The organism is Actinopolymorpha alba DSM 45243, assembly GCF_000373925.1.
GTDB lineage: Bacteria > Actinomycetota > Actinomycetes > Propionibacteriales > Actinopolymorphaceae > Actinopolymorpha > Actinopolymorpha alba.
Map to the genome: position 1 here is coordinate 57,539 of NZ_KB892746.1, position 115,343 is coordinate 172,881.

General features: G+C 67.1%; 98 protein-coding genes and 2 pseudogenes (2 of these 100 running past the window's edge). 47 read left to right on the plus strand and 53 right to left on the minus strand.

Translation table 11 applies throughout. From position 1 onward, the window contains the following. Window positions 1–882: the beginning of a hypothetical protein gene (locus tag B141_RS0111730; RefSeq protein WP_157180958.1), read on the minus strand. It extends 2,352 nt beyond the left edge of the window; only the first 882 of its 3,234 coding nucleotides appear in the window; its start codon is at window positions 880–882; the stop codon falls past the left edge of the window. 479 nt (window positions 883–1,361) lie between these two features. Further along, window positions 1,362–2,366 (minus strand): substrate-binding domain-containing protein, encoded by a 1,005-nt coding sequence (locus B141_RS0111735; RefSeq protein ID WP_020575357.1) that lies wholly within the window; start codon window positions 2,364–2,366, stop codon window positions 1,362–1,364. 104 nt (window positions 2,367–2,470) lie between these two features. Here B141_RS0111735 and B141_RS40175 point away from each other — a divergent pair, with 104 nt between their 5' ends. Together B141_RS40175 and B141_RS0111750 are read left to right on the plus strand one after the other, a co-directional pair. After that, window positions 2,471–3,505, plus strand: coding sequence for a glycoside hydrolase family 43 protein (locus tag B141_RS40175; RefSeq protein WP_020575358.1), 1,035 nt, complete (start codon window positions 2,471–2,473; stop codon window positions 3,503–3,505). Window positions 3,506–4,210: 705 nt separating this feature from the next. Next, on the plus strand, window positions 4,211–7,873 hold the full coding sequence (locus tag B141_RS0111750) for a heparinase II/III domain-containing protein (protein ID WP_020575360.1): 3,663 nt from the start codon (window positions 4,211–4,213) through the stop codon (window positions 7,871–7,873). A 73-nt stretch (window positions 7,874–7,946) separates the two neighbouring features. Here the strand turns inward: B141_RS0111750 and B141_RS0111755 are convergent, their stop codons facing one another. Next, the gene (locus tag B141_RS0111755; protein ID WP_020575361.1) at window positions 7,947–8,501 is read right to left on the minus strand and encodes an AAA family ATPase; all 555 of its coding nucleotides are present in this window, start codon (window positions 8,499–8,501) and stop codon (window positions 7,947–7,949) included. Window positions 8,502–8,733: 232 nt separating this feature from the next. Between B141_RS0111755 and B141_RS0111760 the strand changes: the two genes are divergently transcribed. Continuing rightward, window positions 8,734–9,135 (plus strand): VOC family protein, encoded by a 402-nt coding sequence (locus B141_RS0111760; protein ID WP_026257136.1) that lies wholly within the window; start codon window positions 8,734–8,736, stop codon window positions 9,133–9,135. 62 nt (window positions 9,136–9,197) lie between these two features. On the opposite strand, the gene B141_RS0111765 is transcribed toward B141_RS0111760, so the two are convergent. After that, the gene (locus tag B141_RS0111765) at window positions 9,198–9,821 is read right to left on the minus strand and encodes a histidine phosphatase family protein (RefSeq protein ID WP_020575363.1); all 624 of its coding nucleotides are present in this window, start codon (window positions 9,819–9,821) and stop codon (window positions 9,198–9,200) included. A gap of 218 nt (window positions 9,822–10,039) precedes the next feature. Between B141_RS0111765 and B141_RS49205 the strand changes: the two genes are divergently transcribed. Beyond that, entirely contained in the window at window positions 10,040–10,189 is a 150-nt protein-coding gene (locus B141_RS49205; protein ID WP_020575364.1) for a hypothetical protein, read from the plus strand. A gap of 220 nt (window positions 10,190–10,409) precedes the next feature. Here B141_RS49205 and B141_RS0111775 read toward each other — a convergent pair whose 3' ends face one another. Then, a complete protein-coding gene (locus B141_RS0111775) occupies window positions 10,410–11,315 on the minus strand; it encodes an aminoglycoside phosphotransferase family protein (RefSeq protein ID WP_020575365.1) in 906 nt (301 codons plus the stop codon). A gap of 1,305 nt (window positions 11,316–12,620) precedes the next feature. Between B141_RS0111775 and B141_RS0111785 the strand changes: the two genes are divergently transcribed. Together B141_RS0111785 and B141_RS0111790 are read left to right on the plus strand one after the other, a co-directional pair. Next, a complete protein-coding gene (locus B141_RS0111785) occupies window positions 12,621–14,210 on the plus strand; it encodes an alkaline phosphatase D family protein (RefSeq protein WP_020575367.1) in 1,590 nt (529 codons plus the stop codon). A gap of 45 nt (window positions 14,211–14,255) precedes the next feature. Then, window positions 14,256–14,765, plus strand: a complete 510-nt coding sequence (locus B141_RS0111790) for a DinB family protein (RefSeq protein WP_020575368.1) — start codon at window positions 14,256–14,258, stop codon at window positions 14,763–14,765. A 287-nt stretch (window positions 14,766–15,052) separates the two neighbouring features. On the opposite strand, the gene B141_RS52775 is transcribed toward B141_RS0111790, so the two are convergent. Further along, the gene (locus B141_RS52775) at window positions 15,053–15,811 is read right to left on the minus strand and encodes a phosphotransferase enzyme family protein (RefSeq protein WP_020575369.1); all 759 of its coding nucleotides are present in this window, start codon (window positions 15,809–15,811) and stop codon (window positions 15,053–15,055) included. A gap of 260 nt (window positions 15,812–16,071) precedes the next feature. Here B141_RS52775 and B141_RS40180 point away from each other — a divergent pair, with 260 nt between their 5' ends. The 3 genes from B141_RS40180 (at window position 16,072) to B141_RS0111810 (ending at window position 20,001) form a co-directional block, all read left to right on the plus strand. Further along, window positions 16,072–17,613, plus strand: coding sequence for a sulfatase-like hydrolase/transferase (locus B141_RS40180; RefSeq protein WP_020575370.1), 1,542 nt, complete (start codon window positions 16,072–16,074; stop codon window positions 17,611–17,613). 391 nt (window positions 17,614–18,004) lie between these two features. Continuing rightward, window positions 18,005–18,673 (plus strand): trimeric intracellular cation channel family protein, encoded by a 669-nt coding sequence (locus B141_RS0111805; RefSeq protein WP_020575371.1) that lies wholly within the window; start codon window positions 18,005–18,007, stop codon window positions 18,671–18,673. A gap of 47 nt (window positions 18,674–18,720) precedes the next feature. Beyond that, entirely contained in the window at window positions 18,721–20,001 is a 1,281-nt protein-coding gene (locus B141_RS0111810; RefSeq protein ID WP_020575372.1) for an amidohydrolase, read from the plus strand. A gap of 164 nt (window positions 20,002–20,165) precedes the next feature. On the opposite strand, the gene B141_RS0111815 is transcribed toward B141_RS0111810, so the two are convergent. From B141_RS0111815 to B141_RS0111825, 3 genes are all read right to left on the minus strand, one after another. Continuing rightward, window positions 20,166–21,578 (minus strand): ABC transporter substrate-binding protein, encoded by a 1,413-nt coding sequence (locus B141_RS0111815; RefSeq protein ID WP_202805742.1) that lies wholly within the window; start codon window positions 21,576–21,578, stop codon window positions 20,166–20,168. A 10-nt stretch (window positions 21,579–21,588) separates the two neighbouring features. Beyond that, window positions 21,589–22,365 carry a carbohydrate ABC transporter permease gene (locus tag B141_RS0111820; protein WP_202805743.1) on the minus strand — a complete coding sequence of 259 codons (777 nt, stop codon included), beginning with the start codon at window positions 22,363–22,365 and terminating at the stop codon, window positions 21,589–21,591. Window positions 22,366–22,508: 143 nt separating this feature from the next. Next, on the minus strand, window positions 22,509–23,393 hold the full coding sequence (locus B141_RS0111825) for a carbohydrate ABC transporter permease (RefSeq protein WP_020575375.1): 885 nt from the start codon (window positions 23,391–23,393) through the stop codon (window positions 22,509–22,511). A 593-nt stretch (window positions 23,394–23,986) separates the two neighbouring features. Between B141_RS0111825 and B141_RS40185 the strand changes: the two genes are divergently transcribed. Together B141_RS40185 and B141_RS0111835 are read left to right on the plus strand one after the other, a co-directional pair. Continuing rightward, window positions 23,987–24,481 (plus strand): VOC family protein, encoded by a 495-nt coding sequence (locus tag B141_RS40185; protein WP_020575376.1) that lies wholly within the window; start codon window positions 23,987–23,989, stop codon window positions 24,479–24,481. After that, complete coding sequence (locus B141_RS0111835) at window positions 24,474–25,076, plus strand: hypothetical protein (RefSeq protein WP_020575377.1); 603 nt, start codon at window positions 24,474–24,476, stop codon at window positions 25,074–25,076. Before B141_RS40185 ends, B141_RS0111835 begins: the two co-directional genes overlap by 8 nt. A gap of 26 nt (window positions 25,077–25,102) precedes the next feature. Here the strand turns inward: B141_RS0111835 and B141_RS45515 are convergent, their stop codons facing one another. Both B141_RS45515 and B141_RS0111845 read right to left on the minus strand, forming a co-directional pair. Continuing rightward, window positions 25,103–25,663, minus strand: coding sequence for a GNAT family N-acetyltransferase (locus B141_RS45515; RefSeq protein WP_020575378.1), 561 nt, complete (start codon window positions 25,661–25,663; stop codon window positions 25,103–25,105). A gap of 145 nt (window positions 25,664–25,808) precedes the next feature. Then, window positions 25,809–26,204 (minus strand): DoxX family protein, encoded by a 396-nt coding sequence (locus B141_RS0111845; protein ID WP_020575379.1) that lies wholly within the window; start codon window positions 26,202–26,204, stop codon window positions 25,809–25,811. A gap of 432 nt (window positions 26,205–26,636) precedes the next feature. Here B141_RS0111845 and B141_RS0111850 point away from each other — a divergent pair, with 432 nt between their 5' ends. Continuing rightward, a complete protein-coding gene (locus B141_RS0111850; RefSeq protein ID WP_020575380.1) occupies window positions 26,637–27,044 on the plus strand; it encodes a YciI family protein in 408 nt (135 codons plus the stop codon). Further along, window positions 27,041–28,186: an RNA polymerase sigma factor gene (locus B141_RS0111855; protein WP_020575381.1), complete on the plus strand. Its 1,146-nt coding sequence runs from the start codon at window positions 27,041–27,043 to the stop codon at window positions 28,184–28,186. The genes B141_RS0111850 and B141_RS0111855 overlap by 4 nt, the downstream gene beginning before the upstream one ends. A gap of 196 nt (window positions 28,187–28,382) precedes the next feature. Here the strand turns inward: B141_RS0111855 and B141_RS0111860 are convergent, their stop codons facing one another. After that, on the minus strand, window positions 28,383–29,372 hold the full coding sequence (locus B141_RS0111860; RefSeq protein WP_020575382.1) for an EamA family transporter: 990 nt from the start codon (window positions 29,370–29,372) through the stop codon (window positions 28,383–28,385). A 92-nt stretch (window positions 29,373–29,464) separates the two neighbouring features. On the opposite strand from B141_RS0111860, the gene B141_RS0111865 reads away from it, so the two are divergent. After that, the gene (locus B141_RS0111865; protein WP_040421070.1) at window positions 29,465–30,007 is read left to right on the plus strand and encodes a CGNR zinc finger domain-containing protein; all 543 of its coding nucleotides are present in this window, start codon (window positions 29,465–29,467) and stop codon (window positions 30,005–30,007) included. Here the strand turns inward: B141_RS0111865 and B141_RS0111870 are convergent. Then, complete coding sequence (locus B141_RS0111870; protein ID WP_020575384.1) at window positions 30,004–30,420, minus strand: VOC family protein; 417 nt, start codon at window positions 30,418–30,420, stop codon at window positions 30,004–30,006. The genes B141_RS0111865 and B141_RS0111870 overlap by 4 nt on opposite strands. An 88-nt stretch (window positions 30,421–30,508) precedes the next feature. Between B141_RS0111870 and B141_RS0111875 the strand changes: the two genes are divergently transcribed. From B141_RS0111875 to B141_RS50660, 3 genes are all read left to right on the plus strand, one after another. Next, window positions 30,509–31,459, plus strand: coding sequence for a helix-turn-helix transcriptional regulator (locus B141_RS0111875; protein WP_020575385.1), 951 nt, complete (start codon window positions 30,509–30,511; stop codon window positions 31,457–31,459). A 122-nt stretch (window positions 31,460–31,581) separates the two neighbouring features. Beyond that, a complete protein-coding gene (locus B141_RS0111880) occupies window positions 31,582–32,754 on the plus strand; it encodes a hypothetical protein (RefSeq protein ID WP_157180960.1) in 1,173 nt (390 codons plus the stop codon). 177 nt (window positions 32,755–32,931) lie between these two features. Beyond that, the gene (locus tag B141_RS50660) at window positions 32,932–36,576 is read left to right on the plus strand and encodes an alpha-glucuronidase family glycosyl hydrolase (protein ID WP_084678263.1); all 3,645 of its coding nucleotides are present in this window, start codon (window positions 32,932–32,934) and stop codon (window positions 36,574–36,576) included. 277 nt (window positions 36,577–36,853) lie between these two features. Here B141_RS50660 and B141_RS0111895 read toward each other — a convergent pair whose 3' ends face one another. Together B141_RS0111895 and B141_RS0111900 are read right to left on the minus strand one after the other, a co-directional pair. Then, window positions 36,854–38,959, minus strand: coding sequence for an alpha-galactosidase (locus tag B141_RS0111895; protein ID WP_157180961.1), 2,106 nt, complete (start codon window positions 38,957–38,959; stop codon window positions 36,854–36,856). Between the two features lie 31 nt (window positions 38,960–38,990). Further along, window positions 38,991–39,998 carry a sigma-70 family RNA polymerase sigma factor gene (locus B141_RS0111900; protein WP_020575390.1) on the minus strand — a complete coding sequence of 336 codons (1,008 nt, stop codon included), beginning with the start codon at window positions 39,996–39,998 and terminating at the stop codon, window positions 38,991–38,993. A 139-nt stretch (window positions 39,999–40,137) separates the two neighbouring features. Here B141_RS0111900 and B141_RS0111905 point away from each other — a divergent pair, with 139 nt between their 5' ends. Next, the gene (locus tag B141_RS0111905) at window positions 40,138–40,986 is read left to right on the plus strand and encodes a class I SAM-dependent methyltransferase (protein ID WP_020575391.1); all 849 of its coding nucleotides are present in this window, start codon (window positions 40,138–40,140) and stop codon (window positions 40,984–40,986) included. 48 nt (window positions 40,987–41,034) lie between these two features. Here B141_RS0111905 and B141_RS40205 read toward each other — a convergent pair whose 3' ends face one another. Both B141_RS40205 and B141_RS49210 read right to left on the minus strand, forming a co-directional pair. Continuing rightward, window positions 41,035–41,415, minus strand: coding sequence for a helix-turn-helix domain-containing protein (locus B141_RS40205; RefSeq protein ID WP_169512925.1), 381 nt, complete (start codon window positions 41,413–41,415; stop codon window positions 41,035–41,037). A 59-nt stretch (window positions 41,416–41,474) separates the two neighbouring features. Further along, window positions 41,475–41,906, minus strand: a complete 432-nt coding sequence (locus B141_RS49210; protein WP_157180962.1) for a cupin domain-containing protein — start codon at window positions 41,904–41,906, stop codon at window positions 41,475–41,477. Between the two features lie 72 nt (window positions 41,907–41,978). Here B141_RS49210 and B141_RS0111925 point away from each other — a divergent pair, with 72 nt between their 5' ends. Further along, window positions 41,979–42,866, plus strand: a complete 888-nt coding sequence (locus B141_RS0111925) for a phytanoyl-CoA dioxygenase family protein (protein WP_020575395.1) — start codon at window positions 41,979–41,981, stop codon at window positions 42,864–42,866. A gap of 58 nt (window positions 42,867–42,924) precedes the next feature. Here B141_RS0111925 and B141_RS0111930 read toward each other — a convergent pair whose 3' ends face one another. From B141_RS0111930 to B141_RS0111960, 7 genes are all read right to left on the minus strand, one after another. Then, on the minus strand, window positions 42,925–43,956 hold the full coding sequence (locus tag B141_RS0111930) for an ADP-ribosylglycohydrolase family protein (protein ID WP_063828597.1): 1,032 nt from the start codon (window positions 43,954–43,956) through the stop codon (window positions 42,925–42,927). Further along, complete coding sequence (locus B141_RS0111935; RefSeq protein ID WP_020575397.1) at window positions 43,956–44,768, minus strand: energy-coupling factor transporter transmembrane component T family protein; 813 nt, start codon at window positions 44,766–44,768, stop codon at window positions 43,956–43,958. The genes B141_RS0111930 and B141_RS0111935 overlap by 1 nt, the downstream gene beginning before the upstream one ends. Next, window positions 44,758–46,590 carry an ABC transporter ATP-binding protein gene (locus tag B141_RS40210; RefSeq protein ID WP_020575398.1) on the minus strand — a complete coding sequence of 611 codons (1,833 nt, stop codon included), beginning with the start codon at window positions 46,588–46,590 and terminating at the stop codon, window positions 44,758–44,760. The genes B141_RS0111935 and B141_RS40210 overlap by 11 nt, the downstream gene beginning before the upstream one ends. Next, window positions 46,587–47,366 (minus strand): AIR synthase related protein, encoded by a 780-nt coding sequence (locus B141_RS0111945; RefSeq protein WP_026257140.1) that lies wholly within the window; start codon window positions 47,364–47,366, stop codon window positions 46,587–46,589. The genes B141_RS40210 and B141_RS0111945 overlap by 4 nt, the downstream gene beginning before the upstream one ends. 4 nt (window positions 47,367–47,370) lie before the next feature. After that, window positions 47,371–47,928, minus strand: a complete 558-nt coding sequence (locus B141_RS40215; protein ID WP_020575400.1) for an ECF transporter S component — start codon at window positions 47,926–47,928, stop codon at window positions 47,371–47,373. An 85-nt stretch (window positions 47,929–48,013) separates the two neighbouring features. After that, window positions 48,014–48,670, minus strand: coding sequence for a TetR/AcrR family transcriptional regulator (locus B141_RS0111955; protein WP_237742681.1), 657 nt, complete (start codon window positions 48,668–48,670; stop codon window positions 48,014–48,016). A 23-nt stretch (window positions 48,671–48,693) separates the two neighbouring features. Then, window positions 48,694–49,914: a cytochrome P450 gene (locus B141_RS0111960; RefSeq protein WP_020575402.1), complete on the minus strand. Its 1,221-nt coding sequence runs from the start codon at window positions 49,912–49,914 to the stop codon at window positions 48,694–48,696. A gap of 188 nt (window positions 49,915–50,102) precedes the next feature. Here B141_RS0111960 and B141_RS40220 point away from each other — a divergent pair, with 188 nt between their 5' ends. The 6 genes from B141_RS40220 to B141_RS40235 are packed head-to-tail and all read left to right on the plus strand — an operon-like array spanning window position 50,103 to window position 55,260. Continuing rightward, entirely contained in the window at window positions 50,103–50,657 is a 555-nt protein-coding gene (locus B141_RS40220; RefSeq protein ID WP_020575403.1) for an RNA polymerase sigma factor, read from the plus strand. Continuing rightward, entirely contained in the window at window positions 50,654–51,391 is a 738-nt protein-coding gene (locus B141_RS45520; RefSeq protein WP_020575404.1) for a hypothetical protein, read from the plus strand. The genes B141_RS40220 and B141_RS45520 overlap by 4 nt, the downstream gene beginning before the upstream one ends. Beyond that, window positions 51,388–52,134, plus strand: coding sequence for an ABC transporter ATP-binding protein (locus B141_RS0111975; protein ID WP_020575405.1), 747 nt, complete (start codon window positions 51,388–51,390; stop codon window positions 52,132–52,134). Before B141_RS45520 ends, B141_RS0111975 begins: the two co-directional genes overlap by 4 nt. Next, the gene (locus B141_RS0111980) at window positions 52,131–53,600 is read left to right on the plus strand and encodes an ABC transporter permease (protein WP_020575406.1); all 1,470 of its coding nucleotides are present in this window, start codon (window positions 52,131–52,133) and stop codon (window positions 53,598–53,600) included. Before B141_RS0111975 ends, B141_RS0111980 begins: the two co-directional genes overlap by 4 nt. Beyond that, complete coding sequence (locus B141_RS45525) at window positions 53,597–54,244, plus strand: hypothetical protein (RefSeq protein WP_020575407.1); 648 nt, start codon at window positions 53,597–53,599, stop codon at window positions 54,242–54,244. Before B141_RS0111980 ends, B141_RS45525 begins: the two co-directional genes overlap by 4 nt. Window positions 54,245–54,294: 50 nt before the next feature. After that, window positions 54,295–55,260, plus strand: a complete 966-nt coding sequence (locus tag B141_RS40235) for a GNAT family N-acetyltransferase (protein WP_084678248.1) — start codon at window positions 54,295–54,297, stop codon at window positions 55,258–55,260. Here B141_RS40235 and B141_RS0111995 read toward each other — a convergent pair. Continuing rightward, window positions 55,217–56,830, minus strand: coding sequence for a family 43 glycosylhydrolase (locus tag B141_RS0111995; protein WP_337587603.1), 1,614 nt, complete (start codon window positions 56,828–56,830; stop codon window positions 55,217–55,219). The two genes, B141_RS40235 and B141_RS0111995, sit on opposite strands and share 44 nt — an antisense overlap. Between B141_RS0111995 and B141_RS40240 the strand changes: the two genes are divergently transcribed. The 3 genes from B141_RS40240 to B141_RS45535 all read left to right on the plus strand — a co-directional run bounded on the left by B141_RS40240 (window position 56,732) and on the right by B141_RS45535 (window position 61,390). After that, on the plus strand, window positions 56,732–57,466 hold the full coding sequence (locus B141_RS40240) for a maleylpyruvate isomerase family mycothiol-dependent enzyme (protein ID WP_020575410.1): 735 nt from the start codon (window positions 56,732–56,734) through the stop codon (window positions 57,464–57,466). The two genes, B141_RS0111995 and B141_RS40240, sit on opposite strands and share 99 nt — an antisense overlap. Window positions 57,467–57,810: 344 nt before the next feature. Beyond that, complete coding sequence (locus tag B141_RS45530; RefSeq protein WP_157180963.1) at window positions 57,811–60,033, plus strand: hypothetical protein; 2,223 nt, start codon at window positions 57,811–57,813, stop codon at window positions 60,031–60,033. A 22-nt stretch (window positions 60,034–60,055) separates the two neighbouring features. After that, the gene (locus tag B141_RS45535; protein WP_020575412.1) at window positions 60,056–61,390 is read left to right on the plus strand and encodes a hypothetical protein; all 1,335 of its coding nucleotides are present in this window, start codon (window positions 60,056–60,058) and stop codon (window positions 61,388–61,390) included. Between the two features lie 27 nt (window positions 61,391–61,417). Here B141_RS45535 and B141_RS0112015 read toward each other — a convergent pair whose 3' ends face one another. From B141_RS0112015 to B141_RS40260, 5 genes are all read right to left on the minus strand, one after another. Continuing rightward, window positions 61,418–62,614, minus strand: a complete 1,197-nt coding sequence (locus B141_RS0112015) for an RNA polymerase sigma factor (RefSeq protein ID WP_020575413.1) — start codon at window positions 62,612–62,614, stop codon at window positions 61,418–61,420. A gap of 8 nt (window positions 62,615–62,622) precedes the next feature. Beyond that, window positions 62,623–62,973, minus strand: coding sequence for a YciI family protein (locus B141_RS0112020; RefSeq protein ID WP_020575414.1), 351 nt, complete (start codon window positions 62,971–62,973; stop codon window positions 62,623–62,625). Window positions 62,974–63,087: 114 nt separating this feature from the next. Next, on the minus strand, window positions 63,088–64,446 hold the full coding sequence (locus B141_RS0112025) for an RNA polymerase sigma factor (RefSeq protein ID WP_020575415.1): 1,359 nt from the start codon (window positions 64,444–64,446) through the stop codon (window positions 63,088–63,090). After that, window positions 64,443–64,805, minus strand: a complete 363-nt coding sequence (locus B141_RS0112030; protein ID WP_020575416.1) for a YciI family protein — start codon at window positions 64,803–64,805, stop codon at window positions 64,443–64,445. The genes B141_RS0112025 and B141_RS0112030 overlap by 4 nt, the downstream gene beginning before the upstream one ends. 175 nt (window positions 64,806–64,980) lie before the next feature. Next, window positions 64,981–65,328 (minus strand): hypothetical protein, encoded by a 348-nt coding sequence (locus tag B141_RS40260; RefSeq protein WP_020575417.1) that lies wholly within the window; start codon window positions 65,326–65,328, stop codon window positions 64,981–64,983. Between the two features lie 241 nt (window positions 65,329–65,569). Here B141_RS40260 and B141_RS0112040 point away from each other — a divergent pair, with 241 nt between their 5' ends. From B141_RS0112040 to B141_RS52780, 5 genes and pseudogenes are all read left to right on the plus strand, one after another. Beyond that, window positions 65,570–67,501, plus strand: coding sequence for an NHL repeat-containing protein (locus B141_RS0112040; RefSeq protein ID WP_020575418.1), 1,932 nt, complete (start codon window positions 65,570–65,572; stop codon window positions 67,499–67,501). Between the two features lie 17 nt (window positions 67,502–67,518). Then, window positions 67,519–69,435, plus strand: coding sequence for a hypothetical protein (locus tag B141_RS0112045; RefSeq protein WP_237742682.1), 1,917 nt, complete (start codon window positions 67,519–67,521; stop codon window positions 69,433–69,435). 38 nt (window positions 69,436–69,473) lie between these two features. Further along, window positions 69,474–70,093 (plus strand): annotated as a pseudogene (locus tag B141_RS47345) (histidine phosphatase family protein). A gap of 364 nt (window positions 70,094–70,457) precedes the next feature. Further along, window positions 70,458–71,753, plus strand: coding sequence for an HNH endonuclease signature motif containing protein (locus tag B141_RS0112060; protein ID WP_020575422.1), 1,296 nt, complete (start codon window positions 70,458–70,460; stop codon window positions 71,751–71,753). A gap of 217 nt (window positions 71,754–71,970) precedes the next feature. Next, a pseudogene (locus B141_RS52780) lies at window positions 71,971–72,567 on the plus strand (hypothetical protein); the annotation flags it as partial. A gap of 93 nt (window positions 72,568–72,660) precedes the next feature. On the opposite strand, the gene B141_RS0112070 reads toward B141_RS52780, so the two are convergent. Beyond that, on the minus strand, window positions 72,661–73,617 hold the full coding sequence (locus tag B141_RS0112070) for a L,D-transpeptidase family protein (RefSeq protein ID WP_084678251.1): 957 nt from the start codon (window positions 73,615–73,617) through the stop codon (window positions 72,661–72,663). A gap of 304 nt (window positions 73,618–73,921) precedes the next feature. Here B141_RS0112070 and B141_RS0112080 point away from each other — a divergent pair, with 304 nt between their 5' ends. The 4 genes from B141_RS0112080 to B141_RS0112095 all read left to right on the plus strand — a co-directional run bounded on the left by B141_RS0112080 (window position 73,922) and on the right by B141_RS0112095 (window position 78,000). Further along, complete coding sequence (locus B141_RS0112080) at window positions 73,922–75,247, plus strand: ABC transporter substrate-binding protein (protein ID WP_020575426.1); 1,326 nt, start codon at window positions 73,922–73,924, stop codon at window positions 75,245–75,247. 92 nt (window positions 75,248–75,339) lie between these two features. Beyond that, complete coding sequence (locus tag B141_RS0112085; RefSeq protein WP_020575427.1) at window positions 75,340–76,188, plus strand: carbohydrate ABC transporter permease; 849 nt, start codon at window positions 75,340–75,342, stop codon at window positions 76,186–76,188. After that, complete coding sequence (locus tag B141_RS0112090; protein ID WP_020575428.1) at window positions 76,188–77,105, plus strand: carbohydrate ABC transporter permease; 918 nt, start codon at window positions 76,188–76,190, stop codon at window positions 77,103–77,105. The genes B141_RS0112085 and B141_RS0112090 overlap by 1 nt, the downstream gene beginning before the upstream one ends. Before the next feature lie 106 nt (window positions 77,106–77,211). Continuing rightward, window positions 77,212–78,000, plus strand: coding sequence for a phytanoyl-CoA dioxygenase family protein (locus B141_RS0112095; RefSeq protein ID WP_020575429.1), 789 nt, complete (start codon window positions 77,212–77,214; stop codon window positions 77,998–78,000). Between the two features lie 51 nt (window positions 78,001–78,051). Here B141_RS0112095 and B141_RS0112100 read toward each other — a convergent pair whose 3' ends face one another. From B141_RS0112100 to B141_RS0112115, 4 genes are all read right to left on the minus strand, one after another. Then, window positions 78,052–79,275 carry an alpha/beta hydrolase family protein gene (locus tag B141_RS0112100; protein WP_084678252.1) on the minus strand — a complete coding sequence of 408 codons (1,224 nt, stop codon included), beginning with the start codon at window positions 79,273–79,275 and terminating at the stop codon, window positions 78,052–78,054. Beyond that, window positions 79,275–80,261: an ABC transporter permease subunit gene (locus B141_RS0112105; protein WP_020575431.1), complete on the minus strand. Its 987-nt coding sequence runs from the start codon at window positions 80,259–80,261 to the stop codon at window positions 79,275–79,277. The genes B141_RS0112100 and B141_RS0112105 overlap by 1 nt, the downstream gene beginning before the upstream one ends. Beyond that, window positions 80,258–81,007: an ABC transporter ATP-binding protein gene (locus tag B141_RS0112110; protein WP_020575432.1), complete on the minus strand. Its 750-nt coding sequence runs from the start codon at window positions 81,005–81,007 to the stop codon at window positions 80,258–80,260. The genes B141_RS0112105 and B141_RS0112110 overlap by 4 nt, the downstream gene beginning before the upstream one ends. Before the next feature lie 556 nt (window positions 81,008–81,563). After that, window positions 81,564–81,989 (minus strand): VOC family protein, encoded by a 426-nt coding sequence (locus B141_RS0112115; protein ID WP_020575433.1) that lies wholly within the window; start codon window positions 81,987–81,989, stop codon window positions 81,564–81,566. Window positions 81,990–82,119: 130 nt separating this feature from the next. On the opposite strand from B141_RS0112115, the gene ligD reads away from it, so the two are divergent. Genes ligD through B141_RS0112130 form a run of 3 tightly spaced genes read left to right on the plus strand, consistent with a single transcriptional unit; the run spans window position 82,120 to window position 85,197 of the window. Continuing rightward, window positions 82,120–83,346, plus strand: a complete 1,227-nt coding sequence (ligD, locus tag B141_RS0112120; RefSeq protein WP_020575434.1) for a non-homologous end-joining DNA ligase — start codon at window positions 82,120–82,122, stop codon at window positions 83,344–83,346. A 58-nt stretch (window positions 83,347–83,404) separates the two neighbouring features. Then, complete coding sequence (locus B141_RS40265) at window positions 83,405–84,349, plus strand: alkaline phosphatase family protein (RefSeq protein ID WP_020575435.1); 945 nt, start codon at window positions 83,405–83,407, stop codon at window positions 84,347–84,349. 5 nt (window positions 84,350–84,354) lie between these two features. Next, window positions 84,355–85,197: a DMT family transporter gene (locus B141_RS0112130; RefSeq protein ID WP_020575436.1), complete on the plus strand. Its 843-nt coding sequence runs from the start codon at window positions 84,355–84,357 to the stop codon at window positions 85,195–85,197. Here the strand turns inward: B141_RS0112130 and sigJ are convergent. Further along, complete coding sequence (gene sigJ / locus B141_RS0112135; protein ID WP_237742683.1) at window positions 85,130–86,056, minus strand: RNA polymerase sigma factor SigJ; 927 nt, start codon at window positions 86,054–86,056, stop codon at window positions 85,130–85,132. The two genes, B141_RS0112130 and sigJ, sit on opposite strands and share 68 nt — an antisense overlap. 115 nt (window positions 86,057–86,171) lie before the next feature. On the opposite strand from sigJ, the gene B141_RS40270 reads away from it, so the two are divergent. Then, window positions 86,172–88,181, plus strand: coding sequence for a hypothetical protein (locus B141_RS40270; protein WP_020575438.1), 2,010 nt, complete (start codon window positions 86,172–86,174; stop codon window positions 88,179–88,181). Between the two features lie 140 nt (window positions 88,182–88,321). Here B141_RS40270 and B141_RS0112145 read toward each other — a convergent pair whose 3' ends face one another. The 3 genes from B141_RS0112145 to B141_RS0112155 all read right to left on the minus strand — a co-directional run bounded on the left by B141_RS0112145 (window position 88,322) and on the right by B141_RS0112155 (window position 93,277). Continuing rightward, window positions 88,322–91,720, minus strand: a complete 3,399-nt coding sequence (locus B141_RS0112145; RefSeq protein ID WP_020575439.1) for a CBM96 family carbohydrate-binding protein — start codon at window positions 91,718–91,720, stop codon at window positions 88,322–88,324. A gap of 197 nt (window positions 91,721–91,917) precedes the next feature. Beyond that, the gene (locus B141_RS0112150; protein ID WP_020575440.1) at window positions 91,918–92,430 is read right to left on the minus strand and encodes a DUF222 domain-containing protein; all 513 of its coding nucleotides are present in this window, start codon (window positions 92,428–92,430) and stop codon (window positions 91,918–91,920) included. Between the two features lie 292 nt (window positions 92,431–92,722). Continuing rightward, complete coding sequence (locus B141_RS0112155) at window positions 92,723–93,277, minus strand: YceI family protein (protein WP_020575441.1); 555 nt, start codon at window positions 93,275–93,277, stop codon at window positions 92,723–92,725. Between the two features lie 148 nt (window positions 93,278–93,425). Here B141_RS0112155 and B141_RS0112160 point away from each other — a divergent pair, with 148 nt between their 5' ends. From B141_RS0112160 to B141_RS40275, 3 genes are all read left to right on the plus strand, one after another. Continuing rightward, window positions 93,426–94,469 (plus strand): phosphotransferase, encoded by a 1,044-nt coding sequence (locus B141_RS0112160; protein ID WP_020575442.1) that lies wholly within the window; start codon window positions 93,426–93,428, stop codon window positions 94,467–94,469. A gap of 273 nt (window positions 94,470–94,742) precedes the next feature. Continuing rightward, window positions 94,743–95,909 (plus strand): MFS transporter, encoded by a 1,167-nt coding sequence (locus B141_RS0112165; protein ID WP_020575443.1) that lies wholly within the window; start codon window positions 94,743–94,745, stop codon window positions 95,907–95,909. Window positions 95,910–96,041: 132 nt separating this feature from the next. Continuing rightward, window positions 96,042–99,131, plus strand: coding sequence for a discoidin domain-containing protein (locus B141_RS40275; protein WP_020575444.1), 3,090 nt, complete (start codon window positions 96,042–96,044; stop codon window positions 99,129–99,131). 271 nt (window positions 99,132–99,402) lie between these two features. Here B141_RS40275 and B141_RS0112175 read toward each other — a convergent pair whose 3' ends face one another. From B141_RS0112175 to B141_RS0112185, 3 genes are all read right to left on the minus strand, one after another. After that, window positions 99,403–100,842 carry a GGDEF domain-containing protein gene (locus tag B141_RS0112175; protein ID WP_020575445.1) on the minus strand — a complete coding sequence of 480 codons (1,440 nt, stop codon included), beginning with the start codon at window positions 100,840–100,842 and terminating at the stop codon, window positions 99,403–99,405. A gap of 86 nt (window positions 100,843–100,928) precedes the next feature. Beyond that, window positions 100,929–101,813, minus strand: a complete 885-nt coding sequence (locus tag B141_RS0112180) for a DUF72 domain-containing protein (RefSeq protein ID WP_020575446.1) — start codon at window positions 101,811–101,813, stop codon at window positions 100,929–100,931. Window positions 101,814–101,919: 106 nt separating this feature from the next. Next, a complete protein-coding gene (locus B141_RS0112185) occupies window positions 101,920–103,053 on the minus strand; it encodes a serine hydrolase domain-containing protein (protein ID WP_020575447.1) in 1,134 nt (377 codons plus the stop codon). Between the two features lie 207 nt (window positions 103,054–103,260). Here B141_RS0112185 and B141_RS0112190 point away from each other — a divergent pair, with 207 nt between their 5' ends. Next, window positions 103,261–105,771, plus strand: coding sequence for a DEAD/DEAH box helicase (locus tag B141_RS0112190; protein WP_020575448.1), 2,511 nt, complete (start codon window positions 103,261–103,263; stop codon window positions 105,769–105,771). On the opposite strand, the gene B141_RS40280 is transcribed toward B141_RS0112190, so the two are convergent. The 9 genes from B141_RS40280 to B141_RS40305 are packed head-to-tail and all read right to left on the minus strand — an operon-like array spanning window position 105,749 to window position 111,623. Further along, the gene (locus B141_RS40280) at window positions 105,749–106,753 is read right to left on the minus strand and encodes an SRPBCC family protein (protein WP_020575449.1); all 1,005 of its coding nucleotides are present in this window, start codon (window positions 106,751–106,753) and stop codon (window positions 105,749–105,751) included. The two genes, B141_RS0112190 and B141_RS40280, sit on opposite strands and share 23 nt — an antisense overlap. Window positions 106,754–106,794: 41 nt before the next feature. Further along, the gene (locus B141_RS40285) at window positions 106,795–107,358 is read right to left on the minus strand and encodes a hypothetical protein (protein ID WP_051114048.1); all 564 of its coding nucleotides are present in this window, start codon (window positions 107,356–107,358) and stop codon (window positions 106,795–106,797) included. Between the two features lie 35 nt (window positions 107,359–107,393). Further along, window positions 107,394–107,639, minus strand: coding sequence for a gas vesicle protein GvpG (locus B141_RS0112205; RefSeq protein WP_020575450.1), 246 nt, complete (start codon window positions 107,637–107,639; stop codon window positions 107,394–107,396). A 6-nt stretch (window positions 107,640–107,645) separates the two neighbouring features. Then, entirely contained in the window at window positions 107,646–108,392 is a 747-nt protein-coding gene (locus tag B141_RS0112210; protein ID WP_020575451.1) for a GvpL/GvpF family gas vesicle protein, read from the minus strand. After that, the gene (locus B141_RS0112215; RefSeq protein WP_020575452.1) at window positions 108,392–108,856 is read right to left on the minus strand and encodes a gas vesicle structural protein GvpA; all 465 of its coding nucleotides are present in this window, start codon (window positions 108,854–108,856) and stop codon (window positions 108,392–108,394) included. The genes B141_RS0112210 and B141_RS0112215 overlap by 1 nt, the downstream gene beginning before the upstream one ends. Continuing rightward, window positions 108,853–109,548: a gas vesicle protein GvpJ gene (gvpJ, locus tag B141_RS50665; protein ID WP_020575453.1), complete on the minus strand. Its 696-nt coding sequence runs from the start codon at window positions 109,546–109,548 to the stop codon at window positions 108,853–108,855. The genes B141_RS0112215 and gvpJ overlap by 4 nt, the downstream gene beginning before the upstream one ends. Before the next feature lie 52 nt (window positions 109,549–109,600). Then, entirely contained in the window at window positions 109,601–110,851 is a 1,251-nt protein-coding gene (locus tag B141_RS45540; RefSeq protein WP_084678256.1) for a GvpL/GvpF family gas vesicle protein, read from the minus strand. Then, the gene (locus B141_RS47355; protein ID WP_237742684.1) at window positions 110,848–111,297 is read right to left on the minus strand and encodes a gas vesicle protein; all 450 of its coding nucleotides are present in this window, start codon (window positions 111,295–111,297) and stop codon (window positions 110,848–110,850) included. Before B141_RS47355 ends, B141_RS45540 begins: the two co-directional genes overlap by 4 nt. Next, window positions 111,294–111,623 (minus strand): gas vesicle protein GvpO, encoded by a 330-nt coding sequence (locus B141_RS40305; protein WP_020575456.1) that lies wholly within the window; start codon window positions 111,621–111,623, stop codon window positions 111,294–111,296. Before B141_RS40305 ends, B141_RS47355 begins: the two co-directional genes overlap by 4 nt. Window positions 111,624–111,937: 314 nt before the next feature. Between B141_RS40305 and B141_RS0112240 the strand changes: the two genes are divergently transcribed. After that, window positions 111,938–112,576: a hypothetical protein gene (locus tag B141_RS0112240; protein WP_157180964.1), complete on the plus strand. Its 639-nt coding sequence runs from the start codon at window positions 111,938–111,940 to the stop codon at window positions 112,574–112,576. Between the two features lie 148 nt (window positions 112,577–112,724). Next, window positions 112,725–113,735: an NAD-dependent epimerase/dehydratase family protein gene (locus B141_RS0112245; protein WP_020575458.1), complete on the plus strand. Its 1,011-nt coding sequence runs from the start codon at window positions 112,725–112,727 to the stop codon at window positions 113,733–113,735. On the opposite strand, the gene B141_RS0112250 is transcribed toward B141_RS0112245, so the two are convergent. After that, complete coding sequence (locus B141_RS0112250; RefSeq protein ID WP_020575459.1) at window positions 113,671–114,534, minus strand: ECF transporter S component; 864 nt, start codon at window positions 114,532–114,534, stop codon at window positions 113,671–113,673. The two genes, B141_RS0112245 and B141_RS0112250, sit on opposite strands and share 65 nt — an antisense overlap. Window positions 114,535–114,554: 20 nt before the next feature. Next, window positions 114,555–115,343 carry the 3' portion of an adenosylcobinamide-GDP ribazoletransferase gene (locus B141_RS0112255; RefSeq protein WP_063828599.1) on the minus strand. It continues 42 nt past the right edge of the window, so only the last 789 of its 831 coding nucleotides appear in the window; its start codon lies off the right edge, out of view — the gene reads right to left on this strand; it ends in the stop codon at window positions 114,555–114,557.

A 115,343-nucleotide genomic window follows, 5' to 3' on the forward strand; every position in this document is an offset into this window, starting at 1 on the left:
CAGGTCGATACTCGCCACGCCCGGAACGTCACCGTTGGGTTTCGCGGCCCACGACAGCGTGACTTCGGCGCCAGGCGAAAGCGCCGGCACGGTGCGCTCCGGGTCTCCTGACGTGAGGACGAAGCCCTCTGACAGGGTGAGCCGCGTCGGGAAGGGATCTGTGGCCCGCCCGCCGAGATTGGCGAGCTTGACCGTGAGCGTTAGGTCCTTGCCCGCGCGTACCGACCCGGGACTGACTGACAGCGGCGTGACCGCCACCCGCGCGTCGTCAAGCTGCTCGATCCGGATGTAGTCGATCTCTATCTCGGCGCCGTCGGCCGTTGCCGGCTCGCGATCCAACCTGAAGACCCGGACTGTGCCCTGCCGCCACAGCGCGTTGGCCGCGCCGAGGTCGACGACGTACTCGTGAAATGCTCCGTCGGCATTGATGGGAATCTTGATCCGCTTGTCTTCGGCGAGCGCCGGTGACTCGTCAGTGGCGAAATAGATGGCGACCGCCTCACCAGCCGTGGCGCGCATCCGGATACGCAGAATGCGATCCCGAATTCCGGACAGATTGACCGAAGGTGCCACCATATAGGGATCGAATCCCGTCACCCTCGTCGACAACGTGCCACCCGCGACGCTGAATGGTCCCAGCCCGTTGGCCGCCGTCCAGCCTTCGGCATCATCGTTGGTATTGAATTCCCACGTTATCGCCGTGCCCGTGGTCCTGATCGGCTGGACGAACCACCCCTGCTGGGAATCGAACTCCCACTGCTCACCCGGCGTACCACTCGACGCAGTCGCGGGCCGGGCGGTGAAAAACCCGCTGCCCAATACCGCGACCGCACCCACGCCACTCAGCTGAAGAAATGTCCTTCGCCCGATCGGTGTCACCATGGATCGATCCCTTCGCTCCGTTGGTTCCTTGTCGATGACCGGTACTTGTTGGCGACCGCATCAGGGCCGTGCCGGCACGCGGTTCGGACCTCGTCCGGCGATTCAGCGGGCTGGCGCCTGTGTCGGGTACGTCGGCTCATCGCTCCGGGGCACCCGCTCGACCCGCGACCCATGGCGTAGCGGCGCGTTATCCGCGGCTGCGAGCGGCGCCATACCGGAAGAACTCTCACTGTGACCCTCACCCTTCCGCCTACCAAGAAGACTGTCGGACACGAGTAGGAGTGCTTTTCGTATGAAACGATTCACGGGAAGAAGAACGACGACCGTCGGCTCTTAGCGTCGCGCCGATTCATGGGTGCCGCGATGGCGCTATCGTGCACAAAAATGTCTGATCATGATGGGACCGTTGAGGTGCTGATCCATCTGACGCCCGTCGATCGGGCATTGGCGTGTCCGGCGTTCCAGACGCCGTCCGAACCTTATGCGCCGTTGTTCTCAGGCGGCGCGGTCGATTCGCGGAATTCAATCCGAGTGAGTGGTGCAGTCGGGGTTTCGGGTTCGGGCCGGCCCTCGACAGCCGCGATCAGTCGTCGCATGGCGTGCCGTCCGGCGGTCTCTCGATCTACGGCGACAGTCGACAATGCGGGGGCCGAGTAGCGTGCAAGAAGGAGGTCGTCCCAGCCCGTGACGCTCAGGCGGCCCGGCACGGCCCAGCCCCGACGATGCGCTGCACCGAGGACGCCTACGCCGATGTGATCGCTGGCGGCGACAACCGCTGTGACCGGAGTTTCGTCCAGCAACGCTTCTATCGCCTGGCGGCCTGTCTCGGGGTGCCAGTGTCCGGACGGCTCCCCGTGTGAGCGGAGACCGAACCGCTCACACGCCTCGAGATATCCCGCCAAGCGCAAGCGTGCAGACGGCCAGTCCTGCGGGCCTGCAATGTGTAGAAGATCCCGGTGGCCGAGTTCTGACAGTTTCCGAACGACCTCGACCATGGTCGCCTGATCGTCGGCAACGGCATCGACCGCACGGAGCCGGTGGTCGTACTGGTCGACTTGCACCACCACGCCGGGGAGAGATGAGATCGCCGGATCCATCGGCGATATCGAGAGGACCCCCTCAATTTGTCCGCTCGCCAGCAAATCCTCGACGCGGACGCTCAACGACACCGGTCCTTCATCCAGGTCGATGACGATCTCCACGCGGTAGCCCGAACTGCGCGCTTCCTCGCAGGCTGCCGCGACGGTTCGTTCTGGGCCCACCCACCCCGGCAGGAGGACGGCGAGCATGCCGCTCCGGCGTGTCCGCATGGCACGGGCGGCAAGGTTGGGTCGATATCCGAGGGCGTCGATGGCTGCCTTCACCCGATCCGCCGTCTCGGGAAGCAGACCGCTGTTCGGGCGGAAGTACCGTGACACGGTCTGGTGCGAGACGCCCGCCAGATCGGCTACCTGGCGCAGCGTCGGTCGACGCCCAGTACCCATACCGGCACACTACTTGCGATGAGATGAACGATCACTTAACTTCGCGGTGATCGTTCACTTTCGGCGCCACCCGTACGGTTTGGACTCCCTTCAAAGGAGAAGACATGCCGCAGGCCCCCTCGTCCCAGTCCATCGGTTCCATGAGTCGACGCGCCTTGCTGGCGGCCTCTGGAGGCGCTGCCATGGTCACCCTCATGGGCAGTACTGCTAACGCGCAATCGCGCGGGCGCGGGTATCTAAACCCCGTCGAGCCGACGAACCATCCCGATCCTGCCGTTCTGTTCGCCGACGGAGCCTTCTACCTTTACTCGACCGCCGGAAGCATGGGTGCGATGCCGGTGCTGACGTCGCCCGATCTGGTCAACTGGACAAAGGTCGGAAACGGTATGCCGGTGATTGCCGACTGGTCGGTGTCAGGCCGGCACTGGGCGCCGGAAGTGATTCGGGTGGGGGACCGTTACCTGTCCTACTACACGGCGCGCCGTGCTGACATCGGGCAGCAGGCGGTGTCGGTGTCTGTGTCGGATTCGCCTGCCGGACCGTTCACCGACGACCGCTCCACGCCCCTGATCGGTCAGTCCGACGAAGGCGGAAGCATCGACGCGTCGCCGTTCCGCGACACCGATGGCTCGTTGTGGTTGTTGTGGAAAAACGACGGCAACGCAGTCCGTCTCCCGTCCTATATCTATCTGCAGCGGCTGACCGACGACGGCCTGGAGTTGCGCGGAGATCCACAGCGGATCATCGGTATGGACCAGCCATACGAGAAGTACACGATTGAAGGTGCGTCGGTGATCGTGCATCGAGGCACCTATTACTGCTTCTACTCGACCGGTGAGTATTGGAACAACAGTTACGGAGTCTGCTGGGCAACGGCTCCGGGCATCACGGGGCCGTGGACCAAGCATGGGGACGGGCCGATTCTGGCCGGTAACGATGTGGCGTCTGGACCTGGGCACGGCATGCCGATCAAGGTCGGACCGCATTGGTGGTACGTCTATCACGCGTGGGAGCCGGACGGTCAGCCCTCTGGCCGCCTTGTCTGGTTGTCTCGGTTGAAGTTTGGCGACGACGGGCCGGTCATCGACGGACCGCACGTGCAGAACCCGTTGAGCCCCATCGTCCTGAATCGCCCCTGACAACCGCGTCGCACCATACGGCCCAGTACGCGGATGCAACCGCACGGTCCGGTTGCATCCGCGTCTATCAACCGTGAGCAGATTCCAGCCCGGACTTGCCTCGGTCAGTAGCGACATCGCGACTGGTCTGTCCGCCCTTGGCGGGACAGACCAGTCGTTCGTGATCACGCCAGCGCCGCGCGGGGTACGGATGGATCGGCTGTCGGCCGCAAGGCCGCGATCGCGGCGGTGTCTGGGACCCACTGCGGCGTGATCTCTGTGGCGACTATCCCGCACGCACGCTGCGCATGCGGCTCCCGGCAGGGCGGCTCCGCCTGTCGGCGACTGGCTCAAGAGTGGGCCGTCAGGCCCGACCCTGCAGCGGATCGAATCTGGCCTTGACGTCCGGTCCGTTATTCCGTTCCGGAACGAAGCTGCCGCCGCACTCAGGTCCAGTGATGGCCTGGAACCGATGATCCGCGAACACAACCCGGCCCACGATCAGGCGGGCGGTGACCGCTCTGCGCGGCGGCGGCCGGTGAACGTGGTGGAGCCAGCGCCTATTTTAGGTCTTGACCGAAACCCGGCTCACGTCTATTTTCTGGCACCAAGGAGCGCTCCGCGCCTCTACCCAGTCGATGCAACCGGACTGAGTGCACCGCGATCAGTGGCCGCGAACGGCAGCCGTTGACGCACTGGCCGATAGGACAGAACTGAGGTGTCCCGATGAGCGGTTTCTCCGAGCCCGTGCCATCCTCACGAGCTGGCTTCCAGCCCAGCCGCCGTGATGTCCTGCGCTACAGCATGCTCCTCGGTTCGGCAGCGCTGCTGCCGCCGCTCATCCCCGACTTGGCCGCCGCGGCGGAGCCAACGCTCACACTGGCCGACACCCCGACCAAGACGAAGGCGACGGTCTACACCCCCGAGATGGTGACGGCGGCCCGCCGCAACGTCGAGCAGTACGACTGGGCGAAGGCGGCCCGCGACGCCGCCGTCGCGAACGCCGATCCCCTTGTCAGCAAAGGCGACGACTGGCTCTGGAAGCTGGTCACCGGCCAGGGCGTGCCGCGCAGCTACGCGGTGAACCAGGACCTCGGCTCTCCCATCACCGGCAAGGACATCTACCGGTTCGGCAACTACCCGTGGCTCGCCGACCCGATCAACCAGCCGTGGAAACTGATCGACCCGTCGGTGCCGGAGGACTCCGGGCTGCCGCGGATCTACCCGACCAACGACTTCGGCGCCTTCTACGCGAGCGGTCTCGACGAGCACGGCAACTTCGACCGGGCGCGCGCCGACCGCAGCCTGCTCGTCAACGAGCTGTACCCGGAGAAGGGCCCGACGTGGGGTGTCGACGACGGCTTCGGCTGGGTCGATGGCAACGGTGCCAAGTGGACGTTCGTCCCGTACTACAACCACTGGTGGGTGTGGTACGGCGCGACGGCGCCTATGTACTACGGCCTGCCCGCACTGCGCGACGCCTTCCTCACTACCGGGGATCTCAAGTACGCCCGCGCCGGGCTGATCCTGCTCGACCGGATCGCCGACGTGTACCCGTCGATGGACACCGCGCCGTACAAGCGATCGGAGGGTTACTTCCATTCCGATGGCTTGAGTGGCAAGGGAAAGGTCGTCGGCTGCATCTGGGAGACCGGGATCTCGCAGGGGATCTGCGACGCCTACGACGCCTTCTTTCCGGCGATCGCGAACACCGACGAAGCCAACGTGGTGCCGTTCTTGTCGGAGAAGGCCGGCCAGTACGGGCTCGCCCCGAAAGACTCGCCGGCCGCGATCCGCGTGAACATCGAGAACGGCATCCTGCGGCAGGTGTACCCGAACGTGCAAGCCGGGAAGATCCGCGGCAACTTCGGCATGCACCAGCGGTCGATCACCGTCGCCGGTGTGGTGCTGGACGCCCCGGCCGAGACGAAGGAGTGGATCGACTTCGTCTTCAAGACCGGCGGCGTGGGGCCCGCACCCGAGTATCGGGTGTCAGGCGGCGACGTGTACCGCACCCTTGTGGACGTCGTGGACCGCGATGGCATGGGCAACGAGGCTTCGCCGGGATACAACCGGCTGTGGATCGGCCACATCCGCGGCATCGCCGACGTCCTCGACGGGTACTCCGGTTACCCCGCAGCAGACCTGTACGACCACCCGAAGTTCCGGAAGATGTTCCAGGGCATGCACCCGCTGGTGATGCTGGGCGCCTACGTGCCGCAGATCGGCGACACCGGTTCGACTGGCAAGCCCGGCCTGTTCGGCTCCCCAAACGAGTTCTTCTACTTCTTCGAGAAGTTCGGCCTTCCTGAGTACGCCCAGATGGCCTACCTGATGAACGGCAACAGCGCCGACAACCTCTACGGCAACCTCTTCAGCCCGGACGTTCCCGGTATCCAGCAACGGATCCGCGACGTGATCGCCAAGCACGGCACGTGGCAGCCTCCCAGCGAGAACCTCACCGGGTACGGCCTCGCCATGCTCCGGAACGGCACCGGGAGCAAGGTGCGCGACCTGTGGGTGTACTACGGCCGCACCACCGGGCACGGCGACTTCGACGCCCTCAACCTCGGCATGCACGGCTTCGGCGTGGACCTGTTGCCGGACCTCGGATATCCGGAGTTCGCCGACACCAGCATCCGCACGCAGGAGTGGAACCAGAACACCATCGCCCACAACACGGTGGTGGTCGACAAGAAGCCGCAGGCTGGCCAATGGGTCGGCACGCCGCACGGATTCGCGGCCGGTGACCGCGTACAGGTGTGCGACACCTCGGCGCCGGTGGCATATATCCAGACCAGCACCTACCGGCGGTTGTCGGCGATGGTGAAGGTCGACGACACGAACTTCTACGCGGTGGACGTCTTCCGCGTCGTCGGCGGCACCGACCACCACTTCTCGTTCCACGCCGCGGAAGGCCCCGCAACGGCCGAAGGGCTCACGCTGGTCGAACAGCCAACGGGGACCTACGCCGGCCCGAACGTACCCATGCCATCGGACGACGCCCCGTACCGCAGCAACGCCAGCGGCTTCGACTGGTTGGACAAGGTGTCCCGCGACACCAACCCCACCGGACCGTTCAGCGTGGACTGGAAGGTCAGCGACACCTGGGGGGTGCACGACCCCGACCCGAACCTCCACGTGCGGCTCACCATGCTGTCTGATGTGGACGATGTGGCGATCTGTGACGGCACGCCGCCCCGTAACAAGCCGGGCAACCCGGCGAAGCTGCGGTACCTCATCGCCCACCGGCAGGCCCCCGCGGGCCAGCAGCTCACCAGCCAGTTCGTCTCGCTCGTCGAGCCGTACGTCGACCGTCGGGTGGTGCGATCCGTCTCGGCGGTGCCGGTGCGGGCCATCGACGGCACGATCGCCCCGCATGAGGTGGCCGCGGTACGCGTGGAGCTGACCAACGGCCGCGTCGACCACATCGTCAACTCGCTTCGGACTGACGTGATGTTGAAGGTCGATCTCGGCAACAGCAAGGAGCTCATGTTCCGCGGTTCGTTCGGGGTGTACTCCACCCGCGGTGGCGAGCCGGAGTACGCGTGGACCCACGGGGCGAGCTTCCTCGGCCCGCTGCCACAGATGCAGGGCCCAGCCGCCGCGACCGGTACGCTGCGGGACTTCACCCGCGACCTGTCGGTCAGCAACCAGCTCACCGTCAAGCTCGACGGTGAAGTCCCGGCCAAGATGAAGCTCGACGGCAGCTACGCCTACGTCACCGTGCCCCACTCCACGTACGCAACGATCGTGTACCCGTCCAGGACTCCGTCGAAGGCGGGGGACTTCGGGGCGCTCCGCCAGCAGATCACCGTCAACCAGACGGACTCTCATCAGCTGTCCGTCAAATTGAACGACGACTTCGCGGGAGCCACCGCCGGCTACCACTTCATGCAGGTGCTGATCGACGGTGCGGTCGTGGCCGAGCGGGACGTCGCCGGTCCAAGCCAGTGGCAGGAACTCACCGCCGATGTCACCGGACAGCTGGCGGGCAAGACCACCGCGGTACTCACGTTGCGTCTGATCAGCAAGAGGGGCGTCGGCAACTTCGGTGTCACCGCGATGTTCGACGACGTGGCAATCTCGGGAACCAGCATCGAGAACGGCGACTTCGAGGACACGACCTCCCCTGCCTGGCGGCCGGAGTCGAACTCAGCGAGCTTCGCCATCAACCCGCGAACCACCGCCGACGGCAACGCGCGCAACGCCGTCTATCGCATCCGCAGTGCGCGCTTCACCGACGACACCACGGCGGTGCTCGACATCGGCGACATCACCACGACCCGCGGTTACGCCGACCCGAACGACTTCAGCAAGGGCTTCCGCTACGACGTGGTAGCCGGCGGCACAGTCAGCATTCCCTTCACCCGGAAATGGCAGTCGTGACTCTCGCTGGATAGCTCACAAAGATCCCGCCGGCCAGGCTCTCCCGCCGACGCCGCCAACAGCTCAGACACCACTACTCGAGATGGACAGCCGGCTCGAACCTGGCCCGCACGGGTGGATCACCGAATCCGACCTCGCTCACCAGTCGTGTCACGATCTGTTCTTCGCTCTCGTCGGCGGTGATGATCGACTCGTCGACGAAGCCGAGCAGATCGCGACGGTGATACCACTCGCGCAGTTTCTCCGGGCTGACGGTGACCAGCGATTTGGTCTGGTGCCGACGCTGCGTCTCCTCCAACTGGATGTCGAAGTAGTAGTGCTTGGTCACGCCCGCGTGATCATCTGTGAGTCGCCGGAGCATCTCACCGTACCGTTCCGCACCGAAGATACCGTCGGCGATCACGTGGTAGCCGGCGTCGAGGGCGTACCGAGCAGTCATGTCGATCAGTCCGATGTTCGGAAGGCCAGGCCGGTCGTGCTCCCGGAGCACCGTACGGCGCAGGTAGTCCTGCTCGACCCAGGCGACACCACGCCCGAGGCGCTCCCGCAGACGTTTCGCGATTGTCGACTTGCCCGAGGCGGAGTTGCCACGGAGGATCACCAATCGGGTTTGCGGGTTGCCGACCATGGCGAGACGATAACCCGAGGGTCCGGCAGGCCATGAACGGGCCATTAGCCGAGGACGACGAAGGGCACTCCAGGCCGCTCCAGCCTCACGTCCGCGCCGGAGATCGCCCTCTAGGACGCCGTAGGCGTACATTTCCCAAGCTGAGTGGGGGTTCGATTCCCCTCACCCGCTCCCACGGACCTGTACGAGATCAAGGTTGAAGTGGGGATTGACCGGTAGGTACGGTCTCCGCATGACACGACCGCGGATGCAGATTGGGGCCGTCACGATCACAGCACCACCGGCTCCGCACGCCCCGGAGCTGGCCAGGTTTTATGAGCGACTCCTTGGCTGGCGGATCGTCGATGAAGGGCCGAAGGGCGGTTGGGTCCAGCTCCACCCGCCCGAGGGCGAGACGGGGCGGACGCTGCTCGGCATCAACATCGAGTCTGACCAGGACCACGAGCGGCCTGTCTGGCCAAGCATGCCCGGCGGTCAGAACGCGACGATGCACCTCGACATAGGCGTAGATGACCTGGACGAGGCGGTCGCGTGGGCACTCCAGGCAGGCGCGAGTCTCGCGGAACACCAGCCGCAGGAGCATGTCCGGGTCATGCTTGACCCCGCCGGTAACCCCTTCTGCTTGTGCTGCTGACCTCCCCTCGATCCCAGAAGGCGCGCTAGTCAGTGCCAAGCGCGGGCCATGCGCCGCCGGACTTAGTTCAGGTGGCGGGTCTCGTTCAATTGGGCGATCTGGTGGCTGTAGTTTCGGTCGTCCTTGCGCAAGTGCGTGATTCCACCTGAGGAAACGCGGAATTGGACACGGCCCGATGCCTCCAAGGGCATACCAATCCAGGCTGCTAGGAGGAGGGTGACGGTACCTCCGTGTGTCACAACTACGTGATTCTCCATCGAGGAGTGTTGGATCCGATCCATCGCCGCATACGCCCTTACGGCAAGGTCCATCCGTGTCTCTGCACCGTCTACACCTTCGTCGTGCCGTAGCCGCTCGCCGAACTCCGGAATTGGGATGCGGCGTTCTTCGAGCCAAGCCTTGGGTCGGCCACCCGCCTCGCCGTACGACTTCTCCCGCAGGTCTGGATCCAACTTCACGCCGCCGCCGATCCGCTTGACGATGACCTCTGCGGTCCGTTGCGCGCGGCGCAGGTCGGATGTGATCGTCTCGACCTCGGCGTCGCTGAGGCGCTCAGACAGTGCTTCGGCGATCGAATCAGCCTGTCGCATCCCTCGCTCGGTCAGATCGGAGTCGAACCACCCGCCGACGAGTCCGTCTACGTGGTGGGTTGCCTCCGGATGTGTGACGACATAGATGTTCTTCACTGTGACCTCGGAGACCTCGTGTGGACGCTGCAGATGGTGCGGCTGTGACGTGTATCGAGGCTAAGGGGTCGGGGCGCCCGCACCCTCATCACGAGTAGGAGCGAGCCATCACGGGAAGCCTCAGTCTCAGTTCCCGTCTCATTCATCTGTGTTCGCAACCGTTCGGGCACGATCTGGGAGGTCATAGCTCACGCGTCCCTGCGCCTAGATGATCACTAGTGAACTGCGCGCTCGCGGAGGTCGCGACCGAACGGTGGGGCGAACGGACCGGCTCGTTCGGCCGCGCCTGGACCCTGTTCGAGGCACGCGCCGAACGGCACGACGGCCGTGCCCTGTCCGACTGCATCCTCGACGCCGCCCACACGTGAACGGTCGACCTCGAAGACGTTCCCGAGTGGCTCGCGGACCGGATCGACCTGTCGTACCAGGCCTGCCAGCTCGTCGGCGAGAACGTCACCCCCGAGCAGAACGCGAGGGACTACGTGCTCGCCTACGCCTCCTTGTACCGCGGCAGATTCCCCACCGCGCAACAGCGCTGGATGCGACCCGATGCCGACCCCACCGACGCCGCGCGCCAGCTCGGAGACCTCATCGAGGAGCTGCGAGCACCTCGCGGATGACGTGCCGCGCGTAGTTCGCCGTCGCCGGGTTGGCGTCCTTGTAGTACGGCAACACGATCAGCGCCTGGGACAGCACGCGCCCGCGGCCGCGGAGCCACGTCGCGTCGTCCACGTCCAGCGCCGCACGGAACTCGTCGCGGACGTTCGCGGGCAGCAGGTACCACACGGGGAACAGGTCGCACGCCGGATCGCCGACACCGCACGTCTCGAAGTCGAGCACCGCGGTCAGCCGGCCCTCCGCCGACACGAGCAGGTTGCTCGGCGTCAGGTCCGAGTGCACCCACACCTCGCGCCCGTCGTACGGCGCCGCGAGCGACTCCTCCCACGACGCCAGTGCTGCGCGAGTGTCGATCAGGCCGTCCAGCTCGCCGATCGCCTTCCGCGTCGAGGAGTCCATCGAGACCATCGGAGCGCGCGTCCGGCGCTCGCCCGGATACGCCGGCGGCCGGTCCGGCAGGTCGATCCGCCGGAACGCGTCGACGAACGCCGCGAGGTCCGTCGCCAGCCCACGCGGATCAACCAGCGCGTCGGGGGAGGGGTGCGTACCGGCGAGCCAGCGGTGGACGGACCACTCGCCCGGGAACGCGTCGGTGGGTGAGCCGATCGCCTCGACAGAAGGGATGGTCACAGGCAGGAACGGCGCGAGTGCCGCGAGTTTCGCCTGCTCCCGTTGGACTACGTCGGTGCCCGCGGGCCAGAGCGACAGCCGTACGGACAGGTCGGAACCGAGGCGGTAGATCGCGTTGCACAGTCCACCGGAGTCGACCGGCTCCAGCGGCAACGCGGCCCACTGCGGGAACTGCGCGGCCACCAGCTCGCGGACGAGCGGCGTGTCGATGTCGGCCTGGTCGGCGTGGATCTTGCGGGGACTCACGAGGGCCCATCCGAACGGTCGGACCCGTCCGCTGTCAACCCGGTTTCGGATCGAGTGGTCTCACGTGACGGAGCCCGATTGAACCACGCGTGCGGGCCTGACGCTGGATCGCACTGACCCGCCTACCCGACACCGGGTACCCGCCCCGGGTTCGTCGCACCGCGTTCGCGCAGGCTCGTGGACCGGATGGTCAGAACTCGGCCGTCGAAGCTCAGCACAGTGTGGCGGCCCTTGGCACTCGCGTGGATCGGCACTCATTGGCTCATCGCCGCCTGCCTCTCCCGTGCGTGGGCCCTGTAGACCCCTGCTACACCCGGCCTGACTCTCAGGCTACGTCCGTTACGACGGCGAGCACCTGGTCGACGACTTCCGGAGCTCGGACGAGGTGGTCGCGATCGAGTTGCCTGCCTCTTTGGAAGTGGGTCGGCGACTCGCGGCAGCCGGAGCCGTGCCATCCACGGGCCATGCGCCCAGGTATCGACAGGTCACGCCAGGACACTCGCGGCCGCCGACGTCGGGGTGAACCAGCCCCTGATGCCGGTGGATGTACGTTTCCCAAGCTGACCAACCGCGCGCCATCAGACCAGGTACGCCGAGGTCGCTCTAGGCCACCCATACCTTCCGCTCGGTGGAGAGATCATTCGGCGGGTGGCGAACGGCTTTGGCAGGAACCGGCGGCTGCGGTGCCATCCAGCCGGCTGGTAAGCGCGTCGAGCACCCGGCGAACCATCACCAGGTCTTCGAGATCTGAGACAGGCGCGGCGTTGCGCGCGATCCAGTCCAGTACCTGACCGGTACGCGGTGGAGGCGGTACGTTCCTACGTCCGCAACTGAAAGCAGCTGCGCTGGGCCAGCCGGCGTCGAAGATTCACCAACTGCGAGAGACTCAAGCAGAATACGGCAACGAGGAATTGCCAATACCTGTCGAGATCTGGGGCGACGACCACGGGGGAGGTGGGCTGCGCCCTATGCGTTCCCCAATGACGCATTCCGAGGCGGAAAGGAGGCCTTTCGTGCGGTCGTTGATAAGGCGCCCGGTGCGGAACCCGGCGGTCGCTGCGTGGTGGATCTGCACTGCCAACGGCAGCAGCGTAAAGCTGTGGTGGTTGCCTTTTGCGGTTCGTCGCCGTCTGGTCTGGATGCCGACTGAAGAACACCCCACTTCGGCTGAGGGCGTCTTACGCTGCGGCCTTCCTGATGCGGCGGGTGCGAACTCGTCAACGTTCCGGTACGACACCGAGCCGTCACCTGGCCGTCGTCTTTCATTGCTGGAGAAAAGTCCCGACCGGCTCTAGCCTTCTCCGCATGACTTCGCCGACCGACTCGAGCGCTCTCGCCGCGATGAAGCGCCGCCGCTTCCTCAGCGCCGTCGGAGGTGTCGCCGGCCTCGCCGCGCTCAGCCAGGTGCCCGCGGCTGGAACCGCGCTGGCCGCACCTCGCCCACGTGGTGGCGCGTACCCTTTCACGCTCGGCGTGGCATCTGGTGACCCCACTCCTGACGGCGTGGTGCTGTGGACCCGGCTCGCTCCGGACCCCTTCGCGCCGCACGGCGGCATGCCCGGACGCCCGGTGCCCGTCGACTGGCAGGTGGCAAGCGACGAGGGAATGCGGCGCCTCGTCCGTTCGGGGACCGCGCAGGCGCTGCCCGATCTTGCCTACTCCGTGCACGTCGAGATCAGTGGCCTGGAGCCCGGCCGGCACTACTACTACCGGTTCCGTTACCGCGGTGACCTCTCCGAGGTCGGCCGGACTGTCACCACACCCGAGCACGACAACGTCGCCAACTCGTTGAACTTCGCGTTCGCCTCCTGCCAGGACTGGTCCCACGGCTTCTACTCCGCCTACCGGCACATGGCCGAGGAGGATCTCGATCTCGTCGTCCACCTCGGCGACTACGTCTACGAGTACGGCCTGCCCGCCGACGGTGGTAACCGGCACACGCCCCTCCCGGAGGTGCTGCAGGAGGGCCCGCAGAACCTCGACCGGTGGCGGATGCAGTACGCGCTGTACAAAAGCGACCCGGACCTGCAGCGCACCCACGCCCGTTTTCCGTGGCTGGTGACCTGGGACGACCACGAGTACCAGAACGACTACGCCGGCGCCTACGACGACACGATCACCGCCGCGCGGGCGGCCGCGTACCAGGCGTGGTACGAGCACCAGCCGGTACGCCGCCGCTCGCTGCCCCGGCCGGACGGGTCGCTGCGGCTCTACGGCCGCAGTCAGTGGGGTCGGCTCGCGCAGTTCGACGTGCTCGACACCCGCCAGTACCGCGACGCGCCGCCGTGCGGCTGGGGTGAGGCGGCGGCCTGCCCCGCGGCCTACGACCCGAAGGTGACCGTCCTGGGCACCACGCAGGAGAAGTGGCTGCTGGACGGGTTGCGTGAGTCCGACGCGCGGTGGAACGTCCTCGCCAACAGCGTCATGATGGCCCGCCTCGACCACGACGGCCCGAGCGGCGACATCCTCTGGCACGACGCGTGGGACGGTTTCCCCGCCGCCCGCAAGCGCATCACCGACACGTTCGTGTCCGGGCGGGTCCGCAACCCGGTGATCGTGACCGGTGACTGGCACTCGACGTTCGTCAACGACATCAAGCGCGACTTCGACGACCCGGGCTCGCCGGTGGTCGCCACGGAGTTCGTCGGCACGTCCATCACCACCAACGGGGACGATGAGGTGTACGGCCCCTACTACGGGCCGATGATCAAGTACAACCCGCACATCACGTTCTTCGACGGTGACCGTCGTGGCTACGTGCGGTGCAGTGTCGACAAGAAGGAGTGGCGGACCGACCTGCGCATGGTCTCCAGCGTGAGTCGCGCTGACGCTCCGGTGTCGACGTTCGCCTCGTTCATCGTCGAGGACGGCCGTCCCGGTGCGCGGCGGCTCTGACCCCCGATCAACGGATGTCCACCAAGGGCAGGCAGGATCGCGGGCATGACGACAGAGCGGACGGACGTCCCGAGCAGCTTCGACGAGCGGACGACGCTGCTGACCATGCTCGACTACACGCGCAAGACGGCCATCATGAAGTGTGAGGGCATCAGCGACGAGGACGCTCGCAGAGCGGTGCTGCCGAGCTCACCGTTGATGACGGTCTCAGGAGTGATCAGTCATCTGCGCTGGGTGGAGTACTCCTGGATCCAGGTGCGGCTGCTGGGTGGTGAGGACGAGGGCCCGTGGACCGAGGAGGACCCGGACCGCGAGTTCCGTTACCGGCTTGGGTTGCCGCTGTCTGAGGTCGTGGCCGACTACGAGGCGCTGGCGCGCGACCACGACGCGCTGATCGCCGGGTGGGACCTGGACATGCCTGCCGTGGCGAAGCTGCGCGATGGTCGGGGGATCAACCTTCGCTGGATCCTGCATCATCTCGTCGAGGAGAACGCGCGGCACAACGGCCACCTGGACATTTTGCGCGAACTCCTGGACGGCACGAAGGGCGACTGACCCGGTGGGTCGGGGCACCGGTGATGCGGAAACCGGGGAGTGGAACGTACCTGGCGTCCGTGGTTCGTATCGTGCGGTCGATTACTGGTGGGCCTGGCGTGGCGTCCACTGTCCGACGAGCGGCGCAGATGGCTGCCCGTGTTGCCAAGGGCACGCTGTACGCCGACCTGACGACAACAGCGCCGTTTCGCAAAGCAGCCCGCAGCGTCGCAAACATTTCCTGCATCTCGGGCAGCTGTCGCAAACACCTACCCGTTGGCCCCAACGGGCTCCGCGCGCGGATCGGCTCACAGGGGCAACCGGACGCGACGAAGGGACGCGAATGCTGAGGCCAGTGCCTGGATGTCAATGTGGTCGACCTCGTGGCCGTCGGCTTGGAGCCGGCTCCAGAAGGCGACACCATGCCGAAGGCGCGCTCGTATGAGCGGGATCAAGGAATCAGACGGCTGAACGGGGCCACCCGCTTGCCGGTACGCAGTCAGGAACTCCATCGCAGGATCCAGCAGGAGGGTGTCGCCAGTTGGCGACTTCCCGAATTCCCAGACCGATATGGCCAGTTCGGTGATCAGCGGCCCCCATTCAACTTCGTCCCAATCAACCAAGCCGACGATCATCCCTTGCCGGCAGAGGATGTTGCCTGGAAAGAAGTCCCTGTGCATCCACCCGACCTGCTCTCTGGCGGCATCGCTGTCATGCCAGGACCGCAGCCACTCATCCAGCTCACCGTCTGGGAGAAGCCGCACCGCGTCAAAGTCGTCGCGAACTGGGGACTGGCCATCACCAAGACCCGGGCAGGCCAGCGCAGCCTTGTGCAGCCGTCCCAGGAAGCGAGCCGCTTGTCGTAGCTGTTCGAGGTCCTGGCGGTTCAATGGCGCGCCATCCACGAAGGGCCAGACAGTGACCGGGTGGCCACCCCAGAGGAAGGCTGATTCACCGTCTGATCCGACGAGCGGCTGAATCGCCTCCGGGATCATGTGGGACAACTCGTTGGCGACCTTGCACGACCGCTGCAAGTCCTTCAGCTGGTAGTACTGCGAGACTCGCACTACGACTGGTGGAACCGAGTCCAGCCGCCAGACCTTGGAGGCAGACCCTCCGCTCAGCGCTTCGGTGCTCCGGGCGCTACACGATATCGTTCACTAACCGCCGACAGCAGTCCTTCAGGAATGGCTTGCATTCGACAACCTCGCTCGTGTTAGTTGCAGCATTGCGAGACCAGCGAATCACAGCGGCTGATCGTCCGCAAAGGCTGAAGGAGATCTCAAGCCCGGTGTGACGCTTGAGTTGTGGGACGTGAAGCCCGAAAGTGAGCGGCCCAGGTGGGACCTTCGACCGCTTCGTCACCCACCCAGACGGCCTGATGACTGCCCCCGGCGACACCGCCTACGTTCAGGAGTGGCTGGAGGTGCTGGAGCGAGACAGCGATCGAGTTCGGGGACTCCCGGGCTCCTGGCACGCCAGTGGAACCGTCGGCATCACTTGGTTCGCTGCCGCAAGAATGGTAATCGTTGACACTCTTCGAGGAGGGAACGTGCCGGAAACAACGAGTCCCAACGTCGTTGTCATCTATGCCGATGATCTCGGTTGGGGGGACGTCGGATGCTTCGGGGCCGCCGATCTGAAGACCCCGGCGCTCGATCGCCTGTGCGCCTCCGGCGTCCGACTGCCACAGTGGTACTCAAACTCGCCGGTCTGCTCGCCCTCGCGGGCTTCGCTCCTGACAGGGAGGTATCCCGCTCACGCGGGCGTCGAGACGATCCTGGGAGGCGCCCGCCGCACGCGGGGCCTCCCTCGGCAGGAGACTCTGGCCACACAACTTGGTCGCCGCGGTTATCGAACGGGTATCTTCGGCAAGTGGCATCTCGGGGTGGCCCAAGAGTTCAGTCCATTGAACTACGGGTTTGACGAGAGCTTCGGATTTCGTGCGGGCTGCGTTGACTACTACTCCCATATCTACTACTGGGGGGCGCACAATCCTGTGCATGACCTTTGGGACGGCGACGAAGAGGTGTGGCTCAACGGCGATTACCTCACGACTGTGATCGGCGAGCGTGCGTCCCGGTTCATCGCTCGAGATGACGGTCGACCATTCTTCTGCTACGTGCCGTTCAATGCGCCCCACTATCCGCTGCACGCACCCTCCGAGTACATGAGTCGATTCGCGCATCTTCCTGAAGGCCGCAGGACCATGGCGGCGATGGTTGCGGCGATGGACGATGCGATAGGGCTGATCATCGACACACTCGACGAGCGCGGGCTACGCGAGAACACGCTCATCTTCTTCTCCTCTGACAACGGTCCCTCCGCGGAGAGTCGAAACTGGCTCGACGGCGAGGAGATCTCGTATGACGGCGGCTCCACCGGCGGGCTCCGGGGAACGAAAGGATCGGTGTTCGAAGGGGGAATTCGAGTACCCGCGATCGTATCGTGGCCGGCCCAACTGCCGTCGGGAGTCGACTACTCTGGCGCTGGCCTGATGATGGACCTGCTCCCGACGATCCTCGAAGCCGTGGACGGCTCGCCAACGGACCTTGCCGACATCGACGGCTGCCCGCTCCTCGCAGGGTTGCGAGAGCCGAGCCCTCACACCGACACGGACGACCGCACTGTCTTCTGGACATATGACGGGCAATGGGCGGCGCGCCGCGGTCGATTCAAGCGCGTTCATCATGTTCGCAAAGGAATGACCCCTCCCTACGTCGTCGAACGCGCCCTCTTCGATGTCGTTGAAGACAGCACGGAACAGATCGATGTCTCGCAGCGGTTCCCGGAGACGGTGAACGAACTCGACCGTGAGTTGGAGGAGTTCCGGGCCCAGCACAAGAGATGGGGCAGCGCGGCCGTCTAGCCTAGGCCCGTCGACAGCCGGCCCTCCGGATCAGTGCCGTCTCGGCCCCCGCCGGCATGAGGGGGGCGGGCTTCCGATTGGCGGCCCCGGGCCTTGGACATATTGGACACAAATGACAGAAACTCCGAGTGTCTCGGTTGTGGTGGGGGTATCCAGCGTGGCGGGCCCGCCGTGCAGGTCCTCCGGCGGCGGGTTCGGGGCGGTCTGGGCGTGTACAGAAACCCTCGGGACGCGGGACTGCGGCGGGTACGTTTCCGCAGGTCAGCGTTTTGTGACAAATGTGCCCGACGTTCCATCCGTCTCCCCGTGTCGGCGAGCCCACGTGGCCTCCTCGGCAGGCTGCCGCTCTGGCTGGTTCGATGGTGGAAGAAGGGAAGGGAGGTGCTGTTCCGTGGCCGGCTGGTTGTCGCCGGGGAACGTGACCGAGGTGACTCGGGTTCTGGACTTGAGCGGGGTCTTTGTCAACGCCATGCTCGGCGGGGTGATGGCGCGGGACCGGGATCTGGACCTGTTCGGCTTCCTGGTCATCGGCATCGTCTCCGGCGTGGGCGGCGGGATCATCCGTGACACCCTGTTGCAGCACGGCACCCCCGTGGCGCTGACCGACTACGCCTATCTCGCCGTCGCCACCGGCGGAGTCCTGCTGGCTTTCGTGGCCGACCTGAGCCGCCACACCTCTAGCTGGGCCTTCAACCTGCTCGATGCCTCGGCGCTCAGCGTCTGGGCGGTGGCTGGGGCGCAGAAGACCCTCTCTGTCGGTCTGGGCTGGCTGCCGGCGGTGCTGCTGGGCACGATTACGGCGGTCGGCGGTGGTGCCGTCCGGGATCTGATGCTGGGACGCACTCCTGACATCTTCGGCGGCACGCCCTTGTACGCAACCGTTGCGGTCGTGGTCAGCGTGGTGATGGTGGTCTGCAGCGAGCTCGGCGTACCCACCGTCGGCATCGTCGCCGGTGTGGTGATCGGCATCTTGCTGCGGCTGGCCGCGATCAACCGGGGCTGGAGGCTGCCGGGCAGCCGCGACTGGCGGCTGCGGGCCTCGCGTCGTCGGCGTCCCTGACATGGACGCGCAATCCGATCGCCCGTGGAGAGGAGGAGTCCACAGCCATGACTCTCAGGGATTCCGCGGATGCTGTCGTGGCCGGGCTTGGCGGTATCCGGTCCGATCTGGAGGACTTCTACAAGGACCTGCATGCCCACCCCGAGTTGAGTCACCAGGAGCACCGGACCGCGGCTCGGGTGACGGAGCGCCTGAAGAGCTGGAACTACCTGGTGCACGAGGGCGTCGGCGGCACCGGCGTGGTCGGCGTACTGGCCAACGGTGACGGGCCGACAGTGCTGCTGCGTGCTGACATGGATGCCCTGCCTGTCCGCGAGGACACCGGTCTGCCATACACCAGTACGGTCACCGCTACGGATGCCTCCGGTCGACAGGTGCCCGTGGCGCACGCCTGCGGTCATGACATGCACGTCACCTGTCTGCTGGGGGCTGCCCGGCTGATGGCGGCCACCCGCAAGTCCTGGCAGGGCACGCTCGTCGCCTTGTTCCAGCCCGCAGAGGAGCCCGGGGACGGCGCCGACCGGATGCTCGCCGACGGGCTCACTGACCACGTTCCCCGCCCGGACGTCGCGTTCGCCCAGCACGTGCTGCCCTATCCCGCCGGGCAGGTGGGCACGCGCGCTGGTTCCTTCCTCTCAGCAGCGGACAATGTGAAGATCACTGTCTACGGTAGGGGCGCCCACGGCTCCGCACCGCAGGACGCCATCGACCCCGTGGTCATGGCTTCGATGATTGTCGTCCGTCTCCAGACGATCATCTCCCGTGAGCTGGCCGCCACCCAGCCCGCAGTCCTCACGGTGGGCGCCATCCAGACGGGCACAAGCGCCAATGTGATCCCGGAGTCGGCCGATCTGCTGGTCAACGTGCGCACCTACGACGAGGAAACCCGTCGGGCCGTCCTAGCCGCCGTGCGGCGCATCGTCGCAGCCGAGTGCGACGCCTCCGGAGCGATCCGCGAGCCGCGTTTCGACGAAGGCGACCACTTCCCGCTGACCGTCAACGACGAAGCGGTGACCCGCGAGGTCTCCGCCGCCTTCGTCGCTACTTTCGGGGATCGGGCGGGAACCAGCAAGCTGCAGAGTGCCAGCGAGGACTTCAGCCGGATCCCCGATGCCTTTGGCAGTCCGTACACCTATTGGGCCCTAGGCGGCATCGATCCCGATACCTATCGGGCCGCTCAGCAACGCGGCACAGTCGCCCAGGACATCCCGGTCAATCACAGCGCCCGCTTCGCACCGGTCCTCCAACCCACCCTGGATACCGGCGTGCAGGACCTGGTTGTAGCCGCACTGACCCGGCTCGCGAAGCCGGACCACGAAAGTCCGTAGGGCAACCCGCGGCCCGGGTTGAGTCTGCTTCTTCAACGCGGCACGTACTAGCGGCAGGCGGCCACGAGTTCGTCGTGGTAGCTCGGAGAGATCTGCCGGGGGCACACCCAGTGCTCGCCTGCGATCTCCGTGAGATCTAGCGATGCTGGGTCCGACTCGAGACGTTACGACGTCTTGCCGGTGGCGAGCAGGCGCTCGAGCTTCGGCCGCACCTCCTTCATTGCCACAGCGGCGGTGCGCTTGCCATTCAGCACGCTATCCCAGGCCGGCGTGAAGACGTTCCCCCACTCGACGACGTACCCGCCGTAGTGTTTGCCAGTCAGGTCACCAGGCGTCCGGAGGTATTCGGGGTTGAGCTCATCGAGGAACACTTGCTTGCTTACGGGCTTGGTCTTCGGGTCGAGGAAGACGGCACCTTCTGCCAATGTGCGCAGCGACGGCACGCTCTGACCGAGCGAAGAGACGATCTTCTGGCCGTCGGCGGACGTACAGAACGAGATCCACTTCCAGGCGGCTTCCTTGTCCTCGTCGCTCGCCTTGGCCGTGATGGAGAGCGGTGAATACCATCCCGTCGACACCTTCTTGCGTCCAATTGGGAACGGTACGACGTCCCAGTCGAATTTCGCTCCCCGGTACCGGACCGACGACCAGACACCGTCGTAGGCCATTGCGACATTGCCCGTCAGGAAGGAGATCTGGCCGGATTGCTGATACGCGGGGCTCGGCGCAATCGAGTGCTTGGCCCCCAGGTCAGCCACGAACTGCAGACCTTCGACCGCCTCCGGCTCGTCCAGCGGAACCTTGCGATCCTTGGTGATTACTTCGCCTTCGTTCGCCCAAACCCACGGCCACGGTACGCCCCCGGCGCTGGGATCGAACCCGTACTGCTTGATTCGTTTGGGGTCGAACCCCGCTTCGCCAGGATGCTTGCCGTTTCGGTCGAGGGTGAGCTGGCGACCGAAGTCGAGCACCTGGTCCCAGGTCATCGGCTGCTTCGGATCCGGCGGCTCGAGCCCTGCTCTCTCGAACAAGTCAAGATTGCAGTAGATGGCCATGGACCCGCCGTCGTAAGGCAGGCCGTAGGTCTTGCCTTCGTATTCAGAGGTGTCCCACGCAGTCGGAAGGAAATCGTCCTTTTTGAATCGCTTGTCGTTCTTGATCAGGTTGTCGAGTGGCTCCACCGCGCCTGCGCGTATCGACGAGGTGATCGTGCAGGAACACTCGAACAGGCTGTCCGGCGGTGTGCCGCTCGCCAGTTTCAGCTGGAACTTCTGGTAAAAGTCGCCGGGAACCTGCTCGATGTTCACCTTGGTGTCGGGGTTGCGCTTGACGAACTCGGTACGGAGTTGACGGAAGACCTTCCAGATTGCCTGGTCGCCTCGCGCGAAGAAGTCCACGCCCGTAGATTTGCCGTTGGCGGAACCGTCACCGTTCCCACCAGTACCCCCGGTAAAGCCGCTGCACCCCGATGCGAAACCGCCCGCAAGGAGTGCGACGCCGAGCGATCCCGTGCGTGCAAGAAACTCGCGCCTACTACGTACTTGAGCATCCACAATGATGCCTTTCTCGAAACCCAAGGAGTGAGCGCTACGCCTTGAGACCTGTGAGTACGATTCCGCGGATGAACGTCTTCTGCGCCAGGAAGAACAGCACCACAACCGGTGCGACCATGATGACGGAGACGGCCATGACGAGATGGGTCATGTCACGACCCCACTGCAGACCCTGCAGTGCCGAGATTCCCAGCGCGAGGGTCCATTTGCTTTCACTCGTGAGATAGACCAACGGTCCGAAGAAGTCGTTCCAGTGCGAGAGGAACGCAAATACTGACACGACCGCGATAGCTGGCCGTGACAGCGGAAGGATGATCTGGGTGAGGATAACCCACGGCCCGGCACCGTCAATCCGAGCCGCCTCGTCAAGCTCCATCGGTAAGGTGCGGAAGAACTGCCGGAGCAGAAAGATGAAGAACGCACTACCCGCTCCGAACCAGTAGGGCACGGTCAGGGGGAGGAAGGTGTCCAGCCAGTTCAGCGATTTGAAGAGGATGAATGTCGGTATCAACGTCACGGTGTACGGGACCATGAGTGTGGCGAGCACGATGGCGAACAACACGTCACGGCCGGGCCAGCGTAATCGCGAGAACGCGAACGCACAGAGCACGGACGTCACCACCTGGCCGGTGGCCGCGACAAAGGTGATGACGAGCGTGTTCTCCAGATACCGTAGGAACGGGAGCGCAGACAGTACATCAGTAAAGTTTCTCCACCGCATCGGCTCCGGGATCCACTCCGGAGGGACGGTAAAGATGTTCTCCGGGCCTTTGAGCGAGCTGCTTACTAACCATGCGAACGGCAGCAGCATCACCAGGCCACCGCCGGTCAGGAGCACATACGCCAGCACCGTGCGGATCCGACTGGATGGTCGCCGACGCGACGTCCGGGGCCCCTGACCCATGTCGGCCGCCAAGGGTCCGCCTTGCTGTGCGGTCGTCGTGGCCACCTGAACTACCTCCCGCGCTCGGTTTCGTAGTAGACCCATCGGCGCTGCAGGCGGAACATCACGGCTGTGAGCCCGACGATCACCAGGAACAGCAGCCATGACAGGGCCGCCGCGTACCCGACATTGAAGTACTGGAAGGCATTGCGGTAGAGGAACACCATGTACATCAGGCCAGAGTCCTCCGGCCCTGCGCTTCCCGTGCCAGTGGGCGTGTAGATCAGGTAGACGATGGTGAAGACCTGGAACGACCCGATGATGCCGAGGACGAGGTTGTAGAAGATGATCGGCGACATCATCGGGACGGTGATATGCCTGAACTGACCGAACGTGCCGGCGCCGTCGATCTCGGCTGCTTCGTACAACTGCTGGGGCAGGCCCTGCAGTCCGGCGAGGAAGACCAGCATCGTTCCGCCAAGGCCCATCCACAGCCCGACCAGCACGAGGGCGGGGATAGTGAGTCCGGGCTCGATCAACCATCCCGGCGTGGGCAGTCCGAGTGATCCGAGCAGGTTGTTCAGCAGACCGAAATCGCGGTTGAGGATCCATCGCCAGAGCGCGGCGGCGGCAGCAGCTGGTACGAGTGTGGGGAGATACCAGATAGTCCGGTACACCGCGATCCCGCGAACCTTCTGGTTCATCAGGATGGCGACCATGAACCCCGTGGCGAGCGTCAAGGGAATCGCCAGAACGCTGTAGTAGATCGTCGCCGACAGCGACTTCAGGAAGAGTTCGTCGGAGAACATCGCGACGTAGTTGCGCAACCCGACGAAGCGGGGGACATCCACGATCTTGTACTCGGTGAAGCTCAGATAGAACGTGAAGATGATGGGGTACGCCGTGAAGATCAGCAGGCCTAGGATCACCGGCGCGGCGAAGAGGTAGCCGTGCAAGGTCTCATGACCCCAACGCCTCCGCCTTCGGCTCGCCCGCACGCTTTGAGTGCCGGCGCCGGCGGAGGATGCCTGCCGTGAAGAAAGCATATATGTTGATAGCGGGCCGACGTGCGAAGGTCAAGAAGCCCACATGTACATAAGGCGTGGGCCACGCGGCTGATTTCGGCCATCCCGAGCGGACGACCGGGCGCTGGCGACGGTTGCGTTGTCCCGGGCGGCGCACAACTACGACCATATGCCGGCGCCGCCAAGGAGGCGTCGCTGATGGCAGCGCCGCAGCTAGGTCTTTGCCGCATGACGTTGCTTCGCGTTGCTGCAGGCATGTCGCGGGGTGCTGCCGCTGACCGGCTATTCGTTGTGCCTTGACGGGCTGGGCAGCGGTCGCCAGACTGATCCCCGGGCGCAGATCCAGCGCCCAGCCTCTGGACGTCGCCCCAGCCGAGTCCATCGTGAGGCGAAGGGGGACCAACCCCTCGGGTCCTGGTTGTCCGGCCATGCCGTCCGTAGTTGGTCGCTGGGGGTTGCTGCGGCGCGGTGGAGGTGTCTGGATGACGCGGGACCGACGTTTCAAGCATCGTGTCCGTCGGCGCATGCGCGAAACCGGCGAGAACTACGCCACGGCGCTCGCCGCCGAGCGATCTACCAGGCCGCCGGCGCGTGGCACCTCGTCCGTAGCGGAGCGACGTGAGATGTCGTCGCTGGACCTCAAGTCTGCTGTCGCTACGCGCTTGCGAGGGACTTGGCTTGGCGTTAGCGATATGGAGCGGTCCCGTGAGTTCTATGAGCTCATTGGGGCATCCTTCGACAGCGTTGAGTCTTCCGACGGAATCGTCTACTGCACCCTCGCCGGCACGAGACTGGTCTTCGAGCTCGCGCCCGCTAACCCGAATCCGGGTGCCGGCCCGTACCTGCTGTTTGATGTGACCAACGCGGATGCGCTGCACGCTGAACTTCAACGGGCGGGGTACGTAATAGAGAAACCGCCCGAGAACGAACCTTGGGGGCGACAGTTCAACGTCCTTGACCCTGACGGCTACTCCATCGCATTCATAGGCCCAATCACTGAGGACTCCTTCAATGTATAGCATCATTCGCTACGGTGCGGCGGCGATTACCTCGCTGACTGGTCCCGGTTGGTTCCACGCCGAAGGAGCATTGACGCGGGAGTGGGTCGATGACCTGGAACAATCGCATCCTGAGAGTTGGCATCCCCTCCAGGAGGATGAAGGCGGCATTCGCCAGTTCGGGTTTGGCGCCTATCTCCCTATGGCGGAGTGCTCCAACGCCGTAGTGAACGTGGCGACCAAGCTTGTGTCGCAGCTCTCGTCGTCCGCCGAAACGATGGGGTTTCCATCCATCCCGTTCTTCAATGAGGTGACCTGGACTCGATACCCCGAGGGCAAGGGTCATATCACTGCCCATCGGGACCCTCCTGGCGCAGGCGGGGTGATAGCGGTGTTCACGCTGGAGGGCCGGGCTACCTTCCGGGTGGAGGACGGGTCGCATTCTGGAGAGTGGCCCGTCGTGTCCGGCGATTTAGTGATCCTGCGCGGGCGCGGCTGGCCCACGCCAGACGCCATGTGTCCCGTCCATGCGGTCGATCCACCAATGGGCAGGAGTCGAATGATTATGACCATGCGTTTCAATGTCGGAGGTGCCGGAGCGCCGTACTTCTCGTAGTTCCTGCCGCTCGATCCCCGCTCGCATTACGGCAAGATCAAGCGGCCGTCCACGATCGTGCGGTGCGAAGCAGCGGAGATGTGGGCTGCGTCGCGCGTCATGCGGTAGTACTCAGCCCGCCACACCTCGTCCCGGATCGCGACGTCATTGTCGAGTTCGGGTGCCCTGGTGAACCCAGCCTTTCTGGCCACCCTGGCGCTACCGGCGTTTCCGGGCTTCACCCAAAGCCTGAGCTCCTCAAGCTCGCTTATCTCGAAGGCGTATGCGGCCATAAGTCGCACCGCGCGGGTAGCTATGCCTCGGCCCCGAGCGGCTGCGGCCACCCAGTACGACACCTCGCCGTGGGCAAGATCCACGCCGGCGTTCCCGAGCAGTTCGCCTGAGTCGGCCTCGCAGATTGCCCAGCCGGGATAGCGCGGATCAGCGGCGTAGCGCGCGATCTCTTCAGCCACGGGAGCGGCCGTCAGGTGGGCAGGTTCAGCAGTGTTCCGCTGAATCTCCACATCATTGGACTGCGTGGCGTACCACTCGGCATCGTCGGTGTGCCACGGTCGCAGGACGATCACACCGTCGGTCAGCTCACTCATTTCCGGAGCGTACTGCGGCTCAGCGATTCTGCTGATCTGTGCGCAGCACCCAACGAGTCCGCTGCCGGCCGAGAGCCGCAGCGACGCTGTGACTCTCCTACTCCGCGATCTGGGTCGACGTGGCCGCCGCCCTGCTGTTCGCGGGTCATCGTGCTCCCATGAGGGCACGGGTGTCCGGCCAGCGGCCCCAGGCGATCAGTGCCGCCAGGACCAGGAAGCCGAGCGCCAGCCACGGCGACGCGTCGAGTACGAAGACGTTGGTGACCGTCGCCCCGACCATCAGCGCCGCCAGTCCGAGGGCTGCGAGTCCGTACAGGCGCGGGATCAGGAGTCCGAGTGCGCCCGCGACCTCAAGTGCCCCGACCACGTACCGCAGCCACTGGCCGGCACCGATGTCATCGAACATCGCCACCATCGTCGGGTCACCGCTGAGTTTGAAGATCCCGGCCATCGCGAACTGCGATGCCAGGAGCACTTGCCCGACCCACAGCGTGATGTGCAGGCCACGGCCCCGAGTGGCTGCCTTGGTGTTTGTGGTCATGTCTGCCGCCTATCCGGCCGGGTCCCGAGCGACCTGTGCCCGGTGTCGAACCCGACCTCCTGCTAGGTACGTCGATCCCGCCTGCGCGAAAGAGACACCCTTCCTCCGGCGAAGTGGGTTTGGGTAGCGGTAGGCCGGCGGGGAGAGTGGGAGGGGCCTCCAAGCCCGTACGGACGATTCTCGCTCGACATGGATACCACCTCGATCTCGCCCGCACCGGGAAAATTGACACGAATGGGACGGAAAAGATCCCTTACGGACGGATCTCTTGCGGACGCTGGGCTGGTCAGGTGGTGCTGAGCGGGAGCCTGTTGGGGACGTTGTCGGGTGTCTTGGATAGTTGTCGTGTCGGGTGTCGAGAATGTGGCGCTGGCTCCGGCCCAGGGACACGAGTGGCCACGACGGGCCGCGCGACGATCAAGGAGAACCACCATGAAGTACCTGCTCCTGAAGCACTACCGAGGTGGCCCGGCCCCCGCCGTCGACTACGGGTCGATGGACCAGTGGACGCCGGAGGAGGTCGACGCGCACGTGCAGTTCATGCGCGACTTCGCAGCCCGCCTGGAGGAGACGGGTGAGTTCGTCGACGAACAAGCACTGGCGCCCGAGGGCACGTTCGTGAGGTACGACGGCGAGGGGCGCCCACCGGTGACCGACGGTCCGTTCGCCGAGACCAAGGACCTCATCGCCGGTTGGATGGTCATCGACGTGGAGTCCTGGGACCGTGCGCTCCAGCTGGCTGCGGAGCTTTCCGCCGCACCCGGACCCGACGGCAAGCCGATCCATGAGTGGCTCGAGGTTCGACCGTTTCTCACCGAGCCGCCCACGGTCACCGAGTGAACGAGTCGCTGCTGCGGGAGCTCGTGCCCTCGGTGATCGGTGTCCTCGTCCGGCGCGGAGCCGACTTCGCGTCGGCCGAGGATGCCGTGCAGGAGGCGCTGATCCGGGCGCTGGACACCTGGCCGGACGATCCACCGCGCGACCCGAAGGCGTGGCTCGTCGCGGTCGCATGGCGCAAGTTCCTCGACGCCGCCCGTGCCGAGGCGTCGCGGCGGGGCCGGGAACTCGCCGTGGAGGCCGAGCCTCCCGCCGGCCCGGCGCCCGCCACGGACGACACTCTTCGGCTGTACTTCCTGTGTGCGCACCCGACCCTGCCGCCGACCTCGGCTGTCGCCCTGACGCTGCGCGCGGTCGGTGGCCTTACCACCAGGCAGATCGCGTCGGCGTACCTCGTCCCCGAGGCGACCATGGCGCAGCGGATCAGCCGGGCCAAGCGGCGGATCGCAGGGCTGCCCCTCGACCAGCCCGGCGATCTCGGGACGGTGCTGCGCGTGCTCTACCTCGTCTTCAACGAGGGGTACGGCGGAAACGTCGACCTGGCGGCCGAGGCGATTCGCCTCACCCGCCAGCTCGTCGCTTTGACCGACGAGCCCGAGGTCGCGGGGCTGCTCGCGCTCATGCTGCTGCACCATGCGCGGCGCGCGTCTCGCACTGGCTCGGGAGGTCGCCTGGTGCCGCTTGGTGAGCAGGACCGATCGCGCTGGGACACCGGCCTGATCACCGAGGGGGTGACGATTCTGCAGACCGCGCTGGCCCGCGATCGGCTGGGCGAATACCAGGCGCAGGCCGCGATCGCCGCCCTGCACGCGGACGCCCGGAGCGCCTCCGAGACGGACTGGGTGCAGATCGTGGAGTGGTACGACGAACTGCTGCTCCTCACCGGCAGCCCGGTGGTGCGGCTCAACCGCGCGGTAGCGGTCGGGGAGGCCGACGGACCGCAGGCCGGTCTGGCGGCGCTGGCTGACGTGAACCCCGACCTGCCCCGTTACGCCGCGGTGACGGCATACCTGCACGAACGCGCCGGCGACCTCGAGCACGCCGCCGAGCTGTATGCCGAGGCCTCCCGCGCCGCTACCAGCGTGCCGGAGCGCGACCACCTCACTCGAGAGGCAGCACGGGTGCGGCAACTGCTGCGTCCGTGAGTGCACGGTGACTTTCTCAGTCAGAGGTGCTGCTCCACCGACGAGCAAGACCTCACCGTCCAACGCCAACGCCTGGCCAGGTCGGAGAACACGGCAGCGCACTTTCCACTGGACAGCGCCAACTTGTCGCTCTCTTCCAGCACCAGCGAATGGGATGCCCATGACCTCGCGAGGCAGGCTCGGGTGAGCGGTCGTGTCAGAGGGCACCGGCAGATGAACGCATCGGCATCTCCGGCGTGCCGTCGTCGGTTGAGCTTGCCCCTTGTTGGAGTGGCGATCGGAGTTCGTCGATACGTACCAACGCGACACCGGCGACGATCAGCATCCCGCCCAGGAACTGAACGGGGGTAGGGAGTTCGCCCAGCAGGGCCCAGGCGATGAGCACCGCGAACACCACCTCGGTCAGGCCGAGGAAGGACGCCAGCTTTGCTCCGAGCATCCGGGCGGCCTCGATCCCGGTGACGTAGGCGATCACAGCAGCGACAAGTGACAGGCCGATGACCGGGACCAGCCAGTGAACGCTATGGCCGGCGAAGCTGACCGGTACGAGGCTCACCTGCATCGGCAGGATGCCCACACCACCCAGGACGAGCAGCGCCACAGCGCCGATGCCCATTCCGGTGCCGGCGACGGCGACGGGCGGCAGGTCGTTGTCACTCTTGGACGAGAGTACGAAGTAGGTGGCCAGTCCCACCGCGGAGCCGAAGCCCCACAGCACGCCGATGGGATGGAGGCGACTGCCACTCAGGATGTCGAGGACAAACGCCAGCCCCAGCAGGGCGATCGCCGAGCCGGCGAGGGTGAGTCGTCGCGGTCGGTGGCCCTGCCAGATCCACAGCCAGGCAACGATCAGCACGATGCCGAGGTATTCCAGCAGCAGCGCGACGCCGACCGAGAGGTACTGGATGGCCATGAAGAAGCACAGCTGGGCGCCGACGATCGCGAGCAGGCCGTAGCCCGCGACCAGGCCGAGATTGCTCCGCAGCGCTCGCCATCTGCCGCGCAGGGCCAGCACGGTGGGTACGGCCAGCAGCAAGGCGGCGAGGCTGATCCGGACCGTCACCGCGGCGCCGGGCGACCAACCTGCTTCGGTCAACGATCGCGCGAAGGAGCCGGACGTGCCGAACGTCGCCGCGGACAGTAACGCCAGGCCCAGCCCGACACCAGCGGCCCGTCGCGTGTGCATTGGTCCTCCGAGGGCGAGGTCGCCACGATGTTGTCATGAGCAAAGAGACGGTACGCTGATGACTGTACGGGTGCCGGGTGACAGGGGTCAAGATGATTTTTGCTCATGACACCGAGGTGGCCCTGGCCGCTGCCGCGGCCTTGGTCAACACCGTCGACGGCGAGGACGAGCGCCTGCCCGACCTCGCCGCGCTCGACGAGTTCGTACGTACCTGGGGTTGGAGCGGTCAGCGCCAGCGCACCGCGAAGGAGCTTCGTGAGGTACGCGCGCTGCGGCCGCGTCTGAGGGAGGTGTGGACCGCCGAGGAGGACCGGGTCGTCGAGATCGTCAACGAGCTCCTGCGCGAGGCGGCTGCCCTCCCGCAGTTGGTCAAGCATGATGAGTGGGATTACCACCTGCACGCCACCCCGCCCCATGCGCCGCTTGCCACGCGGATGTCGGTCGAAGCGGCGATGGCGTTCGTCGACGTTGTACGCACCACGGAGCTGAGCCGGCTGCGGATCTGCGACTACCCCGACTGCGACAACGTGCTGGTGGACCTGTCGAAGAACAGGTCGAAACGGTTCTGCGAGAGCGGATGCGGAAACCGGGCGGCGGTGGCCGCCTATCGAGCCCGCAAAGCCGCCACGCCCTAACCCCTCGACTTTGACGCGAGGATGTCCAGGTAGTGCTGGTTGTACATCAGGCCGAGGATGTTCCCGAAGGGATCGACCACCGATGCGGTGACGAATCCGGGTCCGCGCTCGATCGGCTTCTCGTGCAGGGTGGCTCCGAGGGAGAGCAGCCGATCGACGCTGGCCTGGATGTCGTCCACGTGCCAGTAGGTCACCACGCCGCCAGGCTGCTCCGACCGATCGTGTGGAGCGAACCCGCCGTCCAGGATGCCGAGCTCGTGCTGGTAGTCGCCGACGCGGAACTCTACGTACGCGGGCGGACCCTCGATGGGCCGTACGAAGTACGCCTCGATGCCCACCACCTTGGTGTACCAGTCCTTCGCGGCCGCGACGTCGTCGGCGAAGTAGGTGATGGTGGTGAATCCTCGCAACATGGTGGTTCCTTCCTTCGGTCAGTGACAGGAACCAGCTTCCCGTCTAAAGTGCTCATCAACTGAGCACTTTGTTGGAGAAGTTGGGGACATGCGTGCTGACCGCCTCGTCGCTGCCCTCCTGCTCATGCAGGCCCGCGGCCGGGTGACCGCCGCCGAGCTGGCAGACGAGCTCGAGGTGTCTGTTGCCACCGCTCGCCGCGACCTGGAGGCGCTGTCCGCTGCCGGCATCCCGATCTACCCGCAGCCCGGTCGCCGTGGCGGCTGGTCGCTCGTGGGTGGCGCCCGCACCGACCTCAGCGGGCTGTCAGCAACCGAGGCGCAGGCGCTGTTTCTGCTCGTCGGCCCGGCCGCGGCTGTTTCGGGTGAGGCCAAGGCGGCGATGCGCAAACTCGTACGGGCGCTGCCGCAGACTTTCCGGGCCGATGCCGAGGCCGCCGCCAGCGCGACCATGATCGACCCCACCCGCTGGGGCGAGCGTGATCGCCGCCGGCCCGAGCTGGTCGACCTGCTGCAGGCGGCTGTGGTCCGCCGGCAGAAGGTCCGCCTCACCTACACCAACAGCGCCCGGGAGCGGACCGAACGGTTGGTCGACCCGTGGGGGCTGGTCGACAAGGATGACGTCTGGTATCTCCTCGCCGGGACCGAACGAGGGCAGCGAACCTTCCGAGTTGACCGGATCATCGAGGCCGAGCCGACCGACCAGCCCGCCGAACGCCCGGACGACTTCACGCTCGCCAGCGCGTGGCAGGAGGTCGTCGGCGAGGTGGAGCAGCGGCGGTCACGCACCTGGGCGACCGTGCTCCTTGAGCCCGGATTCGTGCCGGTGCTCCGAGACCAGTTCGGGCAGCACTGCCACACCGACGGCGAGCTCGACGACGGGCGGGCCAGGGTACGCCTCGCCGCGCCGACTCCGTTGGACATCGCTCGGCACCTCGCCGGCTGGGGCGCGATGATCGAGGTAGTCGAACCCCGATCCGTCCAGGTCGAACTGGCGCGGATCGGCGCCGAGCTAGCTGCCCGCTATGCCAGCGGACACTGACCGGCAGCTCGGATATCCGCGCCCCTCATTACGGGATCTCCTACTTTCGTTCCGCAATGGCAACCCCGTCGACCTCTCAGGCATTTTTCTTGAGACTCATACCTTTTCGGGGAGGTGGCCCAATGTCGAGGAGTCGAGCGTTGGTGCGATGTGTCGGAGCGCTGATGGCCAGCGTGCTTGCCACCATGACAGTCCTGGTGGGTGGAGCGGCGCCCTCGGTCGCGCAGGGAAGTGTGACCGCCCGGTGGGAGGTGGTTCCCCTTCCGGCGCTGACTGGACCGACTGACCTGACAGGCGTCGTCGCGTTCGGCGCGTCTGACGCATGGGCGGTGGGGTACGTCAGCGAGCAAGGAAGCGTCCGCACCCTCACCCTGCACTGGGACGGATCGCAGTGGACGCGGATTCCCAGCCCCAACCGTAGCCGCACACAGAACTGGCTGTTCGCCGTTTCCGGGTCGTCTTCTTCTGATGCGTGGGCCGCGGGTTATGACGTCGGTCCGGACGGGAAGCACCGGACCTTTCTCCTGCACTGGAACGGCGTCCGCTGGCGGGTGGTCCCGAGCCCGAACGTCACCTCACTGGACACCATGCTGATGGGCGTCACGGTGCTGACGCCGAAGAACGCCTGGGCGGTCGGGAGCGCGACGGCCTGGCCACTCACGGGTCAGACAGTCGTCCAGCACTGGGACGGCATCCGCTGGTCGATCGTCGCGAGCCCCAACCCCGGCACGACCGGACTCGGCAGCTACCTCCTGGATGTCGCGGCAGCTTCCGCGGGGGACGTGTGGGCGGTCGGCGACTACGACAGCGGCGACTCCGTGATGCGTACGTTGACAGAGCACTGGGACGGCACCGCCTGGACGGCCGTTTCGAGTCCCACCGCGCGTGATGGTGCGGTTCTCACCAGCGTGGCCGCCGCCGGCTCCGAGGATGTGTGGGCGGTCGGGTGGCAACAGCGGCGCACGCAGGTTCAGCCGCTGGCACAGCAGTGGAACGGCGTCGCATGGTCGAACGTCGCCACGCCACGGTTCAACGGTGACGCCGCCTTCGCTGACGTGGTGGCCGCTGGGCCCAACGATGTGTGGGCCGTAGGCGGCCAGTCCAATCGTACGCTGGCCGCCCACTGGGATGGGAAGTCCTGGACGGCATCACCCACGGCCGATCCCGGTGGCATCGGCGCCAGCTTCACTGACGTGACCACGATTCCGGGTACGCCGTGCCTCTGGGCGGTCGGCCAGTTCACAGACGGCGAACGAGGGCAGGCCCTTGTCGAGAGGTACTGCGCCGGCCGATAGCACGCTTGCGCCGAACTCCGGTGAGGAATCCTCGGGACTCTCGTCCGCTCCCGAATGGCCAGGTTGGCCCGTCCTTGAACCTTGACGCTGGGAGCCTCACTGCCTACGGTCCAGGACGAAATCGTCTTCTAAGAATCTGCGCCAGGCCCACAAACGACGACCACGGTGGGGTTCCTGATGCATGACCATGTCACCCGTCGACAACTGCTTGCCGGCGCTGGCGTGCTGGCAGGGGGTCTCTTCCTGCCGCCAGGGTCGATGGCCTGGGCAACCACCCGGCCGGACGGTCCCCAGCCATCCGGCGAGGACGGCCACGAGTTGTGGCTGCGGTATCGATTGGTGGACGACGCCAGGCTGTTGACGTCGTACCGTCGAGCGCTCACCCACGTCGTCGTTCCCGATGGCGGGAAGGTGCTGGGGTCGGCCGTTGACGAGCTCTGTCGCGGTCTGTCGGCGCTCACAGGACGAACGGTTCCGCGGGAGCAGGCGCCCTCAGGCGACGGTGCGCTCATCGTTGGTACGCCGGAGTCCTCGCGGTTCGTCGCGGACGCGGTCGAACCAGACGTGCTCCGCGGGCTCGGGCCTGAGGGATACGTGCTCCTGCGTCGCCAGATCGGGGGCCGCGACGCGATTCTGGTGGCAGGAAACGCTGAACGTGGCGCCCTCTATGGCGCGTTCCATCTCCTGCGACTCCTGCAGACCCACGAGAGTCTCACCACCCTTGACGTCGTCGAACGTCCGGCCAACCCACTGCGCCTGGCCAACCACTGGGACAACCTGGACCGCAGCGTCGAGCGAGGGTACGCCGGTCAGTCCATCTGGCACTGGGAGGAACTACCCGAGATTTTGCCGCACTACGTCACCTACGCGCGGGCACTGGCGTCCCTCGGCATGAACGGAACCGTGGTCAACAATGTCAACGCCAACTCCGCGTTCCTGTCGACCGAGATGCTGCGGCAACTGACCGGGCTTGCGGACGTCCTCCGCGCATGGGGTGTCAACTTCTACTTGTCGGCGAACTTCGCCTGCCCGATCACCCTGGGCGGCCTACCAACGGCCGACCCGTTCGATGAGGATGTGCAGGCGTGGTGGCGGGACAAGGCCGTCGAGATCTACGACCTGATCCCCGATTTCGGCGGCTTCCTGGTCAAGGCCGACTCCGAAGGTCAACCCGGGCCGCTCACCTACGGCCGCACCCACGCCGACGGCGCCAACCTGCTTGCTCGGGCTGTGGAACCGCACGGCGGGATCGTTATGTGGCGGGCGTTCGTCCACGACTTCGACCCGAGAACCTGGGCCCACAAGTCGTACCAGACGTTCACGCCGCTCGACGGGGCGTTCGCCGACAACGTGGTACTCCAGATCAAGAACGGTCCGATTGACTTCCAGGTCCGCGAGCCAGTTCATCCGTTGTTCGGAGCGTTGCCGCGCACGAATTCAATGCTCGAGCTACAGATCACTCAGGAGTACACCGGACAGTCGACCCATCTGTGTTACCTGGTGCCGATGTGGAAGGAGGTTTACGACTTCGACACCCACGCGGCCGGGGCGGGCACGACCGTCGCCGACATCGTGGCGGGAACCACCTACGACCGCCGTCAAGGCGGAGTTGCCGGGGTGATGAACGTCGGCTCCGACGTCGACTGGACGCGGCACCAGCTCGCCGCGGCCAACACCCACGGCTTCGGGCGGCTCGCCTGGAACCCGCGGCTGGATCCCGCGCAGGTCGCCGAGGAATGGGTACGCATGACGTTCGGCTCGCATCCGCAAGTCGTCCAGGTCCTGACCAGGATGCTGCTGCGGTCATGGGAGATCTACGAGTCTTACACCTCGCCCCTGGGGGTGGGATTCATGATCGCAGGCGACCACTTCACCCCGAATCCAGAGGGCAACGCTCCATGGAACCAAGCCAACTCGGAGGGCACCGGCTTTGACCGGACGGTCGCGACCGGCATCGGCTACACCGGCCTTTACCATCCGCCCGTGGCGCGGGTCTTCGAGTCACTGGTGACCTGCCCCGACGAGCTCCTGCTGTTCATGCACCACGTTCCATACACCCACCGCCTGCACTCCGGCAGCACCGTCATCCAACACATCTACGACTCCCACTTCGACGGCCTGGACGACGCAGAACGTCTGCGTCGCCAGTGGCGATCACTGGGCAGCCGGATCGACGAACGCCGATACGCCGAAATCCTCGGACGGTTCGACCGCCAGGTCGAGCACGCCACGCTCTGGCGCGATTCGATCGTCTCCTATTACTTCGAACGCAGCAGGATCCCTGACCCTGCACGGGAATGGGTGCAGCTTCGGCCTGCCGAGTCGAGGGTTTTCCTGGGCGGCTGGCCAAACGTCCTCCGCCTCTCAGTCGGCAACGCCTCGACGACCGGGCGGGCGGTGACCGTGGGCTTCGCGGCGAAGGACGGCTGGAGTACCGGAACCGACACCACCACGCTGACGCCACGCGAGTTCGGCGACGTCTCGATCCCGGTCACGCCGCCGATCAAGCCCGAGATCACGACACTGCGCGCCGAGGTCAATGCCGGCGGGCTGGGTGTACTCCAACCTCTCGTCGACACCATCACCGCGCCGGCCGGCTCCCACTGCTTTCTCGCCCTCGACGCCGGTTCCGCGAGCAGTCCGATCATGCCGAGTTACCGCCGGCTCGCGCCGGGCGACGCCTGGGATCCGCAGCGCGGGTACGGGTGGGTCGGAGCCGCGCCGCAGTCGCGCGACCGCGGCCGTCCCGATCCGCTCCGGCAGGACTTCGTCAACGACGTCGCAGCACGTACGCTGCGGATCGCGGTGCCGGCCGGCACCTTCGAGGCGTACCTCCTCGTCGGTGATGCCGGCGCCGACTCCTTCCCTACGTTCGTTCGCTCGGGTGGGGAACTCGTCGCCGAGAGCGCCTTCATGACCGGTGGGTCGTACGCCTGGCTGTCATTCATGCTGGACGGCGGCGCTGCCGGCCGCACGGTCGACCTCGAACTGTCCGGCGTACCCGGTCAGCACTGGCACCTCAACGCGCTCGCTCTCAGGGATCCGCGCGCCGAGCCGCCCCCGATCGTCGTCACCGGCATCGACGTGCCGCTGCTCATGGTCGGTGGCCGAGACCACTCGGTGACGATCGAGGTCGCGAACCTCACCGAGGCAGATGCCATCTCCGTCACGGCTGCGGCGACGGTCCCCGACGGATGGTCGAGCCGGCCCGGGACCGTCACGGTCGATGCGGGCGGGACCGCCCGGATCGAGGCCGTGGTCGTGCCTGGCGAGGAGCCCACTTTTGCGAGGCTCCAGCTTGAGGTGTCGGCCGAGGGCCGCACGGTCGGCGGCGGGCGACAGAACGTCGAGGTGCTGGGCGTACCCGACGGCGCCGGTGTCGTGCACGCGCTCGACGCCGGGCCAGCCACCAGCCCGCTGCTCGCCAGTTACCAGCGCCTCGCGCCCGGGGATGGCTGGTCGACGGCGGCGGGATACGGCTGGGTTGGACCAGCGCCGCAATCGCGTGACCGCGGTGTCCCCGACCCGCTCCGTCGGGATTTCGTCAACGACACGGTTGCCCGCACGCTCCGGCTCGCGATCCCCGCCGGACCACACGACGCCTACCTGCTCGTCGGCGACGGCACCCAACCCTCGCAGCCCACGTACGTCCGCTCCGAAGGCGTCCTGCTTGTCGCGAGCAGACCACTTGGGACCGGCGAGTTCACCTGGGAACGCTTCACCCTGGACGGCGGGGCGTCTGGACGTGAGATCGACCTCGAACTCTCCGGTACGCCGAACGACCACTGGCACCTCGCCGCCCTGCTGGTCCGCCCCGCGTAGGACCTAACCTCTTGACGATCGGACCGGGCGACGCTTCAGTGGGGACCCGCCTATCCGGTCCTTGTCAACTCGAAGATTACCTTCAGAAAATACACACATGCGTTGTCTTCTAGAACGAAATTGACGGTGTCGAATCTCTGGCCACGCTCACTTATGAACACCGTCCACATCTGATCCTGATGAATAAGGCAAAGAGTCTGGTCTACTTCGCTTCCTATGCTGTAGAAGGTTGGGTTTACCTGCGAGCGTGCAAGGATCTCCACCAAATCCTGTGTCGTCATGATCGTCGACTCTCCCGGATCACAAGAATCTCTGAGCCTTCCTCAGGCAGGGTGAGGGCAAGTCCGCCGTCCATCAACTCCGCGCCACTGCGGGTCTCGTCGCGTTCGCCGTCCTGCCAACGAACGCTGTAAAGCTGGTCCGGGTCGAGGGCGTGCAGCCGGATCTCCTGGCTGGGTTCGCCGCCGGATAGCCGGAAGACGAGGACGAGGTGTTCGCTGCCCTCAGGTTGGGCGTACTGCACCGCGGCCCACCGGTCCCCGCCGCCGAACCGCCGCGGCGAGCCGGTCAGCCGGTGCACATCGGCGGTTCTTACGAACGGCCGTACGAGTTGCTGGTACGTGCGAATCTGCGCGGCCAGCCGGTCCCGGACCCACGCCTGCAGCTCCGGCAAACCCAACGAGAAACCAGTCGCGCCAAGCATTGCGATCCGCCGGTAGTAATCCAGCTGGTGTGGTGCGAGCTGGATATCGCGCGGATCGAACGTCTGCTGTGGATGGGTGCTGAGCCACTCCGAGAATCCCCAGTGCAGCAGCTGGTTTGGGGGCAGCATCGTCGTTGCGCCCCACAGCAATTGCAGGCCGTGCTCTGGCCAGTCAGGGTCGCTCAGGAAGGTCAGGTGAGTGTGCCGCAGGATTCCGAGATCGACCCGCAGCCCACCCGACGAGCAGTTTTCGAGTACGAGGTCAGGATGCTCCTCGCGTACCCGGTCAAGCAGGCGGTAGTAGCCGAGGTAATGCTCGAACAGCCCGTCGCCGACGCCATGGCCATGATCGGTACGGTTGCAGCCGAGCCCGGGGTCGAGATTGAAATCCAGCTTGATCCAGTCCGCACCCAGCTCACGGGACAGCCGGTCGAGCGTTTCGTACGCCCACTGCCAGGCGGCCGGGTTGGCCAGGCAGACGTAGCCGAGTGGCGCGCCGTCCCGCAGCGCGGGGAAGTCCGGGCGCCGGGTGAGGAGGGCAGCCTTCGGTCCGAGCGCTTCGATCTCGCACCACAGCCCGAACCGCATTCCACGCTCATGCACATAATCGGCGAGCGCTCGGATCCCACCGGGGAACCTGGCGGCATTAACCAGGTCCCAGTCGCCGCGAACCTCCGGCCAGTGGGAGGTGGAATCATCCGGTCCGAACCATCCGGCATCGAGAGTGCAGACCTCGACTCCGAGCTCGGCCGCGATGTCGGCGTTCGCCTTGAACGTGGCCTCGTCAATTCGATGATCTTCGTAGGTCCACCAGTGGTTCCATTCCACCGGCAGGCGGTCCGCGAGATCGTTCCGCGGCGCCCAGTATTCTCGCGCTGCCCGAGCCAGATAGATCGACGTCGTGTCCAGGTTGCCGTCCGATCCGAGGGCGAGGACAACGGGAGGCGCGTCGACGGTCTCACCAGGGCGCAGGTTCTTGGTGAACCCGTGGTCATGCAGGCCGCCGGTGAGGACGTAACCCGCTCCAGCGCGCCGTTCCTCCGCAGCGTCCGCGGTCCCGCTCACCTTCGTCACTTCTTCCAGGCGGACGATCCAGTTGCCGGACCAGGCGATCGCCCCGCACAACACCGACCCGTCAGCGCGGACCAGACCGAACCACGGATGCGTCCCTTGAGAGGACCGGCCGGCCAGCGTACCGATCGTCCTGGAGTCCTTCAGAGGCTCGCGTACGCCGTCGAACTCCTTGCCCCACGCACTTGTGAACGAAAGCAGCTCGTAATCGCCAGCAGGAATGGTCAGCCCCAACGAATCCAACCGCTCGACCGTCACCGGATGTGGACCGCGATTGGTCAGGCTGACCCACGTCTCTATCAGCGGAAGATCCGGATAGCGGACGACGTGCCATTCGATCCCCACGGTCAGGCTTTCGCGGGCATATCCGCAGCGGGTGATCTCCTCCACAACACCGCGACCGCGCCCGATCGTCGTGACATTCTCGACCTCGAGACCGTCGGACTCCCCGTTGATTGTCAGCCCGTCCACAACGACCGTGAAGACCGGCCCAGCTTTCAGGACCGACCATCCCTTCTCGCCGTCGAGGGCCAACACGTCGGTGCGCAGCCCGTCATCCCTGGCGAGTACGTACGACACAGACCGAGAACCAACCGAGCATCTGGTCATGAGCCCTCCTGGCGCAGTAGTCGCTGTGAGGTTACTCAGGGATGGTGCGTGGAAGCCCGAAATGAGGGAACAAGCTGCGTTCGCCGAACCACGTGATGGCCGACAGGAGGTTGCCCTCAAGGGTGAGCACCATCAATCCGTAGCCGCGCACGATTTTGGCCTGGGCGTCGGGCAGGTAGCAACCGAACGCGGGTTGACCGTTGGCCCGGGTGGCCACGAGCCGCAAGTGGCCGCCGAGCAGGGGAGCGCGGTGGTGGAGGAAGGCGGCGATAGCGGTGTGGCCTTGGTATTCGTACGGCTCGGGTGGCATTGTCAGCCAGGCGTCGTCGGTGAGTAGGGAGACCACACCGTCGACGTCGCCATTTTCGAGTGCGGCGATGAAGAGGCCGATCACGTCGAGCTCACGCGGGGAGCGCGGCAATGGTGCGCTTTCGCGGCTCGGTGCGGGGTGAGAGGCGTCGAGTGTCGCCCGGGCGCGCTGGAGGCAAGCTTTGACCGACGCCTCGGTGGCGTCGAGCATGGCCGCCACCTCGGCGCGGCTGAAGCCAAGGGCGTCGCGGAGCACGAGTACCACCCGCTGGCGCGGTGGAAGACGTTGGAGCGCGGCAATGAACGCCAGCCCAACCGCCTCCCTGGTCTCGTATCGGGTGTCCGGGCCCGGCGCGGTCGAGGGGATGCCGTCGAGCAGGACGTCGGGGTAGGGCTCGAGCCAGATCGGTTCACCGCGGCGGGTCGGTTCCGGGGGCTCGACCATTGGTTCGAGCGAGGGTGGCCGGCGCCCGCGATCGCGCAGCAGGTTGAGGCAACGGTTGGTCGCGATGCGGTAGAGCCAGGCGCGCAGCGAAGCTTGCCCTTTGAAGTCCTCGAGGCCGCGCCATGCGGCCAGCAGCGTCTCCTGGAGCATGTCCTCGGCGTCCTGCAGCGAGCCGAGGATGCGGTAGCAGTGGAACTGGAGCTCGCGACGATAGGGGTCGACGAGCTCGCCAAACGCCGCCTCGTCGCCCGTACGGGCGCGGGTGATCATCTGCTCGGTCCGCATGGGTGCACCGCAAGACCTCTCCGAATCCTGTCCATCACAGGTAACGACCCCGAACGTAGGCGAAACGGACCGGTCCATCATCCCGGCCGGTGGTGTCTCAACTCATGACTGAGCACCGAGCCAAGCACGGAGGTCCGCAATGACGAACCAGGTAACCGACGAGTACCGCCGTACCAGCTACGAGATCTCGCAGACGATCGCGCCCGGCTGGGAGCGCTGGCGATCGCGGTTCGAGACGGTTGTGGCGCCGGTGCGCGAGTGGATGGTCCGTGAGCTGGCCTCCCCTCGCGGGGCCACCGTGCTCGAGCTCGCCGCCGGGGCAGGCGACACAGGCTTCGAAGCTGTCAGGGCGCTCGGCGGGGACGCCCGCCTGATCTCGACCGACTTCTCTCCGGCGATGCTGGACGTGGGCCGCCGCCGGGGTGCCGAGCTCGGAATCAAGAACGTGGAGTTTCGCGTCTTGGACGCCGAATACCTCGGTCTCGACACCGATTCGGTCGACGGCGTCCTCTGCCGGTTCGGTTACATGCTTATGGCGGATCCCGCCGAAGCGTTGCGCGAGACGCGCCGAGTGCTTCGCCCCGGCGGGCGGCTGACCTTGGCGGTGTGGGGAGCTGCCGAGCGCAATCCATTCTTCACGGTCATCGCCTCGACCCTTGTCAAAGGCGGGCAGCTGCCGGCCCTTCGCGAGGGGGTTCCTACGCCGTTCAGCATGGCGAGCCCGGTCCAAACGAAGGCTCTGCTCGAGGCCGCCGGATTCAGGGTGGTCAAGGTGGAAGAGGTTCCGCTTGAGTTCCAGTTCCGCGACGTCGATGACTATCTCCGCTTCATGGCCGACACCGCGGGCCCCCTCGCCGTCGCACTGCGGAAGCTGCCGCAACCTGAAGGCAAGGCTGTTGCGGCCGGCCTCGAGAACGCCCTCGGCATTTTCGAGACCGGCGGCGAGTACAAGATTCCTGGTATCGCTCTTGTCGCTGCCGCGAGCTGAGGGGGGCCCGATCGCTGCCGCGAGCTGAGGGCCCCGAAAACGTGTCGATCAGTGTTCCCCGCGGGCGAGGATGCTGCGACGGTACGCGCGGGGAGTGAGGCCGGTGTGCTCACGAAAGACGGTGGCGAAGTGTTGGGCGGAGGAGAATCCGAGGTCGACGGCGATCTGAGTGATCGTCCGGTCGGTTTCGGCTAACAGGACCTCGGCCCGCCGGGTGCGTAACTGCCGCTGATAACGCGCCGGGCTGAGCCCAATCTCCGCCGTAAACAGCGTGGTCAGGTACGTCGGTGACATGCCTACCGTGCGAGCGAGTTGGGCGAGTGGCAGGCGTTCGGTGTAGGCCTCGTCGATCAGGCGTCGGGCATGGGCCACCGCCGGGTGCGGCAGCCGGCGATCGACGCCACCCTCACCTGCGAAGAGACGGGTCACCTCGATGAGCAGATGTTGCGCGGTGAGTGTGAGGCCTTCGGCGCGCGAGTGCCGCGTGGTCAGGACTTCGCGGAGAAAGGCCTCGAACGGCGGGACCGCCGTGCCCGCGCCGGGCACATGCGGGGCACGGCGCGCCGCCATTGGTCGGCCACTTCTGGAAAACGCTCGAGTAGCGGCGCGATATCGAAGGCCGCGAACAGAAAATGCCATTCGGACGCGGCCGGGCACACCATGTGGTGGATCGTCCCGGGTGGTACGACGAGGAGCTCGTGACGGTCAACGACGTACTCCTCCTCGCCCACCAGCCACCTGGTCGCCGGGCCGCTGAGCTGCAGGTACAGCTCCCACACGTCGTGGCGATGGCGACGGATGAGGAATGACGTCGGGGCCTGCTGGTCGCCGGCGTGGACGAGTCCCGCGACGCCAGCTCGGTCAAGGTGGGCGTGGAAGCCGGCGCGCAGGCCAGCCGGGCGTACGACATCATCGGTCACCTGAAGATTCTGTACGTTCACTGAGTCGATTGTGAACGCCTGAGCGGCAAGGTTCGGCGTACCGTCGGCACCATGACGACCGCTGCGAAAGAGTTCCTCGAGCATCACGCCGACCTGCTCCCCACGGAGGAGGATGTGGCGTTCTTTGTCAACCATGGCTACTGGATTTCGCGGCCAATCCTGCCACCCGCCGTCCTCGACACGGCCGAGCGCGGGATGAAGCGGTTCTATGCCGGCGACCGTGACCAACTGCTGCCGGGTGGTCGTGCCCACGGCGGTTGGACGCCCGAGCATGGTGACGTCCTTCGTAAGAATGACTACGCGTCCCTCGTCGTTGACGAACTCGCCACGCTGGTGCGGCATCCGTTGATCGCGGCCTGTGCCGCCCGGCTCTCCGGTGCTGATGAGATCCGGTTGTGGCATGACCAGTTGCTCTACAAGCCGGCGGAGCGTTCCCTTCCGGAAGGCGGGAAGGTCAACGTCGGTTGGCACACGGATCGGCAGTACTGGCGTACGTGTGCCAGCGCCGACATGGTGACGGCGTGGGTGCCGTTCCACGATGTTGGCGAGCAGAACGGCGCGGTGTCCTTCGTGGACGGTAGCCACCGTTGGGACGACGACGTGGTCCTCGACTTCTTCAACCCGGACCTGTCAACCCTCGACAACGTTCGGGATCGGCACGAGGTGTCGGTGGTCGTGGCCGAGATTCCCCGCGGGGCGATGAGTTTTCACCACTGCCGCACTGTGCACGGCAGCGGGCCCAACCTCGCTGACTATCCGCGACGGTCGATCGCCATTCACCTGCAGCCCGGTGACAACCACTTCGTCGAGCACCATGGTGCCGATGGCAAACAGGCTTGGCACCCCAACGATGAGTACGTCACGCGCACGAGCGACGGCCACCCCGACTACACCGACCCGCTCCTGTGCCCACGCCTCTGGCCGCCCCCCGTCGGGTAACGCTGGCGTGTCGGTGCCCACCTGGCGGCATTCGGACGATGGCGTCACCCCAGCCACCTCACTGGTTGCGTTGGCGGAACACCGCGAGCGCCGCGGCGACGGCAGGAATGTCGAAAGCGTTCACCTCGTCGAGGACCACCCGGTGATCCTCAGGGATACCCGCCATGCCGGCGTAAGCACCGCAGATGCCACCGGCGATCGCCCCGATCGTGTCGGTGTCACCGCCAAGGTTCGCCGCCAGTAACGACGCGCGGATCGGGTCGCCACCGCTGAGCGCCACCAGGGCGAGCGCTACAGGCACAGTCTCCGTCATCGCGACGCCCGCGCCGAGGAAGTCGTACAGATCCTCCAGGACCTCCTCGACCGTCCCTCCGGCCGCCACCCGCCGCAGCGCCCATTCGGTCCTCCGCCGCAGCGAAGCGCCTGGCACCGGATTTCCTCGAAGCAGGCCCAATGATCCCGCCTCGTACGCCGCGGCAAACACCTCGTCCAACCCTCGCGCCGTAAACGCCACAGAGAGAGCGGCCGCGACCATCGAGGCGCCAGCGATAGCGATCGTCGTACGGTGCGACACCGCGCACGCGGCTTCGACGCGGTCCACCAGGGCGACCAGGTCGTTCGGCGGGCTGATGATGCCGACCGGTGCGATCCGCATGGCGGCGCCGTTCGTGTCACTGCGTACGCCGATCTGCTGCAGTGGTGCTCCCGCTCGCAGCGCCTCGATGGCGCGCGCTGAGTTGGGCCCGAGGAAATGACCTTCGCTGGCGCCCACGCGGTCCGCCCAGGCGACCAGATGCCGCGCGATCACCGCCGGCTCGACTCTGCCACCGGACTCGATGATCGCGCCGGCGAGCATCAGGGTTTGTTGGGTGTCGTCGGTGACCTGCCCGGCCGCGTAGCCGTCCACGATGAAATGACCAGGAGGGCCGGGCAGGAAACCAGTGATCTCACCGAAGTGTTCGCGGATCTGCTGCCTCGACCACAGTTCGCCCGGCATTCCCATGGCATCGCCAAGAGCCACGCCGTACAACGCGGCTGTCGCCTTGCCGACGACCGCGGCGTCCGGCCCATCCTTCACCAATTCAGACATCAGAACCCCCAGGATCCCCACCTGATCCGCAGCGCCACCACCGCACCTAGCACCACCGTCAACGCGGCCACAGCCACCCAGTCTCGGGCCCGCATCCGGATCTCGTACAGGCTGGCGACCTTACGACTGGCGCCGTACCCGCGATTCAGCATCGCGGCGGCGAGATTGTCAGCCATGCGAAGGCTTTCGGCAAGCAGCGGCACCATCACCGGAACAAAGGCCCGGACCCGACCGAGCATTCCACCACGTTCGAGCCGCGCGCCCCGCGCACGTTGGGCGTCCTGGACCTGCTCAGCTCTCCGGTGCATCGTGGGTACGAATCGCAGAGCGGTGACGACCAGGAACGTCAATGGGTAGGGCAACCGCGCCTTGCGCATCAGCTGGACGATTCCGTCGATCGGCGTACTCACCGTCAACGCCGTCGTCAAGGCCACCATGCCGAGGAGGCGAAGCGCGAGCGTGCAGCCGGTGAGCAGTCCACCGACGGTGAACGGGAGATGGTCGGTGCCGGGCACGAGATGGAAGAGAACGCGCGCCGCCGACCCGTCGAAGCGAGCCGGTCCGTAGCTAACCGCCGACAGCACCGGAATGAGGACGAGCAAGGGCAGCAGGGGTACGACGACCGGCAGCAGCCGCCGGTGCGACACCTTCGCCCACGCACAGAGTCCGAACGCGATCACCACCAGGACAAGGTTGGCCAGCGGATGCGCGAACAGGAAGAACGCGACGACGCCGACCGCGAACGCCAGGAGTTTCGGGCGCGGGTCGAGCCGGTGCGGCAGCGTGTCGGCCGGCTGATAGTCAGCGAGCATCCGTACTCGCCAACAGATCCGTGAGACTCGCCGCGAGCGACGCGACGTCGAGCGTTGCCGGATCCACCGCGTCAGGTCGTCCGGCGGCGGTGAGCTTGTCCGCAAGGGTGCCTGCGAGCCGCGTGATCGGCGGGACTTCCAGACAGGCCCGGCTCAGTAGGTCAGGCTGGGCGAAAAGGTCTCGCGGGGTGCGGTCTGCCGCGAGCCGCCCGTCGACGAAAACGCATACCCGCTTCGCATGTCGCGCCACCAACGACATGTCGTGCGTGATCAGGACGACCGTGTGGCCCGACCGGTGCAACTCATCGATGAGCCCCATCATCGATCGCGTACCAGCGAGATCCTGTCCTGTGGTGGGTTCGTCGATGACCAGGATGGATGGCGACAACGCCAAAACCGAGGCGACGGCAAGGCGCTGCCGTTGTCCCTTGCCGAGCCGGAACGGATGCCGGTCCGCGACCGTCGACAGCCCGACCAGTTCCAGGACCCGTGCGACCGATTGGTCGATCTCGTCCTCAGGTGCGCCCTGCTGGCGTAGGCCGTAGGCGACCTCCTCCGCAACGGAGGAGCAGAAGATCTGGTGATCGGGGTTCTGGAAGACGTACCCCACCAGGCGGGCGAGCTCGCCGACCGCGCGGCCCGCGATGTCCTCACCGGCGACGCGGACGCTACCGGCGCTTGGGCGGAGCAGGCCGTTGAGGTGCTTGGCGAACGTCGTCTTGCCGGCACCGTTGCCGCCGACCAGCGCGACGAACTCCCCTTGGTCGATGGTGAGATCGACGTCGGCCAATGCGGTCACACCAGGGGAGTACGTGTGCGTGAGGCCCGCGACCTCGATCGCGGGCGTGGTCGGTGGTGGCGTACGTACGTCGGCCGGCCGCCGCGGCGACGTGTTGGCCGCCGGGGCCGGGACGGCCGGTTGCGCCGGGATGGTCGAACCAACGGCGAGTCGAGGTAAGAGCACCCGCTCGGCGTCGGCGAGGGTGAAGGGTAGGTCGTCGGCGGGCAGCACTCCGCTGGCCACGAGCCGCCAGCCGAGTTCGGTGACCTGCGGGGCAGGCAACCCCAGACCACAAACCCGATCAGGGTCGCGGTACAGCTCACGCGGTGTCCCCACGAAGGCGACCGCGCCCTCGCGTACCACGACCACGAGATCGGCCCAGCCGGCAATCAGGTCCGGATCGTGTCCGACCAGCACGATGGTGCGCGCCTGCTCCCGGGCGAGTCGGCGTACGAGATCGACCACCGTGGCCGCGCCGGCGGGATCGAGTTCGGACGTTGGCTCGTCAAGCACCAGGACCCGCGGCTCCATCGCGAGGATCCCGGCGATCGCGAGTCGCTGCGACTCGCCACCCGACAGCTGGTCGGTGGGGCGCGTCGCGAGATCCGACAGCCCGACCATCGCGAGGGCCTCGTCAACGCGTCGACGTACAACCCCGCGGGGGCAACCGAGATTCGCCGGTCCGACCGCCGCATCCTCCTCGACCGTACGGCCGGTGAGCTGCGTTTCCGGATCCTGCATCACCAGTCCGACGTCGCGGACGATCTGCGGCACCGTCTCGCGCGCGACATCGTGGCCGGCGACCCGCACCTGCCCGGTGAGCCGGCCTTCGTACAGATGCGGGATGAGGCCGTTGAGCAGCATGCAGAGCGTCGTCTTGCCCGCGCCGGTCGGCCCTGTGATCGCGATGCGTGCGCCTGCGGGAAGCCTGAGGGTCACATCTCCCAAGGCGGGTTGCGCGGCGTGTTCGTAGGTGAACGACACGCGGTCCAACACGACGATGTCCGTTGCCGCTGTGTTCGTGGTGACCGCTGGGTTCATTGTGGGCGTTCCACGAACCGCCCGACGACCTGGACTGGCAGGCTTGCCCGCAACGCTTTCAGGGACGCGACCAACGTCTCGGGGCCGGCGACGAGCACGCAGCTGGCCGGACCGCCGGACCGACGCAGGTCGACCGGTGTGTCGGCGTTCAGCTCGACGTCCAAGCCGGCTGACGCGGCGAGGTCGTGTAACTCAGCGGCGACACCGCGCGAGCCGACCGGCAGCATGTCGTGAACGCCAGTCAGGCGGCCCGTCGCGAGTACCTCCGCGACACTCACCTGGCCCGGATGGCCCTGGTAGATCTTGTCCTCGGGGGCCGAGAGCGGCAGACCGAGCAGGATGGCGCTGTCACCGGGCCGTGCCTCGCCCGGGCGCAGGTCATCAGGGTGCGCCAGCCCGATCACCGTGACGCCGACGCCGGTCTGGGCGACGGGGACGTTCTCCTCGGTACTCCCGGTCAAGGCCTCCGGATCCGTGAGCCCGACGTCGGTGAGCAACTCGCGCATGGCCGCGATGATCGCTCGACCGGTCGGCTCCATCTCGACACTGAGTGTGTTGACGACCAGGACGGGCCGCGCGCCCGCGGCGAGTATCTCCAACAATGGAACGCGTAACGCGAAGTGGCCACACGTCGCGGGATCGGTCCGATAGACGTCGTGGGGTTTGTCGCCGATCGCGCCCAGCGAATCACAGGCCACCACCATCACCTGGCCAGGTGTGAGGGGAACGACGGTCAGATCCCGAACGGCTCGCCGGCCGCCGGCGTTGTCATGCACGGGATCAGCCGTTGCCGTTCCGGCGTTCGCCCACCAGACCTCCACGCGCGAGGACGGAGTACGCGGCGGAAGCGATCACCACGTTGGCAGTGGCGCCGACCAGCAGCGGCACCAGCAGCGCGATCGCCGGACCCGCACCGATGAACGGCATCACCACCACAATGCCGGCGATCGCGTTGAGGGCGATCGCGACGACGGCCGCCAGAATCAGGAAAGTCCTGCGCGCCAGATATCCGAACGCCACCACTGAGACCGGCATGACGACGATCGCCACCAGCAGGTGGACGGGCAGGCTGAGGGGAAAGCCGGTGGTGAGCGCGCTCGCCAGGTGACCGATCCCACCGACGATGGCGCTCGGCAGACCACCGAACGCCACGCCGGCGAAGAATCCGGGAGCGCTGTCGAAGGCCACCGTGCCGGTCGGGCTGGGAATCTTGATCAACGCGCCAACCGCGCTGAGCGCGATGAGGATGGCCATCCGCGCGATCTGACGTGGCGCGAAAATGCCTTTGCCGGGGCGGGATCCGCCAGTCGGAGGTGCGGTCTCGGACGCGTCTGCCATGAGGGAGTTCTCCGTCCACAGTCAGGCGGCGTTGTTGATCGCCTAGACGATCCCCGAGACTTCCCAGGCAGTCAAGGGCTTCCCTCTACTCTCGTGAGGAGGTGCCCGGGTCCGCGGATGTGACGGGAGCCAGCAACAACCCGACGATCGCGTCGATCAGTCCGGTCGCCAGCTCCTGCCACGTGGTGCTGGCTGGTGGGGTTCCGTCAGCCAGGGCGCGTTCGTGGTCCGCACACATGTGCACGATCAGGTGACGCGCCATCTCGCCGCGTTGGAGACGTACCTGGAACGGCAAGGCTGGAAGGCTGTGGTTGAGCCCGTCAAGAAGCTCTTGCAAGGGTGGAGCGCTGAGTGCCTCGTCAATCATGATGGCGCGGAGTGCGGGGTCGGTCATCACCTGGGCGCCGAACCGCGCGTACCACGTGGGACTTCCCAGCGTGGCAAGGTGCTCGGTGACCGGGCGTACGAGACAGGCCACCCAGTCCCGCACCTCCGCACTGTCGCCGAGCTTGGCCAACATCCGCAGGCGAAGCCGTTCGATCCGCTCGTCGTGCTTACGCACGATCGCACGCACCAGGTCCGCCTTGGTGCCGAAGTGATAGCCGACGGCGAAGTTGTTGCCCTGTCCCGCGGCCTCGCTGACCTGGCGGTTGGACACCGCGAATACGCCGTGCTCGGCGAACAGGCGTTCCGCCGCGGTCAGGATCAGGTCGCGGGTCGCGCCACTCCGCTCGGCGCGCACGGACCTGATGCTGCTCGGCACGGTCACCACCGCACCGGAACCTCGCGTAGCCCGCCGACGATGAGTCCCTCCACCCGGTGCAGGTCTTCCGCCGCGACAGCGAGTTCGAGAGAGGGAAGCCGGCGCAGCAGAACGTCGAGCACCGTCTGGAGTTCGGTGCGGGCAAGTGTTTGGCCAAGGCAGGAGTGCGGTCCGGTGCCGAAGGCCAGATGGGGATTCGGGTTGCGGTGAAGGTTCATCTCGTCGGCGTCGGCGAACGCGCTCTCGTCGCGGTTGGCCGCGCCCATGTTGCATACGACGGTGGTGCCGCGGGGGAGCAGGGTGCCGCCGACTTCGACCTCGTTGGTGAGATACCGCGGCATTCCGAATCCTGCGTTGGCGTCGAACCGCAGCGCTTCCTCCACGGCCGTACGAATCAGCGATCTGTCCGCGAGCAACTGCTCCCACCGCTGCCGGTCGGCCAGCAGCATCGCCACCATCTTCCCGATCATGTTCGTGGTGGTCTCGTGTCCGGCGACCAACAGACCCTGGCCGGTGGCGACGAGTTCCTCCTCAGACAGCCGGCCACCGGCAGGATCGGTCGCGTTGATGAGTTCGCTGAGCAGGTCCTCGCCCGGCTCCGTACGCCTGACGGTGATGTGCCCGCGCATGTACGACAGGAACTCCGCCTGTGCGGCGTCAACCTCAGCTTGCGTATACCTGGTGAGGTTCAGCAGGGTTTCGGACCAGTAGGTGAATCTTTCCCGATCGGTGTCCGGAACGCCGAGCAGGTCACAGATCACCCACACCGGCAGCGGAAAGCCAAGGCGCGCCCTGAGATCCGCTGGACAACCGTCTTCCAGAAGCTCATCGATGAGCCGGTCGGTCATCGCCTCGATCTTCGGTTGGAGAGCGGTCATCCGCTTGACGGTGAACCACTTGACGACCATTCGCCGCCACCGCAGGTGCCCCTCGCCGGTCTGGGAGATCGATGACGCGAGCGTGCTGTTGAATGGTCCGCCCGATTCGTTGGTGGAGATCCGGGCTGCGTCGTCCGCGTCCAGTTGGCGGGTGAATCGCGGATCTGACAAGACCAACTTGACATCGTCGTAGCGGGTGAGGAGCGATGCCTCATCACCGCTGGGCAGGCGAATCGCGGCAACCGGACATTCCTGCCGTAATCGCGCCCATTCGGCCGGCGGCTCCAGGGCCGCATCGCTGGGAATCGGGTAGTTAAGTACCTGTCCGTTGTCGTCCTGGCTCACTGTGACACCCCCGGAGGCCAAGCTGCGATTGCGTCCAGTCAAGTCCGCCCGCGAAGTTAAGTCAACCGCCTGACTTGTCCCGTACGTCGCCGCCCGGGGGCGGAGATCGGCTCCCGCTGAGACTCGCAGTAAGAAGAAGTTCTGCGTCCTCGTGAACCCGGAGGCGCTGGAACGCAACAGAGAAGGCGATGGACGACGACGAGCTGGTCAGTGCCGTGGCGGGTGGTGACGACGGGGCGTTGCGCGAGCTGTTCTCGCGGCATGCGCCGTGGTTGGCTGCCCGGCTGCGTACGGTCCTGCCCGCCGCCGATGTGGAGGACGTGCTCCAGGAGACCTTCGTGGGGGTGTGGCGAGGTGCCGCGGGTTACCGGTCGGGGGGTGCCGGTGGATGGCTGTGGGGGATCGCGCGGCGGCAGGCGGCGTTGTGGCTGCGCCGCCGGGGCCATCCGGAACGGCTGGTGACCGCTCTGGTTGCGGCCGGTGAGCTGCAGCCGGTGGACCCGACGGAAGCGGCGTTGTCCCGGGCAGAGCTTGCCGCCGCCGTCGAGGCGCTGGGCCCGGAGGGCAGCCCGCAGCGGGAGACCTGGCGGCTGATGTACGTCGAGGACCGGCCGGTGGCTGAGGTAGCTGAGCTGATGGGCGTGCCGGAGGGGACGGTGAAGAGCCGCGCGTACCAGATCCGCCGGCTGATGCGCGCGGCGCTGCGACGCCACGACCCGATGCTCGAGAGAGGTGGGCGATGACCAGCGACCATGAGGTGGGTCCCGATCGTGCCTCGGCGCGGCCCGGCCCAGCTCCGCGCGACGTCGACCTGGACCGTGTCTGGGTCGGGGTGGCCGCCGAGGTGTGGCGGCGCCGTCCCGGTCCGGTGGAGCGGCTGGCCGGCCGGCTGCTCCGCTCGCCGGGCCTGGCTCGGGCGTTGGTGACCACGCCGTCGCTGCTGCTCGCGTGGGTCGTCGCCACCGCGGTGGTGCTGCTGGCCGGGGCGCTGGCCACGCTGGGGACCGGGACGCCCTACGTCGCGCTCGTCGCGCCGGCTGTGGCCGCAGCGGGTATCGCGTACGCGTACGGACCCGGCGTCGACCCGGCCTGGGAGCTGTCGTGCAGCGTCGCGGTCAGCGATCGGATGGTGCTGCTGGTCCGGGCGCTGACGGTGTTCGGTCTGAACGCGGCGTTCGGGCTGGCCGCCTCGGCCGCGTCAGGCGTCGCGACGGCGGTCACGCTCGGCTGGCTGCTCCCGATGACCGCTGTGTGCGCGCTGGCGCTGGCCACGGCGACGGTCGCCCGGTCGGCGAACGTCGGTGTCGCGGCCGGCGTGGCCAGCTGGCTGATCGCGATTCTGGCCGGCCAGGCGGCCACCGGGCGGATCAGCGCCGCGGTGACGACCTCAGCACTGTGGCTTCCCTGTCTGGCGTTCGCCGGCTGCTGCGCGGCGATCGTGCTCTACACGACCAGGATCCCGAAAGGAAGCTCATGAACGTCGCGACCACTGATCTGACCCGCCGGTTCGGCCGGAACGTGGCCGTGGCCGGGGTGACCCTGGACGCGGGTCCGGGCGTGTTCGGTCTGCTCGGCCCGAACGGGGCGGGCAAGACCTCGCTGCTGCGGATGCTGGCGACGGTGATCCCACCGTCGTCGGGCCGCATACGGTTGCTCGGTCGTGATCCCGGCGTCTACGGGCAGCGCCGGCAGATCCGGCGCAGGCTCGGCTACGTACCGCAGAATCTGGGCTTCTACCCGGGGTTCACGGTCGTGGAGTTCGTCGAGTACTTCGCGCTGTTGAAGGAGCTGCCGGCGGCGGAGGTGCACCGCGCGGTCGCCGTCGCGGTCGAACGCGTCGGCCTGGGAGACAAGGCGACGGCGAAGCTGCGCACCCTCTCCGGAGGGATGCTGCGCCGGGTGGGCATCGCGCAGGCGATCGTGAACGAGCCCGAACTCCTGCTCCTGGACGAACCGACCGCCGGACTGGACCCCGCGCAGCGGGTCGCGTTCCGGGCCCTGCTGCGCGACCTCGGGCAGCAGGCCACCGTCATCGTCAGCACCCACCTGGTCGAGGACGTCGGCGCCGCCTGCACCCAGGTCGCCCTGATGGACCAGGGAAAGATCGTTTTCCACGGTACGCCGGACGAGCTGGTCGCCCGCGGCGCCGGAACAACGGCGGCGGGCGATGCCCCGCTGGAGCGCGGCTACAGCGCGGTGCTGGCGGAGGCGGGCTCATGACCGCCACACCCGCCATGCCGGTGCCCACCCGGCCCGGCCGGACCGCCCGCGTGCCGCTGGCGGCGGCGGGGCGACTGCTGCGGTTGGAGCTGCGCCGCAACGTGATGCTGTGGCTGCTGCCGATCGTCGCCGCGCTCTTCTGGCTGGTCACGTACCGGCCGGCGATGGCGTACCCACCGTTGTGGAACGTCCGTGCGATGACCATGCAGACCAGCGCCTCGGCGGTCTTCGTGCCCACCGTGGTCGGCGCCGCCGCCTGGCTGGGCTCGCGGGAGGCCCGGCACGGCATGACCGACCTTCTGTCCGGCGTCTCCCGCCCGCGGTGGGTCCGCCAGCTCGCCACCTGGGCCGCCACCACCTGCTGGGCGCTGGTCGCCTACCTGGGCTGCGTGGCTGCGCTGTACGCGGTCACCGCTCAGCAGGGGGCCTGGGGCGGCCCGCTGTGGTGGCCGGCCGCTGTCGGCGCCGCGAGCCTGCCCGCGTTCTCCGCGCTCGGATTCGCCGCCGGCGCGCTGCGCCCCAGCCGGTTCACCGCACCACTGGTCGCGGTCGCCGCGTTCCTCGCGCTCGAACTCACCGCGCAGTTCATCCAAGGCGACGACTCACCCTGGCAGGTGTCCCCGCTGGTCGCGGGCCCCTGGGAGATCGGCGCCGACCATGGCGTCGCGACGTTCTACCGGTACCTGCCTGACCTGCCCATCGTCCAGCTGATGTTCCTCGCCGGCCTCACCGCGGCGCTGCTCGGCGTACTCGGCCTGCCCGCCGGGTCCGGTGGCCGGTGGGTACGCCGTTTCACCGCCGGCCTCACCACGGCCGGCGTGCTGGCCGCGGTCACCGCGACCGCGCTGGCTGGCACCGGGCGGCTCGACCCCCACGGCATGATCGCCATCCCCGCGCTGCACAACCCTGCCAACGACCGTCCCGTCCCCTACACCCCCGTGTGCGGCGACACCCCCATCCCGGTCTGCCTGCACCCCGCGTACGCCAGCTACCTGCCCACCCTGACAGCCGCACTCGAACCGGTACTCGGCGAACTGGCCGGCCTGCCTGGCGCGCCGGCTCGCATCGACCAAGCCGCCGCGACCTACCGACAGGAATCGGGCAACGGTGTCAGTATCAGCAGTGCCGGCCCGGCCATGAGAGGGACGCCGCCAACGCTCCACCTCCTCCTTCCCTTCCAACTGGCACGTTCGGCAACCACGGACGAACTAACCAGCGAGCTGCGAACGAACACCGCGCGCGAGATCCTCAACAGCGTCATCGGCGGTGACCGCCGCAGGACGACCGACGCGCAACAGGCGGTCGCCGCCGCCATCCTGAAGACCTCTACGCTCCCACCGGGTTCCCCCACCGCCAACGCCGCGCAACGGTTCGCCGCCCTGCCACCCGCCACCCGGCACGCCTGGCTCACGCGCCACGTGGCCGCGCTGCGAGCCGGTCAGCTCACCCTCGCGGAGCTGCCATGACTGTTGTCGCGGCCGGCAAGCCGCCGGCGGGATCCGCCCGTGGTGGCCTACGCCTGCTACGGCTGCACCTGAGCAGCCGCCGCGTCCCAGCGGCCCTGGCCGCGATCGCGGCCTGCGCTGTCGTACTCCGGATCGCGCTGCTCTGGCAGTGGGACGCCTACGGCGCACTCCAACTCCCGCTGATCCTCGAAACCGGGTGCGCCGTCGCCATCGCCGTCACCACCGCCAGCCCGTTCGGCGAACCGGAACGCGCCACCGGCCGATGGCTGCCGCTCCTGCGACTGGGCACGGCGCTGACCCTGACCGCCGCCGCAGTAGGCGCACTGGCCGTCGCGGGAATCGGCGCTCATCTCGCCGGGGGCGGCTTGGACGTGCTGCGCAACCTCGCCGGACTAACCGGCATCGGCCTGCTGTGCGCCGCATTCCTTGGCGGAGCACTCGCATGGGCCGCCCCCACTGCCTACCTCGTGATCGCCATCTACGCCCTGTACACCCAGTGGCACGGTCCCGCACTCACTACACCCTGGATCTGGCCCGCCCGCCCACCACACGACCTCGGCGCCGCCGTCTGCGCCGGCCTGGTCTTCATCACCGGCCTGGCCGCCATCGCGCTACGCGGAGCCCGCGACGCCGCCAACAAGTGATCTTGGGCTTGCCGCTCAGTCTGTCGTGGGGAGGCTCGTAGAGTCGGGTCATGGCAACTTTTCGACCGTATGCCGAGGCCGATGCTCCGGCCGTGGCCGCACTGGCGAACGACGTCGAGGTTCACTTCGGTGGACCGCCGTTGTTTGGTCCCCATGATGTGGGCGACTGGATGCGGGGTATACGTGACGTGGATCTTGACACCCGACTTGTGGTGACGTCGGACGGCATGGTTGTCGCGTACGGGCTGGTCTCAGCGCCCGCGGACGGGGGACAGCAGGCCGGCATGAACGGCGCCGTTCATCCGGCATGGCGCGGGCAAGGCATCGGTCGGGAACTCCTGGCATGGCAGGTCGGGCGCCTTGATGATCTGCATCGTCAGATCGCGCCGACAGCCGATTGGACCGCCCGCGCAGGCGCGCACCGGCAAGACACCGTCGCGCAGCGCCTGCTCGAGCGTGAGAGCTTCACTCCGGTCCGGTACTGGTTCGGTATGGAGGCGCCGACTACGGCAGCGGCGACTGTCCGGGCGTTGCCCACCGGGCTGCGGGTTCAGAACGCCGCGGATGTCGACTCGGCGGCGCTCTATTCCGCACATCTGGAAGCGTTCGCCGAGCACTTTGGCTTCGAGCCACGCGGCATGCAGGAGTGGACTGCCCGCACGATTGAGTCGGCCGGGTTCCGGCCAGACCTGTCCCGGATCGTGTACGACGACGACATCGTTGCTTACGTCCTGGCGTTCGACGAGCCCCAACCCGATGGCGTGTACGTCGGTGTCGTCGGTACCCGACCAGTCTGGCGTGGCCGGGGCCTCGCTTCCTTCCTGCTGGCCGAGGTGCTGACCGCTGCCGCTGCGGCGGGCAAGACAACGGCCCGGTTGAACGTCGATGCGACCAACCCGACCGGGGCGGTCGAGATCTACAAGCGGGCGGGCTTTGCCGTGGTGTCTGAGTTCGTCTCCTATTCGAGGCCCCTTAGGACGTTTGGCGCAAGCCTTTCCGGATTTCCGCGCGGCTGATCTCGAGCGCTCCGTCGATGACGTCCAGAGCGATCGTTCTGCCTGGTCGATCGTAGGCGCGTGCGTTGAGCGCCACTCCGTCGACATACAGCGTCGCGATGCTGTTGTCGACGATCACCGTGATGGTGTAGTCGCGTTCAGGTGTGAGCGTGATGGGTCGCTCGAGACCCTTGTTGTCATAGCGATACCAGGGATAGTTGGGGCGTCGATCAAAGCTGACCCGGTTTTCGGGGATGCTGAATCTGTATTCGTACCCATCTCCGGTCGCCTTGTCCTCGTAGAGGCGGAGGCTGAAGGCCCTGGTGCCAGCCGTGAAGCGCACCGTGGTTTCGAAGGCGAACACCTCGCCCGACTCCTCGGCAAGGACGCACTCAGCGAGTGAGTCGCTGGTCTGAAGAGTCATTAGTGCGTGCGGGAGTGTTACCGGATCGCTGAATGCGGCCACAACTCCGGCGGGTGGGACGACACCGAGGGATCCGTCGTCGCGCTGCATGATCTCGTGTACGACAAGCGTTCCGCCCCACTGCCACGAACGGCGTTCATCGCAGTCCTCCTTCGTGGGCACCCAGCCGAAGAGATACCGCTGGTCGCCGTGGGCTGCAGAGCGAGCGGCGTAATACGCACGTCCGTCGAAGGCGTCATCCGCGGGCGCGACCCAGGGGCCGTCGAGGCTTCGACTCATGCGGTAGACCGTCTTGCTCTTGTCGCTGTATTCGGTCGTCAGGAGATACCAGTAATCTCCCATCCTGAAGAGATCGGGCATCTCGTGCATCGAATAGAGGCCGGGCGCCCAGAAATCTCCCTCGAACGTCCAGGCGCGAAGATCGGTCGAACTAAACGACACGGTCCGGCCGGTGAGAATCTTCTCTCCGTCGACCTTGCGGGCGCCGAGGATCATCACGTAGCGCTGCGTGTCGTCATCCCACAAGACGAAGGGATCCCGCCAGTCGTCTGGATCGTAACCAGGCTGGGGGACGACGAGCTCCTGTCCCGTCTTGGTCCAGGTCGTCAGATCCGGACTCGTGGCGACCATGAGCACCTGCGACGCCTTCCCGCGAGCTTTGAAGTCGCGGTTGTAGCCGGTGTACATGGCATAGAACGTTCTGTCGGCTTCGAAGACGCTGCCGGCGAAGATGAACTGGTCCTGGTCGTCGTCCCCGCCGCGTTCCAGGACCTCGCCGAGATCGTCGTACGACACGAAGTCGGTGGTACGCGCCAACGCCCAGCCGAACGGCTCCCCGAACGGGCCCGGCTTCCGGGTGTCGCGTTGGTGGAAGAGATAGAACACGCCGTCCTTGCACAACGGCATACAGTCTCCGAACCAGCAGCCGTCAGGTTGGTAGTAGAGATCGTGCAATGCCCTCAAGTCCCTTCGAGGTGCGCGCCGAGAGGTCAGTCGAGAACGGACTCTAGACCCGGGTGAGACGAAACCCGGATGCCGCTGTCGGCGCCGTTGCCTAGGGTGGCGGCCATGACTCTCTCTACCGATGCGTGCCTTGCCGCGATCACATACCACTCTCGTGGCTTCGCCGACGCTGTCCGTGACAACCTCGACGCGCGGGTCGAGCACTGTCCCGACTGGGACGTTGCCGACCTGGTCTGGCACCTGACCGAGGTGCACTGGTTCTGGCGAACGATCGCGGGGGAGCGGCTGGCCGCGCCGGCAGACGAGTCCCAGCGGCCGGGGCGTCCGGAGAGGGAGGATCTCGTCGCGGCGTTCGAGCGCGGTGCCGCCGAACTCGTCGACACGCTTCGCGACGCTGACCAGGAAGCACCCGTGTGGACCTGGTTCCCCGGACGCCAGGACATCGGGTTCATCACGAGGCACCAGGTGCAGGAGGCCGCCGTGCACCACTGGGATGCCGTGAACGCCGCTGGGAAGGCATGGACGGTGGAGACCGAGGTGGCGGCCGACGCGGTCGAGGAGTTCCTCACCTGCTCCCTGGCCGACGAGAACGACGTCAAGCAGCTGGGCCGATCCCTGTCCGGCCCGATCGTCCTCACCGCGACCGATACCGGATCCTCGTGGACGATCGCCCAGGCAGACCCTGCCGCCGCACTGCTGTGGACGCCTCGTGCGGATGGCCCGGCGACGGTCAGTGGTACGACGGCGGATCTGCTGCTCTGGCTGTATGGCCGCGTTGCCCTGCCCACCGACCAGCCCGAGCGGGTCGCGGAGTTCCGTTCCCTGAGCTCCACCGACTAGACGAACAAGGTCAGCTGCGACAGGTGTCGGTTTACGAGAAGACGTACAGACGATGACGAGCGAGTCTCGCGAAGTGGCCGTTTCCGGACACCTGTAGCTAATCGAGATCACCGGCTAACCAGCCAGTGGGAACGGTTTGCCCGAATTCGGGCAAACAACCAGGCCCGATCTGTCCGATTCCTTTCCATTAGCGGCAATCCCCGCACGTCGACGATCTCGCAAGGGTCAGGTCTTGCGCGGGTCGGTAGCGTGTGCCGGTCTGTCGGGGTGTGCGTGGGGGGCCAGCACGCTCTATCGCATCGTGTCCGCGTTGTTCGTTCTGCAATGCCCGCATCGTTCACGTCGTGCGTCGCTGGGAGGGGAACCCCTTGATGGTTCTGTCGGGCGGTCGTCGAATCACCGCGTTGCTGCTCGGGTGCCTGATCCTGATCGGGGGTACGGCGGCGATCGCCGAGCCTCGTTCCGGTAGCGACCGGGAGCGAGCGGCTTCGACCTTGACCAACACGATCACTGATGCGTGGTCGGTGACCATGTTCGCCGAGAAGGGTGAGTACCTCGGTCGCGGCGTCGACCGCCACTACGACGAGTCGAATGGCACATTGCGGGTATCCTCAACGGGCACCAACGGGGCCAAGGTATGGATCACTGGTGGGCCATATAACCAGAGTTACGGCTTCGACTTCGCGGCCGCGGACTATGGACACTTGACGCCGGGCTTCTATCCTGACGCCCAGGCGTGGCCCTTCCAGGATCCCGGCCGACCAGGTATCAGCATTTCTGGCGACGGACGTGGTTGCAGTGACGAGATCGGTAACTTCGAGGTACGCGACATCGCCTGGTCAGCCGATCGTACGATCATCACTCGGCTGTGGATTTTGTACGAGCAGCACTGCGGGGAAGGAAAGCCAGCGCTCTTTGGTGAGATCCGGTTCGGTGCGTCGATGGGGAGCGTGGACGTCGAGTCGGATGCTGTGCGCTGGCCCGAAACCTATCGCGGCCAGTTGGGCAAGTCGGTTCCGCTCCGGGTCCGCCAACGTGGCAACGCCGCGGCCCAGGTTTCCACCATCGCGCTCGATGGCGCCCATCCGACGGACTTCGTGATCGACTCCAACGAGTGTTCTGGGCTTTCCCTCGACGTGGGCAAATCCTGTCTGGTCTCAGTGAGATTCGCGCCGAGCGTAGCGGGACCGCGCACCGCGCGCTTGCGGATTACGACGAGCGCCGGGACCTTCCAGGTGCCCCTCGATGGATACGGCCTGCCAGGTGTCACCGAGTGGTCATTCACGAGTACCGCCGACGATCCTATCGGCGGAGGCGGCACCTACCTCTACACTGCCCCGCGGGATGCCTTCCTCTACAGGGGTTCATCCAGCCGTATAAGCGGCAGCGTCACCGCGGCGAACGGCGACCTGTGGAACACGACCTTCGCCCCTGCGCGGAACGATGCCCTTGCGGAGGGCAGGACGTACGACAACGCACAGAAATACCCGACTGGCGACGCGGTCCCGTCGATGTATGTCTCCAGAAGTACCGGTTGCACCACGATCAATGGGAGTTTCACGGTCACGCAGCTAGGGATATCCCCGGTAACCGGCGCGCTCGATCGCATAGATGTCAGCTTCCGACAGACCTGTGACGGGAAGGGGTCGCTCCAGGGCCGCATGCGCTACCGGGCCAGGGCAGATGTCACGCCCCCAGCCCGAGTGACGAGTGCGGCAGCGACCAGGACCGGTGCGACATCGGCGCGCCTCTCGTGGGTCAATCCCACCGACACCGACTATGCCAGCACAGTCGTGCGGTACTTGCCCGCGAACAATCTGGGGTCCGGAATCGCGACTGCGGGCTATCTCGCCTACGCCGGCGAGGGCACCGGTATCGACGTCTCGGGTCTGCGTTCGAACGAAACGTATTCGTTCGCCATCTTCACGTATGACAGCACCGGCAACGTGAGTTCTGCACGGGTCGTCACCCTGCCAGGCTCGTTGGACCAGACACTGATCTTGTCGGCTCGGGTGACCACATTGACCTATGGAGCAACCGCCTACTTCGGTGGGGAACTCTCGTACTGGGACGGCACCCCACTGTCGAAGCGGTCAGTTCGGCTGCAGGTGCGACCACTGGGTACGACCACGTGGTCGACGGTGAGTACGCACACGACGTCAGCATTCGGCGGCATCACGGCGTCGCCGAAACCCTCGACGAGTGGCGATTATCGGTTGCTAGCCGCAGCCGCTCCCGGATACACCGAGGTCGAGAGTAAAACGGTCCGAATACATATCGGTCAGAAGGTCACCGCCGCGCTCAGCAGGACTTCGATCACCCTCGGACAGACCGTAACGGTGACCGGCTCCGTGGCGCCCAGCCACGCCGGCCAGCCGGTACAACTCCAGCGCTACTACTCGGGTGCGTGGCACACACTGAAGCAGGCGACATTGTCCAGTTCGAGTACGTACAGCTTCAGCTACACGCCGACGTCCAAGGGGACCTACAGCCTTCGCGTCTACCGGGCGGGAGACGTTGACCATCTCGCTGGTAACTCGACCACACTCAAGCTGACGGTCGGATAGGAGACTCGTGCGCACTCCAGGTATGCGTACTCGCCACGTCAAGGTGCTGTCGCTGAACGGATTCAGTGGTCGGGGTGGAACGGTCGTGAAAGGACGCCGCAGGCTGATGGCGTTGGTGTTCGCCTTGGCGTGCGTCCTCCTGGTCAACCTGAGCGCGCCCGCCAACGCTGCCTGGAGTACGTCATGGCAGGTGTCGGCTTCGGGTTGGGATCCGTCAAACCCTCGCGATATGGCCGTCGACCGTCAGGGCGACGCCATCTTCGTCTGGATGGCTGATAACCGTCAGACCCTCGGCTCGGACCAGGTCCAAATGAGAATGAAACCGGCGAGTGGGTCGGCTGGCTCAATTAAGACCCTGTCAGCTCTGGGACCGTTGTCGACGGCGCCCCAGGCGGCCTCCGACGACGATGGCGACTCCGCCGTGGTGTGGAGACAGGAGGGACGAATTGTGGGTCGCCGAGTATCGGCGTCGGGCGAGGTCGGACCCATCCGACTCATCTCTTCCTTGATTCCCAACGCCGTGGCAGACAATCCAGTCGTGGTCGTTTCACCGTCAGGAGTTGCCCTGGTGGTGTGGACCGAGTTCCGCATTGAGGAGCGGGTCGTGCTGGCTCGACACTTCTACCCGGATGGGCTCGTGGGCCCTGTTCTCGCCCTCGGTGAGGGCAGCGAAATGCCCGCCGCGGACATCTCCCGCACAGGGACGGCTGTCGTCGCATGGACAGATAATCAGAGCAGAGTGCTTGCCAGGCGGATCAGCCCTGGATACGTGTCATCCGCGCAGGTGCTGATCGCGCCCATTTCTTCCGTCGGTGGATTCGGATGGGTGCATGTTGGTGTCGACCAAGATGGCGACGCGGTCATCAGCTTCGCCTCCAATGGTGAGGAGCAACCGGGACTCTGGATCTCCCGGTGGAGCAGGTCGGGGTCGTTGTCCGCGCCGTTCGTGGCCTCCGCGCCAACGGACAGGCTCGGGATGTTCCATGCGCTCGCGACGGATCTGGAAGGCGATTCGATGCTCGTCTGGACCCGCGGGAACAGCTCGAATCAGCTCGAGATGGTTGGTCGGATGGTCAATCGCGACGGCGCACTGGGTGCCATCACCCGCCTGGGCCTCTACGATCATCCTCAGCTTGCGCTCGATGATGACGGCGATGGACTCGTTACGTTCGACATACCAGGCTCTACCGATCAGGTCGGCACCCGGACCATCTCCCGTACTGGATCGTTTGGATCAACCAAGACGCTCAGCGGCCGTTTTCACCAGGTCGATATCGGCCCGACTGGACGCGCCACGGTTATGTGGATGAGCGGGACCTATCCCGACGTCGCATACCGCGCGATTTCCGGACCGTGATGCTTAGAGGTCGTCAAGCGCGACCTCTTACGTGAAGAGGTCGAGGCGTTGGCCCAGAAGTGCTTGCTGGGCGGGGTTCTGGGTGAGGCTGAGGGCGCGCTGATCAGCGGTCGCGGCCTCGCCGGTACGCCCAAGATCGCGGAGAAGCTCCGCCTTGGTCGCGTGAAAGATCGGGTACGCCTCCAAACTGCCAGCAAGCTCGTCGAGTTCGGCAAGGGCGGCTTGCGGGCCGGAGGTGTAGCGAGTCGCGATCGCCCGGTTAAGCCGGATGACCGGAGAGGGCGAGAGCAGGAGCAGCAGGTCGTACAACACGCGGATCTGCGGCCAGTCGGTGTCTTCCCATCGCCGTGCTTCGGCGTGACAGGCGACAATCGCCGCCTGGAGTTGGTACGGCCCCGGACGGTGGTGCCTCGCGGCCCGGGTCAGGATGTGGATAGCGGCGTCGACGGCGTCCTGGTCCCACAGCGACCGGTCCTGTGCCTCCAGCGGCACCAACCCGCCGTCGGAGTCGAAGCGGGCGGCCGCGCGGGCGCGATGGAGGCGGATCAGCGCGAGCAGCCCGCCGACCTCCGGCTCGGCGGGCATCAGCGTGTGCAGGAGGCTCGCGAGCCATTCGGCGTCGTCGGACAGGTCCTTGGAGTGTGCCTGGTCCGCGGTGGACAGGTAGCCCTCGTTGAAGACGAGGTAGATCACCGTGAGGACCTCGGCCAGCCGGGGTGCGAGTTCGTCGTCGGCGGGAACGCGGTACGGAATTCCGGCCGCGGCGATCTTGCGTTTGGCGCGGGTGATCCGCTGCGCGATCGTGGTCTCCGGCACCAGAAACGCGCGCGCGATCTGGGCGGTCGTCAGCCCGCACACGATCCGCAGGGTGAGCGCCACCTGTGCCGGGCGGCTGAGGGCCGGGTGGCAGCAGGTGAAGACGAGCTGGAGGCGGTGGTCGGGCTCGGCCGGGACGGGCCACTGAAGCTGCGCGAGCTTGCGGCGATAGTTACCTTCGCGCCGGAGCACGTCCAGGCCACGCCGGCGGGCAACAGTGAACAGCCAGGCGTCGGGGCGTTCCGGGATACCGTCGAGCGGCCACCGCTCCAGCGCGGCGACGACCGCATCCTGGACGAGATCTTCAGCGGTACCGAAGTCACCGATCAACGGGACCAGCGACGCCGCCAGCTGGCCCGCGTGCTCACGCAACACTCGGGCCAGCTCGGCCTGCGGTACGCCGCTCACCGAAGCGCTCAGCGTTCCATCGCCTCGGGCGGACGGATCTCGACGATCGGGCACCCGGGCCAGTCCCGGACCATCCGCAGTGCCTCGTCCAGATCGGCTACCTCGATCTCGAGGAAACCGCTGACGATCTCCTTGCCCTCCACGAAGGGCCCGTCAGTGATGATGGGCTCCGCGCCGTCCAGACGTACCGTCGTCGCGGTCTCCGGTGATGCCAGCTTGGCGCCGTTCCCGATCTTGTCGGCGTACTCCGCGAGCCACCTGTCGACCCGCGCGAACGCCTGCCCCCGCTCGGCGGGGCTCATCGTGCGGAACCTCTCGGCGAACTCCTCGGTCTCCACGAACATCAACACGTACTTCACTGTGGCCTCGATTCCTCGGGCTCTTGCCGGACACCCGTCACAAGTTTCTCTTCACCTGACGATCGGCGCCGGGCCGGATTCGACATCGGACCCAAAGGATCTTGGTACGCGTCCCTACGGGTGATCGGGCCCGGCGAGGCGTTCGGCGAGCCGCGCGGCCAGGAAGTCCCGCTCGGCGTCGTTCTGCGCCAACTCCAGGGCTTGGCGGTAGGCGAGCGCGGCATCGTTGGTACGGCCGAGTCGCCTCAGCAGGTCTGCCTTGACGGCGGGGAGGTAGTGGTACCCCGCGAGCTGGCCCGCCCGCTCCAGCTCCTCGACCTCGGCCAACGCCCGCATCGGTCCGTGGACCCGCGCCATCGCCACCGTGCGGTTCAACGCGACCACGGGGGAGGGCCAGATCCTCAGGAGTTCGTCGTACAAGGTCAGGATCTGTGGCCAGTCCGTCTGCTCGTACGCCGGCGCCTCCGCGTACAGCGACGCGATCGCCGCCTGCAGGACGTAGCGTCCGGGACGCCCGCCGCGCAGGCCGTCCACGATCAGGTCGTGCGCCTCGGCGATCGCCGCCCGGTCCCATCGCGAGCGGTCCTGCTCCTCCAGCCGCAGCAGCCGGCCCTGCGTATCGACCCGGGTGGCTCGCCGGGCGTCAGTGACCAGCAGCAAGGCGAGGAGTCCCCAGACCTCCCGCTCGTCGGGCATCAGCTCCCGCAGCATCCGGGCCAGGTGGAGCGCCTGGTCCACCAGGTCGGAGCGCACGAGCGCGGCGCCCGACGGCGCGGTGTGTCCGGTCGTGAACAGCAGATGGATCACCCCGAGCACCGCGCTCAGCCGATCCGGGAGTTCCGCGGCGCCCGGCACCCGGTAGGGGATCCGGGCGGCCGTGATCTTCTTCTTCGCCCGGGTCATCCGGGCGGCCATCGTCGGCTCCGACAGCAGGAACGTCCGGGCGATGTCCCTGGTCGAGACCCCGCAGACCAGCCTCAGCGTGAGCGCCATCTGGGCGTCCTGGGCCAAAGCCGGATGGCAGCACAGGAAGATCAGCCGGAGCCGCTCGTCAGGTACGACGTCGTCGCCCGGCTCGCCCAGGGCTGGTTCGCCTGCGGCTGGTTCGCCCGCGGCAGGTTGGTGCGGGGCCGGTTCGCCCGCCATCTCGTTCGCCGCGAACTCCTCTGGCGCGAACTCCTCTGGTTCCATCGCCTCCGACTCCACCAGCAACGGCAGCTTGGACCGGAACACCTGCTCACGCCGTACCGCATCCATGGCCCGGCGCTTCGCGATGGTGGTGAGCCAGGCCACCGGGGTTTTCGGGATGCCGTCGCGGACCCACGACACCAGCGCCGCGGCGTACGCCTCCTGGACACATTCTTCGGCGAGGTCGAGGTCCCGCGCGACGCGCGCCGTCGCGGCGAGCGCGAGGGCCCAGCCACGACGGTGCGCGTCCGCGACGGCCGTCCGGACGTCCGAGGGGTCCGTCATCCCGCGGTGGGCGGCACCCCGACGAAGCCGCTGTCGACGGGACGTACCTCCACGCCGCCGCCCTGCTGGGTGGCGGGGTTGCGGCGGGCGATCTCCATTGCCGCGTCCAGGTCGGGTGCCTCGATCACGTAGAAGCCGGCGACGACTTCCTTCGCGTCGATGAAGGGACCGTCGGTCACCACGTCGCCACGGATCGAGGTGGCCGTGGCGGCGGGTTGCAGCGCGAACGCCGTCAGCATGGTGCCGCCGAACTTCTCCACGGCCTCACCGTGCCGGTCGTGCGCGGCGCGGTCCTCCGGACTCAGGGCCGCGTGGTCGTGGGAGGCGTTCGCGAAGATCAGGATCGCGTACTGGGCCATGGGGATGTCTCCAAATCAGCTTGGCGATTGTCGCCCTACACCCCCATGTCGGACGGCTGGCGCGAATTCGACAGCTGGCGCCGAGATTTCAGCGAAAGATCGTCGGGTCGGCCGTCCTTGGCCATGGTACGAACCCGCCTAATCCGGCCGCCGCCGGAGGCCGCCGTCGGTAACCTCAGGCGCGTGCCCGCCTGACCAACCGGCGACGTACGAAGATCCCAAGCGCGGCGAGGAAACCGCCCACCGCGAGCATCGGGCGTGGATGGGCGCGCGCCGCCGTCAGCGCCCGCGAGCCGGCCTTGCGCAGCCGCGTACCCGTCTTACGGAGCTGATCCGGGGCCTTCGCACCGACCGTTTTTCCTACCTGCGGCGCCTTCTGCTGGACCGCGTGGGCGGCGTCCGTCGTCCTCTGCTGGGCCACGTGTGCCGCGTGCGTCGCCTTCTGCTGCAGCCTCGTGCGCCTTTCCGACGACCGCTCGTGCGCGTGTTGTTTCCGGTTGCCCCTGCTTGTCGAGAGCCTCACGATCTCCTCCCTCGCATCTGTTCCCCTACGCCTACTCTCCCCCTTCGCCGCGAATGCAGGGAAGGAAGGAGCGGAGACGTCGTGACCTCGCGTTCGGAATCGCGAAAGTAATCACCGACTGTCGGAGAGCTCACCAATCGCGAGTTCTTACCTGAGGTCTGGTCAAAACGGTGATCCGGAATTACAGTCCGGACCGAAAGGCCGTCCGCGTCCGTTTCCGCGTTCGCAGGGAGCCCCACCCATGCCAGGCACAGCGATCACCGCGACCGCAGCCCTCGCCACCCTCAGCCTTCTCCTCGCCCTTCCGGCGTACGCGGCGGACCCGGAGCCGTCAGCGACGGTCACCGACCTCGGTCCCGCGTCGTCGGTCACGTCCCTCAATGGCTCAGAGGCGATCGGGGACAAGATCTTCGTCAATACCGGCGGCGTGAGCCCGACCGTCGTCGGGGCGTACGACCCCGGCCAGGAGCGGGTCACCCAGCGCTACACCCTGCCCACCGGGGAGGGCGCGTGGGCGACGACGGCGGTCGGGACGGACCTCTACGTCGGTACGTACGCACCCGGCGACCTCTACAAGGTGGACACGACCAGTACGTCGGTCACCAAGGTCAGCGACGCGCTGCCGGACAACTTCATCTGGGCCCTGGACAGCTCGCCGGACGGGAAGGTCTACGGCGGCACCTATCCGCGTGGCCTGGTCTTCGAGTACGACCCCGCCACTGGCGCCAGACGCAACTACGGCTCCGCGGTGCCGGGCGAACAGTACGTCCGCAGCATCGCCGTCGACGACACCACGATCTACGCCGGCGTTGGGGCGCACGCTCATCTCATCGCGATCGACCGGGCCACAGGGGCGAAGAAGGAGATCCTGCCACCGGAGTTCGCCCACCGTACGTTCGTCGCCACGCTCGCCCTCGAGGACGGCCTCCTCGCGGCAGGGCTCTCCGCGACCGGAACGATGCTGTTGATCGACACCGCCGACCCGACCCGCTACGAGGTGGTCCAGGCGCCGAACGATTCCTATATCACCGCCATCACCATCGACGCGGCGAAGAACGACGTCTACTTCGGCACCCGGCCGTCGGGCACGCTCTACAAGTACGACCGGGACACCGCGACGCTCACCAAGCTGCTGGTGCCGTACGACGGTGCGTACTTCGGCCGGATCTTCCTCGAGGGCAGGAAGTTGCGCGGCATCCTGACGAGCAACGTGCTCACCTACGACCTCGACACGGGGGAGTTCTCCGGCGTCGACATCACCCAGGCGGGGATGCCGCCGGCACCCGAACTGGCGATGGCGATCGCCAGCGACGGACCTCGCGTGTACGTCAGCGGCAAGGCCGGCGTCCAGGTGCACGATCTCGCGTCGGGCACGTCCCAGCGGCGGTTCCTGCCGGGCGAGGCGAAGGTGATGACCCCGGCGCACGGCCAGCTGTGGCTCTCGGTCTACACACTGGCGTATCTGTTCCGGATGCCGCCGGGCGGTGGCGATCCCGTCCGGGTCACCACGCTCGGCAACGATCAGACCCGGCCGTTGGACGCGGCGTACTCACCAAGCGACAAGCTGCTGGCCGTCGGGACGCAGCCGGAGTACGGGCTCTTCGGTGGCGCCCTCGGCCTCTACCGACCGGCCAGCGGCGACCTGGCGGTCTACCGCGACATCATCCACGACCAGTCGGTCCGCTCGGTCGCGATCAAGCAGGGCACCGCGTACCTCGGCGGCAGCGTCTACAACGGCCTGGGCACCACGCCACGGGAGACCGAGGCGAAGCTGGCAGTGTTCGACCTGGCCAGTCGGAAGGTGCGGTACGAGACGGTTCCCGTCCCCGGGGCCAAGGAGATCGTCGACCTCATCGCCACGGGCGACCGCATCTACGGCGTGACCGAGACCGGGTTGATGTTCGAGTACGACCCTTCGCGCCGCACGGTCGTCCGGACACGCCAGGTGGCGAGCGGCCCCAGTGCGCTGGTGCTGGTCGGCGACACCATCTACGGAGTCGACACCAGGCAGGTCTTCAAGCTCAACCGGTCGACTCTCGCGACCACGACGGTGGTCGACAACCTGCGTACAGACAGCTACAGCGGCGCCATGATCGCCGCGGCTCCTGACGGCTCGGCGCTGTATGTGCTGCGCGGGCGAAACCTGATCCGCATCGGACTGGAGGCCAGCTGATGGCGACACCGGAACGAATGGCGTCACGGCGGAGCCTGCTCGCCGCCGCTGGCGCGGGCATGGTCGCGGCGGCCGTACCACACACCGCCCACGCCAACGAGACCCCAGGGGTGACCGTTACCAACCTCGGTCCGGCCGTCCTGGGGGCTCCGATCGTCGGCGCGGCGCTCGCGGGAGACAGCGCCTTCGTGGTCACGCGCGGGCTCGAACCCGCGACGCTCGCGGAGTACGACCTGCTCAGCGGGCGGGTCGTCAACAACTACAACCTGCCGACCGGTCTCGGTGGCTGGGGCGCGGTCGTGGTGCGCGGAGCGGTCTACGCCGGCATGTACTCGGTCGCTGACATCCACCGGCTGGACCGGGCCACAGGACAGGTCGAGCAGGTCGCCCGGCTGGGCACCGAGGAGTTCGCGTTCGACCTGGCCGCCTCGCCGGCCGGGCTGATCTACGCGGGCACCTACCCTCGCGGCAAGGTCTACGAGATCGACCCCGCCACCCGCGGCGTGCGCGATCTCGGCCAGGCGGTGGCGGGTCTGCGGTACGTGCGCTGCGTCGCCGTGGATGACGGCGGCACGGTGTACGCCGGCACCGGCACGTCCGCGCGGCTCGTGACGATCAACCCGGCGACCGGCGCCCGCACCGAGATCCTGCCGGCCGCGTTGCACGGCGAGTCGTTCGTCTATGACCTGGTGGTGGCCGGCGACTACGTCGTCGCGGGCACCGAACCAAACGGCTACCTGGCCATCATCGACCGCCGTGACCCGTCTCGCGCGGTCGTCGTCGCCACCGGCGAACGGACCGTCGACGCGATCGCCATCTCCGGTACGACGGCGTACTTCACCGCCCGGCCCAGCGGCGCGCTCTACTCCTGCCAACTCGACACGGGCGAGCTGACCAAGCTGGCGGTCCCTGTCGCCGGGCAGGAGACGCGCGGTGTCTTCGTCCGGGACGGTGTGGTGCATGGAGCAGCCGGTGCTGGGCTGTGGTGGACCCTCGCCGATGGCGGCGTGACGACCGTTGACCTGGCTGAGGTCGGCTTGCGAACCGGTCCCGAACCACCCCAGTCACTGTCCAGCGTGGACGCCGAACGCGTGCTCGTCGGCGGCAACTTCGGGCTCCAGGTGCACGACCTGGAGCGGCGCACCAGCCGGCGGGCTCCGGTCGACGGCGAGCCGAAGACGATGGCGCCGGTGCGCGGGCGTACGTTCATGGCGGTCTATCCGGGTGCGTTCGTCGAGGCGTACGACCACAAGGCCGGCGTGGTGACCAACCTCGGCGCCGTTGGCGGGGAGTCCAACCGGCCGCGGGCGATGCATCGGGTGTCACGGGATCACCTGCTGCTGATCGGCACCCGCAACGAGTACGGCCGGACCGGTGGTGCGCTCGCGATCGTCGACCCCGAGACCGGACGGATCGAACGCTACGACGACCTTGTCGCCGACCAGGCGATCGGTGCGGTCACGAGCCATCAGGCCATGGCGTACCTCGGCACCGAAACCAGTGTCGACGGTGCGCCGCCGGTCGCCACCGAGGCGCGGCTGGTGGGGTTCGACCTCGCGACGCGCAAGGTCGCCTGGACGTGGGCCGCCGTGCCGGGCGCGACCGCGTACGCCAGCCTCATCCACCATGACGGTCTGCTGTACGCCGTCACCGCGCAAGGTGTCCTTGCCATCGTGGACCCGCGTTCCCGCACGGTCGTCGCGTCGGCTCGGATCCCGGCTGGGCGTCCCGGCTACCTTGGGATTCGCGCCGGTGCGGTGTACGCGATCACCACGGATGCCTTGCTGCGCGTGGATCCTGACGCGAGCATGACGCCGGTGATGTCGGGGCTCGCCGCGGAGTGGTACAACGAGCCGCAACTCGCGGTCGATGAGGAAACCGGCGATGTGTTCACGATCCGTGGACGGGACCTGATCCGCATTCACATCCAGTAGTGAGATCGGGCGCTGCCGGGCTGCGGGAGAATGCGGAAATGGCAGAGATTCGGACGTTGGCAGCCACCCGCCTCATCCTTGTCCGCAATGCATCGGATGCCAAGGATGTGCCACCACGCCTGGTCGATCATGACGATCTCGGCCTGTCCGATGATGGACGCCAGCAGGCGGAGCGGTTGCGGGAGCGGCTCGCAGCCACGGGCGAGTTCGTTGGTGCGTCGCGTCTGTTGACCAGTAACGCGCGACGGGGGATCGAAACCGCGGAGATCATTTCCAGCGCGTTGGGAGGATTGCCTGTCGAGAGCGACTGTGGGTTCTGCGAACCGCACGTGGGGAGAGCGACGGAATCTCGGTCGACGAATGGCTGGCGACCGGGGCGCGTGAACGGTTGGCTGCCTGGTCTCCATACGCGCCGAAGTCCGCCGGTGGTGAATCTGTACGGGTCGCGATCGAACGCGCCGCACGGGCTTTCATCGAAGCGGTGATCGCCACTGCGGGCGGAACGCTCGTAATCGTCACGCACACGATTCCCTTGCGCGCCTGCCTGTGGGCGTTCCTCAGCCTGCCGTTTCATGGGTTGTACGCCTTCCCCGAGTGCACTGCCACCGCCATCACGGAATGGGTCGTCGACGACCGCTACCCGGGACGGGTGAGATGAAGGCACGGCTGGTCCGTTACAACGACCATGCGCACCTGCTTCCCCGCGCGTGGGCCAGCTCCGAGGAAGATTCAGGCCGCTTTCGTGATCATGTTCGTGATCATGAAGGGTTTCGGGACGGATAGCCCTTTCTGGCTTCATGATCATGGAACGCGGGCCCGGCGGTGGGCGGCGCGGTTGGCATCGCGGGGCGTGCGACGGGGGACCGTGATGCTTGCGGTTTTGGGTCGGGGGCACCCTTGTACGGCTCTATTGGCCAAGGGTGCCCCGACCCAGAACGGTGGTCTGGTCGGATGCCGGATGGCCTTGTTTCGTTGGGCTTTCGGGACCGGGTCTTGTCGGTGGTCGCCGCTAGTGTTTGGGTATGGATTCGACCTCGGCGGATGCGGGCCGGCACCGGTTCTGGGTGTTGGTGGAGCGGGCGCGTGCCCGGTTCGCTGAGGAGTCCGGTGCGCTGTTGTGGTCGACTCCTCACGAGGAGCTCATCGACCTGCTCATGAACCTGGAAGCTTTGAAGGCCCAGATCGAGGCTATTCAGCTCCAGGTGATCCGCGAGGCCGACCGCCGCGACCTGGGCCGAACAGTTGGTGCGACCGGCACGGCCGCCTTGTTGTCGTCGCTGCTGCGGATGCGCCCCGAACACGCCCGGGCGGCGGTGCGCCTGGCCAACGATCTGGACACCGCCCTCCCGCTTGTCCAGTTGGCGTTGAACGCCGGGGAGATCAGCGCCGATCACGCGAGGGTGATCGCGAAAGCGATCCGCGATCTACCGAAGGAAGCCGGCCAAGAGACCAGGGCTGAGGCCGAACAGGTGCTCGTCGAACACGCTCGCGTGTTCGACCCGAAAGACCTGGCCGGTCTGGGCAAAGCCGTCTTGAACGCTGTCGACCCGGACCTTGCCGACAAGGTGCTTGCGAAGAAACTCGCCGAAGAAGAAGCCAAGGCTGCCCGGCGGTGTGAGTTGTCGTTGTACGACGCCCCGGACGGCTCGGGCACCCACATCCGCGGGAAGCTCGACCCGATCGCGGCCGACCGATTCCGCACCGCCATCGAGCCACTCTCCAAACCGCTTCCCACCACCGCGGACGGGTTGGACCCCCGAAGCGCGGCCCAGCGTCGAGGCGAAGCGCTCGACGAGCTCGTCCGCCGCTACCTCGACTCCGGAGCCTCCCCGTCGCAGGGTGGGGAGAAACCGCACATCGTTGTGACCATCACCGACGGGAACCTGGTCAACGGCACCGGGTTGGGACGGCTGCTGCGTACCGGCACCTACGTGTCGGCACGCACGGTTCAGGAATGGGCGTGTGATGCCAAAGTCAGCTGGTTCGGCATCCGCGACGGCGAAGTCGCCCTGTCGGACGGGACCCGGTTCTTCACCGGCAGGCTCCGCAAGTTGTTGGAGCTACGGGATCGGGGATGCGCGTTCCCCGGCTGTGACAGGCCACCCGCCTGGTGCCACGGCCACCACATCAAGTCCTGGCTGAACGGCGGACCGACGACGCTGGCCAACGGGGCCCTGCTGTGCGGCTACCACCACAGGCTCATCCACCAAGGCACCTGGCAGATACGGATAGCCGCCGACGGCGCACCCGAATTCACCCCACCCGAATGGATCGACCAGCAACGCAACCCCATCCGCAACCAACGCCTCCGAACCTGACAGACCAGGAGCAGCAAAGCGCCACCAGACCCGACCAGCGCATTCGGGTGTCCGTCGCCGGCGTCGTCCGGCTACTCCGCTCTCCGAAATTCAGGTGAGTTGTGGGTGCGTCCACGGGAGACTTTCGTACATGGAGGAGAGCGCCATTCGACAGGCTTTCATGGAGACCGGCGTCGTTCGTTTGGATGCGGCGTTCACGGAGGACGAAGCGGCCGCGATGCGGAACGCTGTCTGGGGCTACGCTCGCCGCACGACGGGTCTGGATGTCGACGACCCTTCCACGTGGTCGGAGGGTTGGACCGGCATCAGCTGGAAGGGCCTGAAGCGGAATCGCGCGTTCGCCGCGCTGACCGACAATCCTGCCGTTCGTACCTCCCTCGACGCCATCTTCGGCGCCGGTGGCTGGACTCCGCCCAAGCCTGGTGCCCAGATCCTCGTCACGCTTCCCCAGCGAGGGCCATGGGTCCTCCCGGATCTCTGGCACATGGACTGCGGGTTCGCGGAGCCGACCTGGCCGGTCTTCGCCGTCAAGCTGTTCGCGTTCTTCGGGGAGGTCGGCCCGCAAGGCGGTGGCACGATGCTGCTTCCTGGGACACACAGGCTTGTGGAGCGGTACCAGAAAAGGCTTGCGCCCACTCAAACAGGCGGAGGCAAGGACAACTGGCGGCGCTTCATGAGGCACGATCCCTGGCTGGCCGAGCTGCTGCGCGGTGCGAGCCAGCCTGACCGCGGCCGGTCACTCGTCGGGCAGACGGGGGAGATCGACGGCGTGCCGGTGGAAGTCGTCGAACTCACCGGCCGGCCAGGCGACGTCGTCGTCACCCACCTGCACGTCTTCCACTCGGCTTCGCCCAACGCCACGTCGACTCCCCGGCCAGATGCTGGGCAAAGGGATCTCGGCCAGCGGTCAGGACCAGTAGACGATCACCTTGTCACCGACGCGGGCCTCGCCGAAGAGCTGCTCCAACGCGTTCCAGTTACGGATGTTGACGCAGCCGTGGGAGCATCCGGCGTACCCGCGAGCGGCGAAGTCGTCGGAGTAGTGCACGGCCTGGTGGCCGCTGAAGAACATCGCGAACGGCATCCGGGTGTCGTAGAAGTTCGAGTACCCGTTGCGTACCTTCGCGCGGAGCGTGAACGCGCCTTCGCGGGTGGCACTCGACTGGCAGCCAAACCGCGCGTCCATCGTCAACCGCACTTGGCCGTCGACGACCCAGCGGAGGGTACGGGTCGACTTGTCGACGCAGATGGCCCGGCCCGTGGTGCAGCGCGGGTCGAGCGCGCTGGCGCGGTTGGGTTGCGGTGTCGGCTTGGGCGGATACAACTCGGCGCGGGTGGGCGTCCTGGTCTGTGCCCGGACCGCGCGCCAGGTGGCCGCGTCGACGTACCCCAGTGCGGGGAGATCCCGCTTGACCTGGAAGCTTCGGACCGCGGTTCGGGTGGCGGTGCCGAAATAGTTGTCGATCCAGCGGGTCGAGACGAGCCCGAGCTGGGCGAGCCGCGCCTCCAACTCGCGTACGTCACCACCGCGATCGTCGAGGCTCATCAACGCCGCCGGCTTTGGCCGGGCAGTCGCTCTCGGAGTAGGCCGAACCGTGGTGGGTGCCGGTGTCGCCCGCGGGTCGGCGGCCGCCGGTGGCGTTGCCGTAGCACCCGAGGTCGGTGCGGTCGTCGAGGGTACGGCGGACGCGCGCGCGGTCGGCCGGCCGGGCGTCGGCGTCGCGTCAGGTGCGGCGGCATTCGACGCGGCGGAGACAGTCTGCCGCGCGAACGGCGGTATCCCGGTGGCGTAGGCGGCGCCTCCGAGAACGGCGACGCCCAACACGGCGCAGATGAGGGCCGTGGCGATCCGACGACGACGCATGAGATCCGTCCTCCCCGTCAACGTGCTGATGGCAGCCGAGCTGGTGTCGACATGCAAGTGGTGACACCTCTGAAGATGCCGCGGCGAGCGGATTCGTTGCCCCAGCTTCGGTCACACCAAGGTCACGATCGCGTCAAGCTCCGACGGTCTTGATATGACATCCTGCGACGGTCACCTCCGCCGGACTTGGGAAGGCTGCCCGGCCTCGATCGGCCAATCCGTGCCGAGTGGGTTACCGCCGCATCAAATATTATTTAAAGTGGGTCGCCCGTCGTTGGATGCGTCACGTCGCCAGGAGGACCGCATGCCATCTGTCACGGCTCCCAGGTCACGCCTTGCCACCGCGCTGGTGGGAAGCGCGGTCGCTCTGGGTGTCCTCACCGCTCTCGCTGCCTGCGGCTCCGGGCCCTCGAACGAACCCTCCAAGGGCAAGGTCGAGCTCACGATGAGCGTGTGGGGAGGCGATGTCGACAAGAAGGTCTACAACCAGCGACTCCGGTTGGCGGAGAAGGAGTACCCGAATATCAAGGTACGACTCCAACTCTCACCGGGCGGCGAGGAGTACTCCCAGAAGATCTCCACGGCGATCGCCGGCGGCAAGGGGCCGGACATCCTCGAGTTGGCCGAGCACACTCCGGCGTTCGCCAGTAAGAACCAAGTGTTGCCGCTCGACGACTACATCCAGCAGAGCAAGCTCGACCTTGGCAACATGTTCGGCGAGACGGTGCCGAAGATCTTCGCGTACGAAGGCAAGCAGTACGCCATTCCGGACCGGTCTGGTGCGATGGTCCTCTATTACAACAAGAAGATGTTCGACGATGCCGGCGCCGACTATCCGACTGCCGAATGGACGTGGGACGACCTGCTGGCCGCGGCCCAGAAGCTGACCATCCGTGAGAACGGCCAGGTCAAGCAGTGGGGATTCTCCACGATCTCCTGGTGGCCGTACTGGATGACGTTCATGTACCAGAACGGCGGACGGATCCTCGACGACAACAACCGGCCCGTGGTCAACAGCCCGGAGAACGTCGAGGCCATGCAGTGGTACAACGACCTGGCCTGGAAGCACAAGGTCGCGCCGACGCCACGCGACCTGGCCAACTACGGACAGGGTGTGGGGCCCGACCAGCTTTTCGCGCAGGGCAAGCTGGCCATGGAGATCACCGGCTTCTGGAACATCGCCGCCGCCAACACCGTCAAGGGACTCGACTGGGACATCGCTCCGCTGTGGAAGGGCAAGCAGCCGGCGACCAGCGCGTTCTTCAACGGCCTGGCGATCTCTCGTACGTCGAAACACCCGGCGGACGCGTGGAAGGTTGTCGAGTTCCTGTCCAGCGCGGAGGGCCAACGCCCGATCATCGACGAGGCCGAGGACGCCCCGGCCAACCTCGAGGTGCAGCGGAGTGACGCGTTCCTCAAGCCGAAGTGGGCGACGCGTGAAGTCAACATGGGTGCCTTCGCCGAGTCCGCGAGCTTCATCTACGTCCCGCCGTTGACGCCGCAGTGGAACGAGATGATCAAGGTGTTCAGCGACAACATCGAGCCGATGATGAACAACAAGGCCACGCCCGCCAAGTCACTGGAGACCATCCAGCAGCGGCTCGACCAGGTGATGAGTCAGAGCAAGTGACTACTCCACGGCGAAGGTCGATCCAGACCCGACGATCGATCCGGGCCCGGCGTTCGCTCCAGGCCAGGCGCGAGGCCAGGTGGTTTTATCTCATGGTCTCGCCCTGGCTGGTCGGCTTCGTGGTCTTTCTCGCGGGACCCATGATCGCGTCGCTGTATTTCAGCTTCACCGACTACGCCCTGCTGACGCCGCCCGTGTGGACCGGCCTGGACAACTACATCCGGATGTTCACCGCGGACCCGGTGTTCTGGAAGGTCCTTGGCAACACGACCTACTACACGGTCATCTCCGTCGGTGTGTCGACCATCGTGTCGATCGCTCTGGCCGCGTTGCTGAACAAACCACTGGCGGGCATGCGGATCTATCGCACCATCGTCTACCTTCCGGCGTTGGTGCCGCTCGTGGCGAGTGCGATGCTCTTCGCCTGGGTGCTCGCGCCAGACGCCGGCCTGATCAACCGCGCGCTCGGGGTGCTCGGAATCACCGGTCCGGACTGGCTCCGCGAAGAGGCGTGGGTGATTCCGGCCCTCATTCTGCTGTCACTATGGGGAGTAGGTACCGGTGTCGTCCTGCTGCTCGCGAGCATGCGCGGGGTCCCGAAGGAGCTCCTGGAGGCCGCGGTGATCGACGGGGCGAACCCGCGCCAGAGGTTCTTCCAGATCGTCCTTCCGATGCTGTCGCCGGTCATCCTCTTCAATGTGGTGATGGGATTGATCGGATCGTTCCAGGTCTTCGGTCAGGTCTATATCCTCACCGGCGGTGGTCCCAACAATGCCAGCCAGATGCTCGTCCCGTATTTGTTCGAAGAAGGGTTCAAGAACTACCGGATGGGATATGCCTCCGGCCTGTCCTGGGTGCTCTTCGCGGTGATCATGATCTGTACGGCGATCGCGTTCCGTACCTCATCCCGCTGGGTCTTCTACGAGACGGAGGTCCGCTAGTGAGTGCGTCGGTCACGGGCGGTCCCGCCGTCACGGGGCGGCGAAGTGAGCGGGAGACGGTCGCCGTCGGCACCTTCCGTCGCAGGGACGCCGTGTGGTCCTACTCCGTGCTGACAGTGGTGTCGGCGGTGCTCGCGGCGCCGTTCGTCTTCATGGTGTCGATCGCGCTGTCGAGTGATGCCACGGTCCAGAAGGCCGCGTTCACGTTGTTTCCAAAGGAGTTTCATTTCGACAACTTCGTCCGGGTGATGACCTCGGACGCGCAGATGGCCACCTGGATCCTCAACAGCCTGATCATCGTGACCTTCGCCTGTCTTGGCCAGGTGTTCGTCAGCGCGATGGTGGCGTACGCGTTCGCCCGGCTGCGGGCACCCGGAAAGGCCATACTGTTCACCATCCTGCTGAGCACGATGATGGTGCCGGCCGAAGTCACGATCATTCCGCAGTTCGTGTTGTTCCGGGAGTTCGGATGGATCGACACGCTGTTGCCGCTGATCGTGCCGCACCTTTTCGGAGGGGCGTACAACATCTTCCTGATGCGGCAGTTCATCACCCGGATACCCCGCGAATTGGACGAGGCCGCGCAGGTGGACGGGCTCGGCCATTTCGGGGTCTTCGCCCAGATCGTGCTGCCGTTGATGAAACCGGTGCTGGTGGCGGTGGGGGTGTTCAGCTTTTCGTGGGCGTGGGGATGGTTCTTCGGGCCGCTGATTTATCTCAACACCCAGAGCAAGTATCCGCTCGCGCTCGGCGTGCAGTTCCTCTCGGGGACGAGTACGAACGCGCAGACGCCGCCGTACAACCTGGTCATGGTGGGCGCGCTCTTCCTCACGCTGCCCATGGTGATCGTTTACTTCTTCAGCCAGCGCTACATCTACCAGGTCAACCTCGGCACCGGCAGCGCCGGAATCCGCTGAGCCGCCGACCTGAACGTGCCTTGACAAGGGCGCGACTCCGGGACACGTTTCTCACGAGGCGTACGCCGGACCGGCGGCTGTCCAGGCACGGGATGGGGCGAGAAGGATGCTGACTGAGGAACAGGTGAAGCGGTTTCACGCCGATGGGTTCGTCAAGGGCGGCCGGGTGCTCACCGACGACGAGGTGGATGAGCTCCGTGCCGAGATGGTGCGGGTGATCGACGAGCGTGATCGTAAGGACCAACCGCAACCCGTTCACCTCGCGAATCTCGGCACGGACGAGCGTCCGATCTGGCAGATCGTGAACATCTGGCAGGCCAGCGAGCCGTTCGCCAGCCTGACCCGGAATTCCCGAATCACCGAGGAACTCGCCCAGCTCACCGAAGCGAACTCGCTGCGAATGTGGCACGACCAGATTCAGTACAAGCCGGCCGCCCAGGGCGGGCTGCTGCACTGGCATCAGGACGCACCCCTGTGGCCGATCCTGACCCCGATGACCCAGGTGACCGCGTGGGTCGCTCTGGACGACGTGGACGAGAGTAACGGCTGCATGAGCATGGTGCGCGGCTCGCACCTGTGGGGCGACCAGATCGCGTACCTCCACAGCATCGAGGGGGAGCCGGAGCTCCCCGACACCTTCGACGGGCATCCGGTCGAGGTGGTCATGCGGCCGGTGGCCAAGGGTGAGGTGCACTACCACCACTCGCTGACCTGGCACGGCTCGCACGCCAACCTGAGCACCCGGCCGCGGCGGGCCATCGCGCTGCACGTCATGGGTGACGACACGAGGTATGTCGCGAGTGGTGAGCATGTGATGAAGGAGTTCGTGACGGTCGGCGACGGCGAGCCGATGACGGATGAGGCGTTCCCGGTTGTGTGGCAGGGCGCCGTCTGAGGGGTCGGCGACCTTGATCCGGGGCCGGTGGAATGCCGGCCCCCGGATCTCCTACGCGCAGGTCGTGGTGTCGGGCGTACAGAACCTCACCTCCGGATAGCGTGCCGACGGCCCGCGCAACAGGGGCTGCCGCTTGTCACGCAGATGCAGGTCGAAGAAGGCGCGGACGTACCGTCGGGTGATCTCAACGGAGCGGGGCCCGGCCAGTTCGCTACCGAGGTCGACTCCGATCTGCTGAGTGAGCAGGTCATAGTCGGTGAATGACGCGTGCACCGATCCGGCCACCACCAGCCAGCGTTTCCACCCTGTCAGGCGTTTCCAGTCGCGCTCCCACGTGGGATCGAAGCCAGCTGGACCGTGCGCTTCCTGGCCCAGGAACAGAACCGGTCGCGACAGGCCGGGTTCTGGGATCGGTGCGAACATCGTGCCGTCCATGTTGATCCCGGCGCGCACCCGAGAATCCCGCAGCATGGTTTCGGCGACGCTCGCGCCTCCGATTGAGCTACCTGCCATCGCGATCCGGGACGGATCGATCAGGCTGGCGCCCTGCCACTTCGGGTGTGCGCCGGTGAGTTCGTCGAGTACGAAGGAGATATCGGCCGCGCGGCCTTTCACCACCTTCGTACCGAACTCATCGCCGCCCTCACCGGGCACCTCACAAGCCGCGCAGGTGGCGACCCGTCCATCGGGAAAGGTCGTCGCGAAACTCTCGTACGTATGGTCAATGCCGACCACGACGTACCCCCTGCTGGCCAGGTCTTCGGCCAGAGCCGTGAGTGAACTCCTGGGCCAGGTGAAGCCGGGGGAGAGCACCGCCAGGGGCAGGCTGCGTTTTCCTCCTGCTGGTTTCGCGTCGTTGTAGGCGTTGGTCCGCGTCCCGCTCAGCACCTCAGGTGGTACGCCGGTGACCCCTGCTCCTGCCATGAGGAGTTCTGATTCCTTGGGCGTCATATACGGCGCGGGCCGCTCTGCTCGAGATCGCGCCGGATACCACAGGGAGACCATCAACTCCCTCGCCTCCGCCTCGGGCACCCAGGGATCTGGGCGAGAGGTGTCTTTCAGGTGCAGCGAGGTCGTCCCAACGAGGTGGGCTCCGGTTGGCTTCGGCAGGTACGGCGTGGCGGTCGCTGTCCTGTGGGTTTCGACCACAGGACCGGCGGAGGCAGGCGTACCTGCGAGAGTAAGCAACCCTGCCGCGACGACCGTGGCCAATGTGCCGAGACGCCTGCGGCTACGGAATTGGGTGCGCCGGGAATGCTGGCGACCAGGAAGCATCAGATTCTTTCCTTTCTCAAGAGCAACCACGCGCAGAAGCCGGCCAGTGCCGCCGCGAGGGCGAGATAGATCGCCAGCTCGAGCCACTGGATCGTCCAGAAGCGATCAGCTGGTTGATACGACACCAGCTGCTGGTAGCCGAGCTGGTCGAGTTTGTTAACGCACGCCCGCTGTGCCGCCCCCTGCCCGAGACAGTCAGTGACCCACGACGGCGCCGCGACCGGTTGACCGGCGGCATTGACCGTCTGCTGAGCGGTAACCCACGCGCCTGGCTGGTCGAGCGTGAGATGGACACGCTCGCCGTCCCACCTCCTGAGGTTCTCAGCGGTAATCGGCGTGGTCACCTGCTCAGGGGTCACGAGAGCTGGCCGTACCCAGATCGGCATGGCGATCTGGACCGCAAGGAAGACAGCGAGGCTGAGGATCATTGCTGGCAAGGTCCGCCGGACGAGAACCCCCATGGTGACGCCCACGATGAAGGCGAAGGCAGCGTGCCCAAGGGGAGCGACGCCGCGCGCGTCGAAGATCACCGGTGAAAGCCGCGGGAAATAGAAGCCCGCGAGAACGCTGGTGGCATCGGCGGCCGTGTCGATGGGGCTCGCCCACCAGGCCACCGCGAGGCTGAGTATTCCCGCGACGGTCATGGCGGCAAGGCCGGTGAGCCCGAGTTTGATGACCAGCCAGCAGATGCGGGTGACGCTCTGGCTCCACACCAGCCGATGCGTACCGGCGTCCAGTTCGCGGGTGATCAGCGGCGCGCCCCAGAACATGCCGATGATCGCGGGTACGACCATCACGGCCAGGGCACCGATCAGGTAGAGGCTGCTGTTGGCACCGGAGAGCTGGGGCAGAAAGTCGGCGCCGTCGCGGTCGTACTCGTCCCGCAGCTGTGTGCCGGTGATCGCAAGGACCGCGGCGAAAGCGGCGAGCGGGACCACCATCGCCGCCGCCTGGGCGCGAAACTGGCGCCACGTCAACCAGATCATCGAACGGCCTCCGGAGTCGGTCGTACCTCAGTTGCGACGGGTCGACTCAGGTACGCCAGGACGAGGTCCTCCAGACCTTGTTGGTGGGTGGCCAGCAGCGTGTCGATCTCGCCGGCCAGCTGGACGCGGGAGGCGGCCAGCACGATCAGGTAGTCGCAGGCGCGTTCCAGGTCGGACACCAGGTGGGAGGAAAGGATGACGCTGAGCTCGTGCTCGGCGACGGATTCCATCAGGTCCCCCATGAAGTCGCGCCTCGCCAACGGGTCAAGGGCAGCGACCGGCTCATCCAGGATGAGTAGCTGAGGTCGTTTGGCGATGCCCAGAGTGAGGGCGAGTTGGGCACGCTGGCCGCCGGAAAGTTTCCCGGCGCGTTGGGTTTGATCGAGGCCGAGTCGCTTGATCCGGCGTTCGGCCAGGGCGTTGTCCCACCTCGGGTTGAGGCGGGCGCCGAGTTGAAGGTGCTCGGCGACGGTCAGCCCGGGGTAGGTCGGAGTGTCCTGCGCGACGAAGCCGACCCTGGCCAGCTGCGCCGGGCCGCTGGCCGGCCGACCGCCGCACACCTCGATCGTGCCGGAGGTGGGTGTCAGCATGCCCGACGCCAGGTTCAGCAGCGTGGACTTGCCGGCTCCATTGGGTCCGACGAGCGCGACGATCCGCCCGGCCGGAATCTCCAGCGTGCAGTTCGCCAGCGCCCAACGTCGTCGATATCTCTTGCCCAGTTCGTGGGCTCGCACGATAGGTGGCATGGCTTCAGCCTGCGGGCGCCGGCACGGTGCGACCATCGATCGAAAGCACGGTTCAGGCAGGAGAGGGCCGTACTTTCGGCTGGTTCACCTGGGCGTGATGGTTGGCGTGTGAGGTCCGGCAATCTGCGGGTGCGGCAGCTTCGTAATGGCGGGTCGCCTCAGGATCGTGGAGATTCGGGGGTGCTATGACCCCCTGGAGTTTCCACGGTCTTCTGAAGTGCCGCGGGCGTGAGGCGGCTCGGGCCCTCGTTGCGCCGAGTTGTCACCAAGCAAGGCGAATTCAGTGCGCTTCGTGGGGAGATGCCGCGTGAGGTGGCGGCTGTCTCGAATGGCGTACACCCGGTTGTATCGGATAGTGAGAAGCCAGGCTTGTGTCTCACATTTTGTACACCCTTTGGCAGACCTCACGCGGCAAGTCCCCACCTCACTAGGCGAACTTGTCTTGCCTGGTGGGAACATGCCCCGCCTCGTACCGGATAAGGCGTACACAATGTGAGACACCGCCCGCGTCATCTCGACCCGTGAGACAACGGGTCTTCCGCGGCGAGGGATCGCGTTAGGTGAGAGCGGCTGGACGGGGCCGCCGGCTCTGCCAGTACGAGACCGGTGGCTGCAGGATGCAGAACTCGTTACCGTCCGGATCGGCGAGCACGTGCCAGCGCCAGCCGTCTTCGCTGATCGGATCCGCGGTCACCACGGTCGCGCCCAAGCTCACGACCCGCTCGACCTCCGGCGCGAGATCACGGGTCCGCAGGTCCAGGTGGAGCCGGTTCTTGGTGTGCTTCTGGTCCGTGACACGTTGCAGGAGAACCTCGCACCCGTTGGCATCGGCGGGAATCAGGCTCAGATACCGGCCGCCCGCCGGCCCTTCCCGGACGTACCCGAGCACCTCCGTCCAGAAGGCCGCCGAGCGTTCGAGATCAAGGCAGTCGATCACCAGGACAAGATCGCCATGTAGGTAGCGGTGCGAAGTATGACGCATGCCCGCACACTTCCAGCCGCACGAACAAGCCTCAAGTACGAGCACAAGCACGAGCGCAGGTACGGGCCCGGATCACAGCGGCGTCGCGCGGGACCCCAGGATCAGCCGCGCGGCGTCCTATCGTGAGGGCATGCCGAAGTCGCAGGTCCTCGAGGTCGCCGGTCGTGAGGTGACGATCACAAACCCCGACAAGCTGGTCTTTCCGGCCGACGGCTACACCAAGCTGGATCTCGTTCGCTACTACCTGGGTGTCGCCGAGGGGGCACTGCGCGGCATCGCTGGCCGGCCGATGATCCTCAAACGCTTCGTAAAAGGTATCGACGAGGAGGCGTTCTTCCAGAAGCGCGCGCCCTCCAAGCGGCCGGACTGGATCGAGGTGGCCGAGCTCCGGTACGCCTCAGGCCGCTCGGCCGAGGAGGTCGTCGTACGCGACGCGGCCGGCGTGGCCTGGGTGGTCAACCTCGGCTGCATCGACCTCAACCCGCATCCGGTCCTCGCCGAGGACCTCGACCATCCCGACGAGTTGCGGATCGACCTCGACCCGGTTCCCGGCATCGAGTGGAAGCAGATCGTCGAGGTCGCCCTCGTGGCGAAGGGTGTGCTCGAGGACCATGGCCTGACCGCGTGGCCCAAGACCTCAGGCTCCCGAGGGTTCCACATCTACACCCGGATCGAGCCGCACTGGTCGTTCCGCGACGTACGCCTGGCCGCCGAGACGGTCGCCCGCGAGGTCGAGAACCGCGCGCCCGACCTGGCCACCAGCAAGTGGTGGAAGGAGGAACGCCAGGGCGTCTTCGTCGACTTCAACCAGAACGCCAAGGACCGCACCATCGCCTCGGCCTATTCGGTCCGGCCCACTCCCGACGCGCGGGTCTCCACGCCTCTGACCTGGGCGGAGGTGCCGGACTGCGACCCGCAGGCGTTCACCCTCGCAGCGGTGCGCGAGCGGTACGCCGCGCTCGGTGATCCCTGGGCCGGTATCGAGACGTCTTCGGGAAGCCTGGACGCGTTGCTCGACCTCGCCCAGCGCCTCGGTCCTGCGGAGAAGCCGCCGAAGGGCGCCAACCGCACCGGCCGCCGCGAGTCCACCATGCCGCTGATCGAGATCGCGCGGGCGAAGACCAAGCCGGAGGCGATGGCTGGGCTGGAGCGCTGGAAGGCCCGGCACCCGTCTGTGGTGGGCCATCTCCACCCGGCCGACACGCTGGTGGACGGGATGCGGGGGAGGAGTTCGGTCTGGTACCGCATCCGCGTCAACCTCCAGCATGTGCCCGAGGCCGAGCGTCCGCCGCAGGAGCCGCTGGAGGTCGACTACGACCCGTGGGCGGACCTGCCGGGGGCGCGCGAGGGCGGCTAGTGTCCGCAGGACGTCATGTGGGTGGACCCGCGCGCGCCGTTCGACGACGATCAACGGCATGGCCGCCACCCCTTCTCCCGAGACCGCTTCTCCCGCCGACAGCAGCGCATCAGGGACCGCCCGCCACGTGGTCGTCGTCGGCATCGACGGCGTACGGTTCGACACGCTCGCGTCCGCGCGGACTCCGCGCCTTGACGCTCTGGCCGCGAAGGGCTTCCTGCGTCCGGTCCAGGTCAACCCTGACGGCGCGACGATGTCCGGACCGAGCTGGACGACGATGGTCACCGGCGTCCTGCCGCCGGTCCACAACGTCTTCGACAACGACTTCACCCGGCACCGGATCGCGGAGTACCCCGACGTCCTGACCCGGGTGCGGGCGCACGGGCTCGCGACGTACGCCGCGGCCGGCTGGCCACCCCTGGTCAGCGCCGCCAGCGGCGGGCCGGTCTTTCTCGGTGGCGGCCTGCTGCCGAACGATGATCCTGGGCACGACCTTGCCGCCTGGGACACGACCGACGACACGATCACCGCCGACGCCTGCCGGGTCCTCGCCGGACCAGACTGCCCGGCGGCGGCGTTCATCTACCTCGGTGCACCGGACGTCAACGCCCACGAACTCGGCGTCGGTCCGGCGTACGTCACCTCGATCGAACGCAGCGACCTGCGCCTCGGAAGGATCCTCGACACCATCGAGGCGCGCGGCTCCTACGCCGAGGAGGAGTGGACCGTCATCGTCGCGACCGATCACGGCCACCTTGACGAGGGTGGCCACGGCGGCGACAGCCCGGAGGAACGCACGGCCTGGATCGCGGCGGCCGGCGCCTCCCTGCCACCCGTCCCACCCGCCACCCTCGAGCAGGCCGACGTCGCCGCGCACACGCTGACCGCGCTGGGCATCGCGATCGCGCCCGCGGTGGGGGGTGGGCACGACGGGCGAAGCCCGCAGGGGCCGGATCCCACGCAGTGGCGGTTGTACGGCGTACCGTTCGGGGCGCGTGACTGACCGGTATGGAACCCACCGTTGTCGGGGCGGTCCTCGTCGCCGCTGCTCTGCATGCCGTCTGGAACGCGATCGCGAAGGCCATCAAGGACCAGCGGATCGCCTCGGCGCTGATCGGTTCGTCGTACGTCCCGATCGCGGGGGTCGCGGTCTGCTTCCTGCCGCTGCCGGACAGGGCGTCCTGGCCGTACCTCGCGGCGTCGGCGATCGTGCAGTCGGGGTACCTCCTACTCCTCGTCAACGCCTACCGGCATGGTGAGTTCAGCCGGGTCTATCCGCTGGCTCGGGGCACCGCACCCCTGGTGGTCACGGTGGTCGCGGTCGCCTTCCTCGACGAACGGCTCACCAGCGGCCAGCTGGCCGGCATTGTCGCGGTGTCGCTCGCGCTGACCTCTCTCGTCTTCGTCGGGGGCCGGCCGCCGGCGGGCTCGGGACGCGGCCTGGCGCTGGCCGTCGCGACCGGGCTGGCGATCTCGACGTACACCCTCATCGACGGGATCGGCGTCCGGCAATCCGGCCATGCGGTGAGCTACGCGATGTGGTTGTTCCTGTTGCAGGGGCCGGTGATCCTCCTTGCCTGCAAGGTGATGTACGGCAGGGGGTTCTGGTCGGCGCTGGCTGGCTCGTGGCCGCTCGGGCTACTCGGCGGCGTTCTCTCGTTGGTGACGTACGCCATCGTCGTGTGGGCACAGAGTCGAAGCCCGCTCGCGCTGGTGTCGGCGTTGCGGGAGACCAGCGTGGTCTTCGCGGGAGTGATCGGGGCCGTGGTGTTCGCCGAGCGGTTCAGTGCGGCGCGGACGGCGATGACGGTGCTGGCCGTCCTGGGCGTCGTGTTGATGAAAGCCGGCTGATGCTTCGCAGTTTCTCGGGGTTCCGGACCATATGGATCTCGGTGATCCGCCCGCCGGCCACAGTCAACGCGACCACGCTGTCGACCTGTCCGTCGAGGAACCACAGCAGTCCCGGCCAGCCGTTGACCGTGGAGGCGCGCGGGTCACCTGTCGCCGGGTAGCGGCGGGCGAGGCCGCCGAGGAAGCGCGCGACCTTCGATGCGCCGAAGATCGGCCGCCGGGCAGCCCTGACGACCCCGCCGCCGTCGCTGTGGAGGATGACATCCGGATCCAGCAGCGCCAGCAGAGCGTTGAGGTCACCACTTGTCGTCGCCCGGGCGAAGGCGTCCACCACCCGGCGATGGTCGTCGGCGTCCACGTCGAACCGCGGCGCGCGCTCCGAGACACGTTTGCGGGCCCGGGCGGCGAGTTGGCGGCAGGCCGCGGGTGTCCGCCCGACCGCCTTGCCCACCTCGGTGAACGGCAGACCGAACACGTCGTGCAGCACGAACGCGGTCCGCTCGGCCGGGCTCAGCGACTCCAGGACGACCAGCATGGCCAGGCTCATCGACTCGTCCAGCGTGACCCGCTCGGCTGGGTCGCCATCGGTCACGACCGGCTCGGGCAGCCACTCACCGACGTACTCCTCCCGACGCCGGCGAGCCGAGCGCAGCATGTCCAGAGCGATCCGGGAGACGGTGACCACCAGCCATCCGGTGACGTCCTCGATCTCGGTGTGGTCGACACGGCCCAACCGGAGCCAGGCGTCCTGGACCGCGTCCTCAGACTCCTCCACGCTGCCGAGCAGGGCGTACGCGACCCCGATCAGCCGGGGGCGGATCGCGTGGAACTCCATCGCGAGGTCGTCATCGCTACGCACAGAAGGAGGACGAGACACCCGACGATTGTGTGACGTTCGGTCGTCGCAGCAGGCGCCGGGGCGGGCGCAGTAAGGGCTCGCGTTTGTGCCATGGAGAGCCCTAAGCTCCCTCCCCGTGCGAACGTATCGGTGTGGTGAGGGAACCGTCGACGTCGATGACGACGGGCTGGTGGTCGGCGCCCGGCATCCGGCGCATCCAGGGCTGAACGCCGTCCTCGACGACTCGGTGTGGTGGTTTGGCCCCGACTGGCGGTGGGGCACCGGTTTCCTTCTCACCGACGCGGGCTCAGGGCGGTTCGTACGACCCGCGGACGTGGCGTTCGACGAGACGGAAGTCCGGGTCAGCTACGAGCCGGTGCCCGGCCTCCGGCTGGACGTCACCCGCACCTTCGGCGAGAAGTGGCGCGAGCGTTACGTCCTGCGCAACACCTCGACCACGACGATCACCATCGGCTCCTACGCCATCGCGACACCGATCAGGGACCTCTATGGCCCGGCCGCGCAGGTGCTCCGCGAACACTGCCACGCGCACGTCTGGACCGGCGGTGCCGAGTCGTGGCTGGCGGCGGTCAGGATGGACGGAACGCCGCCAGCGTTGGCCCTCGACCTGACCGAAGGTGAGCTCTGGGCGTACTCCATCGCGGGTCGCCACCAGGCCACCAGCTCCAACGTCCGCGGCGTGATCAGCCTGCACGCGACCGACCACGCGCGGGCACCGCACGCGTTCGGCGGCCAACCCGAACTCCGGCTCACGCCGGGACAGGAACTCCCGCTCGGCTGGGAGATCGGGTGGTACGACGACATCCCGGCGGCGCTCGCCGGCCATCGCGCCACCGTGTCGGCGTCCGCCCTGGCCGCCCCGGTCGGCACCCCGATCACGATCAGCACGCCGGATGGTCCCGCCACAAAGATCTCCACCGACGACCACCAGGTCTCACACGTGGACGTACGGCACGCCGACGGCCGTCAATCCCGGGTTGCGGTGTTGCACCACACGCCACTGGAGGAGTTGGTCCGCCGTCGGGTCCGCACGCTGCTCGACCATCACCGTGCCAGCGAGCGGAGCGGCAGCCGGGCGGCGGCGTTCGTGCCGTACGACACCGAACGCGGCCTGCGGGTCGCGCACGACCTGGGGTGGAGCGACTGGTCTGACGCCCGGGAACGGATCGGCATGCCGCAGCTGTTGCTCGAGGCCCGGACCCGTGGCTGGTGTGACAACGTGGCCGAGGTGGACCAGGCGCTCCTTGCCTACAAGGAGTTCTGCCTGGAACACATCATCAAGCCAGACCACCGGGTCAGCGATGGGAGTACGAGCAGCAACACCGCGCGGTTGTACAACCATCCCTGGCTCGCGCAGCTGTTCGCCGACCTCTCCGCGACGTACGGCGATCCGGAGGACCTCACCCGCGCGGTCGGCATCATCGACAGCTACTACGCCAACGGTGGCGAGAAGTTCCTCGCCATCGGGATCGCCGAGGCCGTGCTGCGCGCCGCCCACCTGTGCGAGGAATCCGGCCGTGTCAAGGACGCCTTGCGGCTGCGAGACCACCTGATCGGTCACGCGCGGGCGGTCGTGGCGCTCGGTGCTGACCTGCCCGCGCACGAGGTGGCGTACGAACAGTCGATGACCGCTCCGCTGCTGTCGATCCTCGAAGGCGCCTGGCGGATCGAACCCTCGACGAGCATCCGGGACGCGATGCGGACGGTGCTGCCCTGGCTGCTGGCGTTCGCGGGCGCCCAGCCGCACGTGCGCCTGCGTAACGTGCCCATCCGGCATTGGGATGGCTACTGGTTCGGGCGGTCACGGTTGTACGGCGACACGTTCCCGCACTACTGGAGCGTGCTGTCCGGACGGGCGTTGCTCGACTATCCGGAGGACGTCGAGCTTCCGGACCTGTCCCGTGCACGTGCGCTGACGATCGCCCAGGACGTGCTGCTCGCCAACCTGGTCGACTTCACGGCTGACGGGCACGCCTCCTGCGCGTTCATCTTTCCGTCCGCGGTGGACGACCAGCCCGGCTACTTCGCCGACCCGCTCGCCAACGACCAGGACATGGGCCTCGCGCTCCTCCTGCGTCCGGGCATGGATGGGCGTACGCCCTTGTCTCACGCCGAGCCCAGCTAGTGTGGCGCGGCTCGCGAGGTGAGACGGTGCGGGGCCGGGGACCTCACGCGCCAATTCCCCACCTCGCGCGCCAAATTTGGCGCGCTTCGTGGGAAATGACCACGCAAACGTGATCATTCCTCACCCCAATTCGCGTGCGGTCAACCGGACGCTGTACTCAGGTTGACCAGGAGGTACGGGCCCTGAGCTGACTCCCGGCTGCGGATGTTGGTGGCGAGACCGCCTTGGCCGGCCGGAGGGTTCTGGATCAGCGCGAGGTTGATCGGCTGGCCGGCCGCCACCGCCGAGCGCAGCTGCTCGGTGAGGTCGACGGCGTACCACGCGGCCGTGCTCGTGATGTGCGTCAACCCGAGGTTGGCACCGATCGCCGGCTTGGTGTTCCAGGTCACGGTCTTCTCGTCGAAGGTCGCGGACTCGTGCACCTCCACGTCGATCTCGGTGCCTCCCGTGTCGTTGACCGACGCGTGGAGCTGGAGCGTGATCGACTCGATGGTGCCCCGCACCGCTTCGGGTTGGAAGCGCAGGAACGCCTGCCTGGTGTAACCCGACCCGGCGGGTTGGACGGTCTTGACCAGTAGCGTCGTCGAGGTGCCGTAGTTGGTGTTGGCGTTCGCCCCGTCGTTGACGTAGGTGTCGGCAGCTGCGGGGACGCGTACCTTGCTCGGGTCCACCACGGTGACGGTCCGGCGGGCGTACTCCAGGCGCCAGTCCTTGCTGACGACGATGCCGGCGACGGTGACGCTTCCCTCGCCCACGGCGGTGAGGGTGCCGTCGTCACTTGTGGTGGCCGCGGCTGGGTCGTCGGTGGCGTAGCTGATCGTCGCGTCAGACAGGTCGGCCGGGGTGCCGTCGCTCAGGGTTCCGGCCAGTTCGAGGCGGGCCGTGCCGCCGACGTGCATCGAGTCAGGTGCGGTGAGCAGCACCGAGGCGAGGAAGGGATCGGTGGCGGGCAGCGTGACCGTCCGGCCGGGGATCGTCACCTCGATGATGCTGTTCCAGGCGTTCGCGGTGTTGCCGTGGCCGACGATGCGGAGGTAGCGCGCGGAGACCTCGTCGAACGTGTACGTCTCGGGAGTCGCCCGCGTACCCGAACTCGACCCGCTGAACACCTGTCGCCAGTCACCGCCCGCCGGCGCGACCTCGAGGTCGAACCGCGACGCCCGCTTGTCGCCTTGGTACCACGCGATGGTGACACTCGACACGGGACCGTCCGCGCCCAGGTCGTACGCGATCCACTGGCCGTCACCCTCGGCGGACCAGCGCGTGGCCGGGTTGCCGTCCATGGTGTTCTCGGGCACGTTGCCGTCGTCGGCGCTCGCGATAATGGTGCTGGGGAAGTTGCCCGGGCCGATCTCGGTACGGAAGAAGATCTGGTAGCGAGCGCGGGCCTTCCCGGGTGAGGTCACGTCAATGGTGGCCGCGCCGGGCAGCCGGCGTACCGGATGGATCATCACCCGGTCGCCCTCCCCCGCGGGGGTCGCGGTGACCACCGGCAGCTTCGCGCCACGGGGCCGGAGTACGTCGTAGACGAAGGTCCGGCTCGAGAACTCCTCGAGCGCCTTGCCGTCTACCGAGAGCGACTTCAGGGCGTCAACCTTCGCGGGTCCGACTGACCAACCAGACAGCGGTGTGACGGGTTCGGCGGGCGGCGCCTCCTGACCTTCGCGCACCGGCGTGAGCTGGACGGCAACCCTCGGGTTGGTCACTCCGGTCAGGCGGATCGCCAGCTTCCGGATGCCCAGGTTGTCGTTCTGGACATCGGGATCAGGCGAGGTCCACAACGGCTTGGCCGCGGCGTTGTAGAAGACCGCGCCCTCGGGTGAGGTGATCCGGGCCAGCACCTGCTGGCCGCCGCGGGTCAGCCGGGCGCTCCGGCCGTCCGCGGCGACCGCGATCGTGGCGGCGGTGTGCATGAACCACCAGACCTCGGCCGGCTCGGCCGCGGTGAGCTCGTCCTGGACGAGGAGTTGCTGGCGGTTGTCGAACTGCCGTACGCCGCGCCGCCAGGAGGTCAACGCCGGATGGGCTTCGGTGAGATCGGCGATCGCGTAGGCGGCGGTCGGTCCGGAGGCCCGGCTGATGATCGTGCCGGTGGCGGTCACCACCTGGTCGTCTCCCTTTCGGGGATTGACGATCAGCGTGTTCTGGCCCTCGGCGCGCTTGCGGTAGTAGGTCCAGCGCTGGCCGCCCGGACCACCGGCGAAATAGCCGGGCATGTTGTAGTCGTCACTGCCGAGTTCGATAGCCCAGCGCAGACCGAGCGCGTCAAAAACGAAATTGCCGAGGTCGAGGTCACCGTGGCTGGTCGAGTTGTTGCCGCCTTTGAAGCCGGCGAACGTGGCCGTGCGATTCTCCCAGCCACTGCGCATCGTCGCGACCTCGCAGCGGCCGAAATAGCCATCGAACGCCAGGTCCGCCTCCAGTGGAGACTTCACCTGGTCGGCGTCGTACCACAGCAGGGACAGCGGACTCTGGAGCCAACTCACCGGATTCCGGTCCATTCCCTGGACGCCCCACCAGCCGAAGACGGGAGTGGCGTACGTCCTCGCCAACCAGAACATCTCCGGCGGCTGCGGTGAACCCCCGCCCGCGTCGTAATAGTTGAAGTTCTCGCCGGCCGGACCGGTCAGGTGGATCGGGAAATAGCCCGTCTCCGCGAGGCCCGCCGACTGGGAAAGGCCGTGATCGTCGCCGGTGGCGGTCCGGAGCGATTCGAGATAGGGCAGGAGATATTTGGTCGCGTAGCCCCAGTACGACCCGAGCCCTTCGGGATATCCGCCGTTGGGGGCGTATTCCGCGATCGCCCGCGGAATGGACCGTAGGGCGTGGTCGAGGATCTGGGTGCACAGCGTGGGCTCGTCCTGTGCGAGGGCGAGCGCGCCGAGGGAGAGGCCGCTGTTGCAGACGATGTTCCAGTTGTTGGTGCCGGTGTGCCAACCGAAGGCGCTCTCATAGACCCGGAGGCCAGGTTTCAGGCCAAACTCCACCATCGCCTGCCGCAACACCGCACGCTGCTCGTCCGTCCAGACATGGAAGAGCCAGTCGTAGCCGATCGCGAACGCGTGCGTCATTTCGGCGGTGTCGAGGAAATGGCGCTGGCTGTTCCAGTCCGGAAAATGCGCGGCCGCGTTGAGTTCGGCCCACAGACGGTTGGAATAGGCCGGGTCGTTCTCCACGGCGAACGCCACCGCCAGGGAATAGGTCCGGCGTACCACCTCACGACTCGTGTCGAGCAACCGAAGCCCGTCGGGTATGACGTATTTCGAAACCGGCAGCGGCACGATCGCATCCGCGTCGGCCTTGACCTTGGCGTACCACCTCGCCAGGGTGTCGTTCGCGGTGGCCCTGGCCTTGAGGGTGGCAAGGTCGTGCAGCATCAGTCTCGGATGTTCGCTGATGACCGAGGCGGTCATGATGGCTCCCACGTCGTCGGCGAGGGCGGGCCGCGGGTGGGCCGCTGACAGGCCCCAGGCGGCGGCGGAGGTGGTGGCCGCTGCGGCGGCCGCGAGCGAGCCGGTCACGAAGGTACGTCGCCGCATTGTGCTCTCCCCGGAGAATCCGCTGCCGCTACGTTGCCCTCGATGCTGGCAGGGGATCGTCTCGTGGGGAAGCGGTTTCCAAGTCCGACTCCGGCTACTTTCGATGGCGCAAATCGCTACCGCTCCAGGTCTGTCAGCCTCTTCTTCGGCGAGCTTCTTCGCAAGCACCTTGTCCGCCAGGTCCGGGTCCACGGCGTTCAAGACGGCTTGCCCAGACCGGCAAGGTCTTTCGGGTCAAAGACGCGAGCATGCTCGACCAGCACCTGCTCGGCCTCGGCCCTGGTCTCCTGTCCGGCTTCCTTCGGCAGGTCACGGATCGCCTTCGCGATCACCCTCGCGTGATCAGCGCTGATCTCCCCGGCGTTCAACGCCAACTGGACAAGCGGGAGGGCGGTGTCCAGGTCGTTGGCCAGGCGCACCGCCGCCCGCGCGTGTTCAGGGCGCATCCGCAGCAGCGACGACAGCAAGGCAGCTGTGCACGTCGCGCCGGCTGTTCGGCCCAGGTCCTGCCGGTCGGCCTCGCGGATCACCTGAAGCTTGACCGCCTCCAGCTGCGCCGAGAGAGCCTCCAGGCTCAGGAGCAGGTCGGTGAGCTCCTCGTGAGGAGTCGACCACAACAGCGCACCCGACTCCTCGGCGAGACGGGCACGTATCCGCTCGACCAGCACCGAGAACCCGTGCCGGCCCGTGTCCGTCGAGGTCGGATCCATGCCCGAACGCTAGCGGCGACCAACGACAAGACCCCGGCCCGAAAGCCCAACAAAACAAGGGCATCCAGCATCCGACAAGACCACCGTTCTGGGTCGGGGGCACCCTTGGCCAATAGAGCCGTACAAGGTGCCCCGACCCAAAACGGCACGCCCTGCGATGCCAGCCGCTCACCGCTCACCGCTCACCGCCGGGCTCGCGTTCCATGATCATGAAGGCAGAAAGGGCTATACGTCCCAGAACCCTTCATGAAGAAGTTCATGATCAGCAATTTGATCGCGGTCAAAGGGCTAGTCATTCCACCTTGGCCAGGTCGACCTCGAACTCCATTTCCACCTCGTCGCGCAGCTTGAGCGCGCCGAGGAACGCCGAATAGGGCTTGATGCCGTACGCCGTCTGCACAATCACGCCCGTCCCGCGATAGCTCTGCGGCGCCTCCTCGCGCACCGTCAGCTCGACCGGCACCGCGACCCCGCGAATCGTCAAGGATCCCTTGACGGTCCAGCCGGCGCCGTCGACGGAGATCTGGCTGGACTCGAACGCCGCGGCCGGGTGGTGGTCCACCTCGAGGATCTTCCGCGCGTTCGTCTCGATCTCCTGCCGGTCCTTGTCGGATAGCGGCTTGACCCCGCCGGTGCCCTCGCGTACCCGCAGCGATCCCATCTCCACGCGGGCGGTCACGGTGGCATCCTCGGGCGTGTCTGAGGGGACGTTCACCTGCGCCAACCAGTCAGTGACCTCGATGGTCAGGTCGTGCCCGACCTTTGAGGCCACACCCTGGCGACCGGTGCGCAGGAGCAGGCGTCCCGTGTGCGGTCCCAGCCGGAACTGACCGTGCGGAAGTGCCATGTACGCGACGCTAGGGTGGGCATCGCTTCAGGGCCAGCGGTTCGGGAAAGTCCGGATCCGGCGTACCCGGCGAGTTCGACGTGCGCGGCCATTCGTCAGCGGAAAATCCTTGGCGCCGCTGGTGGGGTTGCTCAGTAGGGTCAGCCGCATGGCGGACGACGCGAACGGTCAGGCCCGCGGCCTGCGTGCGATTCCGACAGCGAAGCTGGTCACGGCGCTGGGTGTCCACTACGGCCTCGATGCCAGCGCGGCGGCCGATCTCGGGGGAGGGCTGAACCTGAACCTCCTGGTCATGAAGGGATCCGCCCGCTACGTGGCCCGCGTCTACCGGCCGTACGTCACGCCCGAGCGCCTCGACGACATCCAGCGGGTGCGCCGCGAACTCGCCCGCGCGGGGGTGCCGTGCTCACCGCCCGTGCCCACCGGTGATGGCAAGCCGTGGATCCGCGTCGAGGGCCGGATGGTCGAGGTTGAGTCATACGTTGAACACGACCACAGTCGGATGATCACTCCGGACCTCCTCCAGCGTGGTCTGCCCATGCTCGGCCGGATCCATTCGTTGCTCCGGGAGGTCGAGGTCTCACCGGCCGGCCGTCTCACGCGGTACGCCAACCACATCGAGCCCGACGAGGTGTACCGCGGCACAGCGGCCGGGACCGCACGGATCCGATCCTGGGATACGACGCCGGCCGAGCGGCTACTCGCGGACCGGTCTGATCGGCTGGCCGCGTTGGTCTGGGAGGCCGAGTCCGGCCTGGTCGGCAGGCTTCCCCGCCAGTTGGTGCACGGCGACTTCTGGGACGACAACGTGTTCTTTCGGGGCGCGCGTCTGGTGCACGTCGGCGACTTCGACTTCATGGGCGAGCACGCCCGCATCGACGATCTCGCGTTGACGCTGCACTTCGCGGACGTTGAGTTCGGTCACCTGGATAACGGCCGCCGGATCGACGCCCTCCGCCGGTTGGTCGACGCGTACGGCAGCGGACTCGACCAGCGGCTCAGCGACGTCGAGCGGACCGCGCTCCCGTGGGCGTTGGCTCGCCAACCCCTGTGGAGCATCGGGGGTTGGGTCCCCCGACTCGACGATCAGGACCATGCGCGCCGGCACGCCGCCGCATCGATGGACGAGGTGGAGCGGGCGTTGTGGATTGCGCAGGACGCCGATCGGTGGGTCGCGGCGTTCACCCGCTGAGCGCGCGTGGTTTAGGGTCGTACGCACAAAAGTCAGGCCACGTCGAGGAGCATCATGGGCTGTGAACTCAAGCCCGGCCAGCCACGCACGCGTTGACACGGTGATATCTGACCTGTCGTCGCGTGCTGCGTAGGCTCGCGGCAGGGCGACTCCGCCTGGGAGCTTCGTCTTCTTGCTCCCGCCGGCTTCGAAACGCCTGCGTCCCGTCGTCGACTGCCCACTGTCGTACGCCTGTCGAAGCCCGGCAATGTCGCTGCCCGGAAGGTGGCCGCGGTGCCGTTGCTCCTCCTTGCTTATCTCGCCTTTGTCAGCATTGCCCTGCCCGACAGCATTCTCGGGATGGCCTGGCCGTTGATGCGCCAGAGTCTCGGTGGGCCCATGAGCGCGCTTGGGTTCATGGTGCCGTTCGGGATCGCCGGATATCTCACCTCGAGTTCGTTGACCGGCTTCCTCCTCGCCCGGATCAGTGTCGGCTGGCTTCTGGCCGGCAGCACCGCCGCGTCGGCCGTCTCGCTCGTCGCCTGTGGTCTCGCGCCCGCGCTGTGGGTGGTCGCCGCCGCGATGCTCGTGGGTGGGTTCGGGTCGGGGGCGGTCGACTCGGGGCTCAACGCCTACGCCGCAAGCCATTTTGGCGCCCGCCACATCAACTGGATGCATGCGAGTTACGGACTTGGGGCCACTGCGGGTCCGTTGCTCATCACCGCCGGGCTCGCCAGCGGGTTGAGCTGGCGCTGGGGGTACGCCGTCCTGGCGGTCGTCCAGACATTCCTCTGCGCGGCGTTCGCCCTCACCGCCAGGAGTTGGGGACCAGCGGGATCGCCAGGTGGCGGACGTCGGCCTAGACAGCCGGCCTCCGCACCTTCGGCTTCCGAGGCGGCTGAGGACCGGCGGCCCAGTGGTCGAGCCGCGATCTGGCGCGGCGTGGCCGCTGTCGCGCTTCAGACCGGTGTCGAGTCGGCGACCAGCCTGTGGGCGTTCGTGTTTCTGACCGAGGGACGTGGCCTCGCGACGGAGCCGGCCGGGCTCACGGTGTCGGCGTACTGGGCGGCGATGTTCGTCGGCCGGCTGGTGCTGGGGCCGTTGGCGGAGCGGGTCGGGGTCAGGCCGGTCCTGACCGGTGGCGTGCTGGGCGTGATCGCCGCGACCCTGCTGATGGCGCTGCCGGCGCCGCCGTGGGTGGCGGCTGTCGGGATCACGGCGGCGGGGTTCGCCACCGCGCCGATCTTCCCGCTCATGACGCTGACCACCTCAGAACGAGTCGGCGCACGCCGGGCCCAGCAGGCCATCGGGTTCCAGGTCGCCGCGTCGACGGTCGGCAGTGCCGGAGTGTCGGCGGGCGTGGGCGTTGTCGTGGGTCATCTTGGCGCGGCGTGGATCGGGCCCTGCCTCCTGGCGCTGGCCGTCGCGATGGGAGTGGCGTACGCCGGGATCCGGCGTTGAGGCCGGCTCCGGACTGCCGCCCGAGCCTGGCCGCGATGGGCCGCGTTCGAGACCTTCAACAAGTCATATTTATCGATTAGGGTCGGGCGCGCCACTGACCACAGGCACTTTCTCCGGTGTGAGGAGTCCGCGGTGTTGCGTCATCTGCGTGCGGCGTTGCCTCTGCTCCTGTTCGGTGTGCTCCTCGTCTCGACGGTGCAGGCTCCCGCGCGCGGGGATACCGGCCTGCCCGCCGGCTCAGAGGACGCACTCGCGAGGGCCTACTACCAGCTGCTCCTGCAGAACACCCGATTCCAGGAGAGCACCTGGAACGCCGAGCTCGGGTCGTATGGCATCGAGAGCTGGGACGTCGTGGGCACGCTTGGCAATGCGGTCCTGCTGAAGTTCGGTACGTACGACGCGACGGTCGCCGGCGTTGACAAGGCGACCTTGCGCGAGCACACCGTGCGCAGCATCGCCAAAGCTGTTGCCCGCAACAGGTTCGTCGACCCGGTGAACGGCACCTGGGGAGCGCGGATCTACTGGGACGCGACAATGGAGGCCTACCTCGCCGACGCCGCGCACCTGATGTGGGATGAGCTCGACGCGACGACCCGCGCGAACGTCGACACGATGACCCGCGGCGAGGCGACGTACCTCGCTGACGTCGGCGCTAATCCGACGGACCCGAGCCGGGAGGGCGGGACGACCAACGGACTCGCTGGCGGATATCTGAAGGACACCAAGCTGGAGGAGATGGGCGCCCGCACGATGATGTTGTCGGCCGCCGACGCCTATCTTCCGAACGATCCGGACGCGCCGCGCTGGCGGGAATGGCTTGATCGTTGGACGCTCAACATGCCGGGCCTCCCGGTCGCCGACCGCGTCAATCCGGCGGTCGTCGCGGGCCGTCCCGTCCAGGAATGGAACACCGCGCAGAACGTCTTCGACACGTTCACGTCCGAAAACCACGACACGTGGAACGGCATGTACCAACAGTCGGCCAGTACGTATCCGGGCCGCAATGTCGTGCGTTACCTCCTGACCGGTCAACGCGTGCCGCAGAGCCAGATCACGCTGCCCAACAACGACGAGTTGACTGAGGTGCTCAACCGATTGGGTACGTCCGCAGGCGTACCCGTCGAGCACATGATCGCCGACCGCCAGCATCTGTACGGCAGGAGCCTGATACCGCTCACGTTCCGCGCGATGGTGAACGGCGACCGGCTTGCCGCGCGCGCGGAGCGGATGCTCGCCGCCAGCCTGCCGGCGTACGTCGCCTGGCCGCCGGTGGGCCGACTGGTGAAGTCCAACGAGGGAACGAAGTACGAAACCGAGGCGCGGGCCGAGGTGGCGTACGCCTATCTGCTGCACTACTGGCGCGACCGGCTCGCCGGCGACGTCCGTCCGGTGAGCGAGGCGGAGTACTTCTCCCGGGTGTCGGGTGTCACTGACTTCGGTGCGGTGCCGGGCTACGTCGCCCACCAGACGTCGAGGTCGCTCGCCATCCCGACGACCAAGCCGGGCTACACGAAGTTCGCGTTCCTGCCCAACCATGACGACTGGTTCGTCAACCCTGCCAGCAAGTCGCCGTCCTTCCTGCCGTCCGTCGCGACGCCGGACTCCTTCACTTCCCGCACCTACACGAAGGTGCGGGACGGCATCGACGCGACCGCCACGGTGGTGCGGCGGGGTTCGTCGTACGCCGGATTCACCACCCTGCCCGACGGGACGATCGCGTACGCCACCACGGGAACCGGCGACGACGAGGGATACCTGCGATTGTTCAACCTCAGCATGCCGGGGATGCCGGGCCTCGATGGCAACCGTACCTTTACAACGGCCGCGGGGAGCGTGACGTTGGCGGCGGACAACCACGGTAGGGGCGGGACGGAGACGTTGGAGTTCCCCGCCACCCGGGCGCGGCATCTGCGCATGGTCGGTGTCCAGGCGCAGTCCCAGTGGGGTTACTCGATGTATGAGTTCGAGGCGTACGGCTCGGATGGCGATGTCAACCTCGCGTTGGCGAAGCCGGCGACCGCCTCGACCAGCTTCGGTGCCAGCAGCACACCAGACAAGGCGGTGGACGGCGACCACGCCACCCGCTGGGCCAACTCCGCCCAGGAACGCCCCACGATGAAAGGCTGGTGGGCGGTCGATCTCGGTGCGGAGGCTGACGTCGACCGGGTGAAGATCCACTGGCAGGAAGACGCCTGGCCGTTCAACTACCGCATCGAGGCATCACTCGACGGCCAGACGTGGAAGACGGTGGCCGGCGTCCCGCGCTGGACGACGCTCGACGGTGACTGGCTCAACGTCGACGGGCGAGCGGGTTTCGTGATCTCTGGTTCGACGAACCCGATCGGCGTGGCGCCTACCGCGGTGGCGCTGTCTCACGGTCCGGCGGTGGGCTCGGCCGGCATGGTGGTGCAGGGCTACCCGGCGCAGTCGCCTGAGGAGACGGCGCGGCTTTCGCGAGCACCCCAGCCCTCTGGCGGTCCCGCGGCGCTGCGGGCCGCGCTGAACTCCGCGTACCTCTCGGTCTTCAATCTCGGTGATGCGCCGCTTGACAAGGTGGGCTTGACAGTGCCGCAGGCGGGATCGAAGCGGGTCGTCTACCGGGGTGCGCAGACGCTGACCCGCGACGGCCTGTCGTACGCCGTCTCACTCGCCGCCGGCTCGGCCGGCGTCGAACTCCCGCGGTTCGAGGTGTCGAGCAACGATTCCCTTACTGGGTTGGAGATCGAGGTCGGCGACTCGCATAACGCGACGGTCCGCAATCCTGGTCCCACGGCGGCGGTGGTACGCCTGACGTCGATCGTGACGGGTGAGAGCCGTTCGGTGAGGGTACGCCCCGGACAGGTCGTTCCGGTCACCTTCACCGTCGGAGTGCGCACGCCGACGGCCGACCTCGCCCGCGACCGGATCACCTACCCCAGCTCACCACTGCCCGTGGGAATGACCGACCCCGACCGTGCTGTGGACGCGAACCCCGCGACAGCTTGGACGCCGGGGGCCTCCGACCGCCGGATCGTGGTGAACCTCGGCTCGGCGAACCAGATCCGCACGGTGACGCCGCGCTGGACCTCGGGCGCCGTTCCGTCGTACACCGTCGAGGTCTCCGACGATGGTGTTACCTGGAAGCCCTTCACGAGCGGGACAACCGGGAGGTACGTCTCGCTGCACGTCGGCACCTGGCGTCGCGGTGACGCGAGCCTCGCCGAACTCCAGGTCATGCCCTGAGCCGTACCTCGCGGCGACGGGCCTGGTCGGCACGAGTTATCGCCAGGGTGGATTCGCCAGGCGTAGGAGCCTGGTGAACCCTCTGGCAGCCTCGTGATGGCCTGGTCATCTCAGATTGTGAAGCTTTTGGGGTGCTATGACCCCCTTGAGTTTTCACGATCTTACTGAGGTACTGCGGATGCGAGGTTCGATCCGAGAGTCGGTCATCGTCAACCAACGCGAGACCATGGGCTTTGAGGAGGCCTCCAGGCCAGTGGCGTGCGAGACCGGCTTATGGTGTGCGGCTCGCCGGAACGCTGGCCGGCGCCGATGCGGCCCCGGCCCCGACGTCGGCCCCGGGTCCGGCGCCTGGATCGAGTGCGGGACCGACCGCGGGACCGAGTGCGGGATCGAGTACCGGTGCGGCTCCCGCTTCATCCCCTACCCCCGCCGGACTGAAGATGACCTCCCCACGCGACACCCTGTCCCGACCGGCGGCCTTGGCCGCATAGAGAGCGCGGTCGGCGTGCTCGAGGAGTTCGTCGAGGGTCGCGCCGTCTTCCGGGAACACCGCGACCCCAATCGACATGGTCAGCCGGATGATGGCGGACGTGCCAGGCGTACTCTTCGCACCGTCATCGGTGGACACCGCCAGCGGATCCCCGGATATCGCCGTACGCAACCGTTGAGCGGCGCCGACCGCATCGCTGGCGTCGACGCAGGGCATCCCGATCACGAACTCCTCGCCACCGAACCGCCCGGCGAGATCCTCGGCCCGGATCGCGGCCCGCATCCGTCCCGCGATCGCGTGCAGGGCCTGGTCGCCGATGAGGTGGCCGTGGGTGTCGTTGATTCGCTTGAAGTGGTCGAGGTCGCCGAGCAGGATGCCGAAGCGTTCGCTCCTCCGCCGGGCGCGGGCGAGCCGGTCCTCGACCTCCTGGCGCCACCACGGGAAGCTCGCCAGCTCGGTCTTGCCGTCGGTGTTGGCCTCGGTCTCGAGCTGGTCCAGCAGGAGCGCCCGCTGGCCGGTCAGGGTGATGGGAATGGCGAGCAGCGCGATCCAGGGGCTCACCATCGAGGCGGCTGCCACGAGACATCCAAGCCCGCCTGCCACGGCGTCGACGGCCAACTCGGGCGGCTCGCCGAACATCTGCCGGGGCGTGCTCCCTGGCACGAGCAGCCGGATCGCGATCGCGCACACGAGCGTGTCGATCGCGATGAAGGTGACGGCCGCCGACACCACCGCGGCCATGACCGAGGCTGCCGCCGACCATCGCGCGTCGAGCAGAGTTTCGCGCAGGGTGTCGTAGACGCCGTGCGCCGCGGCGGTGGAGAGGAGGGCGACTGCGGTGCTGAACACCCAGCGATGCGGTATGCACCGGCTCGCGCGGATCCGCCACCACACCCGCATCACGAGGACGCAGGCCAGGGCCGTGGCGGGGTTGAGGACGACCGCGGCGGCCAGCATCCACACCGGCTGGAGGTCCTTGTGCAGCGCGCCACCGCGGCGTCGGCGACGCTCGACCCGGCGTGCTCCCTCCGTGCCGATCACGGCACACAGGCACAAGGTGACAGCTGTACCGATCTCGCTGACCCGCGGCGGCCCGCTCAGGGCGAGCGCGACGCAGGAGGCGAGCGCTACCGCGTCAACTAGGAGAAGGTACGTGATCGCCGGCACCGAGAGCGACCACAGTCGCCAGGTGCGCAGCCCCCGCCGCTGATCTACCACCATTTGCGTTACCGTACGGCGTCGGTGCGTGTCACCGCCAGACCTTGTTCACGCGCGGCGGTGCTATTCCGCACACCGGGACGACCTGCTCACGGCCGGGGACGGGCGGCGTGAAGGATCTGCGTCAACTGCTCGGCGTTGGTCTGGGCGTAGTTCCGGTAGCAGTTGTTCATGATCACGTGAGTGGTACGCACCTCGTCGGCGAGTTGGCGGACTTTCGGTGCCCACTCGTGGAGCTCGGCCTCCGAATAGTGGTAGCCGAAGCGTTCGTAGATGTTGTGGCTCGTCCATTTGTCGCTGTGCCCGTGAAATCGCAGCACCGCCAGGTCGGCCGTGGTCGCGAGCACCGGCGGCACCGAGCTGCGATATCCCTGTGGCATGTCGACGCAGGAGAGGGGTACGGCGTACGACCGGAGAAAGTCCAACGTCTCCTCGCGGTTCCGGTCGGACAGCCAGCTGAAGTTACGGAACTCCACGCAGATCTGGTACGGCGTGCAGCGTTCCTTGGCCCGCAGGATGTACTCCTTGTTCTGCCTGCTGATCGAGAACCACGGCGGGAACTGAAAGAGCAGCACGCCAAGCTTTCCCGCGTCATACAGGGGTTCGAGGGCGCCGAGGAAACGTTCCCACACCGCGTCGACCGCCGTGGAGGCCAGGTCCTTGAGATAGATGTTCGTCTTGTCCGTCTCGATCCGGAGATCCTTGTAAAGCGCCCCCGGCCGGGTGGGATGCAGCGTGAGAAGGGAGAACGCCTTGATATTGAACGTGAAGTTCTCGGGAGTACGGCTGGCCCACAGGGAACTGTTGCGTTCAGTGGGCGGGGTGTAATAGGTCGAATCGACCTCGACGACGGGGAACTTCTCGGCGTAGTAGCGCAGCCTTTTCTCCGGAGTGTCGACGTCGCCCGGATACCACCCGGATTCGAGCAGCGTTTTGTCAGTCCAGGAAGCGGTGCCGACGAGGATGTTGCCCACGCCCACGATCTAGCCACTACGCCGACCCGAGAAACCGCACCGCCGTGCCCCGCCACAAGGCCGGGCACGCCGCCTGCGAGCCAGCCGCTGTCTGTCGTTCGTCCGCTCAGTGGCAGAGCCCCTGCTCACCGGCGGTACGGATGAACGTGAGGAGAGCCGCCTGGATCGCCTCGGCCCGCTCGGGGCGCTGGTCGGTCGTGTTGGCCTCGTAGACGAGGACCCGGCGGCCATCGTCGCTCGCGAGCACCACGGTCTCCATGCCCATGACGGTGCCCGCGGTCATCCAGGTCTGGCAGCCGGCGAGGTCGATCGGGTCGATGGTGACCGTCCGCGCCTTCATCTCCGCCAGCTGTTCGGGTGGTAGGAGACGCCCGCCGAGCAGCGCCCGGGCGAACCCCGCCAGGTCGTCGGCCGTGGACACGAGCGCGCCGGCGGTGCCGCCCCAGGTCATGTTGTAGATGCTGTACTCCCCGGACTCACCGCTCGCCAGCGTGAGATAGGCCTTGGAGTGTGGCCCTCGCATCGACGGGTCGTTGCCCGGGAAGTACGTCGCGCGCAGGCCGGCGCGCTCGATGACGTTCCGGGTGATGTACTCCTGCGCCGGTTGGCCGGTGACGCGTTCCAGGATCAGCCCGGCCAGCACGTAGTTGGTGTTGGAGTACGCCTCAGCGGCTCCTGGCTCGCCGGTGGGCGGCTCCGCCAGACCGGTCAGCGCGAGGTCGCGGGCCGACAGTGAACGGAAGCGGTACGCGTCCACACTCGCGAGTGAGTCGGGCATGCTTGGAAACAGCGGCGCGATGTAGTTGCCGATCCCGCTGGTGTGCTCCAGCAGCATGCGGACTGTGACCCTCTGCCCGCGCTCACCCGGCACCAGGTCGGGCAGATAGCGGCCGATGGGAGCGTCGAGGTCGATCCCCCCCAGTCCGACCTGCTGGAGTACGGCGACCGCGGTGAACGCCTTGGTGACGCTTCCGATCCGATGCTGGAAATGGGGACGCACCGGCCGGCTCGTTACCAGGTCGGCGACTCCGGAGGCGCCCCGCCAGGTCCCGTGGCCTTGGTCGAGTCGCGAGATCGCACCGTGAATGCCGGCCCGGTGCACACCGTCAAGTGCGGCTTGCAGCTTCGCGGCGTCCAGGCGTTCAGGACCTGATGCCTGGGCGGCCGCCGGCGCGACGAAGGCGAGCAGGACCACACCCGCGGCGACCATCGTTCGCAACGGCTTGCGGTAGAAGCGCATGAATGTCCTTTCCCTGTGAGCCGAGTGGGTTCCTCCAGCCTTGGGCAGAAGGCGCTGGCGGGACATCGGCCGATGGGCTGAGGAGCCGGGAACGTCAGGCGAAGTGGCCGGCCGATCGGCGGATGGATCACCTGGTCACGTTCCCAGGGGTAGGGCGACCAGGGTGGCCGTCGCGAAACCGGCGGCGTACGGCACGATGGAACGGCCATGACACTTGCCGACGCGTTCCCCGACACCGCCGAGCCAGACGCCGACTCCCTCTATGACGCCTTCTCCGCCTGGGCGGAGCGGCAGGGGCTCGCGCTCTACCCGCACCAGCAGGAAGCGCTCATCGAGATCGTGTCGGGCGCCAACGTGATCCTCAGCACCCCCACCGGGTCCGGCAAGAGCCTCGTCGCCGCTGGCGCTCACTTCACCGCCCTCGCGCACGGCCAGCGCACCTACTACACCGCGCCGATCAAGGCGCTGGTGTCGGAGAAGTTCTTCGCCCTGTGTGAGATGTTCGGGCCGGCGAGGGTCGGCATGATGACGGGCGACGCGGGTGTCAACGCGGACGCTCCGATCATCTGCTGCACTGCGGAGATCCTCGCCAACATCGCCTTGCGCAGCGGCGACCGGGCCGACGTCGGCCAGGTCGTGATGGACGAGTTCCACTTCTACGCCGAGCCTGACCGGGGTTGGGCCTGGCAGGTGCCGCTACTCGAGCTTCCGCAGGCGCAGTTCCTGCTCATGTCGGCGACGCTGGGGGACGTCTCGAGGTTCGAGGCGGACCTCACCCGGCGGACCGGCCGGCCGACCGCGGTGGTGCATTCCGCCGAACGCCCGGTGCCGTTGCTCTTCTCCTACGTCACCACCCCGCTGCACGAGACGCTCCAGGAGCTGCTCACCACCCACCAGGCGCCGGTCTATGTCGTGCACTTCACCCAGGCGGCGGCACTCGAACGCGCGCAGGCGTTGATGAGTCTGAACGTCTCCACCCGCGCGGAGAAGGACAAGATCGCCGAGACGATCGGCAACTTCAGGTTCACCGCGGGATTCGGCCGGACCCTCTCGCGGCTGGTCCGCCACGGCATCGGCGTCCACCACGCCGGGATGCTCCCGAGGTACCGCCGGCTCGTCGAAACCCTCGCGCAGGCAGGCCTGTTGAAGGTCATCTGCGGCACCGACACCCTCGGCGTGGGCATCAACGTACCCATCCGCACGGTGCTGTTCACCGGCTTGTCGAAGTACGACGGTGTCAAGACCCGCCTGCTCAGGGCCCGGGAGTTCCACCAGATCGCCGGGCGGGCCGGGCGGGCCGGCTTCGACACGCTCGGCCAGGTCGTCGTCCAGGCGCCCGAGCACGTGGTCGAGAACGAAAAGGCTCTGGCCAAGGCCGGGGACGATCCGAAGAAGCGGCGCCGGGTGGTCCGCAAGAAGCCGCCGGAGGGTTCGATCGGCTGGGGCCGGCCGACGTTCGAGCGGCTGGTCGAGGCGGAGCCCGAGACGCTGACGTCGAGCTTCGCGGTCAGCCACGCGATGCTGCTGAACGTGATCGGGCGGCCCGGTGACGCGTTCGAGGCGATGCGCCGCCTCCTCACAGACAATCACGAGGACCCCGCCGCGCGGCGCCGGCTCATCCGCCGGGCGATCGCGATCTACCGCGCGCTGCTCGCCGGGGGAGTGGTCGAGCGGCTGGCCGAGCCGGACGAGGAGGGCAGGCGGGTCCGCCTGACCGTCGACCTGCAGTTCGACTTCGCGCTCAACCAACCCCTGTCACCGCTGGCGCTGGCCGCGATCGAGCTGCTCGACCGGGAGTCGCCGACGTACGCCCTGGACGTCGTGTCGGTCATCGAGTCCACCCTCGACAATCCGCGGCAGGTCCTGTTCGCCCAGCAGCACAAGGCACGGGGCGAGGCGATCGCGGCGATGAAGGCCGACGGCATCGAGTACGACGAGCGGATGGAGCTGCTCGAGGAGGTCACGCATCCCAAGCCGCTGGAGGAGTTGCTCGAGGCGGCGTACGAGATGTATCGCCGCGGCCACCCGTGGGTCGCCGACCACCAGCTGGCGCCGAAGTCGGTGGTCCGCGACATGTACGAGCAGGCGATGACCTTCGTGGAGTACGTCGGTTTCTACGGACTCACCCGGTCGGAAGGGCTGGTCCTGCGTTATCTCGCCGATGCCTACAAGGCGCTGCGGCAGACCGTTCCCGAAGAGGCCAGGACCGAGGAACTCACCGACCTGATCGAATGGCTTGGCGAGTTGGTACGCCAGGTCGATTCGAGCCTGCTCGACGAGTGGGAGCGGCTGCGTAACCCCACAGACGACCCCGCCGCAGTCAGAGCCGCCGAAGATCGCCCGACCGCACTCACTGCCAACAAGCGGGCGTTCCGGGTGTTGGTGCGCAACGCGATGTTCCGGCGCGTCGAACTCGCCGCGCTGCGTCGCTACGACCAACTCGGCGAGCTCGACGCGGAAGCCGGCTGGGATGCGGACGCCTGGGCCGCGGCTCTCCAGGCGTACTTCGAGGAGTACGACGCCATCGGCACCGGTCCGGACGCGCGCGGCCCGGCGATGCTGATGATCGACACCCAGGCGGACCGGTGGTTGGTACGCCAGATCTTCGACGATCCGGCCAGCGACCACGACTGGGGCATCAGCGCCGAAGTCGATCTGGCCGCCTCCGACGAGGCCGGCAGTGCCGTCGTCCGCGTCACCGCCGTCGGCCCGGTGTAGCGCGTTCGGGTTGCCGCTCGCGTGCGCGTTCCGCTTCGGGCTCGCGTTTTTGTTCGGGGACCCGACGGCGTTCGGCTTCCTCGCGTTCCAGCCCCTCGCCGCGTTCGCGCTCTTCCTCTTCTCGCATCACCTCGTCGTGCTCGCGGACGATCTCACCCTCCCTGATCTCGCCCCGCCAGCCTTCTTCCTCGGGGTCGGCCTGCATCATCACGTAGCGACGGAACAACTTGATGTCGAGGCGCGCCCTGCGACCCTGCGCTCGCCACAGGTTCGCGGTCTTCTCGAAGAAGCCGTGCGGAACGTATTCGAGGACGACCAGAACCTTGGTGAGGTTGTCCTCGAGTGGATGGAAGGTGACAACACCATTCACGATCGTTTGTCCTTCGGAACGCCACGCGATGCGCTCGTCCGGGATCTGCTCCATGGTGGTGGCCTTCCAGTTGCGGTTGGAGAAGGCGATCTTCGCTTTCCAACTGCTCTTTGTCGGGTCCTCCTGATCGACGCTCTGGGTGGCCTTCGACCAGCGCGGGAATTCTGAGAACTTCGTCCAGTGGTTGTACGCCACCCGCAGGGGAACTCCGACATCGACGTCCTCAATGATGTTCATCGACTTTCCGCCGCCGGCCTTCCCGCCCCGTTTGAACGCGGACTTCACCTTCTCAGTGATCCCCTTCAACCCGGCCTTGGTCGCCGCGACCGGTGGGCTCGCCCCGCCGACGACCTCTTTCGCCGCCCGGCCCAGGAAGCCACCGGGACCGGCTTCAGCGACTTCTTCCACCACCCCGCTGGCCTTTCGTGTGATGGCGCCCAGCCTGCCACCCAGGTTGGTCAGTCTGTGTTCCACCTGGGCGACGAGATAGGCCTGGGCCTCCTCGACAAGTCGCTGCGTCGCAGGGTTCTTCGCTGCCGCTTCCCGCAGCCCTTTGGTCACATCGCCCATGGTGACCGACTCGCGCTGTGGCCGGCTCGTCGTCTGGCTCATCCCCGGGCCTCCCTCCATTTCCGTCACGTACGAACTCTCGGTCAGCCGCGACCGCGGCCTCTGGTGTGGCGGACCGCCCGCGCTGACTCACGGCGGCGGTCGCGGCGTCCCAGGCGCTCGTCGTCAGGGTTGCCTTCGTCGTGTTCGCCGCCGTACTGCTCGCCGATTGGGCGCCCGCCCGCGTAGGCAGGCTCGCGCTCCTCTTCCTCTTCTTCGCGCGCGTACTCCGGCTCGCGTTCCCTCTCCTCACGTTCGGGCCGCTCGCGTTCCTCGTGTTCCTCCCGTTCCTTGCGTTCGGCTTCTTCGCGTTCGCCGGCACCGGTGAGCGCGGCCGTGCGCTCATGCAGGTTGTCGGCCAGTTTGTTGAGCGGACTGGTGAGGACGGCAACCGCCGTCGACCGGCCCGCCTCTGTCAACTCGTCGCGCAGCCGGGCAGCCTCCGGAGATGCGGCGAGCCGGCCCGCCGCATCTCGGGCCAACGCGCGGGCATCCATTCGTTTTCCCACCAACCACGAACCCAGCGCGAGGGCCAGTTTGGCCTTCTTGCGCCGGCCCAGGACATACCCGCCGACGATCGCGAGGGTGATCTTCGTCGAACTTTTCATCGTTCGTTCCCTCCTTCGCCGAGGTGGAAAATGCCCTAGACACCTTCCGCGCGACGCTGGGCCTCCTCGAGCCGATCAAGTAACGCGTCTTCCTCGGCGTCGAACTCTTCTGGTGTTAATTCGCCATTCTCGAATGCCTGTGACAACGCCTGGAGTTCGGCCCGGACGCGCTCAGGGTCGTACCACTCCCGCTCCGCCACGTCGATGAGCTGCCGCATCATCCACGCGGTGCCGCGTACCGGCGCGAGCGGCAGAGTAAGCAGTCCCGTTACCAGACCCATGCGCGTTCACCCCTGCGGCGACTGCACGAAGCTGTACGGCGGCAGCGGCCCGGTGAGCCGCAGCCGAACCCGCGGTTGGAGCCGCTCGCCAAGCTTCTCCGCCACGGAGAGAAACTCCGACGCGTCGCCACGATTGACGAGAAAGCTCACGTTGACAGCACAGTCCTGCACCTGAGGGCCGATCACACTGCGCACGGCGAACGGCCGCAGCGTTTCCAGCACGGGTTCGGCGAGCGCCTCCTGGCGGGTTTCGAGCGCGGCCGCGACCGCTTCGCCCAACCGCACCTGGTCCTCGACCGTGGCGGACGCGGAACTTCGTTGCCGGAGTTCACGAACTGTCGGATCGGTTTCGGCGACCTCACTGATCAGTTCGTCCTCGTCGGCGAATGCTTTGACGTTGTACTCAAGGCGGTTCTCGACCTCGGCGAGTAGGGCGAGGTAGGCCTCGTTGTCGCGGACCAACTCATCACGCAGGCTGGTTTCGTCGCGGGCGACCACACCGAACCTCATGGGTACGACCGTGCCCTGCCGACCAAGCTCGTCAAGGACGTGCTGGTGCGCCAGCAGGTCCCGGCGCTTGGCCCGAAGTCCCGGCGGCGTGTCACTGACCACCGCGGTCACCCGGTCGGCTTCGAGTAGACGGGCCGGGCGGGCGGGTTCACCGACGCCGACGACTCCTTCCACCTCGTACGCGCGGTTCGCCGCGACCACGCCGTACACGTAGACCGGCTCGTTCGGCTGCTCGACGCTCATCAGCGGTCCTCCTCCTCACCCGACCGCTGGCGACCGACGCCGCGGGAACGGTGAGGGGATTCCGCCCGCTCGGCTTCGCCCTCTCGACCGCGGAGGAACGCTTCGGTGAACTTCTCCGTGGCGCCTTCCAGCGCGCTCTTCGACTTTTCGGCGACGCCTTCCAGCGCGCCTTCGGTCTTTCCTTTGGCGCCCTTCTCGGCCAGGTCTCCCACCAGTTCCGGCAAGGTCTCGGAGGTCTTCTGCTGGGTGAGGTCGAGGCGGTTCACGGCCTCGGCGAAGCGAAGATAGGTGTCAACGCTCGCCACCACGATGCGCGCGTCAATCGTCAGGAGTTCGATGCCGACAAGGGAGACCCGGATGTACGCGTCGATCACCAGGCCCTTGTCGAGGATCAGCTCGAGTACGTCGTACAGGCTGCTCGACCTGGGAGCAGGCGCGACGCCACTCGACGGCTGCAATGTCATGGTGGATCTCTTCTTTCTCGCATCGTGCCTTCTTGTGGGGCGTTCGTTTCCGCGACTACCGGCTCAGGTCGCTGCCAGGGGAGTCGGCCGGCGCTGGGCGGTGACGGGTATTTCTGGAGGCCCCGGACGAACGTCGCGAGTTCTGACGTCTGCTGTTCCAGAGCCATGAGCGCCCGCCCGAGGCGTTCCACCTGGTCGTCGGTCAGGCTGCCGGCGTCCATGCGCCGCAGTGCCTGGCGTTCCAACAACTTCCGCAGGATGTCCACGACCGCGACGACCAGGCCGGCGATCCCAGCTGACGTACCGGATCCAGCGGCTCCGGTCTCGCGGAACTCCGATCCGGCGTGGATTCGTGGATACGGCGTTGGAGCTCGTGCTGAGGCCCGGGTGTAGGTCGTCGACGGTCCGGCCTTGTGATGGGGCTTTGACCCGATGCCGGCTTGGCCGCGGGTGTCCTCGATCGCTGGTGCGGGGTTGGCGGCCGGGCGCCCTCTTTCGACCGCCTCCGGCGGGGACACGTCGCGCCGCAACGTTTCGATCGAGGCCAGCAGCACCCGCAGGTCCAGCCGGACGAGGTCCACGTCGGCCAGCGTGATCAGCACCGTGCCGTCGACGTACGCCCCGGCGTCGAGCAGCCGGTCGAGGACGTCCACCAGCGACCCGTCGTCCAGCGCGAGGCGGCGTTCACTCATGCGCGTCCTCGCTTCGCCGCGGGCGTGGCGCTGTGCTTGATGGTTCGCTCGCTCATGGCCGCGCCCCCTGCCGGGTTGCCTGGTGGGCCGCGTCCTCCACCGTCGTCCGGCCGCACGGGTCACCCGGGTTCTCCTCGGGTTCGGGGTACCTCGTGGCTGAGCCGGCGCTGGACGGCTCGGTCTGCTGACCGGTCGGCTTGTCGGTGGGCAGTCGTACGAAGTGGTAGGGCGGCCACGGTCCGGTCACCTCGAACCGCAGGCCTTCGTCGGTGTAGCGCGCGCTCGTGGAGCGGATCGCTTCATGGAAGTCCCGCTCCGCCGACCGAGGTATGAGATACACGGCGTCGAAGACCAGCGCCGTTGGCTCGTCGGGCCGCGAGGCCGCGCGGACCACGGTCTCCCGTGCGTAGGTCGTCAAGGCCTGCTTGACGTCGGCCGCGGTCTCCGCACGTGCGTGGCGCGCGCGTTCCCGTGCTGCGGCGGCGTCCCGGCGTTGGCGCATCCAGGCGGTCCCGCCGGTCACCTCGCCGGCAGTGGGGTGCCCCCGGCCCGTCGACTCCTCGCGCGTGCGTACCTTCACGCCCCACTCGGCGGTTCCGTCGAGGCGCCGAAGCTCGGCGGTGAGTTGGTCCGCATGGCTGTCCAGCACGGCCCGCACCTGGCCGCGACTCGGATAGAGCGCACCGAAGCGGAACGGCAGCGCGGTCGTGAGCGTGCAGAGTTGCTCGATCACGCGTTCGTGCGCGCGGACCGCCCGCGGAAGCCAACCTTCGGGAGTCAGGTCAGGCTCCTCGCCGCCGGTACGGAAGCCGGCCAGAGGCACCTCGGCGGTGACCGCGCACAGATTCTCGGTGGAGACCAATTCCACCGGCCGCTCCTCGACACCGACCAGAGGGGGTAGGTCCTGGCCCGCGTCCGCCGCGACGATGGCGTACAGATACCAGGCCGTCTCCGGCTCCGCCGGCCGAGGTTCGGGTATCTCCGGCCCGGCCAGCTCCGGCCCGGCCAGCTCCGGCCCGGCCAGCTCCGGCCCGGCCAGCTCCGGCCCGGCCAGCTCCGGCCCGGCCAGCTCCGGCTCGGTCTTCGCTGCCTCAGCGGTCATCGGCTCGGCGGCGGGCGGCTGAGCCACCGCGGCCGGCGCGCCCACCTGCGCCCGCATGGCGGCGCGGTACCGCTCCACGAGTTGACCCACGAGTTCCTTGCGGACGATGGCGCGGGCCTCGCGGTCGGCCTCGGCGAGTAGCGAGGCCACCGCTTCCGGCGTCGGCCCTGGAGCGGATCGACGAGCCGGCTGGCCTGTCATCGCCGGCCCTCCTCACCGCGAGGGGAGCGTTCTCGGGCATGCGCACGGGTCGCGTACCGGTCGTCAGACATTCCCTCGAGCTCAGCCCGCTCCCTGGCGTACTCGCGCTCGATCTCCTCAGCCGGCAGTCCAGCGCGCTGGACGAGCTGCTCCAGGCGTTCGACCCGGCCCCGGAGTTCGCGGTTCTCCCGTTCGAGCGCGTTGTTGCCGGTAAGGAAGGGGTCGGACCTCCACCAGTCAATACCCATATCCCGGGCGGTGTCGACAGATGCGATCAGGAGCCTGATTTTGAGAGTGAGGAGTTCGATGTCGAGAACATTCACCATGATGTCGCCAGCAATGACGACACCCTTGTCGAGTACCCGCTCAAGGATGTCCGCCAGCGAATCTGTCGACCGCGAGACCGGGACCATATCGCTGCTGCGGTAACTGGGTCTGCTGGTCACAGTTCACCTGCCTGGTTGCGGGTGTATCGGCGGGTGCGTTTGTAGGAGACAACATTCCCGCTGTCGTCGGTCTTGGCCTCATAACTCGCAAGCACGCTCGTCGAGTCTGGTACGCGTTCCAACTCGACGACCTCGATCTGGAAATGCCAGCCATCGTCGGCCTGCTCCAGCCGGGAAATGCCCTCCGTCGGTCGGCCGGTGAGCATCGAAAGTTGGTCCATCGCCGTACGCGAAACAGCCATCGCGTCCGCGGCGCCCGGCGTTCCCTGCCGGGAAGGTGAGGCACGCTCGGGCCGGTCTTGGTCGTATGCTCGCCCGTCAGCCATCGCCACCTCTCCTCCGTGGTGACAGCTCACTCGGCGCCGCGCCAACGTGGGCTTGCCGGCACGAAGCCCTTAAAAGAACCCTCCACCCTCCACCGCAGGTATTCAAGGTCCTGGCAACGCTCGATACCCGCTCCAGCCGGCGCTGGTTGCGCTGGCCCATATTCGTAGGCTGCCCAGCATTATGGGTAACTGTCTAGCAAGAGTTCTGATTAATTCCCTTTGTGTGCCGTTCATGAGGTGATTCAGTCGACGTCGGCAACCGGGCGGCGGTAAAAGAGTCGAGATCGTTGGCGGATTTCTCTCCTGTGCCGTCCATGAGCGGCATGGTGGGTGCTATGGCGTGGTGGAACGCGCTCAGTCCGACCGTCCAACGGATCCTGCTCGTCGCCGTTGGCGTTCTCGCCGGTGCGCTCGTCGCGATGATCGCGCAGGGACTCAGCGTGCGGAGAAGCAACAAGCAGATGCTGAGGCTGCTCGATCAGCAGGCCACCGAGCAGCGCCAGGCATGGGAGGCCGAGGCGAGGGACCGGCGGCGGATGTCGGCTCTGGCCGAGCGACAGCAGGCGTACGCCCGCTTCATGAGCCTGGCCTGGCAGTACGAACAGGCCGTCGGGGAGGTCCGCACCACTCGGCACGACGTCGAGCTCCTGACCCGGCGACGGGAAGGGGTGCCCGACCCGGATGACGACGTGGAGCAGGCGCTGCTGGCCGCGACCGCTCGCCAGGGGCGCGTCCGGGACGAGCTGGTGGAGGCGCGCGAGATGGTCCGGCTCCTCGCACCCCCGCAGGTCTGGTACGCCGCCGACTGCTGGTTCGTGGACCTGATCGGCGGTGAGCTGGCCGGCGTACAACGTGCGAAGAATGACTTTGTGGGCCAGGCCCGGGCAGATGTGGGCACAGCCGACCGCACGGGCGAGCGGGCCCGGCAGACCGAGGTGGTCAAGCCGCGCTGACCCGGCTCGCGCGGCCCCGCCGGCCGTTGCGTTCGAGTTCGCTGCTGGCGCAACTTTCTCGCTGTCGGCGCAATCTACTGGCCAGCCGGCGACGACACCCGCGAGTGTGCTTCCAGCCCAGAAATCCCGGACCAGCCGGAAGGTCGCCATGCGCATACTCGTTCTCGGTGGAACCATCTTTCTCTCCAAGGCCGTCGCGGCCGAAGCCGTTGCCCGCGGACACGAGGTGACCTGCGCGGCGCGGGGGAGCAGCGGCGAGCCGCCGGCCGGCGCGTCGTTCGTACGCGTTGATCGAGATGACCCCGAGGGGCTCACGGCGCTGGCTGGGCAGAGTTTCGACGCGGTGTTCGACGTGGCCCGCCAGCCCACTCAGGTGCGCCGGGCCCTCGCGGCGTTCGCCGCTGGCAGCGTGCACTGGACCTTCGTGTCGACGATGAACGTCTACGCCGACGACAGCACGCCCGGGCAGCACGGTGACACGGCGATCCTGCGGGAGGCGCTGCCGGCAGACGCGGACGAAGACGATGCGGAAAACTACGGCGCGGCCAAGGTCGCCTGCGAGAACGCCGTCGCCGACGCCGTGGGTGACAGGGCATTCGTCGTCCGCGCCGGCCTCATCGTCGGTCCGGGTGACCCGAGTGACCGGTTCACCTACTGGCCGGTGCGGCTGGCGCGGGGTGGTGAGGTGGCAGCGCCGGGCGCGCCGGAGGATTCGGTGCAGTTCGTGGACGTACGCGACCTTGCGAACTGGATCGTGGACGCCGCGGAGACCCGCCTCACCGGCACGTACGACGCGACGTACCCGCCGAGGTCGCGGGGCGAAATCCTGACCAGGATTGGTGCCGCGGTGGGTGGGCAGCAGCCGGCCCTGACCTGGGTCGACCAGGAGTTCCTCACCGCCGAGAAGGTCAACCCCTGGTCCGGGCCGCGTTCAGTGCCGTTGTGGTTGCCGCTTCCGGAGTACGCGGGGTTCATGACCCGCGACGTCAGCCCGGCGCAGGCGGCGGGCCTGTCAGCGCGCCCGCTGGAGGAGACGGCCCGCGACACCCTTGCCTGGGTCCGCTCGTCCGGCCGTGACGCGCTCCGCTGTGGCCTCACGGCAGCTGAGGAGACCGAGCTGCTGGCGGCCTGGCATCGCCGGGATCCAGCTCGAGGGTGACCGCTGCTCCGAACGCGGCCCGGCGGGCGGCCCGGCGCAGAGCCAGCAGAATCGGCCGCCCCGCCACGAGGACGAGCGTGGCATTGAGCAGGGCGCGGGCGGTGTCCCAGCCGAGCGAGGTCGTGGCGTAGAACGCGGCGTAGTGGCTGAGGTTGGTGAGCAGTGGCGCGCCCGGCACGTACGACGACCCCGGCGGTAGGTACGCCGCGACCGGCCAGAACCACAGGTTGAGCAATGCGCCGTAGGCGAACCCGGTGAGGCCCGCGTACACCGCGAGGATCACGCGCTCGACCCGCCCCGAGCAGCGGGGAAGGCAACCGGCGCCGAGTCCGACCCAGGCCAGTCCGATCATCTGGAACGGCATCCATGGCCCGACCCCGCCCGTGAGGAGAGCGTTCGCGAACAGCAGCACGACCCCCAGCGCGAAGCCGAAGCCCGGACCGAAGACCCGGCCCGCGAGTACCAGCACGAAGAACGCCGGGTCGAACCCGCCAGCGCCCGGGCTGAGGATCTGCAGGCCGGCGCCGACGGCAGCGAGGACCCCGAGCATCGCCACCGCCTTCACGTCCATCCCGCCTTCGGACAGCTCGGCGGCGACGACCGCGATCACCAGGGTGAGCACCGCGACGAAGAGGTACGGCGCGTCGCCCACATGCTCGCCGAGCGTGCTCGGCTCCGGCGTGAGGAACGGCCAACCGAACCCGACGACGCCGACCGCCGAGGCGAGGCAGAGCGCCACGACCGACCGCGGCCGCAGGGCCACGACGTTGGTCCCGTTGGTCCCGCTGGGCTGTCCCATGGCAGCGCCTCCTTTCGTTCTCAGCCGGTGAGGGCGATGGTCAGCAGGACGGCGGTCGACGTGAGTTCGACGATGGAACCGAAGACGTCGCCGGTGACTCCACCGATTCGCCGGACCACCCGGCGCCGCCAGAGGACGGCGACCGCCGAACCCACCAGGACCGCCGCGACCAGCTGGCCGGCGAGCCGCGGCGTACCCCACAGGAGCGGGCTCGCGGCGAGCAGGATCGCCGCGAGCAGCCACGCGACCTGCGCCGGCCGCCGGGTCGTCCCGGCCACCAACGCACCGAACCCGTCCGGGCGGGCGACGGGAACGTCACGTCCGGCCGCGAGGACCACCCCGAACCGCCCGAGGAGTTCGCCGAGGACGAGAGCGAGGCCGCCCGTGAGGGCACCAGCACCGGCTGGGCCGTCGGGCCCAATCGTGGCGGCGAGTGCGGTCACCTTGACGAGCAGGACGAGGAGGACCGCGATCACCCCGAACGGCCCGATGTCGGACTTCCGCATGATCTCCAGCGCGCGGTCGGGCGGCGCCGCGCTGCCCAGCCCGTCGATGGTGTCCGCGAGACCGTCCAGGTGCAGGCCGCGGGTGGCGACAGCCAGGATCCCGACCGCCAGGGTGGCGCCCAGCAGCGCACCGGGCGTCCCGGGCGCCAGGCTGCTCACGGCCCACCACGGCAGGGCCGCGAGGAGGCCGAGGCAGGCGCCGACGAACGGCAGCCACAGGACGGCCCGCGCCGTCATACGCCGGTCGAGTGGGTGATGGCCGCCGGGGAACGGCAGGGCCGTGAACATCGTCACGGACACGCC

What these genes read in the sequence shown, in the direction of transcription:
- B141_RS0111735 (WP_020575357.1), bottom strand. Translation starts at nt 2,366, where the DNA reads ATGGGTACTGGGCGTCGACCGACGCTGCGCCAGGTAGCCGATCTGGCG.
- B141_RS40175 (WP_020575358.1), top strand. Translation starts at nt 2,471, where the DNA reads ATGCCGCAGGCCCCCTCGTCCCAGTCCATCGGTTCCATGAGTCGACGC.
- B141_RS0111750 (WP_020575360.1), top strand. Translation starts at nt 4,211, where the DNA reads ATGAGCGGTTTCTCCGAGCCCGTGCCATCCTCACGAGCTGGCTTCCAG.
- B141_RS0111755 (WP_020575361.1), bottom strand. Translation starts at nt 8,501, where the DNA reads ATGGTCGGCAACCCGCAAACCCGATTGGTGATCCTCCGTGGCAACTCC.
- B141_RS0111760 (WP_026257136.1), top strand. Translation starts at nt 8,734, where the DNA reads ATGACACGACCGCGGATGCAGATTGGGGCCGTCACGATCACAGCACCA.
- B141_RS0111785 (WP_020575367.1), top strand. Translation starts at nt 12,621, where the DNA reads ATGACTTCGCCGACCGACTCGAGCGCTCTCGCCGCGATGAAGCGCCGC.
- B141_RS0111790 (WP_020575368.1), top strand. Translation starts at nt 14,256, where the DNA reads ATGACGACAGAGCGGACGGACGTCCCGAGCAGCTTCGACGAGCGGACG.
- B141_RS0111810 (WP_020575372.1), top strand. Translation starts at nt 18,721, where the DNA reads ATGACTCTCAGGGATTCCGCGGATGCTGTCGTGGCCGGGCTTGGCGGT.
- B141_RS0111820 (WP_202805743.1), bottom strand. Translation starts at nt 22,365, where the DNA reads ATGCTGCTGCCGTTCGCATGGTTAGTAAGCAGCTCGCTCAAAGGCCCG.
- B141_RS40185 (WP_020575376.1), top strand. Translation starts at nt 23,987, where the DNA reads ATGCGCGAAACCGGCGAGAACTACGCCACGGCGCTCGCCGCCGAGCGA.
- B141_RS0111835 (WP_020575377.1), top strand. Translation starts at nt 24,474, where the DNA reads ATGTATAGCATCATTCGCTACGGTGCGGCGGCGATTACCTCGCTGACT.
- B141_RS45515 (WP_020575378.1), bottom strand. Translation starts at nt 25,663, where the DNA reads ATGAGTGAGCTGACCGACGGTGTGATCGTCCTGCGACCGTGGCACACC.
- B141_RS0111845 (WP_020575379.1), bottom strand. Translation starts at nt 26,204, where the DNA reads ATGACCACAAACACCAAGGCAGCCACTCGGGGCCGTGGCCTGCACATC.
- B141_RS0111850 (WP_020575380.1), top strand. Translation starts at nt 26,637, where the DNA reads ATGAAGTACCTGCTCCTGAAGCACTACCGAGGTGGCCCGGCCCCCGCC.
- B141_RS0111860 (WP_020575382.1), bottom strand. Translation starts at nt 29,372, where the DNA reads ATGCACACGCGACGGGCCGCTGGTGTCGGGCTGGGCCTGGCGTTACTG.
- B141_RS0111865 (WP_040421070.1), top strand. Translation starts at nt 29,465, where the DNA reads ATGATTTTTGCTCATGACACCGAGGTGGCCCTGGCCGCTGCCGCGGCC.
- B141_RS0111870 (WP_020575384.1), bottom strand. Translation starts at nt 30,420, where the DNA reads ATGTTGCGAGGATTCACCACCATCACCTACTTCGCCGACGACGTCGCG.
- B141_RS0111875 (WP_020575385.1), top strand. Translation starts at nt 30,509, where the DNA reads ATGCGTGCTGACCGCCTCGTCGCTGCCCTCCTGCTCATGCAGGCCCGC.
- B141_RS0111880 (WP_157180960.1), top strand. Translation starts at nt 31,582, where the DNA reads ATGTCGAGGAGTCGAGCGTTGGTGCGATGTGTCGGAGCGCTGATGGCC.
- B141_RS50660 (WP_084678263.1), top strand. Translation starts at nt 32,932, where the DNA reads ATGCATGACCATGTCACCCGTCGACAACTGCTTGCCGGCGCTGGCGTG.
- B141_RS0111895 (WP_157180961.1), bottom strand. Translation starts at nt 38,959, where the DNA reads ATGACCAGATGCTCGGTTGGTTCTCGGTCTGTGTCGTACGTACTCGCC.
- B141_RS0111900 (WP_020575390.1), bottom strand. Translation starts at nt 39,998, where the DNA reads ATGCGGACCGAGCAGATGATCACCCGCGCCCGTACGGGCGACGAGGCG.
- B141_RS0111905 (WP_020575391.1), top strand. Translation starts at nt 40,138, where the DNA reads ATGACGAACCAGGTAACCGACGAGTACCGCCGTACCAGCTACGAGATC.
- B141_RS0111925 (WP_020575395.1), top strand. Translation starts at nt 41,979, where the DNA reads ATGACGACCGCTGCGAAAGAGTTCCTCGAGCATCACGCCGACCTGCTC.
- B141_RS0111930 (WP_063828597.1), bottom strand. Translation starts at nt 43,956, where the DNA reads ATGTCTGAATTGGTGAAGGATGGGCCGGACGCCGCGGTCGTCGGCAAG.
- B141_RS0111935 (WP_020575397.1), bottom strand. Translation starts at nt 44,768, where the DNA reads ATGCTCGCTGACTATCAGCCGGCCGACACGCTGCCGCACCGGCTCGAC.
- B141_RS40210 (WP_020575398.1), bottom strand. Translation starts at nt 46,590, where the DNA reads ATGAACCCAGCGGTCACCACGAACACAGCGGCAACGGACATCGTCGTG.
- B141_RS40215 (WP_020575400.1), bottom strand. Translation starts at nt 47,928, where the DNA reads ATGGCAGACGCGTCCGAGACCGCACCTCCGACTGGCGGATCCCGCCCC.
- B141_RS40220 (WP_020575403.1), top strand. Translation starts at nt 50,103, where the DNA reads ATGGACGACGACGAGCTGGTCAGTGCCGTGGCGGGTGGTGACGACGGG.
- B141_RS45520 (WP_020575404.1), top strand. Translation starts at nt 50,654, where the DNA reads ATGACCAGCGACCATGAGGTGGGTCCCGATCGTGCCTCGGCGCGGCCC.
- B141_RS0111975 (WP_020575405.1), top strand. Translation starts at nt 51,388, where the DNA reads ATGAACGTCGCGACCACTGATCTGACCCGCCGGTTCGGCCGGAACGTG.
- B141_RS0111980 (WP_020575406.1), top strand. Translation starts at nt 52,131, where the DNA reads ATGACCGCCACACCCGCCATGCCGGTGCCCACCCGGCCCGGCCGGACC.
- B141_RS45525 (WP_020575407.1), top strand. Translation starts at nt 53,597, where the DNA reads ATGACTGTTGTCGCGGCCGGCAAGCCGCCGGCGGGATCCGCCCGTGGT.
- B141_RS40235 (WP_084678248.1), top strand. Translation starts at nt 54,295, where the DNA reads ATGGCAACTTTTCGACCGTATGCCGAGGCCGATGCTCCGGCCGTGGCC.
- B141_RS40240 (WP_020575410.1), top strand. Translation starts at nt 56,732, where the DNA reads ATGACTCTCTCTACCGATGCGTGCCTTGCCGCGATCACATACCACTCT.
- B141_RS45535 (WP_020575412.1), top strand. Translation starts at nt 60,056, where the DNA reads ATGCGTACTCGCCACGTCAAGGTGCTGTCGCTGAACGGATTCAGTGGT.
- B141_RS0112025 (WP_020575415.1), bottom strand. Translation starts at nt 64,446, where the DNA reads ATGACGGACCCCTCGGACGTCCGGACGGCCGTCGCGGACGCGCACCGT.
- B141_RS0112030 (WP_020575416.1), bottom strand. Translation starts at nt 64,805, where the DNA reads ATGGCCCAGTACGCGATCCTGATCTTCGCGAACGCCTCCCACGACCAC.
- B141_RS0112040 (WP_020575418.1), top strand. Translation starts at nt 65,570, where the DNA reads ATGCCAGGCACAGCGATCACCGCGACCGCAGCCCTCGCCACCCTCAGC.
- B141_RS0112045 (WP_237742682.1), top strand. Translation starts at nt 67,519, where the DNA reads ATGGCGTCACGGCGGAGCCTGCTCGCCGCCGCTGGCGCGGGCATGGTC.
- B141_RS0112060 (WP_020575422.1), top strand. Translation starts at nt 70,458, where the DNA reads ATGGATTCGACCTCGGCGGATGCGGGCCGGCACCGGTTCTGGGTGTTG.
- B141_RS0112070 (WP_084678251.1), bottom strand. Translation starts at nt 73,617, where the DNA reads ATGCGTCGTCGTCGGATCGCCACGGCCCTCATCTGCGCCGTGTTGGGC.
- B141_RS0112080 (WP_020575426.1), top strand. Translation starts at nt 73,922, where the DNA reads ATGCCATCTGTCACGGCTCCCAGGTCACGCCTTGCCACCGCGCTGGTG.
- B141_RS0112085 (WP_020575427.1), top strand. Translation starts at nt 75,340, where the DNA reads ATGGTCTCGCCCTGGCTGGTCGGCTTCGTGGTCTTTCTCGCGGGACCC.
- B141_RS0112095 (WP_020575429.1), top strand. Translation starts at nt 77,212, where the DNA reads ATGCTGACTGAGGAACAGGTGAAGCGGTTTCACGCCGATGGGTTCGTC.
- B141_RS0112100 (WP_084678252.1), bottom strand. Translation starts at nt 79,275, where the DNA reads ATGCTTCCTGGTCGCCAGCATTCCCGGCGCACCCAATTCCGTAGCCGC.
- B141_RS0112105 (WP_020575431.1), bottom strand. Translation starts at nt 80,261, where the DNA reads ATGATCTGGTTGACGTGGCGCCAGTTTCGCGCCCAGGCGGCGGCGATG.
- B141_RS0112110 (WP_020575432.1), bottom strand. Translation starts at nt 81,007, where the DNA reads ATGCCACCTATCGTGCGAGCCCACGAACTGGGCAAGAGATATCGACGA.
- B141_RS0112115 (WP_020575433.1), bottom strand. Translation starts at nt 81,989, where the DNA reads ATGCGTCATACTTCGCACCGCTACCTACATGGCGATCTTGTCCTGGTG.
- ligD (WP_020575434.1), top strand. Translation starts at nt 82,120, where the DNA reads ATGCCGAAGTCGCAGGTCCTCGAGGTCGCCGGTCGTGAGGTGACGATC.
- B141_RS40265 (WP_020575435.1), top strand. Translation starts at nt 83,405, where the DNA reads ATGGCCGCCACCCCTTCTCCCGAGACCGCTTCTCCCGCCGACAGCAGC.
- B141_RS0112130 (WP_020575436.1), top strand. Translation starts at nt 84,355, where the DNA reads ATGGAACCCACCGTTGTCGGGGCGGTCCTCGTCGCCGCTGCTCTGCAT.
- B141_RS0112145 (WP_020575439.1), bottom strand. Translation starts at nt 91,720, where the DNA reads ATGCGGCGACGTACCTTCGTGACCGGCTCGCTCGCGGCCGCCGCAGCG.
- B141_RS0112150 (WP_020575440.1), bottom strand. Translation starts at nt 92,430, where the DNA reads ATGGATCCGACCTCGACGGACACGGGCCGGCACGGGTTCTCGGTGCTG.
- B141_RS0112155 (WP_020575441.1), bottom strand. Translation starts at nt 93,277, where the DNA reads ATGGCACTTCCGCACGGTCAGTTCCGGCTGGGACCGCACACGGGACGC.
- B141_RS0112160 (WP_020575442.1), top strand. Translation starts at nt 93,426, where the DNA reads ATGGCGGACGACGCGAACGGTCAGGCCCGCGGCCTGCGTGCGATTCCG.
- B141_RS0112175 (WP_020575445.1), bottom strand. Translation starts at nt 100,842, where the DNA reads ATGGTGGTAGATCAGCGGCGGGGGCTGCGCACCTGGCGACTGTGGTCG.
- B141_RS0112185 (WP_020575447.1), bottom strand. Translation starts at nt 103,053, where the DNA reads ATGCGCTTCTACCGCAAGCCGTTGCGAACGATGGTCGCCGCGGGTGTG.
- B141_RS0112190 (WP_020575448.1), top strand. Translation starts at nt 103,261, where the DNA reads ATGACACTTGCCGACGCGTTCCCCGACACCGCCGAGCCAGACGCCGAC.
- B141_RS40280 (WP_020575449.1), bottom strand. Translation starts at nt 106,753, where the DNA reads ATGAGCCAGACGACGAGCCGGCCACAGCGCGAGTCGGTCACCATGGGC.
- B141_RS40285 (WP_051114048.1), bottom strand. Translation starts at nt 107,358, where the DNA reads ATGAAAAGTTCGACGAAGATCACCCTCGCGATCGTCGGCGGGTATGTC.
- B141_RS0112205 (WP_020575450.1), bottom strand. Translation starts at nt 107,639, where the DNA reads ATGGGTCTGGTAACGGGACTGCTTACTCTGCCGCTCGCGCCGGTACGC.
- B141_RS0112210 (WP_020575451.1), bottom strand. Translation starts at nt 108,392, where the DNA reads ATGAGCGTCGAGCAGCCGAACGAGCCGGTCTACGTGTACGGCGTGGTC.
- B141_RS0112215 (WP_020575452.1), bottom strand. Translation starts at nt 108,856, where the DNA reads ATGACATTGCAGCCGTCGAGTGGCGTCGCGCCTGCTCCCAGGTCGAGC.
- gvpJ (WP_020575453.1), bottom strand. Translation starts at nt 109,548, where the DNA reads ATGAGTGAACGCCGCCTCGCGCTGGACGACGGGTCGCTGGTGGACGTC.
- B141_RS45540 (WP_084678256.1), bottom strand. Translation starts at nt 110,851, where the DNA reads ATGACAGGCCAGCCGGCTCGTCGATCCGCTCCAGGGCCGACGCCGGAA.
- B141_RS40305 (WP_020575456.1), bottom strand. Translation starts at nt 111,623, where the DNA reads ATGGCTGACGGGCGAGCATACGACCAAGACCGGCCCGAGCGTGCCTCA.
- B141_RS0112240 (WP_157180964.1), top strand. Translation starts at nt 111,938, where the DNA reads ATGAGCGGCATGGTGGGTGCTATGGCGTGGTGGAACGCGCTCAGTCCG.
- B141_RS0112245 (WP_020575458.1), top strand. Translation starts at nt 112,725, where the DNA reads ATGCGCATACTCGTTCTCGGTGGAACCATCTTTCTCTCCAAGGCCGTC.
- B141_RS0112250 (WP_020575459.1), bottom strand. Translation starts at nt 114,534, where the DNA reads ATGGGACAGCCCAGCGGGACCAACGGGACCAACGTCGTGGCCCTGCGG.